This window comes from Chitinophagales bacterium (assembly GCA_020636535.1).
Lineage (GTDB): Bacteria > Bacteroidota > Bacteroidia > Chitinophagales > JADIYW01 > JADJSS01.
Genome location: JACJXT010000011.1, coordinates 288357 through 403699 on the forward strand (window position 1 = coordinate 288357; position 115343 = coordinate 403699).

The 115343-nt window shown below is 31.9% G+C and carries 82 protein-coding genes and 7 tRNA genes (1 of these 89 only partly in view); 61 read left to right on the forward strand and 28 right to left on the reverse strand.

Translation table 11 applies throughout. From position 1 onward, the window contains the following. Window positions 1–143: 143 nt before the first annotated feature. Window positions 144–1133 carry a tRNA dihydrouridine synthase DusB gene (gene dusB / locus H6553_01725; GenBank protein MCB9032539.1) on the reverse strand — a complete coding sequence of 330 codons (990 nt, stop codon included), beginning with the start codon at window positions 1131–1133 and terminating at the stop codon, window positions 144–146. 43 nt (window positions 1134–1176) lie between these two features. Between dusB and H6553_01730 the strand changes: the two genes are divergently transcribed. The 3 genes from H6553_01730 to H6553_01740 are packed head-to-tail and all read left to right on the forward strand — an operon-like array spanning window position 1177 to window position 3637. Further along, complete coding sequence (locus H6553_01730) at window positions 1177–2079, forward strand: CPBP family intramembrane metalloprotease (GenBank protein ID MCB9032540.1); 903 nt, start codon at window positions 1177–1179, stop codon at window positions 2077–2079. 4 nt (window positions 2080–2083) lie between these two features. Continuing rightward, window positions 2084–2953, forward strand: a complete 870-nt coding sequence (locus H6553_01735; protein ID MCB9032541.1) for a CDP-archaeol synthase — start codon at window positions 2084–2086, stop codon at window positions 2951–2953. A 15-nt stretch (window positions 2954–2968) separates the two neighbouring features. Further along, window positions 2969–3637: a phosphatidylserine decarboxylase family protein gene (locus tag H6553_01740; protein ID MCB9032542.1), complete on the forward strand. Its 669-nt coding sequence runs from the start codon at window positions 2969–2971 to the stop codon at window positions 3635–3637. Between the two features lie 22 nt (window positions 3638–3659). Here the strand turns inward: H6553_01740 and H6553_01745 are convergent, their stop codons facing one another. Together H6553_01745 and H6553_01750 are read right to left on the reverse strand one after the other, a co-directional pair. Beyond that, on the reverse strand, window positions 3660–4769 hold the full coding sequence (locus tag H6553_01745; GenBank protein ID MCB9032543.1) for a glycosyltransferase family 4 protein: 1110 nt from the start codon (window positions 4767–4769) through the stop codon (window positions 3660–3662). 15 nt (window positions 4770–4784) lie between these two features. Continuing rightward, window positions 4785–5600 (reverse strand): 2,3,4,5-tetrahydropyridine-2,6-dicarboxylate N-succinyltransferase, encoded by an 816-nt coding sequence (locus tag H6553_01750; GenBank protein ID MCB9032544.1) that lies wholly within the window; start codon window positions 5598–5600, stop codon window positions 4785–4787. A 48-nt stretch (window positions 5601–5648) separates the two neighbouring features. Here H6553_01750 and H6553_01755 point away from each other — a divergent pair, with 48 nt between their 5' ends. From H6553_01755 to ruvC, 3 genes are all read left to right on the forward strand, one after another. Continuing rightward, a complete protein-coding gene (locus H6553_01755) occupies window positions 5649–6281 on the forward strand; it encodes a hypothetical protein (GenBank protein MCB9032545.1) in 633 nt (210 codons plus the stop codon). A gap of 87 nt (window positions 6282–6368) precedes the next feature. Beyond that, window positions 6369–6441: transfer RNA gene (locus H6553_01760), tRNA-Lys, on the forward strand. Further along, entirely contained in the window at window positions 6410–7150 is a 741-nt protein-coding gene (gene ruvC, locus H6553_01765; GenBank protein MCB9032546.1) for a crossover junction endodeoxyribonuclease RuvC, read from the forward strand. Before H6553_01760 ends, ruvC begins: the two co-directional genes overlap by 32 nt. 1 nt (window position 7151) lies before the next feature. On the opposite strand, the gene H6553_01770 is transcribed toward ruvC, so the two are convergent. After that, window positions 7152–8630, reverse strand: coding sequence for a proline--tRNA ligase (locus tag H6553_01770; GenBank protein ID MCB9032547.1), 1479 nt, complete (start codon window positions 8628–8630; stop codon window positions 7152–7154). Between the two features lie 115 nt (window positions 8631–8745). On the opposite strand from H6553_01770, the gene H6553_01775 reads away from it, so the two are divergent. From H6553_01775 to H6553_01865, 19 genes are all read left to right on the forward strand, one after another. Further along, window positions 8746–9711 (forward strand): hypothetical protein, encoded by a 966-nt coding sequence (locus tag H6553_01775; protein MCB9032548.1) that lies wholly within the window; start codon window positions 8746–8748, stop codon window positions 9709–9711. Between the two features lie 21 nt (window positions 9712–9732). After that, window positions 9733–11217, forward strand: a complete 1485-nt coding sequence (locus tag H6553_01780; protein MCB9032549.1) for a hypothetical protein — start codon at window positions 9733–9735, stop codon at window positions 11215–11217. 394 nt (window positions 11218–11611) lie between these two features. Then, a tRNA-Thr gene (locus H6553_01785) sits at window positions 11612–11685 on the forward strand. Between the two features lie 26 nt (window positions 11686–11711). Beyond that, window positions 11712–11794: transfer RNA gene (locus tag H6553_01790), tRNA-Tyr, on the forward strand. Between the two features lie 25 nt (window positions 11795–11819). Beyond that, window positions 11820–11892 (forward strand) — tRNA-Gly (locus tag H6553_01795). 22 nt (window positions 11893–11914) lie between these two features. Then, a tRNA-Thr gene (locus tag H6553_01800) sits at window positions 11915–11986 on the forward strand. A gap of 46 nt (window positions 11987–12032) precedes the next feature. Further along, on the forward strand, window positions 12033–13220 hold the full coding sequence (gene tuf / locus H6553_01805) for an elongation factor Tu (GenBank protein MCB9032550.1): 1188 nt from the start codon (window positions 12033–12035) through the stop codon (window positions 13218–13220). A 53-nt stretch (window positions 13221–13273) separates the two neighbouring features. Continuing rightward, window positions 13274–13344: transfer RNA gene (locus H6553_01810), tRNA-Trp, on the forward strand. A gap of 14 nt (window positions 13345–13358) precedes the next feature. After that, window positions 13359–13556, forward strand: a complete 198-nt coding sequence (secE, locus tag H6553_01815) for a preprotein translocase subunit SecE (protein MCB9032551.1) — start codon at window positions 13359–13361, stop codon at window positions 13554–13556. A 9-nt stretch (window positions 13557–13565) separates the two neighbouring features. Then, window positions 13566–14114, forward strand: a complete 549-nt coding sequence (gene nusG / locus H6553_01820) for a transcription termination/antitermination factor NusG (protein ID MCB9032552.1) — start codon at window positions 13566–13568, stop codon at window positions 14112–14114. A 1-nt stretch (window position 14115) separates the two neighbouring features. Continuing rightward, complete coding sequence (gene rplK, locus H6553_01825) at window positions 14116–14556, forward strand: 50S ribosomal protein L11 (protein ID MCB9032553.1); 441 nt, start codon at window positions 14116–14118, stop codon at window positions 14554–14556. 70 nt (window positions 14557–14626) lie between these two features. After that, window positions 14627–15322 carry a 50S ribosomal protein L1 gene (locus tag H6553_01830; protein MCB9032554.1) on the forward strand — a complete coding sequence of 232 codons (696 nt, stop codon included), beginning with the start codon at window positions 14627–14629 and terminating at the stop codon, window positions 15320–15322. Window positions 15323–15345: 23 nt separating this feature from the next. Further along, window positions 15346–15867, forward strand: a complete 522-nt coding sequence (locus H6553_01835) for a 50S ribosomal protein L10 (protein MCB9032555.1) — start codon at window positions 15346–15348, stop codon at window positions 15865–15867. A 27-nt stretch (window positions 15868–15894) separates the two neighbouring features. Next, window positions 15895–16275 (forward strand): 50S ribosomal protein L7/L12, encoded by a 381-nt coding sequence (gene rplL, locus H6553_01840; protein MCB9032556.1) that lies wholly within the window; start codon window positions 15895–15897, stop codon window positions 16273–16275. A gap of 87 nt (window positions 16276–16362) precedes the next feature. Then, a complete protein-coding gene (rpoB, locus tag H6553_01845; GenBank protein ID MCB9032557.1) occupies window positions 16363–20196 on the forward strand; it encodes a DNA-directed RNA polymerase subunit beta in 3834 nt (1277 codons plus the stop codon). A 31-nt stretch (window positions 20197–20227) separates the two neighbouring features. Further along, window positions 20228–24568 (forward strand): DNA-directed RNA polymerase subunit beta', encoded by a 4341-nt coding sequence (gene rpoC / locus H6553_01850; GenBank protein MCB9032558.1) that lies wholly within the window; start codon window positions 20228–20230, stop codon window positions 24566–24568. Window positions 24569–24649: 81 nt separating this feature from the next. Then, the gene (locus tag H6553_01855; protein MCB9032559.1) at window positions 24650–24958 is read left to right on the forward strand and encodes a DUF3467 domain-containing protein; all 309 of its coding nucleotides are present in this window, start codon (window positions 24650–24652) and stop codon (window positions 24956–24958) included. A 27-nt stretch (window positions 24959–24985) separates the two neighbouring features. Next, complete coding sequence (locus H6553_01860) at window positions 24986–28252, forward strand: T9SS type A sorting domain-containing protein (protein MCB9032560.1); 3267 nt, start codon at window positions 24986–24988, stop codon at window positions 28250–28252. Between the two features lie 77 nt (window positions 28253–28329). Continuing rightward, window positions 28330–38178, forward strand: a complete 9849-nt coding sequence (locus H6553_01865) for a T9SS type A sorting domain-containing protein (protein MCB9032561.1) — start codon at window positions 28330–28332, stop codon at window positions 38176–38178. A gap of 142 nt (window positions 38179–38320) precedes the next feature. Here the strand turns inward: H6553_01865 and lpdA are convergent, their stop codons facing one another. Beyond that, window positions 38321–39712 (reverse strand): dihydrolipoyl dehydrogenase, encoded by a 1392-nt coding sequence (lpdA, locus tag H6553_01870; GenBank protein MCB9032562.1) that lies wholly within the window; start codon window positions 39710–39712, stop codon window positions 38321–38323. An 82-nt stretch (window positions 39713–39794) separates the two neighbouring features. Here lpdA and H6553_01875 point away from each other — a divergent pair, with 82 nt between their 5' ends. Both H6553_01875 and meaB read left to right on the forward strand, forming a co-directional pair. Next, the gene (locus H6553_01875) at window positions 39795–40994 is read left to right on the forward strand and encodes an amidohydrolase (protein ID MCB9032563.1); all 1200 of its coding nucleotides are present in this window, start codon (window positions 39795–39797) and stop codon (window positions 40992–40994) included. Further along, window positions 40987–41970: a methylmalonyl Co-A mutase-associated GTPase MeaB gene (gene meaB, locus H6553_01880; GenBank protein MCB9032564.1), complete on the forward strand. Its 984-nt coding sequence runs from the start codon at window positions 40987–40989 to the stop codon at window positions 41968–41970. The genes H6553_01875 and meaB overlap by 8 nt, the downstream gene beginning before the upstream one ends. On the opposite strand, the gene H6553_01885 is transcribed toward meaB, so the two are convergent. Next, window positions 41967–45029 carry a hypothetical protein gene (locus H6553_01885; GenBank protein MCB9032565.1) on the reverse strand — a complete coding sequence of 1021 codons (3063 nt, stop codon included), beginning with the start codon at window positions 45027–45029 and terminating at the stop codon, window positions 41967–41969. The genes meaB and H6553_01885 overlap by 4 nt on opposite strands. Before the next feature lie 55 nt (window positions 45030–45084). Next, window positions 45085–45672, reverse strand: a complete 588-nt coding sequence (locus H6553_01890) for a MarC family protein (protein ID MCB9032566.1) — start codon at window positions 45670–45672, stop codon at window positions 45085–45087. Between the two features lie 327 nt (window positions 45673–45999). Between H6553_01890 and H6553_01895 the strand changes: the two genes are divergently transcribed. The 5 genes from H6553_01895 to H6553_01915 all read left to right on the forward strand — a co-directional run bounded on the left by H6553_01895 (window position 46000) and on the right by H6553_01915 (window position 51606). After that, entirely contained in the window at window positions 46000–47475 is a 1476-nt protein-coding gene (locus H6553_01895) for an OmpA family protein (GenBank protein ID MCB9032567.1), read from the forward strand. A 63-nt stretch (window positions 47476–47538) separates the two neighbouring features. Next, window positions 47539–48255 (forward strand): helix-hairpin-helix domain-containing protein, encoded by a 717-nt coding sequence (locus H6553_01900; GenBank protein MCB9032568.1) that lies wholly within the window; start codon window positions 47539–47541, stop codon window positions 48253–48255. A gap of 17 nt (window positions 48256–48272) precedes the next feature. After that, window positions 48273–49418, forward strand: coding sequence for an acyl-CoA dehydrogenase family protein (locus tag H6553_01905; GenBank protein ID MCB9032569.1), 1146 nt, complete (start codon window positions 48273–48275; stop codon window positions 49416–49418). A gap of 52 nt (window positions 49419–49470) precedes the next feature. Next, window positions 49471–49683 (forward strand): hypothetical protein, encoded by a 213-nt coding sequence (locus H6553_01910; GenBank protein ID MCB9032570.1) that lies wholly within the window; start codon window positions 49471–49473, stop codon window positions 49681–49683. 312 nt (window positions 49684–49995) lie between these two features. Continuing rightward, complete coding sequence (locus H6553_01915) at window positions 49996–51606, forward strand: IS1634 family transposase (protein MCB9032571.1); 1611 nt, start codon at window positions 49996–49998, stop codon at window positions 51604–51606. Between the two features lie 87 nt (window positions 51607–51693). Here the strand turns inward: H6553_01915 and uvrA are convergent, their stop codons facing one another. Next, window positions 51694–54534 (reverse strand): excinuclease ABC subunit UvrA, encoded by a 2841-nt coding sequence (gene uvrA / locus H6553_01920; GenBank protein ID MCB9032572.1) that lies wholly within the window; start codon window positions 54532–54534, stop codon window positions 51694–51696. Between the two features lie 343 nt (window positions 54535–54877). Between uvrA and H6553_01925 the strand changes: the two genes are divergently transcribed. After that, window positions 54878–55285, forward strand: a complete 408-nt coding sequence (locus H6553_01925; protein MCB9032573.1) for a DUF3997 domain-containing protein — start codon at window positions 54878–54880, stop codon at window positions 55283–55285. A 134-nt stretch (window positions 55286–55419) separates the two neighbouring features. On the opposite strand, the gene H6553_01930 is transcribed toward H6553_01925, so the two are convergent. The 6 genes from H6553_01930 to mutY form a co-directional block, all read right to left on the reverse strand. Then, on the reverse strand, window positions 55420–55638 hold the full coding sequence (locus H6553_01930) for a hypothetical protein (protein ID MCB9032574.1): 219 nt from the start codon (window positions 55636–55638) through the stop codon (window positions 55420–55422). A 74-nt stretch (window positions 55639–55712) separates the two neighbouring features. Beyond that, the gene (locus H6553_01935; GenBank protein MCB9032575.1) at window positions 55713–56072 is read right to left on the reverse strand and encodes a phage holin family protein; all 360 of its coding nucleotides are present in this window, start codon (window positions 56070–56072) and stop codon (window positions 55713–55715) included. Window positions 56073–56112: 40 nt separating this feature from the next. Then, entirely contained in the window at window positions 56113–56706 is a 594-nt protein-coding gene (locus H6553_01940; protein MCB9032576.1) for a gliding motility lipoprotein GldD, read from the reverse strand. Between the two features lie 3 nt (window positions 56707–56709). Continuing rightward, complete coding sequence (gene gldE / locus H6553_01945; protein MCB9032577.1) at window positions 56710–58059, reverse strand: gliding motility-associated protein GldE; 1350 nt, start codon at window positions 58057–58059, stop codon at window positions 56710–56712. 6 nt (window positions 58060–58065) lie between these two features. Beyond that, a complete protein-coding gene (gene ssb / locus H6553_01950; GenBank protein MCB9032578.1) occupies window positions 58066–58491 on the reverse strand; it encodes a single-stranded DNA-binding protein in 426 nt (141 codons plus the stop codon). Between the two features lie 18 nt (window positions 58492–58509). Then, on the reverse strand, window positions 58510–59544 hold the full coding sequence (mutY, locus tag H6553_01955) for an A/G-specific adenine glycosylase (protein ID MCB9032579.1): 1035 nt from the start codon (window positions 59542–59544) through the stop codon (window positions 58510–58512). Window positions 59545–59644: 100 nt separating this feature from the next. Here mutY and H6553_01960 point away from each other — a divergent pair, with 100 nt between their 5' ends. From H6553_01960 to H6553_01970, 3 genes are all read left to right on the forward strand, one after another. Then, window positions 59645–59935, forward strand: coding sequence for an integration host factor subunit beta (locus H6553_01960; GenBank protein ID MCB9032580.1), 291 nt, complete (start codon window positions 59645–59647; stop codon window positions 59933–59935). A gap of 4 nt (window positions 59936–59939) precedes the next feature. Further along, entirely contained in the window at window positions 59940–60767 is an 828-nt protein-coding gene (locus H6553_01965) for a tetratricopeptide repeat protein (protein ID MCB9032581.1), read from the forward strand. A 134-nt stretch (window positions 60768–60901) separates the two neighbouring features. After that, a complete protein-coding gene (locus H6553_01970; GenBank protein MCB9032582.1) occupies window positions 60902–62419 on the forward strand; it encodes an Rne/Rng family ribonuclease in 1518 nt (505 codons plus the stop codon). 158 nt (window positions 62420–62577) lie between these two features. On the opposite strand, the gene rfaE2 is transcribed toward H6553_01970, so the two are convergent. The 3 genes from rfaE2 to H6553_01985 are packed head-to-tail and all read right to left on the reverse strand — an operon-like array spanning window position 62578 to window position 64406. Next, complete coding sequence (rfaE2, locus tag H6553_01975; protein ID MCB9032583.1) at window positions 62578–63048, reverse strand: D-glycero-beta-D-manno-heptose 1-phosphate adenylyltransferase; 471 nt, start codon at window positions 63046–63048, stop codon at window positions 62578–62580. After that, window positions 63017–64048: a flippase-like domain-containing protein gene (locus H6553_01980; GenBank protein ID MCB9032584.1), complete on the reverse strand. Its 1032-nt coding sequence runs from the start codon at window positions 64046–64048 to the stop codon at window positions 63017–63019. Before H6553_01980 ends, rfaE2 begins: the two co-directional genes overlap by 32 nt. Before the next feature lie 7 nt (window positions 64049–64055). Beyond that, entirely contained in the window at window positions 64056–64406 is a 351-nt protein-coding gene (locus tag H6553_01985; GenBank protein MCB9032585.1) for an aspartate 1-decarboxylase, read from the reverse strand. A 142-nt stretch (window positions 64407–64548) separates the two neighbouring features. Here H6553_01985 and H6553_01990 point away from each other — a divergent pair, with 142 nt between their 5' ends. After that, a complete protein-coding gene (locus H6553_01990) occupies window positions 64549–65349 on the forward strand; it encodes a sulfite exporter TauE/SafE family protein (protein MCB9032586.1) in 801 nt (266 codons plus the stop codon). 565 nt (window positions 65350–65914) lie between these two features. Here H6553_01990 and hflX read toward each other — a convergent pair. From hflX to H6553_02005, 3 genes are read right to left on the reverse strand one after another with little or no spacing between them, the layout of a single operon-like run. Beyond that, entirely contained in the window at window positions 65915–67096 is a 1182-nt protein-coding gene (gene hflX / locus H6553_01995; protein ID MCB9032587.1) for a GTPase HflX, read from the reverse strand. A 3-nt stretch (window positions 67097–67099) separates the two neighbouring features. Continuing rightward, window positions 67100–67405: a helix-turn-helix transcriptional regulator gene (locus tag H6553_02000; protein ID MCB9032588.1), complete on the reverse strand. Its 306-nt coding sequence runs from the start codon at window positions 67403–67405 to the stop codon at window positions 67100–67102. A gap of 33 nt (window positions 67406–67438) precedes the next feature. Next, a complete protein-coding gene (locus H6553_02005; protein ID MCB9032589.1) occupies window positions 67439–68188 on the reverse strand; it encodes a hypothetical protein in 750 nt (249 codons plus the stop codon). A gap of 361 nt (window positions 68189–68549) precedes the next feature. Between H6553_02005 and H6553_02010 the strand changes: the two genes are divergently transcribed. The 14 genes from H6553_02010 to H6553_02075 all read left to right on the forward strand — a co-directional run bounded on the left by H6553_02010 (window position 68550) and on the right by H6553_02075 (window position 89947). Continuing rightward, complete coding sequence (locus H6553_02010; protein MCB9032590.1) at window positions 68550–69698, forward strand: acyl-CoA dehydrogenase; 1149 nt, start codon at window positions 68550–68552, stop codon at window positions 69696–69698. Window positions 69699–69825: 127 nt separating this feature from the next. Then, window positions 69826–69913 (forward strand) — tRNA-Ser (locus tag H6553_02015). Window positions 69914–70024: 111 nt separating this feature from the next. Next, window positions 70025–71503: a M48 family metalloprotease gene (locus tag H6553_02020; GenBank protein ID MCB9032591.1), complete on the forward strand. Its 1479-nt coding sequence runs from the start codon at window positions 70025–70027 to the stop codon at window positions 71501–71503. Between the two features lie 175 nt (window positions 71504–71678). After that, complete coding sequence (locus H6553_02025; protein ID MCB9032592.1) at window positions 71679–72926, forward strand: U32 family peptidase; 1248 nt, start codon at window positions 71679–71681, stop codon at window positions 72924–72926. Between the two features lie 2 nt (window positions 72927–72928). After that, window positions 72929–73153: a ferredoxin gene (locus H6553_02030; protein ID MCB9032593.1), complete on the forward strand. Its 225-nt coding sequence runs from the start codon at window positions 72929–72931 to the stop codon at window positions 73151–73153. A gap of 102 nt (window positions 73154–73255) precedes the next feature. After that, window positions 73256–77074 (forward strand): hypothetical protein, encoded by a 3819-nt coding sequence (locus H6553_02035; GenBank protein ID MCB9032594.1) that lies wholly within the window; start codon window positions 73256–73258, stop codon window positions 77072–77074. Between the two features lie 451 nt (window positions 77075–77525). After that, a complete protein-coding gene (locus H6553_02040) occupies window positions 77526–80990 on the forward strand; it encodes a T9SS type A sorting domain-containing protein (protein MCB9032595.1) in 3465 nt (1154 codons plus the stop codon). A gap of 80 nt (window positions 80991–81070) precedes the next feature. Continuing rightward, window positions 81071–81541, forward strand: coding sequence for a hypothetical protein (locus H6553_02045; protein ID MCB9032596.1), 471 nt, complete (start codon window positions 81071–81073; stop codon window positions 81539–81541). 68 nt (window positions 81542–81609) lie between these two features. Beyond that, window positions 81610–82410 (forward strand): hypothetical protein, encoded by an 801-nt coding sequence (locus tag H6553_02050; protein ID MCB9032597.1) that lies wholly within the window; start codon window positions 81610–81612, stop codon window positions 82408–82410. Continuing rightward, a complete protein-coding gene (locus H6553_02055; GenBank protein MCB9032598.1) occupies window positions 82376–83827 on the forward strand; it encodes an O-antigen ligase family protein in 1452 nt (483 codons plus the stop codon). Before H6553_02050 ends, H6553_02055 begins: the two co-directional genes overlap by 35 nt. A gap of 134 nt (window positions 83828–83961) precedes the next feature. Beyond that, complete coding sequence (locus H6553_02060; GenBank protein ID MCB9032599.1) at window positions 83962–84420, forward strand: flavodoxin family protein; 459 nt, start codon at window positions 83962–83964, stop codon at window positions 84418–84420. 328 nt (window positions 84421–84748) lie between these two features. Next, window positions 84749–88060: a DUF4175 domain-containing protein gene (locus H6553_02065; GenBank protein MCB9032600.1), complete on the forward strand. Its 3312-nt coding sequence runs from the start codon at window positions 84749–84751 to the stop codon at window positions 88058–88060. A gap of 492 nt (window positions 88061–88552) precedes the next feature. Further along, entirely contained in the window at window positions 88553–88966 is a 414-nt protein-coding gene (locus H6553_02070) for a hypothetical protein (GenBank protein ID MCB9032601.1), read from the forward strand. A 576-nt stretch (window positions 88967–89542) separates the two neighbouring features. Beyond that, entirely contained in the window at window positions 89543–89947 is a 405-nt protein-coding gene (locus H6553_02075; GenBank protein ID MCB9032602.1) for an ATP-binding protein, read from the forward strand. A 29-nt stretch (window positions 89948–89976) separates the two neighbouring features. On the opposite strand, the gene H6553_02080 is transcribed toward H6553_02075, so the two are convergent. From H6553_02080 to typA, 5 genes are all read right to left on the reverse strand, one after another. Further along, complete coding sequence (locus H6553_02080) at window positions 89977–90474, reverse strand: hypothetical protein (protein MCB9032603.1); 498 nt, start codon at window positions 90472–90474, stop codon at window positions 89977–89979. A gap of 336 nt (window positions 90475–90810) precedes the next feature. Further along, entirely contained in the window at window positions 90811–92529 is a 1719-nt protein-coding gene (locus H6553_02085; GenBank protein MCB9032604.1) for a M3 family oligoendopeptidase, read from the reverse strand. Then, window positions 92526–92957, reverse strand: coding sequence for a DUF5606 domain-containing protein (locus H6553_02090; GenBank protein ID MCB9032605.1), 432 nt, complete (start codon window positions 92955–92957; stop codon window positions 92526–92528). Before H6553_02090 ends, H6553_02085 begins: the two co-directional genes overlap by 4 nt. Before the next feature lie 47 nt (window positions 92958–93004). After that, the gene (locus H6553_02095) at window positions 93005–94297 is read right to left on the reverse strand and encodes a T9SS type A sorting domain-containing protein (GenBank protein MCB9032606.1); all 1293 of its coding nucleotides are present in this window, start codon (window positions 94295–94297) and stop codon (window positions 93005–93007) included. Between the two features lie 354 nt (window positions 94298–94651). Further along, window positions 94652–96454, reverse strand: a complete 1803-nt coding sequence (typA, locus tag H6553_02100; GenBank protein ID MCB9032607.1) for a translational GTPase TypA — start codon at window positions 96452–96454, stop codon at window positions 94652–94654. A gap of 513 nt (window positions 96455–96967) precedes the next feature. On the opposite strand from typA, the gene H6553_02105 reads away from it, so the two are divergent. After that, a complete protein-coding gene (locus tag H6553_02105; GenBank protein ID MCB9032608.1) occupies window positions 96968–98002 on the forward strand; it encodes a metal-dependent hydrolase in 1035 nt (344 codons plus the stop codon). 38 nt (window positions 98003–98040) lie between these two features. Here the strand turns inward: H6553_02105 and H6553_02110 are convergent, their stop codons facing one another. Beyond that, window positions 98041–98913, reverse strand: coding sequence for an SDR family oxidoreductase (locus tag H6553_02110; GenBank protein MCB9032609.1), 873 nt, complete (start codon window positions 98911–98913; stop codon window positions 98041–98043). Between the two features lie 78 nt (window positions 98914–98991). Between H6553_02110 and H6553_02115 the strand changes: the two genes are divergently transcribed. The 6 genes from H6553_02115 to H6553_02140 all read left to right on the forward strand — a co-directional run bounded on the left by H6553_02115 (window position 98992) and on the right by H6553_02140 (window position 105428). Further along, window positions 98992–100188: an aminotransferase class I/II-fold pyridoxal phosphate-dependent enzyme gene (locus H6553_02115; protein MCB9032610.1), complete on the forward strand. Its 1197-nt coding sequence runs from the start codon at window positions 98992–98994 to the stop codon at window positions 100186–100188. A gap of 68 nt (window positions 100189–100256) precedes the next feature. Further along, window positions 100257–101315, forward strand: a complete 1059-nt coding sequence (locus tag H6553_02120) for a transglutaminase family protein (GenBank protein ID MCB9032611.1) — start codon at window positions 100257–100259, stop codon at window positions 101313–101315. A gap of 218 nt (window positions 101316–101533) precedes the next feature. Continuing rightward, a complete protein-coding gene (locus H6553_02125) occupies window positions 101534–102973 on the forward strand; it encodes a circularly permuted type 2 ATP-grasp protein (GenBank protein MCB9032612.1) in 1440 nt (479 codons plus the stop codon). A 28-nt stretch (window positions 102974–103001) separates the two neighbouring features. After that, entirely contained in the window at window positions 103002–103940 is a 939-nt protein-coding gene (locus H6553_02130; GenBank protein MCB9032613.1) for an alpha-E domain-containing protein, read from the forward strand. A 17-nt stretch (window positions 103941–103957) separates the two neighbouring features. Continuing rightward, complete coding sequence (locus H6553_02135; protein ID MCB9032614.1) at window positions 103958–104896, forward strand: transglutaminase family protein; 939 nt, start codon at window positions 103958–103960, stop codon at window positions 104894–104896. Window positions 104897–105002: 106 nt separating this feature from the next. Then, window positions 105003–105428, forward strand: coding sequence for a hypothetical protein (locus tag H6553_02140; GenBank protein MCB9032615.1), 426 nt, complete (start codon window positions 105003–105005; stop codon window positions 105426–105428). 10 nt (window positions 105429–105438) lie between these two features. Here the strand turns inward: H6553_02140 and H6553_02145 are convergent, their stop codons facing one another. Next, window positions 105439–107049, reverse strand: a complete 1611-nt coding sequence (locus H6553_02145) for an alpha-glucosidase (GenBank protein MCB9032616.1) — start codon at window positions 107047–107049, stop codon at window positions 105439–105441. A 252-nt stretch (window positions 107050–107301) separates the two neighbouring features. Continuing rightward, window positions 107302–110025 (reverse strand): PD-(D/E)XK nuclease family protein, encoded by a 2724-nt coding sequence (locus tag H6553_02150; protein ID MCB9032617.1) that lies wholly within the window; start codon window positions 110023–110025, stop codon window positions 107302–107304. A 186-nt stretch (window positions 110026–110211) separates the two neighbouring features. Here H6553_02150 and H6553_02155 point away from each other — a divergent pair, with 186 nt between their 5' ends. From H6553_02155 to H6553_02165, 3 genes are all read left to right on the forward strand, one after another. Beyond that, window positions 110212–111435: a hypothetical protein gene (locus tag H6553_02155; GenBank protein MCB9032618.1), complete on the forward strand. Its 1224-nt coding sequence runs from the start codon at window positions 110212–110214 to the stop codon at window positions 111433–111435. Between the two features lie 76 nt (window positions 111436–111511). After that, entirely contained in the window at window positions 111512–114343 is a 2832-nt protein-coding gene (locus H6553_02160; GenBank protein MCB9032619.1) for a TonB-dependent receptor, read from the forward strand. 510 nt (window positions 114344–114853) lie between these two features. After that, window positions 114854–115343, forward strand: partial view of a hypothetical protein gene (locus H6553_02165; GenBank protein MCB9032620.1) — the 5' end (the start) only. The gene runs 935 nt beyond the window's last position; only the first 490 of its 1425 coding nucleotides appear in the window; its start codon is at window positions 114854–114856; its stop codon lies off the right edge, out of view.

Below are 115343 nucleotides of genomic sequence, written 5' to 3' on the forward strand. Positions count from 1 at the left end.
AAATATTATAAATAAATTCTTCTGTGGTTTTACCCATTCAAATTTATTCATAAACTTTGAATAACGGACAATTTTATCCTTTATAAAAGTAAAATTAATTATAATATAACAATGGACAATTTTGTCTTTTATTGAAGGTGTAATTAAAAAGTTTCTAGAGAATAATTTGCTTTTAAATCATCTAAAATTTCAAAAATTATATTGGGTGATTTTTCTGTACATAATAGTGTTCTGTATGGTTTGATATTTGGCAATCCTTTTAAGTAATTGGCATAATGTTGTCGCATTTCCAAAATACCTAAAACCTCACCTTTCCATTCAATAGCATATTGAACATGTTGCTTAATAACAGCAACTCTTTCTTCAATATCTGGAGATTCTACGATGGTTCCATCTTTAAAATATTGTTTTACTTGTTTAAAAAACCAAGGTGCTCCAATAGCTGCTCTGCCAATCATAATACCATCAACACCATATTTGTTTTTATACTCCATAGCTTTTTGTGGTGAATCAATATCGCCATTGCCAAAAATTGGAATGTGCATTCGTGGATTGTTTTTTACTTCCGCAATTAGTGTCCAATCTGCTTCGCCTTTGTACATTTGTTTTCTTGTTCTGCCATGAATAGATAACGCTTGAATGCCTACATCTTGTAATCGTTCTGCAACTTCTACAATGTGTTTGCTATTATCATCCCAACCTAAACGAGTTTTTACAGTAACTGGTTTTTGTGTTGATTTTACGACCATTTCTGTTAGTCGAATCATTTTTGGAATGTCTTGTAAAATTCCTGCTCCAGCCATTTTGCACACTACTTTTTTAACAGGACAACCAAAATTAATATCAATAATATCTGGATTGGCTTGCTCAATTATTTTAGCAGACTCACTCATTACTGTTTCATCACCACCAAACATTTGAATGCCAATTGGTCGTTCGTAATCGAAAATGTCTAATTTCTGTACACTCTTTTTAGCATCTCTAATTAATCCTTCAGAAGAAATAAATTCAGTAAACATTAAATCGGCACCATATTGTTTACACAAAGCACGAAATGGTGGATCGCTTACATCTTCCATTGGTGCAAGTATAAATGGAAACGCTTCAAAACTTATATTTCCTATTTTAATCAAAATTGGCTGTTTTAATGTCTATCTTTGCACAAAGATAATAGTAATGGAAGAATTAAAATCAAACTTTAATAAATATCCATATCCAGTTCAATTGATTTTACTTTTTGTAATTTTTGGATTTTGTTTTTTTGGCGGACAATTACTCGCTGGTGGAATTATGGTAGCTGCTTATGGTTTAGCTGTAATTGACATTAAAAATTTACTTACCGAAGCTGTTAACTTGCATCCATTACGCTTTGCACAAATGATTACTACTCTTGTTGTATTTCTGTTGCCTGCAATGTTGTTTAGCAAATTAACCACCAATGACTACTTCGATTATCCTAAGAAAAAGAGTTATAATAAGCAACTGCTTTTCTTAATTCCACTTCTAATTATTAGTTTTTATCCTTTGCTGAGTGTTGTGTTTGAAATCAATAAAAATTCTTTTTTTGCAGATTGGCTAGTATCACAACAAGAAGAATACAAGCTATTGATAGAAAATTTATTATCTGGAACAAGTGTAAGTACTTTTCTAATTAATTTTTTAATGATTGCCATTTTACCAGCTATTGCAGAAGAATGGTTTTTTAGAGGAACACTTCAAGAATTTCTATCAAAAAAAGCCAATATACACTTTGCTATAATATGGTCAGCTATTGTTTTTAGTCTAATTCATTTTGAGTTTTCTGGTTTTCTTCCAAGAATAGCTTTAGGTGTTTTACTTGGATATATCTATTATTTTTCTGGCAATATTTGGTTGGCTGTACTAGCACATTTATTTAACAATGGCATGGAAGTTTTGGGTGTTTATTTAGGTAATATAGGTGTTATTTCTAAAGATTTAACAGGCGATCCTACGATGCCTAGTGCTGTTATAATTATAACTAGTACAATTGCATTTGCAGTTTTGATGATGCTTTTTTATAAAATTGGTAATAAAAAAAGCACTACTTTTGTGAGCTAAATCTATGGATTTAAAAGATACAGGTGTAAGAATTGCCTCAGGCATTGTTTTTTTAATTATCATGATTGGTAGTGTAATGCTATCTGAGTGGTCGTACTTTATATTGTTTGCATTACTTACATGCTTTACACTAATGGAATATCATACTATTACTTATCCATTGACAGATGTTAACAGAAAATGGCAAGTAGCTTATAAAGCATTAGCAAGTATAAGTGGAGTTTTGTATTTTATTTCTTGTTTCTTCGTAGCTAAAGGTGAATTGCCAGCAGCTTCATTACTTATAGTGGTATTAATGCCATTGTTTTGGTTAACGATTGAGCTATTCAACACTAGTAATTCTAACATTATTAATTTTTCTAGAAACATGGTTGGCTTCTTATATGTAGTACTACCATTTTCTGCTACTTGTTTTATTGCTGTTCCTAGTGGAAAATATACCTATGCTTATTTGTTGGCTATTATGATTTTTGCTTGGAGCAATGATTCTTTTGCCTATTTATTTGGTTCATTATTTGGTAAGCATAAAATGTTTGAAAGAGTATCACCAAAAAAATCGTGGGAAGGATTTTTTGGTGGTGTAATAGGAAGTATTGGTTTTAGTTACTTGTTGTTTTTATTTTACCAATGGAAAGCATTGGGTTTAGATACTAGTGCTTTTGTTTGGAAAGACTTTGCCATTTTAGCATTAATTACTGCTGTTACAAGTACTATTGGCGATTTTTGTGAGTCGATGTTAAAACGAAATTTAAAAATAAAAGATAGTGGTACTATTATGCCAGGACATGGTGGTTTTTTAGATAGATTTGATGGACTACTATTTGCATTTCCTGTTAGTTTATTTTATTTATTGGTAATAAAACAATATATTTAATTTGAGGTTTCGCATATGAAAGAAAACACCTATATACATAGAGAAGGTTGGACAATAATTGTAGTAACTGTTTTATTAACATTACTTTTTAATTTGATTGTTTGGTACTTCTTTCATCAACATATTTATATAGTACTTGCTATAAAAATTTTAAGTGCTGTATTCTTGTTTTTTGTAGTCTATTTTTTTAGAAATCCGAGTAGAGAAATCATTTTAGATGAAAAGAAAATTATTGCACCAGCAGATGGTACTATCGTTGTAGTAGAAGAAGTGTATGAACCAGAATATTTTAAAGCTCAGAAATTACAAGTGTCTATATTTATGTCGCCTAGTAATGTTCATGTGAATAGAACACCTATTGGCGGAAAAATTACTTATGCTAAATATCACGATGGCAATTATTTAGTAGCATGGCATCCAAAATCATCAACCGAAAATGAAAGAACTTCTATAGTTATTGACAATGGTTCTTTTGATGTAATGTTGAGACAAATTGCTGGAAAAGTTGCTAGAAGAATTGTATATTATATTAAACAAGACGAAGAAGTAGCTCAAGGTTACAGCTTTGGTTTTATAAAATTTGGTTCTCGAATAGATTTGTTTTTGCCACTAGATACTAAAGTAAATGTAATACTTGGACAAAAGGTAAAAGGAGGCATTACTATTATAGGTGAGATGAAGTGATAACAAAATAAACATTTATCAATTAAATAGTCTGATAAATATCCATCAATTGTTTGGTCATGATGTCTGGTGCAAATTGTTGTACTTGTAGTTTTGCCTTTTGTTCTACTTCTTCTTTGTACTCTAAATTGTAGTAGATAAATTGTATGGCATTGGCTAGTTCTTCTACATTATTTGGATCTATAAAAATACAAGCATCACCACCAACTTCTGGCATAGAAGAAACTTTACTGGTAATAACTGGTTTACCACAGCAAAGAGCTTCTAGTATTGGCAATCCAAATCCTTCGTACAAACTTGGATATACTAAACCTTGCGACATATGATAAATTATTGGCAATTCGTAGTTGGGTATATTGTGTAGAAAATAGATTCTATCTTGTAAATCGTTTTCGTAGATAAATTTTTCTACTTTTTTAAATTCGTCGCCACCTTGTGTTACAGCAACTAAATTTTTGTCTTTGTTTTCTGGTGTTAGTAACGCTTTTAAAATGCTAGTAAAATTTTTTCTTTTGCTAATAGCTCCTACATATAAAATAAAATCTCTAGGAATATGCATTTTATTCCAATATTCATCTTTAATATTATAAGTAATAGGATAATCAAATTCTCGATTCCAAGTTGGATAAATAATTTTTACTTTATGTTCATTGGCATCAAAAAACTCTACTAAATCATTTTTGGTTTGTTGACTAACAGCAATAATACAATCTGCTTCTTGAATAGCTTTCTTTGTTTTCTTTTTATAAATCATTCTATCAAACAAAGAAAATGACTTCGGTAATTTGCTGTGAATGACATCATGAATGGTAACTACTTTTTTTATTTGATTAGGTAAGTTTATTGGCAATTCATTACTCAATCCATGATATACCTGAATTTGATTTTCTATCAATTCATTTTGAATATATTTTAATCGCCAAGCTTTTGGAGATGAATGGTTAGCAACTACTGTTTTATCTACTAGGTCTGTATGTTTAAACGGACTAGTAGTATAAAACTTATGGTGAACAAAGATTTTATAATCTTCATTAGGATAGAATTGCAATAAGCGTTTAAGGACTGTTCTACTGTAAGAACCTAATCCAGTATCATTGTGGTACAATCGCTTTCCATCAAAACCGATATTCATATATATATTGTTGAACTATACTGCAACATTAAAATCTCGCAGAGCATCATTTAAGCTTGTTTTTAAGTCGGTACTTGCTTTGCGTTGTCCTATAATTAAAGCACATGGCACATGATAAGTTCCTGCAGGAAACTCTTTTGGCATTGTTCCAGGAATTACTACAGAACGCGCTGGTACTCTTCCTCTGTATTCTATTGGCTCACTTCCAGAAACATCAATAATTTTAGTCGATTTTGTTAATACTACATTAGCACCTAGTACTACTTCTTTTTCTAAATGAACGCCTTCTACCACTATACATCTAGAACCAACAAAACAATCATCTTCTATAATAACAGGAGCAGCTTGTACTGGTTCTAACACGCCACCAATACCAACACCACCACTTAAATGTACATTTTTACCAATTTGAGCACAACTACCAACAGTAGCCCAAGTATCTACCATTGTTCCACTATCAACATACGCACCAATATTTACATAGCTTGGCATCATTACTACGCCTTTTTGTATGAAAGCACCTCTTCTAGCAATTGCATGAGGTACTACTCTAACACCCAATGCTTCATAATTTTTTTTCAAAGGAATTTTATCGTAAAATTCAAACGGACCAACTTCTATAGTTTCCATTTTTTGTGTAGGAAAATATAATATCACAGCTTTTTTTACCCAATCATTTACTATCCAACCATTTTCCGTTGGCGTTGCTACACGCAATAAACCTTTATCTAATTGCGTTATAACTTCTTCAATGGCAGCAACTGTATTATTATCGTTTAGCAAACTTCTATCTTCCCACGCTTTTTCAATAATTTGTTGTAAATCTTGCATAATGTTCCGTATTTTTCACACAAAAATAAGATATAAAAACACAATACCATGAATTTAGAATTAAATAAAAGCAAATATCTTTTGATTGTAGCAGTTATATTGATATTTTCTGCCTGTAAAAGAAAAACAGTTACAGTAAAAAACAACAATGGCGTAGTAGTACAATCGTATGAAGTTTTACGCAAGCAACAAAATATAAAAGATGGAAAATTTACTAGCTTTTATGATGATGGTACAAAAATGGAAGAATCGAATTATGTAAATGGCAAACAAGATGGCATTAGCAATCTATATTATCAAGATGGTAAATTAATGATTGAAAGACATTTTAAGATGGATGTTTATGATGGCGATTATAAAGAGTACTACGAAAATGGATTTATAAAACAAGAAGGCAAGTACAAAGACAATATGATGGACGGTGTTTGGAAAAACTATTATGCTAGCAGTGAAGGTTTGGTAAGTGCTTTAACTACAATGAAAGATGGAAAAATTAATGGTGACGCTAAAGAATTTGCTACTAATGGAAAGCTATATGTAGAAGGCAATAAGGTTGAAATTTTTGGAGGTATAGATGTATATAATGGTATTGTAAAAGTTTATGATACAATAAGTGGAAAGCAAATTTATAACTTAGAATACGAAGATGGAAAACAAGTAAAAAAAGACTCCATATTTTAAAAAAGCGTTAATCTTAAAAATTTTCAAAATCAATTTTGCAGATAAGGAAAAATAAGTTATTTTTGCATTCGCTTTAATAAAGCAGTAGATTCCGTAGCTCAGCTGGTAGAGCAATACACTTTTAATGTATGGGTCCTGGGTTCGAATCCCAGCGGGATCACAGGTGCCAAAACCTCCGCCCTTGCAACTCGTTAGTTCAAGGGCATTTTTTTTATAAGTGTTGTTGTTATAATCAAATTAAAAAACTACCAAATTTAATCTCTAAAAATATTGGCTTAGTAGCACAATTTAATTGCTATCTTTATTGCGTGACCAAAAGAAAAAATATTACTATTCTTGGCATTGATCCTGGAACGCAAGTTACTGGTTATGGTATTATCAATGCAAATGGTTATACTGCCGATTTAATTGCTATTGGCACTATACATACTTCTAAGTTTGATGATCATTATGATAAGTTGTGTAAAATCTACGATAGAGTGTTAGAAATCATCAACAGTTATCAACCAGAAGTTTTAGCTATTGAAGCACCTTTCTATGCCAAAAATGTACAGTCGATGTTAAAATTGGGTAGAGCTCAAGGTATGGCAATTGCAGCTGCATTATCAAAGAAAATAGTTATTCAAGAATTTTCTCCAAAAAGAATTAAACAAAGTATTACAGGAAACGGAAATGCAAGTAAAGAACAAGTTGCTGCTATGCTTTGTCAAATATTAAAGACTAAAGACTTACCAAATCAATTAGATGCAACAGATGGTTTAGCTGCTGCTATGTGTTATCATTTTTCACTCAATAGCATCAATCAAAATGGCAAACGATATACTGGTTGGAAAGCTTTTGTAGCTGATAATCCTAAGAAAGTAAAGTAGATTAGTACGCTCTTGCAAATAACACTCTTTGTGTACTTGGTTTTCCTGTTAAAACACAAGCACCAACTTCCTTAGTATTATCTATCGGAATGCATCGTATCGTAGCTTTAGTCAATTCTTTAATTTTATCTTCTGTTTCACTACTTCCGTCCCAATGTGCAGCAATAAAACCACCTTTGTTTTCTAGTACATCAACAAATTCGTCCCAAGAGCTTACTTCGGTAATATGTGCATCTCTAAATGTTCTAGCTTTATCATAAATGTTTTGCTGAATATCTACTAACAATGTTTCTATCGTTTCAACTAAATTATCAAGAGGAATGCTTTGTTTTTCTTTAGTATCTCTTCTTGCCACTTCTGCTACGCCATTTTGTAAATCTCTCATACCTAGTACTATTCTAATAGGCATGCCTTTTAATTCGTATTCTGCAAACTTAAAACCAGGTCGTTTTGTTTCATCTTTATCCACCAAAGTTCTAATACCTTTTGCTTTTAACTGTTGATTGATTTCATCAACTTTTTGTTGCAATAGCAAATTTTCTGCCTCATTCTTAAAAGTTAGCGGAATAATAACTACTTGTTGTGGTGCAATTTTTGGAGGCAATATCAAACCATCATCATCAGAATGAGCCATAATTAATGCACCAATTAAACGAGTAGAAACGCCCCAAGAAGTTGCCCAAACCAATTCCTGCTGATTGTCTTTATTTAAAAACGAAACATCAAACGCTTTGGCAAAATTCTGACCTAAAAAATGTGATGTACCACTTTGTAAAGCTTTTCCATCTTGCATTAAAGCTTCAATAGTATAAGTTTCAACAGCACCAGCAAATCTTTCGTTGGGTGTTTTTGTTCCTTTTATAACAGGTAATGCCATAAAATTTTCAGCAAAATCAGCATAAACATCTAGCATTTGTTCTGCCTCTGCAATCGCTTCTTGTTCAGTAGCATGAGCCGTATGTCCTTCTTGCCATAAAAACTCAGCAGTTCTCAAAAATAATCGTGTTCTCATTTCCCAACGCAATACATTTGCCCATTGGTTCACTAAAATTGGCAAATCTCTATACGATTGTATCCACGATTTGTAAGTATTCCAAATAATCGTTTCTGATGTTGGACGAATAATTAATTCTTCCTCTAACTTAGCTTCAGGATCAACTACAACACCATTACCATTTTCATCATTTTTTAAACGGTAATGTGTAACCACAGCACATTCCTTAGCAAAACCTTCTACATGGTCTGCTTCTTTACTTAAAAAAGATTTTGGTATCAACAAAGGAAAATAAGCATTAACATGTCCTGTATCTTTAAACATTTTGTCAAGGTTATCTCTCATGTTTTCCCATAGCGTAAAACCATAGGGTTTAATTACCATACAACCTCTTACAGCACTATAATCTGCTAGTCCACCTTTTATCACTAAATCATTATACCATTGCGAATAATCTTCTACTTTACTAGTAATTGCCTTGCTCATGAAACACTTTTTTGTTAATTAACATAATTTGGTACACTTTTTGAAACTAAATTGTTATATTTTTGGTATACAAATGTAAGACATTTAAGATTGCCAAAAAATTAAACTTCATATTATGAAAAAGATACAATATATATTAACACTGATTGCACTGTTTGTAGTGTCTAATTTTAGTTATGCTGGAGATGATGTGTATGACGAATACACTCCTAAAAAAGTAAAACCAGTATCAACACAATCATCAAACCAAAGCTATAATAATAGTGGTAGTAGTTATAGTGGTTTAAATAATAATTATTATAGTGATAGATATGATGACAATAATTATTACAATAACAATCAATACTACGACGAAGACGATTATTCTATGTCTTATTCTGATAGAATAAGACGATTTCACAATCCAAATGTTCGTTTTAGTGTAGGATATAGTTCTTATAGTAATCCAAATTCTTGGTATGGTTATTCTGATTGGAATAGATTTTATGGTAACTCATTTTCACCAAGTTGGTGTAATCCATATCAAAATTTTTGGAATCCATTTACTACAACTATAATTATTCAGCAAGGACCATATGGATTCAACTCTTGGTCTAACAATAGTTTCTATAATTCTTACTATAACAATAGTTGGTATAATCCATGGGCTAATCCTTATTATAGTTATTATTCACCAGGTTGCAATAGTTACTTTGGCAATAATTACTACGGTAGTTACTATGGCAACAATGGCTATTATGGCAATAACGGTTATTATGGCAGTGGCTACTATCCAAGAAATAATGATGGTTATTATAATAAAACCACTACCAATACTCCAAAATATTCAACACCAACCAATGTTCCTGTAAAACAAAATACCAATTATAGTGGAGGAAAAAGTTCTTATATCAAGAAATCATCTACACCAACGAATAATAATTCTGGTGGTAATAATGGCGGAAGTATATACTATAACAAATCCAATAGTAATTCAAATTATAAAAACTCTGGTAATAATGGTGGAGGATATCAGCCGAGTAATAAATCGGGAAGTTCTAATACAGACTCTGGTATAAAAATCAATAAGAAAACAAAGTAAGTTATTCAAAAAATTATAAATATGAATAGACAAGTTAAATATCTTGTATTGCTAATTATTGCATACACTCAAACTACATTTGCACAGTCTGATGCCGATATTTTACAGTTTAGTTATTGGCAAAATACTGGTACTGCACGAAATATTGCAGTAGGAAATACTATGGGTGTTGTAGGTGCAGACATTAGCAATATCAATACTAATCCTGCTGGAATTGGCAAATTGAGTAGCACAGAAGGTTCTATAACTTTAGGTGTTCCTATCTTAAATGCGACTACTGAATATTTGGACAATAAGAGAGATGATAGTAAATTGGGTTTTCAGGTAAATAATATTGGCGTTGTTTTTAGTTCTAAATACTTAAATGATAAAACAGAAAGTAGTAAATGGAATGGTATTAAATTTGGCTTATCGTACAACCGACTAGCAACATTTAATCAGAATTATTATATGAGTGGTTATAATGCTAATAATAGTTTGATTGATAATCACTACGAAATTATATTTGATAATGCGAATACATTATACGATGTAGAAAACAACTTTCCTTTTGATGCAAGTTTGTCGTATGGTACAGATTTACTATACTACGATAGTGTAAGCCAGCAAATATATTCATCAGTAAATGCATTTGTACAACAAGATATTACACTTAAAAGAAAAGGTAGTTTAAATGAAGCTGCTGTTGCTATTGCGAGTGGTTACAACAATAAAATATTTGTAGGTGCAAGTTTAGGAATGCCTGTATTGAATTATACGCAAAACATTATTCATCATGAAGAAGATGTGTTTGACAGTTCTTACAATTTTAACTATTTTGATTATGAATCGAGTTATAATGTAAGTGGTGTTGGTGTTAATTTTCAATTAGGATTGTTAGCTCAAATCAATAAAAATTTTAGAGTTGGATTTTCATTTAAAACACCAAGTGTAATTTTTGCGAAAGACAAATACAATGCTTACGAATATGTAGACTATGAAGATTATATTGCAGAAGCAGAATCACCAGATGGTTTGGTAAGTTATAATATTCGTTTGCCATGGAGAATGAGTGTTGGTGGTTCTTATTTACACAAATATGGTTTTGTAGCTGTAGAATACGAATTGAGTGATGCTGGAAATGCCAAATACAATTTTAAAGATGATGGCTTTAATGATTATGAAGCTGATTTAAACGATGGTATTGGAGAAAAATATAAATTGTATCATAATATAAAGATTGGTATAGAAGGAAAATTTGATCCAATAAGAATTAGAGCTGGAGTGCAATACAAAACATCGCCATTTAACACCGAAGTTGTTGAGGATAAATACAAACAAAATCAGTTAATTTATAGTGCAGGTTTAGGTTTTAGAAAAGAGCACTTTTATATAGATGCGGCTTATCAGTTTGTAAAATCAAGAGGTTATTTTACACCGTATGTGTTGAATGACAACTCACAACCAACAGCTACACTCAACGACAAAAACTCCTTAATTTCATTAACAGCAGGTTTTAAGTTTTAGAGGAACTTAGCTAGCAAGTCAGTTAGACACTATAAGGTTTTATGAAGTATGAACAAAATTGAATTTCAAATATTCTAAATACCAATTAGCGTTCAGAAGGGCAAAATAAATTTTCAATATTTTTTTGCTGAATTCAAGGCAAAATGTAATCATAGCATAAAACTACGGCAAACTCATAAGTCAGCGAAAAAAGATAAAAGAATAAAGTTGTTTTGACTGCTAATTTGGTATAAAACACATCTTTTTAACCACTAGTTTTTATAGTGCAGTTTTAAAAAATTATAAATCTTTATAAAAAATCAAAATTAAGCTACTTTATAAAAAAAATGTTGTATATTTGCACCTCAAAATTGTGAACTGCGTGTTTACAAGTTCTTTGAGTATGTAAGATTTTGCCAGTGTAGCTCAGTTGGCCAGAGCAGCTGATTTGTAATCAGCGGGTCGGGGGTTCGAATCCCTCCACTGGCTCAGTTTATTGATATATTCAATATTCAGGGCAGTTACCAGAGTGGCCAAATGGGGCAGACTGTAAATCTGCTGGTTTTTACCTACGGTGGTTCGAATCCATCACTGCCCACAAAAGTTCTTTAACAATAAATTAGGCGGAAGTAGCTCAGTTGGTAGAGCATCAGCCTTCCAAGCTGAGGGTCGCGGGTTCGAGTCTCGTCTTCCGCTCTTAATATTTTTAATCTTTCTTGCCAATATAGCTCAGGGGTAGAGCACTTCCTTGGTAAGGAAGAGGTCACGGGTTCAAATCCCGTTATTGGCTCAAAATATTTTTTAATTATTATAAACCGAAATAAAACAAGCAAAAAATGGCTAAAGAAAAATTTGTAAAAGATAAACCACATGTTAATGTTGGTACTATCGGTCACGTTGACCACGGAAAAACTACTTTAACTGCCGCAATAACTTCTGTATTATCTACAAAAGGTATGGCTGAGAAAAAAGACTATGACTCTATTGACGGTGCTCCTGAAGAAAAAGAAAGAGGTATCACTATCAATACAGCTCATGTTGAGTATCAAACTGAAAACAGACACTATGCTCATGTTGACTGTCCAGGTCACGCCGATTATGTAAAAAACATGGTTACGGGTGCGGCTCAAATGGACGGTGCCATCTTAGTATGTGCTGCAACAGATGGCCCTATGCCTCAAACTAGAGAGCATATCTTATTAGCTGGTCAAGTTGGTGTTCCTAAAATGGTAGTTTTCTTAAATAAAGTAGACTTAGTAGATGACCCAGAATTATTAGAACTAGTAGAAATGGAAGTTAGAGAACTTTTATCTTTCTATAAATTTGATGGTGATAATACACCTATCATTAAAGGTTCTGCATTAAAAGCACTTCAAGGAGATGCTGAAGGTGTTGCTGCTATCGAAGAATTAATGGCTGCTGTTGATGAGTGGATTCCACTTCCTCCGCGTCCAGTTGATCAACCTTTCTTATTACCTGTAGAAGATGTGTTCTCTATCACTGGTAGAGGTACTGTTGCTACTGGTAGAATTGAAAGAGGTATCGTTAAAGTTGGTGAGCCAGTTGAAATAGTAGGACTTCAAGAAAAATCAATGACTTCTACAGTTACTGGTGTTGAAATGTTCCGTAAGTTATTAGATTCTGGTGAAGCTGGAGATAATGTAGGTCTTTTATTAAGAGGTATCGAAAAAGATCAAATTAAAAGAGGTCAAGTAATCTGTAAACCAGGTTCAATTACTCCACACACTGAGTTCAAAGCAGAGGTGTATGTTTTAAGTAAAGAAGAAGGTGGTCGTCATACTCCATTCTTTAACAAATATCGTCCTCAATTCTATATGAGAACAACAGATGTTACTGGCGAAGTTTCTTTACCTGATGGTGTAGAAATGGTTATGCCTGGAGATAATGTTACTATTACAGTTCAATTAATCTATCCTGTTGCAATTGAAAAAGGTTTGAAATTCGCAATTAGAGAAGGTGGTAGAACAGTAGGTGCTGGTCAAGTAACTGAAATTATTAAGTAATTATAACCGTCATTAGTCATTAGTCATTGTACTAATGACTAATGATTTAATAGACGGGCATAGTTCAATGGTAGAATAGCGGTCTCCAAAACCGTTGATCAGGGTTCGAATCCTTGTGCCCGTGCAAGAAAAATTAAAATGGATAAACTAATAACATATATTAAAGCGTCTTACGAAGAGTTACTTAGAAAAGTAACTTGGCCTACTTTAAAAGAATTGCAGTCGCATACCATTATAGTTTTTATAGCATCTGCTATTATTGCTTTAATGATACTTTTAATGGATAAGACCTCTATTTTAATTTTAGAAAAACTAATATATAACATTGTCGGGTAAATATTTGTGATGGTAGATAATAAAAAATGGTATGTATTAAGAGTAATTAGCGGTAAAGAAAAAAAACTGCGAGATTATATCGAGAAAGAAATTAAAGCTTCTCAATGGGAAAATATTGTTACCCAAATAGTTGTACCAACAGAAAAAGTATATAAGTTAAGAGGTGGAAAAAAAGTAATTCACGAAAAAAACTTTTTTCCAGGATACTTGATGATAGAAGCAGATTCTAAAAGATTTTCTGGAGATATTATTCAATCTATCCAAAATATTACTAATGTTATTTCATTTATTGAAAGAAATAAACCAATTCCACTTAAACCAGCAGAGGTTAATAGAATTTTAGGTAAAGTAGATGAATTAGAAGAGGCAGGAGTAAATAATAATGAACCATTCTTAGTAGGAGAGTCAATAAAAGTAATCGATGGTCCTTTTAATGACTTTACAGGTACTATAGAAGAAATTCTAGAAGATAAAAAGAAACTGAGAGTTACAGTTAAAATCTTTGGTAGAAAAACTCCAGTTGAATTGAATTATATGCAAGTAGAAAAAATAAAGTAAAATGGCAAAAGAAATAGAAGCATTTATAAAATTACAGGTTAAAGGAGGACAAGCAAATCCAGCTCCGCCAATTGGTCCTGCATTGGGTGCAAAAGGAGTTAATATTATGGACTTCTGTAAGCAGTTTAATGCTCAAACTCAAGAAAAACAAGGTAAAATATTACCGGTTGTAATAACCGTTTTTAAAGATAAATCTTTTACTTTCATCATTAAAACACCACCTGCTTCTGCTTTGTTGAAAGAAGCTTCCAAAATCAAATCAGGTTCTAAAGAGTCTAATAGAAACAAAGTTGGTAGTGTTACATGGGATCAAGTAAAAGAAATTGCAGAAATCAAATTACCAGATTTAAACTGTTTCACTGTAGAGTCAGGTATGAAAATGGTAGCGGGTACTGCAAGAAGCATGGGCTTAACCGTTACGGGTGATGCCCCTTGGGCTTAATTGTTTTTGTTACGATTCAATTTACCAGAGAGAGTTCTTAGGAACGATATTATCTCAAAAAAAAGAAAAAATGAAAATTACAAAGAAAAGAAAGAAAGTTAATGAGCAAGTAGAAAAAGGCAAACTTTACTCATTACAAGATGCATCAAAACTTATTAAAGAAGTTAATGCTACAAAATTTGACGCTTCTGTAGACTTACACATTCGTTTAGGTGTAGATCCAAGAAAACCAGACCAAGCCATTAGAGGTACTGTAAGCTTACCTCATGGTACAGGTAAATCAAAAGTAGTACTTGTACTTTGTCCTGCCGATAAAGAAGCCGATGCTAAAGAAGCTGGTGCTGATTTCGTTGGTTTAGATGAATACTTAGACAAAATTGCTGCTGGTTGGACAGACATCGATGTTATCATTGCTGCTCCTAGTGTAATGCCTAAATTAGGTAGATTAGGTAGAATTCTTGGACCAAGAAACTTAATGCCAAATCCAAAATCTGGTACAGTAACCGATAATGTTGGCGATGCAGTAAGAGAAGTTAAAAAAGGAAAAATTGCCTTTAAAATTGATAAATTCGGTATTATTCATACTTCTATAGGTAGAGTATCTTTTACTCCAGAGCAAATTTTCGATAATGCTAAAGAAATGATAGCAACTATCTCTAAAATGAAACCAAGCTCTGCTAAAGGAACTTATTTTAAAAGCGTTTTTGTAGCTTCTACTATGAGTCCTTCTATCCAATTAGAAGTTAAATCTGTACCGGGAATTTAAAATAAACAGCAAAAAATAGTAGTATGACTAAAGCTGAAAAACAAGCAACAATCGACGCACTTACGGAACAAATTTCTAACAGTAATGTGTTTTACATTGCCGATACTCAAGGGTTAAATGTAGAAGCAACTAACCAGTTAAGAAAATTGTGTTTCCAAAAAGGCGTTCAACTTAAAGTTGCTAAAAACACATTTATTAAAAAAGCATTATCTGCTGGTGATAAATACTCTAACGAATTTGAAGGTGCATTAAAAGGTACTTCTGCTATATTCTTTAGCGAAGTAGGAAATGTGCCAGCTAAAATCATTAAAGAGTTTAGAGGTGATAAAGAATTACCTATCCTAAAAATAGCTTACATAGAAGAAGCAATCTTTGTTGGTGATGATAAATTATCAGAATTAACTAAGATTAAATCTAAAGAAGAGTTATTAGGCGAAGTAATCACATTATTACAATCTCCAGCTAAGAATGTAATTAGTGCATTAAAATCTAGTAGCAATACAATTGCAGGTCTAGTAAAAGCACTTGAAGAAAGAAGTAATTAATTATTATAACAATTAAAATTTTTTAAAATGGCTGATGTAAAACAATTAGCAGAACAATTAGTAAGTTTAACAGTTAAAGAAGTTAACGAACTTGCTGAAGTATTAAAAACAGAATACGGTATCGAACCAGCTGCTGCAGCAGTTGCTGTTGCAGGTCCTGCTGCTGGCGGAGACGCTGGTGCTGCTGGTGCTGAAAAAACAGAGTTCGATGTTATCTTAACAGATGCAGGTGCTCAAAAACTTGGCGTAGTTAAAGTGGTTAAAGAAATCACTGGTTTAGGACTTAAAGAAGCTAAAGAATTAGTGGATGGTGCTCCAAAACCTATCAAAGAAGCAGTATCTAAAGAAGATGCTGAAGCTACTAAAGCTAAGTTAGAAGAAGCTGGTGCTTCTGTGGAAATTAAGTAATATACTGATTTTCAATAAATTAGAGTGTCAGGTAGTCATTAGACTACCTAGACACTTTTTCGCATATAATAAATAAAGTAATAATATATGTCTAATAAAGATAAAACCATCTCTAAAACTGAAAGCCAAAGAGTCAATTTTGGAAAAATCAGTCATCAATTTGAATATCCTAACTTGTTAGATATTCAAGTGAAATCTTATAAAGACTTTTTACAACTAGAAACTACTGCTGATAAAAGAGAATCAGAAGGTTTGTATAAAGTGTTTGAAGAAAATTTCCCAATTACAGATGCTAGAAATATTTTCCTATTAGAATTTCTAGATTATTATGTTGATCCTCCTCGTTATTCTATCGACGAATGTATCGAAAGAGGTCTAACTTATAGCGTTCCTTTAAAAGCCAAATTAAGATTGTCTTGTAACGATGAAGAACATATCGATTTCCAAACTATCGTGCAAGATGTTTTCTTAGGCAATATTCCTTATATGACCGATAAAGGTACTTTTATCATCAACGGAGCTCAAAGAGTTGTAGTATCTCAATTACATCGTTCACCAGGCGTATTCTTCGGTACTAGCTTACACCAAAATGGTACTAAGTTATTTTCTGCAAGAATTATTCCATTTAAAGGTGCTTGGATGGAATTTGCTACAGACATCAATAATGTAATGTATGCATACATCGACAGAAAAAAGAAGTTTCCTGTTACTACACTATTAAGAGCAATTGGCTATGATACAGATAAAGCTATTTTAGATTTATTTGATTTAGCAGATGAAGTAAAAGTGTCTGAAAAAACACTTAAAAAATACATTGGTAGAAAATTAGCTGGTCGTGTATTGAAAACTTGGATGGAAGACTTCGTAGATGAAGATACTGGTGAAGTTGTTTCTATCGAAAGAAATGAATTAATCTTAGATAGAGATGTTGCCATCAGCGAAGACAATATTCAAGATATCATCGATAGCGAAGAAGAAGTAATCTTATTACAAAAAGAAGATTTTGTAGAAGACTACTCTATCATATTTAATACTTTACAAAAAGATACTTCTAACTCAGAGTTAGAAGCATTACAACATATTTATAGACAATTAAGAGGTTCAGATCCACCAGATGAAGATACTGCAAGAGGCATTATCGAAAAACTATTCTTCTCAGATAAGAGATACGATTTAGGATTGGTGGGTAGATATAAAATCAATAAAAAATTAGATATTGATTCAGCAGAAGATGCAAGTGTTTTAACTAAACAAGACATCTTAGCAATCATTAAATATCTTATTAGATTGGTGAACCAAAAAGCAGAGATTGATGATATCGATCACTTAAGCAATAGAAGAGTAAAAACAGTTGGTGAACAATTATATGCTCAATTCGGTGTTGGTTTAGCAAGAATGGCTCGTACTATTAGAGAACGAATGAATGTTAGAGACAATGAAGTCTTTACACCAATCGATTTGATTAATGCAAGAACATTGTCTTCTGTTATTAATTCATTCTTCGGAACTTCACAACTATCTCAATTTTTAGATCAAACCAATCCTTTAGCAGAAATAACACATAAAAGAAGAATTTCTGCACTAGGACCAGGTGGTTTATCAAGAGAAAGAGCTGGTTTCGAGGTGCGAGATGTACACTACTCTCACTATGGTCGTTTATGTACTATCGAAACACCAGAAGGTCCAAACATTGGTCTAATTTCTACACTTTGTATTCATGCAAAAATTAACGAAATGGGTTTCATTCAAACACCATATCGTAAAGTAGAAAACGGAAAAATTAAAGACGAAGTTCATTTTTTAACTGCTGAAGAAGAAGATGAAAGCGTAATCGTTCAGTCTAATGCTCATATTAGCGACAAAGGTACTTTCATCGATAAAAAAGTAAAATGTAGATACCAAGGAGATTTTCCTATTATTGATACAGAAGAAGATGATTTAACTAAGTTAGAATACATGGATGTTGCACCTAATCAAATTGTAGGTGTTTCAGCTGCACTAATTCCTTTCTTAGAAAATGACGATGCTAACCGTGCTTTAATGGGTTCTAACATGCAACGACAAGCAGTTCCGTTAATCAGAACTGAGTCGCCAATTGTCGGTACAGGTATGGAAGCTAAAGTAGCACAAGATTCTCAAGTATTAATTAATGCAGAGCGTTCTGGTACAGTAGAGTATGTAGATGCTAACGAAGTTAGAATTAGATACGATAGAACAGATAACGAAAAATTAGTTTCTTTTGATGATGATGTTAAAATATACAACTTAACTAAATTCTCAAGAACAAACCAAGGATCTTGTATTAACCTAGTTCCAATTGTAAGAAAAGGAGATAAAGTAATAAAAGGTCAAGTACTTTGCGAAGGTTATGCTACACAAAACGGAGAGTTAGCATTAGGTAAAAACTTATTAGTTGCCTTCATGCCTTGGAAAGGATATAACTTTGAAGATGCTATCGTTATCAATGAAAAAGTAGTTAGAGAAGATATCTTTACTTCTATTCATATTAATGAGTACGAGTTAGATGTAAGAGATACTAAATTAGGTGAAGAAGAATTTACTAATGATATTCCTAATATTAGCGAAGATGCTACCAAAAACTTAGATGAAAATGGTATCATTAGAGTAGGTGCTAAAATTAAAGAAGGCGATATCATCATAGGTAAAATTACACCAAAAGGCGAATCAGATCCTACACCAGAAGAAAAATTACTAAGAGCAATCTTTGGTGATAAAGCTGGTGATGTCAAAGATGCTTCTTACAAAGCTAAACCATCTACTAAAGGTACAGTAATAGCTACTAAACTTTTCCAAAAAGCAAGAAAAGATAAAAATGCTAAAATCAAAGAGAAAGCAGAGCTAGAAAAAGTAGAGAAAGATCATATTGGTAGATTAGAAGATATCAAACGAGTTTTAGTAGGCAAATTAATGGAACTAGTTGGTGGAAAAACTACCGATGGTATTACCAATATCTTTAATGAAGTAGTCGTTCCAAAAGGTACTAAGTTTTCTGAAAAATTGTTTGGTGGTTTAAACTACGAAGATTTAAATACTAGCAACTGGACGAAAAATGACGAAACCAACGATTTAATCAAACGACTAATCCACAACTACTTAATTAAACACAACGAAGAAAAAGGTCGTTTCTTAAGAGAAAAATATGCTATTACAGTAGGTGATGAGTTACCAACTGGTGTTTTAAAATTGGCTAAAGTTTATGTAGCTCAAAAGAGAAAACTTAAAGTTGGAGATAAAATGGCTGGTCGTCATGGTAATAAAGGTATTGTGGCAAGAATCGTTCGTCAAGAAGATATGCCTTTCTTAGAAGACGGAACTCCAGTAGACATCGTTTTAAATCCACTAGGTGTACCTTCTCGTATGAATATCGGTCAAATTTACGAAACCGTATTAGGTTGGGCTGGTAAAGAATTAGGTATTAAGTTTGCTACGCCAATCTTTGACGGTGCTACAGTTCAAGAAATTGAAGATTATGTAGAAGAAGCTAAATTACCAAGACTAGGAAGTACTTATTTATACGATGGAGAAACTGGTCGAAGATTCGATCAAAAAACAACAGTAGGTGTTATCTATATGCTTAAATTATCGCATATGGTAGATGATAAAATGCATGCTCGTTCTATCGGACCATACTCTTTAATTACACAACAACCACTTGGAGGTAAAGCACAATTTGGTGGTCAAAGATTAGGAGAAATGGAGGTTTGGGCTTTAGAAGCATATGGTGCATCTAATATCTTACAAGAGTTGTTAACCATTAAGTCTGATGATATTGTTGGAAGAGCAAAAGCTTATGAAGCAATTGTAAAAGGAGAAAATATGCCAGAAGCAGGAATTCCAGAATCTTTCAATGTATTATTACACGAATTAAGAGGTTTAGCATTAGATCTTGATTTTGAATAAATAATTATTTTAATACTTAAAAATAATAACTATGCCTTTCAAAAAGGAAAATAAAATAAAATCAGACTTTGGCACCATCACGCTAAAGTTGGCTTCTCCAGATAGTATCTTAGAAAGATCTTATGGCGAAATCAAAAAACCAGAAACGATTAATTATAGAACTTACAAACCAGAAATGGAAGGTTTGTTCTGCGAAAGAATTTTTGGACCAACTAAAGACTACGAATGCTATTGTGGTAAATACAAAAGAATTCGTTATAAAGGTATTGTTTGTGATAGATGTGGTGTTGAAGTTACTGAGAAAAAAGTGCGTAGAGAAAGAATGGGACACATTCGTTTGGTTGTTCCTGTGGTACATATTTGGTATTTCAAATCATTGCCAAATAAAATTGGTTACTTATTAGGATTGTCTTCTAAAAACCTAGAATCTATCATTTATTATGAAAGATTTGCAGTAATTCAACCAGGTGTTTTAGAAGAAGGAATTAATGTAAATGGCGATACAGTTACACACCAATATTTAGATTTAATTACAGAAGAACAATATTTAGATATTCTTGAAGCATTGCCTAAAGAAAATCAATTATTGCCAGATGATGATCCTAATAAATTCATCGCTAAAATGGGTGGTGAAGCACTAAGAGATTTATTAGCAAGAATTAATCTAGTAAAATTATCAGCAGAGTTAAGACACAAAGCAGATAACGAAACTTCTCAACAAAGAAAATCAGAAGCATTAAAAAGATTAAAAGTAGTAGAAGCTTTTAAAGAGGCAAATGAGCATGTTGAGAACAGACCTGAGTGGATGATTATTCAGTACTTACCTGTAATTCCACCAGAATTAAGACCACTTGTTCCTTTAGATGGTGGACGATTTGCTTCTTCAGACTTAAACGATTTGTATAGAAGGGTAATCATCAGAAACAATCGTCTAAAAAGATTAATTGAAATTAAAGCTCCAGAAGTTATCTTAAGAAACGAAAAAAGAATGCTACAAGAAGCAGTAGATTCTCTATTCGATAACTCAAGAAAATCTAATGCAGTAAAAGCAGAAGGTGGTAGAGCTTTAAAATCACTATCAGATGGTTTAAAAGGAAAGCAAGGTCGTTTTCGTCAAAACCTATTAGGTAAAAGGGTAGACTATTCTGGTCGTTCTGTTATCGTTGTAGGTCCAGAGTTAAAATTACACGAATGTGGTTTACCAAAAGGAATGGCAGCAGAGTTATTCAAACCATTTATCATTCGTAAATTACTAGAAAGAGGTATTGTAAAAACAGTAAAATCTGCTAAAAAATTAGTAGATAAAAAAGAAGCTGTTGTTTGGGATATTTTGGAAAATGTAATGAAAGGTCATCCAGTTTTATTAAACAGAGCACCAACATTACACCGTTTGTCTATACAAGCATTCCAACCAAAATTGATTGAAGGTAAAGCAATTCAACTACATCCATTAGTATGTACTGCATTCAACGCCGATTTCGATGGTGACCAAATGGCAGTGCATTTACCTTTAAGCAATGCAGCTATCTTAGAAGCACAGTTGTTAATGTTGTCTTCTCATAACATCTTAAATCCACAAAGTGGTTCACCAATTACCATTCCATCACAAGACATGGTATTAGGTTTGTACTACCTAACCAAAGGTAAAAAAACCGAAGGCGATGATGTGGTTAAGGGTGAAGGCAAAACTTTCTATTCTGCCGAAGAAGCTATTATTGCTTACAACGAAGGCATTGTAGATTTACATGCTTATGTTAAAGTAAGAACTAAAGTTAAAGATGAAAACGATAAAATCGTAACCAAAGTAATTGAAACTACAGTTGGTAGAATTATTTTTAACGAAGTAGTTCCAGAAGAGTGTGGCTATATCAATGAGATCTTAACTAAGAAAAATCTTAAAAATGTAATTGGAGATGTATTAACATCAACAGATATTCCTACTACAGTAAACTTCTTAGATAACATTAAACAAATTGGTTATAGAAATGCATTTACAGGTGGTTTGTCATTTAATATTGATGACTTAATCATTCCTGAAATCAAAAACGATTTATTAGACAATGCACTAGCAGAAGTTGACGAAGTTTGGGCTAACTTCAATATGGGTTTAATTACCAATAACGAAAGATATAACCAAATTATTGATATCTGGACAAGAGTAGATACAAGAATCACAGAAACACTAATGAACGAAATCTCTAAACACAAGCAAGGTTTCAACTCAGTGTATATGATGTTAGATTCTGGAGCGAGAGGTTCAAAACAGCAAATTAAACAATTGGCTGGTATGAGAGGACTAATGGCTAAACCAAGAAAATCTGGTTCTACTGGTGGCGAGATTATTGAAAATCCAATCTTATCTAACTTTAAAGATGGATTGAATGTATTGGAGTACTTCATCTCTACACACGGTGCTAGAAAAGGTCTTGCCGATACTGCCCTTAAAACTGCCGATGCTGGTTACTTAACGCGTCGTTTAGTAGATGTCGCTCAAGATGTTATCATTAATGCAGAAGATTGTGGAACTTTAAGAGGTTTAACTACTTCGGCTTTAAAAGAGCAAGAAGAAATTATAGAAAGCTTATTCGATAGAATAGTTGGTAGAACATCACTTTACGAAATTGTACATCCAGAAACCGACGAAGTTATTGTTGAAGAAGGAGAAATGATTACCGAAGCTAAAGCTAGAAAAATAGAAAATGCAGGTATAGAAGAAGTAGATATTCGTTCAGTATTAACTTGTGAGTTAAAAAGAGGAGTGTGTTCTAAATGTTATGGTAGAAACTTAACTACCAATCAACCAGCTCAAATGGGAGATGCTGTAGGTATTATAGCAGCTCAATCAATTGGTGAGCCAGGAACACAGTTAACATTGCGTACATTCCATACTGGTGGTACAGCAGCCAACATTGCAGCAGAATCTACTCTGTTTGCTAAGTTCGATGGTAAATTAGAGTTCGATAGTGTTAAAACAGTAAAACAAGAAACAGAAGATGGAACTATCAATCAAGTTGTAGTTGGTAGAACTGGAGAAATCAATATTATTGATGAAGAATCTTCAAGAGTTTTAATTACTAATCACATTCCATACGGTGCTATCTTAAAAGTAAAAGACGGAAAAACAGTTAAGAAAGGAGATGTACTTTGTGGATGGGATCCATACAACAATATCATAGTATCAGAATACAAAGGTAAAATTAAGTACGAAGATGTTATTGAAGGGATTACCTTTAGAGAAGAAATTGACGAACAAACAGGTCACAGAGATAAAGTTACTATCGAATCTAGAGATAAAAAGAAAGCACCAGCTATCTTAATTGTAGATGATAAAGGAAAAGAATTGTATTCATACTCCATTCCAGTTGGTGGTCACATTGTAGTAAACGACGGACAAGAAGTGATTCCTGGAAAAATTGTAGTAAAAATTCCTAGAATATTAAGTAAAGTACGAGATATCACGGGTGGTTTACCAAGAGTACAAGAATTATTCGAGGCAAGAAATCCTTCAAATCCAGCAAAAGTTTCAGAAATTGATGGTCAAACTACTTTCGGAAAAATTAAAAGAGGAAATAGAGAGATTACAGTTACAGCTAAAGATGGTACACAGAAAAAATATATGGTGCCATTAACAAAACATATCTTAGTTCAAGATGGCGACTTCATAAAAGCAGGTATGCCTTTGTCAGACGGTTCTATTACACCTTCAGATATTTTGAAAATTAAAGGACCATTTGCACTTCAATTCTATTTGGTAAATGAAATTCAAGAGGTATATCGTTTACAAGGTGTGAAAATTAACGACAAACACATCGAAGTAATTGTAAGCCAAATGATGAGTAAAGTACTAATCGAAGATGCAGGAGATACTAAATTCTTAGAAGGAGAAGTAGTGAATAGATTTGACTTCATAGAACAAAATGATGAAATTTTTGAGAAAAAAGTAATCACAGATGCAGGAGATTCTCAAAATCTACATGCAGGAGAAATTGTTACTATGCGTCAAATTAGAGAAGAAAATTCATTACTAAAAAGAAATGACAGCAACTTGGTAAGTTATAGAGATGCATTACCTGCAACTTCAAGTCCACAGTTACAAGGTATTACTAAAGCTTCTTTAGGCGTAGATAGCTGGATTTCTGCAGCTTCTTTCCAAGAAACAACCAAAGTATTAAATCAAGCAGCTATTAACGGTAAAGTCGATTTAATGCGTGGTCTAAAAGAGAATGTTATTGTTGGACATAGAATTCCTGCTGGTACTGGTGTTAGAGCTTTCCAAGAGGTAAAAGTTGCTAACAAAACAGAATGGGAAAGAATGATAGCAAAACAAAAATTCTTAGAAGAAAATGAAATAGAAGAAGAAAGTATCGGATAAGATAATTTTTCTTTATAAATTATTAAAAGGGTTGCTAGTACATAGCAACCCTTTTTTTACTAAATTTATTATCTTTACATAATGGAAAATAATAAACAAAATCAGTTAAATATAGAATTACCAGAAGAAATAGCAGAAGGAGAGTTCAGTAATTTAGCAATTATAACACATTCCAATCAAGAATTTGTGTTAGATTTTATTCGTGTTGCTCCAGGTGTGCCAAAAGCAAAAGTAAAATCAAGAATTATCTTAACACCACAACATGCTAAGAGGTTCATGAAAGCTTTGGCAGAGAATGTAAAAAAATTTGAACAATTACACGGAGAAATTGCTGAGCAACAAGGAAATACAATTCCATTAAACTTTGGTAATCCAACAACACAAGCATAAAATATTTTACCGCTTAAATATATTAGCATGAAAAAAATACATATTTTATTTTTATTTTTTTCTATCTTGATTTCAAGTACATTGTTAGGGAAAAATCAAGTTAGCAATACACAACAACAATGTGGTACAAAAGTACCAAGTACTCAATGGGAAAATATATTTCAAAGTCAAATTACAGAATATGTTAAAAACAATGCAAACGCAAATCAAAGAACACAAACAGTAATAACAATTCCTGTGATTGTTCATGTTGTATACTATAACAATAATACACAACAAAATATTACCAAAGCACAAATAGATTCTCAGTTTGCTATTTTGAATAGAGATTTTAGAGGAATGAGTGAGTTTGCTGGCAATATACCAGCACCTTTTCAATCTTTAAATGCAGATATAGAAATTGAATGGTGTCCAGCATTAGTCGATCCAAATGGAAATGTACTAGCAGAACCAGGCATTGAAAGAATCAGTGCTACATCAAAAGGTTTTTCGAATCCAGGATTTTTTGGTTGGGAAACAAGCTATGTTACGAGTACAGTAAAACCAAGTACAATATGGAGTCCAGAATTATATTGTAATATTTGGATAGTTCCAAGAATGAAAAATGGTTTTCGTGAAGTTTTAGGGTATGCTACTTTTCCAACTATGACAACATTAGATGGTCTTTTTGGTGGAGATGGAACAACAACTTCTGATGGAGTAGTAATTGGAGCAGAGTATTTTGGAAGTGGAGGTGTTACTCAACCGCCATATAACAAAGGAGCTACTACGGTACATGAATTAGGGCATTGGTTAGGTTTAAGGCATATTACAGGAGATGTTGATTGTGGGAATGACTACTGTGATGATACTCCACCACAATCTCAATTAAGCTCTGACTGTCCTTCATTTCCTCGTATATCGTGTTCTAATGGTCCAAATGGTGATATGTTTATGAATTATATGGATTATTCTGATGATGCTTGCTTAAGTATGTTCACGCCAGACCAAAAAGATAGAATGCAAACAGCAATGGCATACGGAAATTTAAGAACTCCACTACTCAATTCACCAGTGTGCTATACTACAACACCAGCAGCTCTTGCAAATTTTAATTCTAGCAAATTAACTAGTACAGCTTGTGCTACAAGTGTAAGTTATAGTTTTACAGATAATTCTGCTTTTAGTCCAACTTCTTGGTCTTGGACATTTGAAGGAGGAAATCCAGCTACATCTACAGCACAAAATCCAACTGTAACATTTACAACTCCAGGATTACATCAAGTAACGCTAACAGCTACTAATGCAAACGGTTCTAATACTATAACCAAATCAGTTAATGTAGTTTTAGTAGGAAGTACCAATTTACCTCTAGATGAGAATTTTGAGTCTGGTGATTTTCCTCCAGTAGGTTGGACCTTTCTTAAAAGAAGTAGTGCTGGACTTCCAGAAGCTAATTGGGATAATATTTCAGGAGTTAGTGGTTTTGGTGTAGGCAACTATTCAATGAGATATGATAATACAACAGTAGACGCTTTTAATCAAAAAGATGATATATTAACACCTAAACTAGACTTTACTGGTGTAACAGCATCAAAAGTTAAGTTTGATGTAGCTTATGCTCCTTTTTATTATCAAGGACAAACTGGTTATGATACACTTGAGGTTTTATTAACCGATAACTGTGAATCAACTGTAACTTCTATTTATAAGAAAGGAGGAACTCAATTAGCAACTAAATTACCAGGACAAGGAGATGAGTTTTATCCTAAAAGCAATGAATGGAGAACCGATAGTATAGCAATACCTGCTAGCTTTTTAAATAAAGCAAATGTTCAAGTTATTTTTAGAAATTATGGTATGTATGGTCATACTATATATGTAGATAATGTAAATGTTTCTACAGATGTAATATCTGCAATAGTTCAAGCTAGCTTTGATGTTTCTAGTGCAAGTATTTGTGTTGGAGAAAATATAACTTTTACAAATACATCACCAACTACAGGTTTAGACTCAGTAAGATGGACAATACAAAGTGGCACTATAAGTACTTCTAACTCATTAACTACTGTAACTACTCAATTTAATTTATCAGGAAATTATACGGTATCTTTAATAGCATATAAAGGAGGAGTTGCAAGTACTCCTTTTTCAACAATTATAACCGTAAAGCCCAAACCTACTGTAACAGTAAATTCACCTGCAATTTGTAGTGGAGAATCTGTAACACTTACAGCAAGTGGTGCTACAACTTATAATTGGAGTTCTAGTAGTGAAACAGATAATTCTATAGATGTATCGCCAACAGCGAATGCAACATATACGGTTACTGGTACTACAAACGGATGTACATCTAGTGTAGTTACTTCAACAGTAACCGTAAAGCTCAAACCTACTGTAACTGTAAACTCACCTACAATATGTAATGGACAAACGGCTACGCTAACAGCAAGTGGTGCAACAACTTATAATTGGAGTACAAGTGAAACAGGAAATACTATTAATGTAAGTCCAACATCAACAACTAACTATACAGTAACAGGAACAGCTAATGATTGTCCTTCTGATATAATGACTGCTACAGTTACAGTTACAAATACAGCTCCAACAGTTACTATTACGCCATCTGTTGCTACTGCAATCTGCGAAGGTCAATCAATTACACTTACAGCAAGTGGTGCTAATGAATATTTTTGGAGCGATGCTTCTACAGGAACTTCAATAACGGTTAATCCAACAACAACAACTTCATACTCTGTAACAGGTACACTTTCAGGTTGTAGTTTAAGTAATAATGCTTCATATCAAGTAACTGTAAATGAAGTTCCTGCCGCACCTACCATAACTCAAAGTGCTACTAGCGATTCAATTTATATTACAGGCAGTACAGGAACAAACTATAATTGGTATATTAATGGTATTTATGAAACAAGTACATCAGTTCCTTATCTTGTAGCAAATAAAAATGGAGTATACACTGTTAAAGTAGCAAATAATGGGTGTGAGTCTAATTCTTCCAATACACTAACTGTAACATTAACTGCAATTAAAACTAATAATTTAAGTAATTATTTATCTATTTATCCAAATCCAAATAGTGGGAATTTTAATATAGAATTTAATGCAAATAAAATAGAACAAGTTCGCCTAAATATATATGATATGTCTGGTAAACAAATTTATCTACAAAATTTATCTATAGTAAAAGGAAAAAATATATTTAATATTAATGTAAATAATTTAGCAAAAGGAATCTATACAATAAACATGGTGGGTGAAGATGGTATTGCAACTAAGCCATTGATAGTTAAGTGAAAAAATATTAACTTTTTTTAAGAAAAGGTGGGTAAAAGCTCACCTTTTTTTTTATTTTTAATTTATAAAACAACAGAATGACCCAAAACCATACCCTTTTGTTAGCATATCTTTGTGTATTTTTAATAAGCTTAAATACAATAAATGCTCAATCTTTAATAGATAAAAACTTGTCTACAAAAAGTAATTTATCTAACTCAAAAGATAAATGTGCTTCCGCCATTTTAAATCAAAAGGCATTCGATGCTAATCCCGCACTAAAACAAAAGCAAGATGATTTTGAGAAGCAGTTACTAAAAATTACTCAAAATCCAGCTTATAAAGTTAGTGCTACTTTATACAGAGTTCCGGTCGTTGTTCATGTTATGCACAAAGGAGAAGCAGTTGGCGTAGGAACAAATATTTCTGATGAAGAAATTAAATTAGGCATTAAATCTTTAAATGAAAGGTTTAGAGCTCTAAACGGCTCTTGGGGAAATAGTACAGGTACAGATGTAGAAATTGAATTTGCCTTAGCAGTGAGAGACCCAAATGGAAACTGTACCAATGGAATTGTTCGTTTTAATATGTCAGGATATTCTAAATATATGAATTTTGGTGTTAATGTCGACAATGCTAATGGAATGAGTGATGCTCAACTAAAAAGTTTAAGTAGATGGAATCCAGAAGAATATTATAATATATATTTAATTTCAGAATTAGATAATAACGAATGTGGTGCTGGTTATCAAGGTTATGCTTATTTAGCAGCTAATCATGGTAATACTATTGATGGTATGGTAGAACTATATTGTAATTTTAAAAATAGTGCAAGTACTACACTTACACACGAATTAGGTCATGCTTTTAATCTTTATCATACATTCGAAGGCGATGGAGGTGGAAGCTCTTGTCCTCCAGTAACCAATGGTTGTGGTTCTGGTCAAGGCGATTGCTGTGCTGATACACCACCACATAAAAGAAGCAGTTCCGATTGTGTTGTAGCTACCAATACTTGTACTTCTCCAAGTTCTTCTACCAGTTTATTTATCCATAATTATATGGATTATTCTTCTGATGCTTGTCAATCCGAATTTACAGCAAATCAAACTACACGCATGCGAAATGCCTTAACGGGAACAAGAGCTTCTTTTCTTTCTAGTAATGCACTCCTTCCATCTGCTGCTCCAATTGCAGATATTTTAGCTGATGGATATGGTGGATGTGCAGGCACTGCTATTAAATTTTATGATAACTCTGCGTGTATTCCTAATACTTATCAAAATACTTCTTGGTCTGGCATCTCTTTTTCTTGGAAATTTGATAATGGCATCAATCCACCAATCATTTCTACATTACAAAATCCAACAATAACTTTTACAAATACAGGAATATATACAATTACTTATATTGTAACGAATAGCTATGGTGCAGATACTATTATTCTGAATAATAAAATTACTATAACAGCAGTAGCTCCTACAACGGCATGCATTCCAACTTCTACAAACGAAGATAATTATGGATATTCAGTTTCTAAAGTAGTATTTGCTGGTATAAATAGCAATACTTCTTCTTATGGAAATTATGCTTATACAGATTATTCTTGTAATCAGGTCGCAACAGTTAAGGTGAGCAATACTTATCCTATGTCTTTAACACTTAATTGCAATACTGCTTATAATGAAAATGCAGATGTCTATATTGATTATAATAATAGTGGAACATTTACGGCTACTGAAAAAGTGATGAGCATAGTGCTTACCACACCTGGAGCATACACTTCACAAACATTTACTCAAAATATTACTATTCCAACTACTGCTATTTTAAATACACCTTTAAGAATGAGAATGGTTGCAGATGCAGATTTAGCAGGATCTGTTTGTGATGAGAATTGGGTTGGCGATGTAGAGGATTATACAGTATATGTGAATCCTGCTTGTACTAATCCAAGTGTTCCCGTATTAAATACGGCTAATTCAACTGTTTGCAGTCAAGATACTGCTACAATAACTATAACAGGTTTGCTTAATGATGCTACAGCTTGGAAAATTTATAGTGGCTCTTGTGGAGGAACATTGATTGATTCTACTACAACCAATTCTTTTAAAGTAACACCAAATACTACTACTACTTATTTTGTAAGAGGCGAAGGGGGATGTGTTACTCCAAGTACTTGTGTTGCTATAACTATTAATGTTGCACCAACATATAATAGTACCATTTATGCTACAACATGTAATTCAAGTAATGTAGGAACACAAGTACAGAATCTACAAACTTCACAAGGTTGCGATAGTATTATTACTACAATCACGACACTGAATGCAAGTTATAATGATACCATTTATGCTACAACTTGTAATTCAAGCAGTGTAGGCACACAAGTACAAAATCTACAAACTTCACAAGGTTGCGATAGTATCATTACTACGATTACAACACTGAATCCAAGTTATAATGATACGATTTATGCTACAACATGTAATGCAAGTAGTGTAGGAACACAAGTACAAAACTTACAAACGACACAAGGTTGCGATAGTATTGTTACTACAATCACAACACTGAGTCCAAGTTATAATGATACCATTTATGCTACAACATGTAATTCAGGTAGTGTAGGAACACAAGTACAGAACCTACAAACTTCACAAGGTTGCGATAGTATCATTACTGCAATCACGACACTCAATGCAAGTTATAATGATACGATATATGCTACAACATGTAATGCAAGTAGTGTAGGCACACAAGTACAGAACCTACAAACTTCACAAGGTTGCGATAGTATCATTACTACGATTACAACACTGAATCCAAGTTATAATGATACGATTTATGCTACAACATGTAATGCATCAAATGTAGGAACACAAGTACAAAACTTACAAACTTCACAAGGTTGCGATAGTATTATTACAACAATCACGACACTCAATGCAAGTTATAATGATACAATTTATGCTACAACATGTAATTCAGGTAGTGTAGGCACACAAGTACAAAATCTACAAACTTCACAAGGTTGCGATAGTATCGTTACAACAATCACGACACTGAGTCCAAGTTATGATGATACGATATATGCTACAACTTGTAATGCAACAAATGTAGGAACACAAGTACAGAATCTACAAACTTCACAAGGTTGCGATAGTATTATTACTACAATCACGACACTGAATGCAAGTTATAATGATACCATTTATGCTACAACTTGTAATTCAAGCAGTGTAGGCACACAAGTACAAAATCTACAAACTTCACAAGGTTGCGATAGTATCATTACTACAATCACAACACTGAGTCCAAGCTATAACGATACGATTTATGCTACAACATGTAATTCAAGTAGCGTAGGAACACAAGTACAGAACTTACAAACTTTACAAGCATGCGATAGTATCATTACTACGATTACAACACTGAATGCAAGTTATAATGATACCATTTATGCTACAACCTGTAATGCAAGTAGTGTAGGAACACAAGTACAAAATCTACAAACGACACAAGGTTGCGATAGTATCATTACTACAATCACGACACTGAATGCAAGTTATAATGATACCATTTATGCTACGACCTGTAATTCAAGTAGTGTAGGCACACAAGTACAGAACTTACAAACGACACAAGGTTGCGATAGCATCATTACAACAATCACGACACTGAATCCAAGTTATAATGACACCATTTATGCTACAACTTGTAATAGTAGTAATGTAGGAACACAAGTACAAAATCTAACGACTTCACAAGGTTGCGATAGTGTTATTACTACAATCACAACACTGAGTGCAAGCTATAACGATACGATTTATGCTACGACCTGTAATGCAAGCAGTGCAGGCACACAAGTACAAAACTTACAAACGACACAAGGTTGTGATAGTATCGTTACTACGATTACAACACTGAGTCCAAGTTATAATGATACCATTTATGCTACGACCTGTAATGCAAGCAGTGCAGGCACACAAGTACAGAACCTACAAACTTCACAAGGTTGCGATAGTATCATTACTGCAATCACGACACTCAATGCAAGTTATAATGATACGATATATGCTACAACATGTAATGCAAGTAGTGTAGGCACACAAGTACAGAACCTACAAACTTCACAAGGTTGCGATAGTATTATTACTACAATTACGACACTGAATACAAGTTATAATGATACGATATATGCTACAACATGTAATGCAACTAGTGTAGGAACACAAGTACAGAACTTACAAACGACACAAGGTTGCGATAGTATTATTACTACAATTACGACACTCAATGCAAGTTATGATGATACGATATATGCTACAACATGTAATTCAAGTAATGTAGGTACACAAGTACAAAATTTACAAACTTCACAAGGTTGCGATAGTATCATTACTGCAATCACGACACTCAATGCAAGTTATAATGATACGATATATGCTACAACATGTAATGCAACTAGTGTAGGAACACAAGTACAAAACTTACAAACGACACAAGGTTGCGATAGTATTGTTACTACAATCACAACACTGAGTCCAAGTTATAATGATACCATTTATGCTACAACATGTAATTCAGGTAGTGTAGGAACACAAGTACAAAATCTACAAACTTCACAAGGTTGCGATAGTATCATTACTACAATTACGACACTCAATGCAAGTTATAATGATACAATTTATGCTACAACATGTAATTCAGGTAGTGTAGGAACACAAGTACAAAATCTACAAACTTCACAAGGTTGCGATAGTATCGTTACAACAATCACGACACTGAATGCAAGTTATAATGATACGATATATGCTACGACATGTAATTCAAGTAATGTAGGAACACAAGTACAGAACTTACAAACTTCGCAAGGTTGCGATAGTATCATTACTACGATTACAACACTGAATCCAAGTTATAATGATACGATTTATGCTACAACATGTAATGCATCAAATGTAGGAACACAAGTACAAAACTTACAAACTTCACAAGGTTGCGATAGCATCATTACTACAATCACGACACTCAATGCAAGTTATAATGATACAATTTATGCTACAACATGTAATTCAGGTAGTGTAGGCACACAAGTACAAAATCTACAAACTTCACAAGGTTGCGATAGTATCGTTACAACAATCACGACACTGAGTCCAAGTTATGATGATACGATATATGCTACAACTTGTAATGCAACAAATGTAGGAACACAAGTACAGAACTTACAAACGACACAAGGTTGCGATAGTGTTATTACTACAATCACGACACTCAATGCAAGTTATAATGATACGATTTATGCTACAACATGTAATGCATCAAATGTAGGCACACAAGTACAAAACTTACAAACTTCACAAGGTTGCGATAGTATTGTTACTACAATCACAACACTGAGTCCAAGTTATAATGATACCATTTATGCTACGACCTGTAATTCAAGTAATGCAGGAACACAAGTACAAAACTTACAAACGACACAAGGTTGCGATAGCATCATTACTACAATCACAACACTGAGTCCAAGTTATAATGATACCATTTATGCTACGACCTGTAATGCAAGCAGTGCAGGAACACAAGTACAAAATCTACAAACGACACAAGGTTGCGATAGTATCGTTACAACAATCACGACACTCAATGCAAGTTATGATGATACGATTTATGCTACGACATGCAATGCAAGTAGTGTAGGCACACAAGTACAAAACTTACAAACTTCACAAGGTTGCGATAGTATCATTACTACGATTACAACACTGAATCCAAGTTATAATGATACGATTTATGCTACAACATGTAATGCATCAAATGTAGGAACACAAGTACAAAACTTACAAACTTCACAAGGTTGCGATAGTATTATTACAACAATCACGACACTCAATGCAAGTTATAATGATACCATTTATGCTACAACATGTAATTCAGGTAGTGTAGGCACACAAGTACAAAATCTACAAACTTCACAAGGTTGCGATAGTATCGTTACAACAATCACGACACTGAGTCCAAGTTATGATGATACGATATATGCTACAACTTGTAATGCAACAAATGTAGGAACACAAGTACAAAACTTACAAACGACACAAGGTTGCGATAGTGTTATTACTACAATCACGACACTCAATGCAAGTTATAATGATACGATATATGCTACAACTTGTAATGCAACAAATGTAGGCACACAAGTACAAAACTTACAAACGACACAAGGTTGCGATAGTATTGTTACTACAATCACAACACTGAGTCCAAGTTATAATGATACCATTTATGCTACAACATGTAATTCAGGTAGTGTAGGAACACAAGTACAAAACTTACAAACGACACAAGGTTGCGATAGTATCATTACTACAATTACGACACTGAATGCAAGTTATAATGATACCATTTATGCTACAACCTGTAATGCAAGTAGTGTAGGAACACAAGTACAAAACTTACAAACGACACAAGGTTGCGATAGTATCATTACTACAATTACGACACTGAATGCAAGTTATAATGATACCATTTATGCTACAACCTGTAATGCAAGTAGTGTAGGAACACAAGTACAAAACTTACAAACGACACAAGGTTGCGATAGTATTGTTACTACAATCACAACACTGAGTCCAAGTTATAATGATACCATTTATGCTACAACATGTAATTCAGGTAGTGTAGGAACACAAGTACAAAATCTACAAACTTCACAAGGTTGCGATAGTATCGTTACAACAATCACGACACTGAATGCAAGTTATAATGATACGATATATGCTACGACATGTAATTCAAGTAATGTAGGAACACAAGTACAGAACTTACAAACTTCGCAAGGTTGCGATAGTATCATTACTACGATTACAACACTGAATCCAAGTTATAATGATACGATTTATGCTACAACATGTAATGCATCAAATGTAGGAACACAAGTACAAAACTTACAAACTTCACAAGGTTGCGATAGCATCATTACTACAATCACGACACTCAATGCAAGTTATAATGATACAATTTATGCTACAACATGTAATTCAGGTAGTGTAGGCACACAAGTACAAAATCTACAAACTTCACAAGGTTGCGATAGTATCGTTACAACAATCACGACACTGAGTCCAAGTTATGATGATACGATATATGCTACAACTTGTAATGCAACAAATGTAGGAACACAAGTACAGAACTTACAAACGACACAAGGTTGCGATAGTGTTATTACTACAATCACGACACTCAATGCAAGTTATAATGATACGATTTATGCTACAACATGTAATGCATCAAATGTAGGAACACAAGTACAAAACTTACAAACTTCACAAGGTTGCGATAGTATCATTACTACGATTACAACACTGAATCCAAGTTATAATGATACGATTTATGCTACAACATGTAATGCATCAAATGTAGGAACACAAGTACAGAACTTACAAACTTCACAAGGTTGCGATAGCATCATTACTACGATTACAACACTGAATCCAAGTTATAATGATACGATTTATGCTACAACTTGTAATTCAAGTAATGTAGGCACACAAGTACAGAACTTACAAACGACACAAGGTTGCGATAGTATCATTACAACAATTACGACACTCAATGCAAGTTATAATGATACGATATATGTTACAACTTGTAATGCAACAAATGTAGGCACACAAGTACAAAACTTACAAACGACACAAGGTTGCGATAGTATCGTTACAACAATCACGACACTGAATGCAAGTTATAATGATACGATTTATGCTACAACATGTAATGCAAGTAGCGTAGGAACACAAGTACAAAACTTACAAACGACACAAGGTTGCGATAGTATTATTACTACAATCACGACACTGAATGCAAGTTATAATGATACGATTTATGCTACGACATGTAATTCAAGTAGCGTAGGTACACAAGTACAAAATTTACAAACTTCACAAGGTTGCGATAGTATTATTACTACAATTACGACATTCAATGCAAGTTATAATGATACGATTTATGCTACAACTTGTAATTCAAGTAATGTAGGCACACAAGTACAGAACTTACAAACGACACAAGGTTGCGATAGTATCATTACAACAATTACGACACTCAATGCAAGTTATAATGATACGATTTATGCTACAACTTGTAATGCAACAAATGTAGGCACACAAGTACAAAACTTACAAACTTCACAAGGTTGCGACAGCATCGTTACTACAATCACGACACTGAATGCAAGTTATAATGATACGATTTATACTACGACCTGTAATTCAAGTAATGTAGGAACACAAGTACAAAACTTACAAACTTCACAAGGTTGCGACAGCATCGTTACTACAATCACGACACTGAATGCAAGTTATAATGATACGATTTATGCTACGACCTGTAATTCAAGTAATGTAGGCACACAAGTACAAAACTTACAAACTTCACAAGGTTGCGATAGTATCATTACTACAATTACAACACTCAATGCAAGTTATGATGATACCATTTATGCTACGACCTGTAATGCAAGCAGTGCAGGAACACAAGTACAAAACTTACAAACGACACAAGGTTGCGATAGTGTTATTACTACAATTACGACACTGAGTGCAAGCTATAATGATACGATTTATGCTACGACATGTAATTCAAGTAGTGTAGGAACACAAGTACAGAATCTACAAACTTCACAAGGTTGCGACAGCATCGTTACTACAATCACGACACTGAATGCAAGTTATAATGATACGATTTATGCTACAACCTGTAATGCAAGTAGTGTAGGAACACAAGTACAAAACCTAATGACATCACAAGGTTGCGATAGTATCATTACTACGATAATAACAATCAATCCAACATATAATACAGTATTATATACTACAACATGCGATACAAATAGTGTAGGCACAACGATAGATTCACTACAAACAACACAAGGTTGCGATAGTATTATTACTACAATTACGACACTCAATGCAAGTTATAATGATACCATTTATGCTACAACCTGTAATGCAAGTAGTGTAGGCACACAAGTACAGAACTTACAAACGATACAAGGTTGCGATAGTATCGTTACTACAATTACTACACTCAATCCAATTTATGATACTACATTAATTCAAGATAATTTATCCTGCAATCCAAATGATACAGGTTGGCATGTTCAGTACTATACAACAATTAATGGTTGTGATTCTATTGTTAGATTTTATGTGAGTTTTATGACGAGTCAAGCAGTTACAATAAATGCAACTAATAATAATATATGTTCAGGAGAATCAGTAATTTTATATGGCGAGTACGGTATAAATTATGTTTGGAGTACTAGTGAAACTGGAAATAATATAACAGTTAGTCCGAGTGTTACAACTACCTACACTTTGTATGCTAATAGACAAGCATGTAGTAGTATTACAGATACACTAACAATTACTGTTGTTGTTTTAGCGAGTCCAGCTACGCCAACACTAGTAATAAATACAACCAATGATACGCTATTTGTAAATGGAAGTGCAGGTGTTAATTATACATGGTACAAAGATGGTGTTGTATATACTACCACCAATACGCCGTTTTTGCCTATCGACGAAAATGGTGCTTATCAAGTAGAAGTAACTGCAAATAACTTATGTGTTTCTGAAAAATCAGATACGATAAATGTTAATCTAACGATTATTGTATATAATAGTAATAGTTTGAACTTGAACCTTTATCCTAATCCAAATAATGGACAATTCCAGATAGCGATTAATTCTAATAAAAATAGAGATATAGTATTAGAGATTATTACAGATGAAGGCAGATTAATTATAGAAGAGAAGCATCAAATAGTTCAAGGTAATAATATTATTAAAATTAATAATAATCAGCTTGCAGATGGACTATATTTTGTACGATTAATTGGAGACGATGGATTAATCACTAAACCAATTATAGTGAAACATTAGTTCTACTATAATTCAATTTAAAATAGGATAATCTCTCCGAACTTGTTCCGAATTTCGGAACGGAGTCTATTCTTGTAAGAGATTCTAAAATAAATTCAGAAAGGTATTTAGATTGTAATATTAATTATTAATAATAAAAAAATTATATGTGAATAGCTTCTTTATAAGCATCTGCAAATGCTTCCATAATGGCTTCACTCATAGTTGGATGTGGATGAATACTGTGCAATATTGACTTTCCTGTAGCTTCTAAGTTTCGAGCAACTACTATTTCTGCTATCATTTCAGTAGCATTATCGCCAATAATATGAACGCCTAAAATTTCATCGTATTTTTTATCTACGATAACTTTGACAAAACCATCTGGTTTTCCGCTGGCTTGTGCTTTTCCACTAGCTGTATAAGGAAACTTGCCAATAGTATAATCTATACCTTTTTCTTTACATTGTTTTTCAGTATAGCCAACGCTGGCAACTTCAGGAGAACAATAAGTACAACTTGGAATATTATTGTAATTAATTGCCTGTGGATTTTTATTAGCGATGTGTTCTGCTGCTACAATTCCTTCCGCACTTGCAACATGAGCTAAAGCTGGTCCTTTAACAATATCTCCAATAGCATATATATTATCAATATTGGTTTGATAAAAAGCATTGGTTTTTATTTTGCGATATTCTGTTTCAATACCACACATTTCCAATCCAATATTATCAATATTATAATCTATGCCAATAGCAGACAATACAATATCTGCTACAATAACTTCATTGCCTTTAGGTGTGTTAACTTGTAATTCTACTTTTCCATCAATAATATTAGAAGATAATACTTTTGAAGAAGTTAAAACTTGCATGCCGTGTTTCGTAAATTTTTTCTGTAATGCAGTACTTACTTCAGCATCTTCATTTGGTAAAATTTGATCGAAAAACTCTACTAGTGTTACAGTAGTTCCCAATGTTTGATAGAAATAAGCAAATTCTACACCAATAGCACCAGCTCCAACTACAACCATAGTTTTAGGCAATGTTTCTAGTGTCATTGCTTTTCTGTAATTAATAATATTTTTTTGATTAATAGGTAGCGATGGAATTTCTTTAGCTTTGCTTCCAGTTGCTATGATGATATTTTTAGCAGAAAGAATATCAATAGTACCATCATCAGCAGTAATTTCAATCTTAGTTCCAGGTAATAATTTGCCATATGCATTATAAGTATCTATTTTATTTTTTTTCATTAAATACTCTATTCCTTTACTCATTTTGTTGGCAACACTTCTGCTTCTATTGATGATCTCTGGAAAGTTAATAGCAATATCGACTGCATTAAATCCATAGCTTTCAGCATGATGAATATAATCATACACTTGAGCCGATTTTAATAATGCTTTTGTAGGAATACAACCCCAATTTAAACAAACACCACCTAAATTTTCTTTTTCAACAATTGCTGTTTTCAATCCAAGCTGAGCTGCTCTAATCGCTGCAACATAACCACCAGGTCCAGCACCAAGTACAATTAAATCATATTTATCCATAATAAAACACTATTTAAATTTATTTTTCCAATTGGTTTAGTAAATTTAACCTTTAAAATTTAAAACAAGCGTAACCAATAAAATGTTTGCCATCAAAAATAAAATACAAGACTTAGCGAATCAAAAACAAGCAGAATTAGTTGATATTAGACGATATTTACATCAACATCCTGAGTTGTCGTTTGAAGAAACGAATACTGCAAAATATTTAACAGAGCAGTTAGATAAAATTGGCGTATCGTATCAAAATAATATTGGTGGCAATGGTATTGTTGTGTTGATTGAAGGAAAAAATCCAACAAAAAAAACGATTGCTTTAAGAGCAGATATTGATGCCTTGCCTATTGTAGAAGAAAATGAAGTTGATTATTGTTCTGTAAATAAAGGCGTAATGCATGCTTGTGGTCATGATGTACATACAACATGTTTGTTAGGTGCTATTGATATTTTGCATCAACTGAAAAACGATTTTGAAGGAACTGTAAAATGTATTTTTCAACCAGCAGAAGAAAAATTGCCTGGAGGAGCTTCTATACTAATTAAAGCAGGTGTTTTAGAAAATCCAACAGTAGAAAATATAGTCGGACAGCATGTGTATCCACAGTTAGAAGTTGGAAAAGTAGCTTTTAGAAAAGGAATTGCTATGGCATCTTGTGATGAAATTTATATTACTATAAAAGGTGAAGGTGGTCATGGTGCAATGCCACAACTTACAGCAGATACTGTTTTATGTGCTTCGCAATTGGTAGTTAGTTTGCAACAAATAGTTAGTAGAAATAATAATCCAACCATGCCTACGGTTTTAACTATTGGAAAATTTATTGCAGAAGGTGCTACAAACATTATTCCGTCTGAAGTAAAACTAGAAGGAACACTAAGAACTTTTGATGAAGCTTGGAGAGCTAAAGCCAAAGAAAGAATTGTTGAAATTACGGAAGCAATAGTTCAAAGTTTTGGTTTGGTTGTAGAAATTGATATTCAAGACGGTTATCCTTTCTTAAAAAATGATGATGATTTGACTGAATTGGCTAATCAAAGTGCTATTGAATATTTAGGTGAAGAAAATGTTGAAGAGCTTCCAGTTAGAATGACAGCAGAAGATTTTGCGTTTTATTCTCAACAAGTACCTGCCTGTTTTTATAGATTGGGAACCAGAAATGAAGTAAAAGGAATTACTTCAGGAATTCATACACCAACCTTTGATGTAGATGAAAGTTGTTTGTCATTAGGTGCTGGATTAATGGCGTATATTACTATGAAACAATTATATCATATTGAATAATAAATTATCTACATATTATATAGATGGCATTTTAAAAAAAGACAAAGTTATTTTAAGTCAAACGATAACACTATTAGAGAGTAACTTAGCAACAGATATTCTTATTGCAGAAGAAATTATAGATTTTTGTTTACAACAAGAAAGAAAAGCAAAAGTTGTTGGTATTACAGGAATTCCTGGTGTAGGAAAAAGTTCGTTTATCAATGCATTAGGAAAGACTTTATTAGCACAACAAAATAGTATTGCAGTATTAACTGTTGATCCTTCAAGTTTTAAAAACAAAGGAAGTATTCTAGCAGATAAAACAAGAATGGTCGATTTAGTAAACGATGATAATGCTTATATAAGAAGTTCTGCATCGCAAAATTTTTTAGGTGGTTTAAAAAGTACTTCTTACGAAACAATTCTGCTATGCGATATTTTTGGTTTTGATTACATTTTTGTAGAAAGTGTAGGTGTAGGTCAATCAGAAACCGACATTCAAAACTTAGTTGATATGGTGTTGATGATTATTGTTAGTAACACTGGCGATGAATTGCAAGGCATTAAACGAGGTATTATGGAAATTGTAGATGCTGTAATTATTAATAAAATAGATAATTCGGATAAATTACAAATTAAGACAACAAGCAATCAACTAAAACAAGCATTACATTTATTACAACCAAAGTACGATTTTTGGAATATACCTATACTACAAACAGATGCACTAACTAATAATAATATCAATTCAGTTATAGATAGTATTGATTTATATTTTAATTATCTTATAAAAAATGATAAATTAGAGTATAATAAACATCAACAAAAAAAGCTTTGGCTTGAAGATAAACTCAAACAAAAGCTTTTAGAATTATTTATAAAAAATCCGAAATACCGCTCTATTGTAAATAATTTTCAGAGCAATATTTCGGAGTTTAATTTATATAGTATCAATCAAATAATAGATGAATTACAGATTGATATTATAGATTAATATACTTTACTTGCATTTAAGTAAGAACCACTTCCTGCAATAATATTTTTACTACTAGGCGATTCTTGTTTTGCTTCAAAAGTAACAACATCTCCAGCATTTAATTTTAATACGAAACTCATTTTCTGTGTAAATGCTTGAAGATATGGAACATTATCAATACTTGTTCTTTTTACTGTAGAACCAACTTTTGCTTGAAGTGTAACTTTACCATACAGTGCTTCCCAGTTTATAGAAACATCAAAACTATATACACCACTAGTTGGTGCAGTAAAACTTTTATTGGTAGTATTAAAAGCACTACCATCATCCCAAACTTCAGAATTAAAATTAACAGTACTCAATGTATTATTTGCAAATGTTTGATTACTTGTCATCTCAGCACCACAGCTTACGCCAACAGCACCACTACTAGTTAGAATTACAGAATCAACATTAGTAACTCTACCTTTTGCATCAACAGTTATTATTGGAATTGCAGTAGCACTTCCATAAGTTCCAGCAGTAACTCCAGTTGTAGTTAAAGTTGGATTCGGATAAGTACCAGTCAAATCACCACCAGCAGAACCATTAGGAGGAAGAGCAGTAGGAATTACACCACTAGCAATATCAGCAGCAGTAATGCTACCATTCGTAATTTCATTAGTACCAATAGTATTCGCACCAATTTGTAAGTTTGAGAAAGTACCACTAATGTCACCACCAGCAGTAGACGAAGTAGTAATGTCATCACTAGCATTCGTGTCACCAGTATTAGTAATAGTAGAACCAGAAATAGAAATTCCAGTACCAGCAATATATGTAGTACCCGTTGGTAGTGTTACACTATTCCCTCCAGAAATACTTAAAGAAGTTCCAGAGATAGATAAAGATTGAATTTCATTAGTTGAACTGACATCACCTGTATTAGAGATAGTTGTTCCAGAGATTGAAATACCTGTGCCTGCAGTATATGTTGTACCAGCATCAGTGCTAGGTGTCCAGCTAGAACCATTCCATTTTAAAACTTGTCCACTAGTAGGAGCAGTAGCACTAACAGCATTTCCTTGAATTTTTACCACATTTGGATTAGGGTAAGTGCCATTCAAATCACCACCAGCAGAACCACTAGGAGGAAGTGAAGTAGGAATTACGCCACTCGCAATATCAGCAGCAGTAATACTACCATCAGTTATTTCACTAGAACCAATAGCATTAGCTGCAATAGTTGGATTAGGATAGGTACCAGTTAAATCACCACCAGCAGTACCACTAGGAGGAAGTGAGGTAGGAATTACACCACTCGCAATATCGGCGGCAGTAATACTACCATTAGCAATCTCATTAGTACCAATAGTATTAGCACCAATTTGTAAGTTAGAGAAAGTTCCACTAATGTCACCACCAGCCGTAGACGAAGTAGTAATATCGTCACTAGCATTCGTGTCGCCTGTATTAGAAATAACATTACCAGCAGAAATGGAAATACCAGTACCAGCAGAATAAGTAGCACCACCAGCAGATTGTAAATCCGTACTAGGCGTCCAATTAGTACCATCCCATTTTAAAACCTGTCCATTAGTAGGAGCTGTAGCACTAACAGCATTCCCTTGTAACTTAACTACATTTGGATTAGGATAAGTACCAGTTAAATCACCACCAGCAGAACCACTAGGAGGAAGAGCAGTAGGAATTACACCACTCGCAATATCAGCAGCAGTAATGCTACCATTAGTAATTTCATTAGTACCAATAGTATTCGCACCAATTTGTAAGTTTGAGAAAGTACCACTAATGTCACCACCAGCAGTAGACGAAGTAGTAATATCATCACTAGCATTCGTGTCGCCAGTATTAGAAATAACATTACCAGCAGAAATAGCAATACCAGTACCAGCAGAATAAGTAGCACCACCAGTAGATTGTAAATCAGTGCTAGGGATCCAGTTAGTACCATCCCATTTTAAAACCTGTCCACTAGTAGGAGCAGTAGCACTAACAGCATTTCCTTGAATTTTTACCACATTTGGATTAGGGTAAGTACCAGTTAAATCACCACCAGCAGAACCACTAGGAGGAAGAGCAGTAGGAATTACACCACTAGCAATATCAGCAGCAGTAATACTACCATCAGTTATTTCACTAGAACCAATAGCATTAGCTGCAATAGTTGGATTAGGATAAGTGCCAGTCAAATCACCACCAGCAGAACCACTAGGAGGAAGAGCAGTAGGAATTACACCACTTGCAATATCGGCAGCAGTAATACTACCATCAGTTATTTCACTAGAACCAATAGCATTAGCTGCAATAGTTGGATTAGGATAAGTACCAGTTAAATCGCCACCAGCAGAACCACTAGGAGGAAGAGCAGTAGGAATTACACCACTCGCAATATCGGCAGCAGTAATACTACCATTAGCAATCTCATTAGTACCAATAGCATTCGCACCAATTTGTAAGTTTGAGAAAGTACCAGTAATGTCACCACCAGCAGTAGACGAAGTAGTAATATCGTCACTAGCATTCGTGTCGCCAGTATTAGAAATAACATTACCAGCCGAAATAGCAATACCAGTACCAGCAGAATAAGTAGCACCACCAGCAGATTGTAAATCAGTGCTAGGTGTCCAGTTAGTACCATCCCATTTCAAAACCTGTCCACTAGTAGGTAAACTAGATAAATCAATAGGGAAATTTTCAATAGAACTTGCTTTGTTAGCATGTAAACTATAAGGTACACTTACTAGTGTTGTATTTGACAAACTAACATAACTACTTCCTGTATTAGTTTCGTCAACTTCTAATAAAAGATTTTTCTCATTGCCATTTGACCAGTTTATAGTAGACCAGTCGCTTGAATTTTGAGTGCCAATTTTTGTAGTAATTAAACCAAATGCATTAGAGGTTAGCGATTGTTCTTCAGTGAAAATCGCATTGCTATTTTCTGTTATAGTAAACCTAAACTTTACAGTGAGATTAGATTTTGGGTTTCCACTAGCATCTCTCAAAATGGTTTGGTAGTTGATAGTGTTTGTTGTTTGGGCTGTTGCAGATTTTAATGCAAAAATTAAAATCATGCAAATTAATTGCAGGTAATTGTTCTTCATTCTTAAACTTTTTATTCTGTTAAAATTATTTTATACTGTTAGATATCAAATAAATATTACTTGAGAAAATTTTAATAGCAATAGACAAAAGTATTATTCCAAAAACTTTCCTTAGAATACTAATTCCAGTATCACCTAAAATTCGCTCAATCTTCGGTATAAATTTAATAACTAAAAAAATTATAACCAAATTAATAAACACAGCAATTAAAATGTTTATAGTATTGTATTGTGCCTTTAGTGATAGTAAAGTAGTTAATGTTCCTGCTCCAGCAATCATAGGGAATGCAATTGGTACAACAGAACTGCTTTTTGGACTACTTGCTCCTGGTTTAAAAATATTGCGATTAAGTGTCATTTCTAGTCCTATTAGAAAAATAACAATTGCACCAGCAATGGAAAATGAATTAATGTCAATACCTACAAGTTTTAATAATAAATCTCCAGTAAACAAGAAAATAATCATTATGGCACCAGAAATGAGCGTAGCAAATTGAGCATCAACATGACCAACGCTTTTTTTAAGATCAAGGATGACAGGTACAGAGCCAAGAATATCAATTATGGCAAAGAGGACTAATGATATTGTTACAATTTCGCTAAAATTTCCCATATCTTTATGATATTAAACCCAAATTACGCATTAGAAATTTATTCCGAAAAAATTCTACTTTATATTTACTTCAGTACTCATTTTTTTATACTCAATGTAGCTAAAACTACATTTCCGTGAAAAAAATTCCGTGCTTTGTAAATATTTTGTATAATTTTCTCTCATGACAAAGTCTAATGCGTAATTTGGGTTAAAGATTTTGTAGTGCGATATTAGTAACTTTTCAACATATTTTGAAACTATTTTTAACTTTTATTAAAAAATAAAAAAAAACTACTTACCTTTGCGTGGTATACTATTTAAACGATTTAAATTAATTTGATATTTATGAAAAAAGGAATTGTATTATTGTTAGCACTTACTGTTTTCTTAGCAGAAATGACTTTTGCAAAGAAGTTAGAAGGAGATGCAGTAAGAAACAACAAAAGTGCTGTTGGAAACAGCAAGTGGTCATTAGGTTTTGGAATGGAAGTAGCAGACTTTTATTCGCCTTATTATAAAAAACTGCAGACTTTTAAATCTCCAGTTGCTTTTGGACCAAGAATTGGTTTTTGGAGAAATTTTAATTCATCAATAGCACTAGGATTAGACTTAGCGTCTTATGCTTTTTCTACAAAAACTGATGCTACTTCATCTTATGCTCCAAACCAATATAACCTTTTATATGCAGGAACGGCTGCATATAAATTTAACAATGGTTATATTTTAAAAGAAAACTGTGCTTTTGCACCTTACATTTTTGCTAAACTGCAAGGATCTTGGGCAGAAGAAAATATTACTAAACAAAATTTAAATGGATTTGGAATTCCAATTGGTGCTGGTATTAACTGGAAAATAGCTAATAATGTAGCATTAAACACTTATGGTGGTTATAACTTTGGAATTAAAAATAACGAAGATCACATCTTTTTTGGTGCTGGTTTAATGGTTGACTTAGGTAAAGGAGATGAAGTTGAAGAGCCAAAAGTTGAAGAGCCAGTAGTATTAGTTGATACTGATGGTGATGGTATTGCAGACTTAGATGATGCATGTCCTACAGTTGCTGGTTTGGAGCAATTTAATGGTTGTCCAGATAGCGACGGTGATGGTATTCAAGATAGCGAAGACGAATGTCCTGAAGTTCCTGGTGTTGCTGAGTTTAACGGATGTCCAGATAGCGATGGCGATGGCGTTCCTGATTATAAAGATGCTTGTCCTAATGTAAAAGGTGAAGCAAGATTTGGTGGATGTCCTAATCCAGATTCTGATGGTGATGGTGTTGTAGATGCTAAAGATAAATGTCCTACAGTTCCTGGTCCAATTGAGTCTTTAGGTTGTCCTGATGATGATAGAGATAAAGATGGTATTAAAAATTCTGATGATAAATGTCCAGATAAATATGGTCCAGCTTCTAACGATGGTTGTCCAATTGATGATGTTATTATGAGTTTAAATGCTGATTTTAAAAACATCAGATTTAATACTAATTCATCTACTCTAACTTCTGAGTCTATGAGTATTATAGAAAATGCAGCTAAAGTAATGAATAGTAAATTATCAGGTTCTTCTTTCTATATTGATGGACATACAGATACTAGAGGTGCTGCTAGCTACAATAAAACATTGTCTAAAAATAGAGCTCAAGAAGTAGTTAACCAATTGGTTAAACTTGGTGTTAGCAAAGACAGATTAACATCTAGAGGTTTTGGTGAAGAACAACCAAAATGTGCTGAAGATACTGAAGAAGGATTATGGTGTAACAGAAGAGTTGAAATCGTAATTAGAAATGTTAATCAAACTATTGAGAAAAAAATAGGTAACTAATATTTATCTAAGAAAATAGTTAAAGCCACCTGAAAAGGTGGCTTTTTTTATTATATTTATATTGTGAAACAATTTACACCATATTTAAAGTATGAGAGAAATGCAATATTGTTGCTTACAATATTAATTGGTATTTTAATCTTATTTAAAGCTAAAACACTTAGATTAATATTAAATAAATCAAATAATACTGAATTAAAGTCAAATAAAAAATATACTCAATTAATTGCTGAGATAGAATCTGCAGATAAAGAATACTATGCTAATAAATATTCTAATTCAATAAATAAAAACTATCAAACAAAAAACTATTCTACATATAGATATAATAACAATAATTCTAATTATAAAAAGAACTATAGCAAAGCTAAATCTATTAAAGTAGATATTAATAAAGCCAATGAAGAACAGTTTAAAGCACTATATGGAATAGGTGAAACTTATGCTGCACGAATTGTAAAGTTTAGAGAAAAGTTAGGTGGTTTTTATTCCATCAATCAAATAAAAGAAGTATATGGTATTTCAGATACATTGTTTCAAAGTTTAATGCCAAATCTTTTAATTTCTGATATAAATAATGTCAAAAAAATAAATATATGCACAGCAACAGTAGAAGATTTTAAAGCACATCCATACATCAACTCAAAGTTAGCCTATCAGTTTGTTAACTACAGAACAAAAGTGAAGATGTATACCAGTATAGATGATGCAAAAGTCTTATATGCAATGGATGATGATTTATTTGAAAAACTAAAACCATATTTAAAAGTTAATGAATAATCTGCTATCTTTGCAGCATGGACTTTAAGCAAACAGAAAACCAAATTTTAATACAGCAAACAATAAGAGATTTTGCTGAAAAACACATTAGACCGAATGTCTTACAGTGGGACGAAGAACAGTATTTTCCTATTGAAACTTTAAAAGAATTAGGACACTTAGGATTAATGGGAATTTTAATTCCAGAAACTTTAGGTGGTTTTGGTTTTGGGTATTTTGAATATATTACAGCACTTATAGAATTAGGCAAAGTAGATGGAGCGCTTACTTTATCTGTTGCCGCTCATAATTCGTTGTGTACTAATCATATTTATAAGTTTGGAAATGAAACTCAAAAACAAAAATGGATTCCTAAGTTAGCAACTGGAGAGTGGATTGGTGCGTGGGGATTGACAGAGCCAAATACAGGTTCTGATGCTGGAAGAATGAAATGTGTAGCTAGAAAAGAAGGTAATGAATGGATAATTAATGGTACTAAGAATTTTATTACGCATGGAATTTCTGGAAATGTAGCAGTTGTTATTGCACGAACAGGTGAGTTATTAGACAGTAGAGGCATGACTGCTTTTGTTGTAGAAAGAGGTACTGCTGGTTTTAAAGGAGGCAAAAAAGAAAACAAATTAGGTATGCGTTGCTCTGAAACTGCTGAAATGATTTTTGAAGATTGTAGAGTACCAGAAGAAAATGTATTAGGAAATGTTGGCGATGGTTTTATACAAGCCATGAAAATTTTAGATGGTGGTAGAATTTCTATAGCATCGTTAAGTTTGGGTATTGCTACTGGAGCTTATGAAGCAGCAGTGAAATATGCAAAAGAAAGAGAGCAGTTTGGTAAACCAATTGCCGATTTTCAAGCTATTGCTTTTAAGTTGGCAGATATGGCTACACAGATAGAAGCTGCTAAATTACTTACTTTCCAAGCAGCCGATATGTTTATGCGAGGCGAAAATATAAATAAAGAATCTGCTTATGCTAAATATTATGCATCAGAAGTGGCTGTTAGAGTAGCTACAGATGCGGTACAAATTTTTGGCGGATATGGCTATATTAAAGATTTTCCTGTAGAAAAGTTTTATAGAGATTCGAAGTTGTGTACTATTGGCGAAGGTACTTCTGAAATACAGAAATTAGTAATTAGTAGAGCTATTTTAAAAGGCAATTAGTTTCTAGTTATTTTTCATTGAGTCATTACTCATTTGCACTTGTTCTAATTTCATGAGTGTTCATCAGAGTCCTTTTACAAGTGACTCTGATGGAGAGAAATGGAAAGAAAGCACCGTTCCACTCAGAGTTACTCGAAGAGAACTCTGCGCAAAAAGAATATTATCATATATGAGTGTTCATCAGAGTCCTTTTACAAGTGACTCTGATAGAGAGGAATGGAAAGAAAGCACTGTTCCACTCAGAGTTACTCGAAGAGAACTCTGAGCAAAAAGAATATTTTATCATATATGAGTGCTCATCAGAGTCCTTTCCAAGTGACTTTGATGGAGAGAATTACTACTATAACTCTTACTACTACAAAAAAATCACAATTCTTCTAGTAAAAATTTTCCTGTGATGCTTTTTTTATTAGTACTCACTTGTTCTGGTGTGCCTCTCGAGTTTGACACCTTTTCATAAAATATGACTGAGAACGCCTTATTTTATTGAGTTTTGTTTTTATTTTTTCAAATTTGTAGTGAGCCGATTTTTTTTTGGTTGCTTTTATAATTAGTTTATCCGCTCTATTTTTGCAGTATGTCATTTTTGCGGATAGAGAAAAAATCATCAGGCACGTATTTGCGTATCTTAGAAAGCTATCGAAATGATGAGGGCAAATCAAAGCACAAAATATTACACACACTTGGCAAAGTAGAAGATTATAAACCAGCCCAATTGCGAGCCATCGGTATCCAATTATTTGAGTTAGGTGGTGGCGAAGTAAAGGCATTGCTAACTGGCGATTTGTTAGAATTAGGCAGATACAATTATGGCTATCAATACCTCTACCAAAAAGTATTACAGCATTATGGTTTGCAAGATGTGTTTCGCAGAATAGCCTCAAAAAACAAACTACAATTTAATTTTTCGGATGCTGTTTTGTTGATGCTTTTAGAGCGATTACAAGATCCGTGTAGTAAACATCAAAATTATCTACATCAGTCGGAATATCTTAATTTGCCTACTGTTTCGCTACATCACTTGTATCGAACTTTAGATAAATTAGCCGACAATCAATCGCTCATTCAACAACAAATTTTCCAAACAGGCAGAGATTTATTTAATCAAAAATTGGATGTTGTATTTTATGATGTAACCACTTTGTATTTTGAAAGTGAAGTAGAACAACAAGGCAAACTTAGGCAAAAAGGATTTAGTAAAGATGGCAAAATAGGAAACACACAAATCTTGTTTTGTATGCTCATAGATACTGATAAAAATCCGATTGGTTATCAAATTTTTGAAGGCAATACCTACGAAGGACATACTTTTGAAAAAGCATTAATCGATTTAAAAAAACAATATCAAATAGAAAAAATAATTATGGTAGCAGATAGAGGTATGTTATCGAAACATAACATCGAAATTACCAAAAACAATGGCTACGAATTTATACTTGGCGAACGCATCAAAAGTTTACCTAAAACATTACAAACCGAGCTTACCGATTTAGCTTCTTTTACCAAACAATGGATATACCATGATACAACTGGCGAAGCCATTGTAATTACATATAAAACCGTAGAACACGATGGTAAAACAATCATCGTAACACACAGCCAAAAACGAGCAAAAAAAGACAAACAAGATAGAGAAGACAAAGAAGCTACAGCTAAAATACTATTAAAAAATACAGCTCTAATTACCAAAAAAGCAAGTAGGTTTTATATACAACAAAACCCAAAAGGCAGCTATGAACTGAATGAACAAAAACTAATAAACGATGCAAAGTACGATGGCATTTTGGCTATTAGCACCAACAACAAAACCCTTACAGCAACACAAGTATTAGAACAATACAAACAACTTTATAAAATAGAACACACCTTTAGAACCTTTAAAGCACACTTAGAAATAAGACCCATGTTTCATTGGACAGACAAACGAATTAAAGGACATATTTGTTTATGCTATATCGCTTATACACTATTAAACTACACACTACAAAGAACCAATAAAAGCGGACTAAAACTCACAGAGAATACGCTAAGAACTACGCTAAATAAAATGCAAGTAAGCTTGTTACAACACAATAAAGAGCAAATCTATGTACGTTCAAGACCAACAGAAAACGAAATTGCACTTCAAAGAGCAATAGGTTTAATGCCATTACAACCCATCATTCCAAAAGACAAACTAACACTATAAAATCCAATTTGTAGTGAGCCAATCCAATAACACTATTGTTGATAATCAATTAATTAACTCAATATCGTGTCAAACTTGAGAAAAAAATCACAATTCTTCTAGTAAAAATTTTCCTGTGATGCTTTTTTTATTAGTACTCACTTGTTCTGGTGTGCCTGTTGCCACTATTGTGCCTCCATTTTTTCCGCCTTCTGGTCCAAGATCAATAATATAATCACAGACTTTTATAACATCTAAATTGTGTTCTATTACCAAAACCGTATTGCCTTTATCTACTAATTTTTGTAATATGTCTAATAGTACTTTGATGTCTTCAAAATGCAAACCTGTTGTAGGTTCATCTAGTATATAAAAAGTGTTACCTGTATCTTTTTTACTCAGCTCTTCCGATAGCTTTACGCGTTGTGCTTCTCCACCACTTAGCGTAGTAGATGACTGTCCGACTTTAATATAACCCAAACCAACATCTAACAGTGTTTTTAATTTGCGATGAATTTTAGGTATGTTTTCAAAGAATACTACTGCATCTTCAATTGTCATATCCAACACATCAAAAATAGATTTTGCTTTGTATTTTACTTCAAGCGTTTGACTGTTGTAGCGTTTGCCTAAACACACATCACATTCTACATAAACATCTGGCAAGAAATTCATTTCTATTAATTTCATACCACCACCACTACATGTTTCGCATCGTCCACCTTGAACATTAAAAGAAAACTGTCCAGCTTTGTAACCACGAATTTGAGATTCTGGCAACGAAGCATACAGTCGCCTTATTTCATCAAATACTTTAATATATGTTGCAGGATTACTTCTTGGTGTTCTACCAATTGGCGATTGGTCTATTTCTATTACTTTATCAATAAACTCCAATCCTTCTATACTTTTATACGCCATTGGTTGATGTGGTGTTCTATATAAATGTTGATTTAATATCTTATATAAAGTATCGTTAATTAATGTTGACTTACCACTTCCTGAGACACCTGAAACACCAATTAACATGCCTAGTGGAAATGTAGCATCTACCTTTTTAAGATTATTTCCACTTGCACCTTTTAATATCAATTGATTGCCATTGCCTTTTCTTCTTTTCTTAGGAATATCTATTTTCATTTTTCCTGATAAGAATTGTGCAGTAATAGTATTGTTTTTGATAAACGATTTTGGATTGCCTTGTGCTACGATTTCTCCACCATGAACACCAGCTTTTGGTCCAAGGTCGATAATATAATCTGCTTTAAGCATAATGTCTTTGTCGTGTTCTACTACGATTACTGTATTGCCAATATCTGCTAAATTTCTAAGTGCTGTAATTAAACGATGATTGTCTCTTTGATGTAAACCTATACTTGGTTCATCTAATATATAAGTAATTCCCATTAATTGAGAACCAATTTGTGTAGCTAATCTAATGCGTTGCGATTCACCACCTGATAAACTTGCAGTTGCTCTATCTAATGTTAAATAAGTTAAACCAACATCTAACAAGAAGCCAATTCTATCTGTTAATTCTTTTAAAATATCTTTTGCAATTATATTTTGTGCATTGTTTAGTTTTTTAGGCAAGGTTTGCACCCAAGCAAAAAGTTCATCTAAATCGTAGTGGGCTACATCGCTAATATTTCGGTTGTCTATTTTAAACCAAAGCGTAATATTTTTTAATCGAGTTCCATTACATTCGGTGCAAGGAACACTGCTGATATAATTTCTCGCCCAATGATACAAAGCAATTGAAGTTTCATCATGGTACGATTGTTCTATTTGTTTTGCTATTCCATGATATGAAAATTTATATTTCTTTTTATTATCAAAATCTGTTTCTACTTCAACTTTTTCATCAGTACCATATAGTAATATATTTAATACTTCTTCGGATAATTCGTTGATTGGTGTTTTTAGTGAGAAATTGAATTGCTTTAAAATACTTTCTACGGTTTTAAATGAGTGGTTGTTTTTATATTCTCCTAATGCTACAATTCCACCATCGTAAATATTTTTGGATTTATCTGGAATGATTTTGTCTTCATCAGCTTGTTTTAAAACACCTAATCCTTTGCAAGTTGGACAAGCACCATAAGGTGAATTAAAGGAAAATGAATTAGGCGATGGTTCTTCGTAAGAAATACCAGTATCTACACACATTAAAGACTTACTAAATGTATGTATTTGTTTATTGTCTATTTCTTCTACAAACAACAAGCCATTGCCTTCTTTTAATGCCGCAGCAATAGAATCTCTTACGCGTTGAATGTCTTTTTTATCAACTTTTAATCTGTCTATTACAATTTCTATATCGTGGATTTTGTAACGATCCACTTGCATTTTATTCTGAATTTCTTTGGTTTCGCCATCAACACGAACACGCAAATATCCTTTCTTTCTAATTTCTTCAAACAACTCTCTATAATGTCCTTTTCTTCCTCTTACCACTGGTGCGAGTATTGCAATTTTTTGTTGATTGAATTGCTGAATAATGGTTTGGATAATTTGGTCTTCTGAGAACTTGACCATTTTTTTTCCTGTGTTATAAGAATATGCCTCACTAATTCTTGCAAACAATAATCGTAAAAAATCATATATTTCTGTAGTTGTTCCAACAGTAGAACGAGGATTTCTATTGGTCGATTTTTGTTCTATAGAAATAACAGGACTTAAACCTGTAATTTTTTCTACATCAGGTCGTTCCATACTACCTAAAAACTGTCTGGCGTAGGTAGACAAGCTTTCCATATAACGGCGTTGACCTTCGGCAAAAATGGTATCGAAAGCTAAGGACGATTTGCCACTTCCACTTAACCCAGTAATGACGATAAACTGATTGCGTGGTAAGTGAACTTCTATGTTTTTAAGATTGTGTTCTCTTGCACCATACACATTAAGATGAGTGATTTCTTCTTCGGCTATTGGTGGCAACTGTTGCATGCTACAAAATACTAAAGGTTTTTGAATGGTTATAGTATTCGATTATAAAATAAACTCAAAGTTTTTGTATTCAACTTTATCTTGTTAACTTAACTTCTCTCAGAGTTACTCGATAGAGAACTCTGAGTAAATCATTTTTACGCCTTGGTTCGTGTCTCACGAAACAACAAAATGCAGATCTACTTGCTGAACTTTAACTTCCACTAATTATAAACTCAAAATAATTGTATAAATATATAATTTGTATTATTTTTAAAGAAAGAATGAGCGTATGCGTGTGAATGAGAATGTTTTTTCAAAGTGTGATAGAAGTTTTAATTATTGATTGCTTTTAGTTTATTTAATGAGTAAGTATATAATATTTAGTTTGTTTATTTTTATTGTATTTTTATTTTTTAAGGAATGCGATGGTTTGGGAGATGGTTATTATATCTATGATGATGGGTCACCTATCGTATCAATAGTATATAATAATATGACAATAGTAGATTGTGAAGTAGTAGATTATGTGTATAATAACCATTATATTTTAGTGTATAGAATAATTAATGAATATTTCTCTAGATCTAAAGATAATGATAATCAATATATAAATAAATATAAAACCAATAAACAGTTTTTTATAATAGAGAAAAAAACTCATTATTATTATGGTCCATTGACTTATGAGCAATATTCGCAGAGAAGAATAGGGCTTTCAATTCCTTCAAGATTAGAGTTAGACACTACAAAAACTAAATTATGGAATTAACTTCTCTCAGAGTTACTCAAAGAGAACTCTGAGAACTATACTTCTCATTATCAATCTACCACAAAAATAAAAAAGGCATCAAAATATTTTGATGCCTTTTTGTTTAAAACTGCTTTCGCAGTTGTTTTGTCTAATTAATGTACAGCGTCTTCTACTTTAGATTTTACACTGTCAGCAGCTTCACTAATTGCAGCACCAGTGCTATCAACAGCAGCATCAACAGTTTCAACAACTGATTCTGTTACTGCATCAATAGCTTCACCAGTTTCTTCTTTAGCTTCTTCTCCACCTTTGCAAGCACTAAATCCTACGAATAAAACTGCTGCAAATAATAATACGAATAATTTTTTCATTTCAATTAATTTTAGATACAAATGTATATCATCGTATTATAAAATCAAAATATACTATATTAAATGCTTATTAATCAATCATTATCAATAATTATACTGCTTATGCTAGAGCTTGCAAATGCATAAGCGATACTAAATACCAATGCTGCCCAAAATCCACCAGTATGAAATCCTTCTAAAAGATTATCGGCTAGTAAAACAATTAAGGCATTAATTACAAAAGAAAACAAACCCATTGTAATACAGGTAATAGGAAATGCAATAATTTTAAGTATTGGTCGAATAAATAAATTGAGCAATCCTAATACAATTGCAATTTTTAACGCATCGGCAACCGAATCTACGCCAAATTGTTCAAAGCCAATTTTTGGCATTAAGTAGGAGAGTGCTATAATTACACCTACTTGAATAATAAATCGAACTATCATTTTCATAATGTAAAGTTAAATAATTCTTCAAAATTTTAATAAACTGTTATTGCCAAGTAAATGAGTTGACAATTATATCGACATCTTTGCTAAAATAATCAAACGCAGGAGCAATAGAATCGTAGTTAGGTGTATTGTAAAAATAAAGCGAACCTCTTAAAAAATGTTGTATGCTATCGGTTAAATAAAACTGTAAACCAGAAGCAGCATTTCCACCAACATCATACATTACGCCTTCTACATTGTTTTTGGTTTTGAATGGAATATCATCAATATAGTCGGCTTTAATAGCATGTTTAAAACTCATTTTATAACTGTCTTTTACTAGTTTATCTAAAGTATTGTTGGCATCTATTGCGGTGTAGCTAAAATAAATTTTGACTTTATGTTCTGGTACTACCAAATTAAACCAACATGGATGATTGGATAACTCTTGCAAATCATTGCTGTCTTTTTGTACTATCCAATAGTTTGGATATTGAAATGAAAACGGACAAGTATTGTTTTGATATGTAGTGAGTGTTTTGGTTGTTGGAAACGACAAACGATAGTAAGCATTTTTTTTTGGTGTATAGTGTTCTTTACAAGCAGTAAACATTAAAATAATTGAGAATAGTATATATATATGTTTTGATTTCATTTTTTAAGCGATAGTTATTTTAATTTGTTTTATTCTTGTTTTGTCTTTTTCTACTACTTTAAAACTGTAATTTTTATAGTTGATGATTTGATTTAATTTTGGCAATTCTGCATTGAGTTCTAAAATTAAACCAGCAAGAGAATCTGCATTGCCTCTTATGTTTTCAAAAGTATCTGTAGAAGTATTGATGATTTTACACACATCATTAATAGCAGTTCTTCCTTCAAAAATATAATTGTGATCGTCTATTTTTTTATAGTCAATTTCTATTACATCATCGTATTCGTCTCTAATGTCGCCAATTACTTCTTCTAAAATATCTTCTAGTGTAATAATGCCATTAGTGCCACCATATTCATCTACTACAATTGCCATGTGTACTCTGCTTGCTTGAAATTCTTCTAGTAGTACATCTATTTTTTTATTTTCTGGAACAAACTTAGCTGGTTTTATAAATGAGTTCCAGTTAAAATCTTTTGGTTCATCTAGAAACTGTAATAAGTCTTTTGCATATATAATTCCTACTACTTTGTCTACATCATCATTGTAAACAGGAATTCTAGAGTAGCCAGAATCTCTTACTATATCCAACAACTCAGAAAAATTAGCATCGTGGTCTACTGCAACTACATCTAATCTAGACTTCATTATTTGTTTTACAGTAATATTTCCAAATTTAATAATTCCTTTTAAAATTTTAGAGTCGTTTTCATATGCATCATCAGTATTGGTAATGTCTATTGCTTCATCTAAATCTTGTGCTGTTATAGATTTGTTGGTAGTGTGTAATCTTTTTTCAATAAAATTAGTTGTAGCAACAAGTATGCGTATAATTGGCGAAAATAGTTTTCTGAAAATGCGAATTAAACCTACTAAACTTCTGGCAACACTATAGCTTTTTTGCGAAGCATATACTTTTGGTATTACTTCTGCAAAGAGTACAATAATAAATGTTTCAAAAGCTACTTTAATAACAAATTCCCAAACTTTATTTTTTTCTAAAAATGCAGGTTGAAAAACTACCACCACTAAATTTTCAAAAATTAAAACAATACCTAATGAAAATAGTGTGATAGAAAAAACCAATGTGGCTAATAAATATTGTGGTTGCTTAAGTAAACTTAGTATATGTTTGTCTGTTTCGTCATTGCTTTCTTCCATTTTCTTTTGTTGTTGATGGTCGATAGAAAAGAAAGCCACTTCTGTAGAACACATTAAAGCAGTAAGTATTAGTAAAATTAAAATAGCTAATAATTCTACTATTACTTGATATGAAAATGGCAAAAATATCTGTTGCCAATTTACACTACCAATAAAATTTACTATAAGCGATATGGGAATTTCGTCGTCCATTAAATATTAAAATGGTAAATCATCTTCAAAATTTTGACTAATTTCTGTTTCGTCAATAGCATCTGCTTCATCTTTGTCGCTGTCAACACTATTGTCGTTATTGTTATTTCTTCTTTCTACCAGTTGAAAATTTTCAACTACAATTTCGGTAATATATCTTTTAACACCATCTTTTTCCCAAGAGCGAGTTTTAATTTTTCCTTCAATGTAAACATTCATGCCTTTTTTTAATATTTTCTCTGCTCGTTCGGCAATGCCTCTCCACATTACAATATTATGCCATTCGGTAAGTTCATTGTAATCGCCTTCTTTAGTTTTATAAACTTCTCTAGTAGCTAAAGGAAAATTACATACGGTTGTACCTTCATTAATTCTTCTTACCTCAGGATCTTTTCCTAAACGACCTATCAATATTGCTTTGTTTACACTCATAAAAATATTATTCTCTCTCTAAATTAAGTAAATAAATCTATCTTTCAAATAATTATTGATTATTCTAGGAAATGCAAAGTTATTTATTTTTGACTTATTTACTTTCATAGCATTCCATTTTTTAGCAATAGTATCTATTTTTTCAGTTTTTAACTCGTAAAAGATACCAATTATTTTTTGATGTGTAAGCTGTTGTTTATAAATAAAACTGTTGAGTTCATTAATTCCAAATGCTTGTAAATCGCTTGGTATAGTACTAGTATCTGTTTCTAGCATAGGAAATTGAAATAAACTTTGCCAAATGTCTTGTTCCGTTCTTTGTACAATAACAATATTGTGCTGATTGTAAGCTACTACAAAATGGAAATACCTTTCTTTCTTTTTTATTTTTTTTGATTTGAATGGCAAGTCATTTATTTTATTGTTGATATAGGCAAAGCAACTGTCATTAAAAATGCAAATACTACAATTTGGATTTCTAGGCACACATTGAATTGCTCCAAAATCCATTATCGCTTGGTTAAATAAAGCGGCTTGTTTCTTATCTAACAGTTGATTGGCTAGTGCTTCAAACTCTTTTTTCCCTTGAGTCGTATCAATTGGTGTAGCAATACCAAAAACTCTAGCAAGTACTCTAAATACATTGCCATCTACTACTGCATGTGGTAAATTAAAAGCAAACGAAGCTATTGCTGCAGCAGTATAACTACCAATACCTTTAATTTTTAATAATTCATCGTACGAATTAGGTAATTTGCCATTATAATCTGCTACAATTTGTTGTGCAGCTAAGTGTAAATTTCTGGCTCTACTATAATAACCCAAACCTTCCCAAAGTTTTAATACTTCATCTAAAGGAGCATTTGCTAAATCTTCTACTTTAGGATAATGCTGTACAAATTTTTCGTAGTAAGGCAAACCTTGTTCTACTCTAGTTTGCTGCAAAATAATTTCAGACAACCAAATGTAATAAGCATTGTTTGTGGCTTTCCAAGGCAAGTTTCTTGGATGCTTTAAGTGCCAATTGATTAGTTTTTTGTTAAATGACTGCATATTTGTTAATACAAATAAAACCTTTATTTAGAAAAAACTGTTTTTATTTTGAAAAGAATTGCAGAAATTTGCAGACCGAATTAAACGAAAAAACAATTACATGAGAAAAGCAGATATCGTTACCATTATTTCAGAAAAGACAGGTGTTCCAAAAGTAGATGTATTAGTTACAGTTGAAAGCTTTATAAAAGAAGTTAAAGGTTCTTTAATAGAAGGAGAGCCAATTTTTATAAGAGGTTTTGGCACATTTTCAAGAAAAACAAGAAAAGCTAAAATCGGAAGAAACATAAAGAAAAACATTGCCATAGAAATTCCAGAGCATGACATTCCTGTTTTTAAACCTTCTAAACAATTTGTTGAAGAAGTAAAAGAAAGCAAAGTAAAAAAATAAACCATTGCAAAAAAAGCAATACATCTTATTATTGATTACGCTTTGTATTGTTGCTGGAATTTATTTTTTTGGAAAAACCACACATCAAAACAAAGCAACAGCTACCAATACAACAATAGCAAGCACTACTACATTTGATGCTTACGAAGAAGAAGTACTACAACAACTAAATAGTACAAATAAAGACAGCTTAATGCTTTGGAAAACAGCATTAAACAATGCCAACAGTACAAAAGATAAAGCACAATTGCTACAAAAAATATCGTTTTTTTGGCAACAACAGCAAAATGTTGGACTAGAAGCATATTACTTTCAACAATATACAGATGTACTTAAAGATACTAGCTTATTAAAAGAGAATGCTTCGTTGTGGATTTTTGCACTTAAAAATAACAAAGACAGCATTATTTCAAATAATATTAGTACCTTTGCAAACCAATCTTTGGAAAAAGTTCTTGAAAAAAATCCTGATGATGTAGATGCTAAGATAATGCAAGCAGAGTATTTTGTTTTGCAAGGCGAAAATCCAATGCAAGGAATAGGTATTTTAAAATCTATAATAGATAAAGATCCACATAATGAAAAAGCATTAATGGCTCTAGGTAGATTTTCACTTCAATCTGGTCAGTTTGATAAAGCAAGAGAAAGATTTAAACAAGTACTAGAACACAATAACCAAAATACAGAAGCACTTTATTTTTTAGCCATTACAGAAGCAGAAGCTGGCAACAAGGAAACCGCAATTAACTTGTTTGAATTGTGTAAACAACTTGTTCAGAATGAAGATTTTTCTAAAGAAATAGATGCAATTATTGAAAATTTAAAGCGATAAAAAAGATTTATTATGCCAAGTGGTAAAAAAAGAAAGCGTCATAAAATTGCGACGCACAAGAGAAAGAAAAGACTCAGAAAAAATAGACACAAGAAGAAAAAATAATTTTTGTTAGACTATTTAACTGAAAGTAAATGACTAGAGAATTAGTAATACATGCTAATTCCAATGGCGTTGAAATTGCACTTCTTGAAGAAAAAAAACTAGTTGAGTATCATATTGAGTCGAAAGAAGACGAAGGTTATGATGCTGGTGATATTTATATCGGTAGAATTAAAAAGCTAAATCCAGCACTCAACGCTGCATTTGTAGATATTGGCTACGGAAAAGACGCCTTTATACATTATTCTGATTTAAGTCCAAATGTACGCACACTTATAAAAATTGCTACAAGTAGTATTAATGGCAATAAAATTTCGTCATTGGAAACTGTGGTCTTAGAACCACCTATAGATAAGAATGGAAACATCTCAGATGTTTTAAAAAAAGGCGATATTGGTATTTTTCAAATTGCTAAAGAAGCTATTTCTACTAAAGGACCTCGACTTACTTGCGAAATTTCTATTCCAGGAAGATTCGTAGTGCTTTCGCCTTTTGCTAGTGGCGTTGGCATTAGCAAAAAAATTACCGACGAAGCAGAAAGAGAGCGTTTGTTAAACATTTCTAAGCAACTAAAACCTAATAATGTTGGTTTGGTAATTAGAACCAATGCCGAAAAAGTATCTGAAAAAGACTTAAAAGCAGACATCGACCATATTTATAAAAAGTGGACGACAGTAATTCAAAAAACTTACAAAGCCAAACTCAACAAACTGCTGTTAAAAGAAATGGCAAAATCGCAATCGATAATAAGAGATTTAGTAAACGATTCTTTTGAACAAATAATAACAGACGATAAAGAGTTGTATGGCGAACTAAAATCTTTTCTACACAACAGAACCATAGATAAAGCGAAGTTGTTGAAACTGTACAACGACCATACGCCAATTTTTGAAGCGTATGAGGTAAGTAAACAAATAAAAACAGCTTTCGGAAAAATTGTAACGCTAAAATCTGGTGCCTACATTATTATAGAACACACCGAAGCCATGCATGTTATTGATGTGAATAGTGGACCAAAAGTTAAAAAAGATGTAGACCAAGACACCAATGCGTATAATATTAATTTGTTAGCAGCTAATGAAATTGCAAGACAACTTCGTTTAAGAAATATTGGTGGCATTATTGTAGTAGATTTTATTGATATGAAATCTAAACAATATAAAGATAAAATATTTGAAGCAATGCAAAAAGCTATGAAACCAGACAAAGCAAAGCACATTTTGTTGCCAATTAGCAAATTTGGTTTAATGGAAATTACTAGACAGAGAGTAAAAGAAGAAGTTTCTGTAGACATTGCCGATACTAAAATTTTAAAAAGCATAGAAGAACCACTACAAATAGTAGAAAATATAGAAAATGAATTACTATTTTTAAGAAGCAGTAAAACAAAGAATTTTTTACTTTATGTACATCCATTTATATATGCTTATTTAAGAAAAGGCACACTTTCGTTTAGAATGAAATGGTATACCAAAACCAATAAGTGGATTAAACTAATTCAAGACTCTAGCTTAAAATTATCTGAATACAAATTGATAGAACAAGATTAAATTACTCTACTAACAAACTATACTCAGAGTAACTTTGATATTTGTTGCTATGTCAAGTGTCTTTACCAATGCTATTAACTTAAGAAAAAAGGATTAACTTTACAGTATTGTCATAGTTTTAAACTCATTAAGTTATACAATTTATTTTTTTCTAATTGTTATTTTTTAATATTCTGTTTGATTTTATTCGTAGTAGAATATCCTTCTAAAATGTCTACTAAAATAACTTTGCCTTTGTTTTGTAGCACTATGTCCGAACCAACTATTGTTTTGTTTTTATAATCACTGCCTTTAACTAAAATATTTGGTTGTATTTGTTCAATGAGTTGTAGTGGTGTGTCTTCATCAAAAGCAATTACAAAATCTACATAAGCTAAATTAGCCAAGTGTTGTAATCTAATTGCTAATGTTTCAATTGGTCGTTCATTTCCTTTTAATCGTTTAATGGAAGCATCTGTATTTACTGCTACGATTAAAATGTCTCCAAATTGTTTTGCTTGTTGTAGTAAGTGTAAATGACCTTCGTGTAGTAAGTCGAAACAGCCATTGGTAAACACAATTTGTTGCTTGTTTGCTTTTAAATGCGTTGTAATAGCGTCAAGGTGTTGTATTGTTATGATTTTGTTCAATGTACTTAGGAGTTCTGTTGTATAAAGCTAAAAAAATCAAACTGATTATTCCACCAATAATTACAAAAAAGGTTTGTACTGACCAAGCCAACCAGCCAAAAGCATAACCCATTGTACCTATAACACCATAAGTCAATAATACTTTTTGTATTGTTATTTGATAAAGACCAATGCCTCCTTGTGTTGCTACCATAGCAAATCCACCAAAAAAAACGGTAGCAGCAGCAGCCGACCAACCTAGATTTTCAGTTGCAGTTAATGCTTTAAATCCAAAGTACGACATAGAAATATAACATACCCAAACACCAATACTACAAATTAAAAACTGACCTATATTATCTAATTTTCTAATAGAAATTAAACTTTCCCACAAACTTTTTAATTTCTCTTTTACAAAAGTGGTGATTTTTTCTAATCCATGTTTTTTGTAGAGATAGATAAATCCAACAATAGCCAAAACTAAGATTCCAACAAAAATATAATATTTTAAATTGCTGCTTTCTTGTTCAATAGATTCTGTCTTTTTAAAAAGCCCTGTAAAAAATGTTAGTAGTCTTTCTTGTTCTACTAAGAATAAAATTCCACCAATTATTAGAATGCTAATTAAGTCAATTACTCGTTCTAGTACCATAGAACCAATTGATTTTTCTATAGGCACTTTATCATACTTGGTTAAAATACTACAACGAACAACTTCTCCTAATCGTGGAAAAAATAAATTGCCAAAGAACATAATTGTTACAGCAGCAAAAGTATTGTAAAAGTTAGGATAATAGCCACTTGGTTTAAGTAGCAATCGCCAGCGTTGTGTTCTAAAAATATTACTTAAAAGACCAAAGAGTATCATTACTATCATCCAAAAGTAATTGGCACTCTTTATTGCACTAATAATGTTTGATTTTTGTTCTGCATCTAAAGTGCTGTTCATCCACACAATAATACCAACACCTAATGAAAGTGAAATTACTAGCTGAATGATATTATTAAGATACTTTTTCAAGAAAAGTTTATTTTTTTATGCTGTTGTTTTCATCAGGAAAAACAGAAGTAGGTTTTACATTTTTGGCTTCGTTAATATCTACCATGCCGTAAGCAATAATAATGAGTTTATCGCCAACTTGTACTTTTCTTGCAGCAGGACCATTTAAGCAAATTACGCCAGAACCTCTTTCGCCAATAATAACAAAAGTCTCAAATCGTTCGCCATTATCTACATTTACAATTTGCACTTTTTCGTGTTCTACAATTCCAGAAGCATCTAATAAATCTTCATCAATTGTAATACTGCCTTTATAGTTTAAGTCTGCTTGTGTAACTGTAGCTCTATGTATTTTTGCTCTATAAACTGTAATCAACATGCTTTTATATTTGCCTCAAAGATAATACAATTGCCTGTCTTTCTTGTTAAATTATTATTTTGCAACTTATTGTCTCTTTTTGTGATTTAAGTTACAAAACGAGCTATTTTTATTTTGCAGTTTTGCATCTCAAATTATTTTTATGGAAGTTGTAGGATATATAGCATCAATATTAATAGGTATTTCTCTTGGATTAATAGGTGGTGGAGGTAGTATTCTAACAGTTCCTGTGTTGGTTTATTTATTTGGTGTAGAGCCAATTATTGCCACAGGTTACTCTTTATTTATTGTTGGTGCTACAGCTGCTGTTGGTTCTGTAAGTTATTTTAGAAATGGCTTAGTAAATGTTAAAACAGCTGTTATTTTTGGAATTCCTGCTATTGCTGCTGTTTTTATTACAAGAGCATTTGTTGTTCCTGCAATTCCCAAAGAAGTATTTTCTATAGGAGAATTTGTAGTAACTAAAGATTTATTGGTAATGGTACTTTTTGCTATTTTGATGATAGCAGCATCATATTCTATGATAAAGAAAGATAAAAAAGTTATTGATAAAAATGAAAATGGACAACAAGAATTCAATATACCATTAATATTAGTTGAGGGAATTGTAGTTGGTTTACTAACTGGTTTAGTTGGTGCTGGTGGTGGTTTTTTAATTATTCCAGCTTTAGTTGTACTAAGCAAATTACCTATGAAAGAAGCTGTTGGTACTTCTTTATTAATTATAGCAGCAAAATCATTAATTGGTTTTTTAGGAGAAGGTGGGAACGAGCATATTGATTGGTCATTTTTATTAATGGTAGTTGGTTTTGCTATTGTAGGAATATTTATTGGTAGTGCATTATCAAAAAAAATAGATGGTAATAAACTAAAACCTGCATTTGGTTGGTTTGTATTAGTTATGGGAATTTATATTATAATAAAAGAAGTGTTTTTAAAGTAGCACCAATAAACCCAAATTACGCATTAGATACTTTTTATACCATGAGTTGCTACATGGTTACTCAAATTGAAGTATTTCATATTTCTAGTTCTAAATAGAAAGTGCGTAGTACTTCAACTTTATAAACCTGAGTTTGGCTTAAGAGTTATTATGAAATATTGTTTGTTAATAATTTAGATTTAAACAGATGTTAAAGGTGATACAGCTATGCTGTATTTTATAAATTTTCAATCATTTCTAATAAGGTTGGAGTGCTACGCACTTATTAATCTTTTAAAATATAAAATTATATTATATAATTAAGTATTTATAATATTTTTGATTCTCTTTTAAAGCAGAACTCAGGTTTTTTACTCAGAGTAGTCTTCTTGCGAATGACTCTGAGTGATGCAGAATTTTATAGCAGTAGTGTAGTTTTGTAGCACTAATTTGCATAAGGGATAGAACGGAAAGCCCACAGCGATGTTGTAAACGAGCGAGGACTTGTAGTGATAGCCCGACCGTAACACAGTGGAGGTTATGCCATAAACTTAGTATATAGTTTATCTCTACTAAAAAATTAGTATCAATAAAAACCACTTTTGTATGGATAGCGTTTGTGATACATATCTTGTACCATTAAGACCAGCGTATTTCTAAATTTGTCGATGTTTTCTTTTTCTGTTGCAGCTATAAAAACACAATTACATTGATAGGTGTTTTTCATATTTCTTTCAAACTCATCGGTTAATTCTTGTTTTACTTGCTTTGGCAAAAACTTATCGAAGTACTTCTCTCTATAGCTGTCCATTTTATTAAACACCATTAATCGTGGTTGTTTGTTTACACCTAAATCTGCTAGCGTTTCGTTTACAATAGCAATTTGGTCTTGAAAATTATCGTGTGATGCATCTACTACATGTACAATAATATCACTTTCTTTAGCTTCATCAAGTGTTGATTTAAAACTTTCGATCAAATGATGTGGTAGCTTACGAATAAATCCTACGGTATCACTCAACAAAAAAGGAACATTGTCTATTACTACTTTTCGTACGGTAGTATCGAGTGTAGCAAAGAGTTTGTTTTCTGCCAATACTTCGCTTTTACTCAACAAATTCATAATCGTAGATTTTCCAACATTGGTATAACCAACTAGAGCTACTCGAATGAGTTCACCTCTAGTTTTTCTTCTGGTTTCGTCTTGCTTTGCTAAAACTTGTAATTCATTTTTCAACTTGGCAATTCTATCGTTCACTACTCGTCTATCTGTTTCAATTTCTTTTTCACCAGGACCACGCATACCAATACCACCTCTTTGTCGTTCTAAGTGCGTCCACAAACCTTTTAATCGTGGTAAAAGATATTGCATTTGTGCTAATTCTACTTGTGCTCTTGCTTGTGCTGTTTGAGCTCGCATAGCAAAGATATCTAAGATTAAACTCGTTCTGTCTAATATTTTACACTTGAGTTCTTTTTCTAAATTTCTTTGTTGAGCTGGCGATAATTCATCATCAAAAATGACTGTAGATATATCTGCAAATTCGATATATATTTTAATTTCTTCTAGTTTTCCTGAGCCAACAAAAAATCTAATGTCTGGATGTTGTAATTTTTGTGTGAATGATTTTTTTACAACAGCTCCAGAAGTAGTTGCCAAAAAAGCCAATTCGTCTAAATATTCATCTACTTGTTCTTTGCTTTGGTCTTGTCTGATGATGGCTACCAAAATAGCGTTTTCATCTATTATAGGATTAGTTTCAATCATATATTATTTAGTAAGTTGCTTAGTGTATTGATTTAATATAGTTCTTAAATTTTTAATAGTTTTATTTTTTAGTTCGTAATATGTTTTATTAGCTTCTGATTTAGATTTGAGCAAACCAGCATTGTTAAGTATTTTAATGTGTTGCGAAATGGTAGATTGAGCCAAAGGAATATGCTGTTGTAAATCGCTCACCATACAAGCACCATATTCTTTTAAGAATTGTAGTATCATTACTCTAGCAGGATGTGCCAATACCGTAGCATAATTAGCAATTTGCACATATTCTTCTAAAAAAGCTTGTTTTTTCATTAGCTATATCTTATATCGTAAATATACGATTTACTATTTAAATATAATCATTCCGCTATAAACATCTTGATTATAATAGATTATTCCGCCTGCTTGTGTTGCTTGTTGCAAGCTAAGTGCTTTGTCTTTGTCTATATTTACATAAACGGTATCATTTTGTAGTGTTCTAAATCTACTTCCATCTATAGTAATACTATTTTCTCCTGCTATAGCAATTTCTGTAAAGCTAATTGCTTGTTGTGTTGCTTGCAAATCTTCTGATGGATGTTCTGTATTACTATGGTAATTTTCTCTAAAATCTATGTTTAGTTTATCGTCATTTCCAGAAAGTGTATTTTCCCAAGAAATAGTAAAGCTTTCTCCTTTTTTAACTTTTTTGGGTACTTTAATTTTTCCTACTGCTTGCAATGGAATTATTTGTTGATATACTTTATGATTAATATCTGTAAAATCTATTTTTAAATCTTTTACCTCTTTTTTTCTAATTTTAGTAGTGCCATTATATTCTCTGCCACCCATAAATTTCTTTCCTTCTTTTAATGTTTCTCCATTAATAGTTACTTTACTTGGTGCAGATAAGTTGAGTGTATTGCCATTCTTTCCATCAAATCTAAAAGTTGCTTCTACACCAACTTTACTATTATCTTCCTCGTAGTATACTTTGTATTGCTGATAAATTTTATCTTGATTAACATCTGCTGATTCTGACACTTCATTAGATTGACACTTTACAAATATTATTAAAACAATTGCAATTACTGTAAGTACTGAATTTCTTTTCATGGTTTTTCTTTTAAAAATAAAAAAAGGAATACTACTTTGCTTCTCTTTTTACTTATCATTTGTTAAGTTAATTAGCTATATAAGTGTATATAGTTGGTAAGCTATAAGATTATTTTATTAGAAACTAAGTTTAAGAAGAATATCGACAAGCATTATTAAAATCATTTCCATACATAATAATATTCAGAATAGAACAAGAAACAATTGTTATCTATAAAGTTTTTCACACCAGCAGAAATCCAAAGAAGAAATATAACTAAAAATTAAGCACTTTCTTTTTTACATAACATTGCTAGCTTTCCATTTATTCAATGATAATAAATTCTAATTTTATTGTACTTTTGTGGTCTAAATTTTTACTATGAATTTTGAATTGACAGAAGAACAGAAACTAATTAGAGATACTGCTAGAAAATTTGCACAAGAAGTACTTAAGAAAGAAGTCATTGAACGCGACAGAGATATGCGTCATCCAACAGAAGAAATTAAGCAAATGGCAGCATTAGGTTTTTTAGGCATGATGGTCGATGAAAAATACGGCGGTGGTGGAATGGATTCCTTGTCTTATGTTTTGGCAATGGAAGAAATCTCTAAAGTAGATGCTTCGTGTTCCGTAATTATGTCAGTTTGTAATTCTTTGGTAAACTGGGGAATTGAAAAATTTGGTACTGAAGAACAAAAACAAAAATATTTAGTTCCATTAGCAAAAGGCGAAAAAATTGGTGCTTTTTGTTTAAGCGAACCAGAAGCTGGTAGTGATGCTACATCTCAAAGAACTACAGCAGAAGACAAAGGTGACTACTATTTATTAAATGGTACTAAAAATTGGATTACCAATGGTGGCAAAGCAGATATTTATTTGGTAATTGCTCAAACAAATCCAGAGGCAGGTCATAGAGGCATCAACTGTTTGATTGTAGAAAAAGGCATGGAAGGTTTTCAAATTGGTGCTAAAGAAGATAAATTAGGCATTAGAGCAAGTGATACACATTCTTTGTTATTTACAGATGTAAAAGTGCCAAAAGCAAATAGAATTGGCGAAGATGGATTTGGATTTAAGTTTGCGATGAAAACACTTTCTGGTGGAAGAATTGGTATTGCAGCACAAGCATTAGGTATTGCTGCTGGTGCTTATGAATTGGCATTAGACTATGCTAAAACTAGAAAAGCATTTGGAACTGAGATTGCTAATCATCAGGCAATACAATTTAAGTTAGCAGATATGGCTACAGAAATTGAAGCAGCAAGATTGTTGGTTTACAAAGCAGCTTGTTTAAAAGATGCTGGCGAAAATTACGATGTCGCTTCTGCTATGGCTAAGTATTTTGCATCTGATGTTGCTATGAGAGTAACCGTTGAAGCAGTACAAATACATGGTGGATATGGCTATGTGAAAGAGTATCATGTAGAACGATTAATGCGTGATGCTAAGATTACTCAAATTTACGAAGGTACCAACGAGATACAACGCATTGTAGTTTCGAGAGCAATATTAAGCGGACAAGCATAAATAGAATTAAAGTCGCTCGTCATTCCGTAATTTTGAAGTATGAAAAATATACGGAATCTGTTGTTGTAGAAATTAGATTTTAGATATATACTATAAAATAGTTTCAATAATAACAAATTTATTTATTGGAGAGGTGTCCGAGTGGTTGAAGGAGCACGCCTGGAAAGTGTGTAAACGCCAAAAGTGTTTCGCGGGTTCGAATCCCGCTCTCTCCGCTTTTTTGTATTAACTAAACCTTACTAATATCATTCTTTAAATGCTTTTAAAGAATTTGGTTTACTTTTTGTTAGAATTTTATATAAATTTGATTCAATTAATTGTTTAAAATGAGAAGATTATTAATTCCATCAGTAGTATTAGTGCTTTCAGCATTTATTATAATTGCTTGTGCTGTCAATCCAGTAACAGGAAAAAAACAAGTCAGCTTTATGTCAGAAGCTCAAGAAGTTGCTATTGGTAAAGAAAGCGATCCATCTGTTATAGCACAATTTGGTTTATATCCAGATGATAAATTACAAAACTTTTTAAATCAAGAAGGACAGGCAATGGCTAAAATTTCTCATAGACCAGAACTACAATATAATTTTAGATTGTTAGATTCTGATGTACTAAATGCATTTGCAGTTCCTGGTGGGTATGTATATTTTACTAGAGGTATTATGGCGTATTTTAACAATGAAGCACAGTTTGCAGGTGTACTTGGTCATGAAATCGGACATATTGCAGCAAGACATTCCGCCCAACAATATACCAAGCAAATGATTTCTCAAGTTGCTTTGGTTGGTGGTATGATTTTTTCAGAAAAACTAGCAAGCATGGCTGGTGATGCAATGCAAGGATTAGAATTATTATTTCTAAAATTTTCTAGAGATGATGAAACGCAATCAGATAAATTAGGTGTAGAATATTCTTCAACTGTTGGCTATGATGCAAAAGAAATGGCTTTGTTCTTTAAAACTTTAGATAGATACTCTAATCAAGGTGAAAGTGGACGATTGCCAGAATTTATGTCAACGCATCCAGATCCAGGAAATAGATATGTAAATGTAACTAACTTAGCTACTCAATGGCAACAATCGCATAATGCTACCAATTTAAAAATAAATAGAGATAGCTACTTAACCATGATAGATGGTATAGTATATGGTGAAGATCCTAGACAAGGTTTTGTAAGCAATTTTGTTTTCTATCAGCCAGAAATGAAATTCCAATACAATGTACCTGCTAATTGGTTAACACAAAATTCTCCATTACAAGTTCAACACGCACCACAAGATGGAAGTGCTATGCTAATTCTTACATTATCTCAACAAAAAACAATTCAAGCAGCAGCAGATGAAGTAGTAAAAAACTATCAATTGAAAGTGACAAATCAACAAAGTAAAACAATCAATGGTTTAAATGGATATACTTTCTTAGCAGATTACTACGAAAACGGACAACCTACACAAACTACAGGACAACAAGAAGAACCATTAGCATTATTAACTACAGTTATTGAATACAATGGCAATATTTATTTATTTCATGGTTTATGTGCTAAAACAGATTATGCTAAATACCAAAATGCATTTTTAAATACAATGTATAGCTTTAAACAGCTAACCGACCAAACTAAAATAAATGTATTGCCAGAAAGAATTAAAATTGTTAAAACAACAACCAATACCACTTTAGCACAAGTATTAAGTCAATATGGCATTCCAAGTAGTAGATACAATGAAATGGCAATTTTAAACGGAATGGAAACCAATACTTCATTATCAAGTGGTACTTTAGTTAAAGTAGTAGAAAAGAAAAAATAAAACAGATTATTAGATTCAAGATTGTGAGACATTAGACCTTTTTTGCGTCTATTCTGAGTATAATGATATGAAACGAACAATTTATTTTATTTCTTGATTCTAGAAATCTTACATCTAAATATCTCACTACTAATTTATATCTTTGCAATGCAGTGTTGAAGACTGCTTTAATTTTATGGAAACAAAGAGAATAGAACTAATGGCTCCAGCTGGTAGCTTTGAAGCTTTAATGGCAGCTGTAAATGCAGGTTGCAATTCGGTTTATTTTGGTGTAGAACAATTCAATATGCGTGCAAGAGCTACCATGAATTTTACATTAGAAGACTTGCCTAAAATCAACGAAATATGTAGTGTTAAAAATGTAAGAACCTATCTTACACTTAACACCATTGTTTACGACCATGATTTATCTGCAATCAAATATGTTTTAGATGCAGCTAAAAAAAATAATATCACAGCAGTTATTGCAGCAGACCAAGCTGTTATTGCTTATGCAAGAAGCATTAATTTAGAAGTGCATATCTCAACACAAGTTAATATTACCAATATTGAAACGGTAAAATTCTATGCATTATTTGCAGACACTATGGTGTTGTCTAGAGAATTGAGTTTAATTCAAGTCAAAAAAATTACAGATTTAATTGAGAAAGAACAAATCAAAGGGCCATCAGGAAATTTAGTAGAAATTGAAATCTTCGGACATGGTGCTTTGTGTATGGCAGTTTCTGGCAAATGCTATTTGAGTTTACATACAGCAAATGCTTCTGCAAACAGAGGAGCTTGCGTTCAAAATTGTAGAAGAAGTTATAAAGTAATTGATATTGAAGATGGACACGAATTGCAAGTAGATAATGAATACATTATGTCTGCACAAGATTTATGTACTATAGATTTCTTAGATCAAGTATTAGATGCAGGTGTTAAAGTATTGAAAATAGAAGGTAGAGGAAAAGCAGCAGACTATGTAAAAACTACAGTGGAATGTTATAGAGAAGCTATTGATAGTTATGTAGATGGAACTTATAACAAAACAAAAGTTGCCAACTGGATGACGCGTCTAAAAAGTGTCTATAATCGTGGATTTTGGAGTGGTTATTATCTCGGACAAGAATTAGGCGAATGGAACGATGCACCAGGATCAAAAGCAACTACAAAGAAAATATTCTTAGGTAAAGGCGTTCATTATTTCGATAAAATTCAAGTAGCAGAATTCAAACTCGAAGCTTATGAACTCAATGTAGGCGATAAAGTGCTTATTACAGGACCAACTACTGGTGCAGTAGAAACCACCATTACAGAATTACACAGTGACAATGGAGCAGTAGAAGTAGTTAAAAAAGGACAAGCAGCAGCGTTTAAATTAGAAACACCAATTAGAACCAGCGATAAATTATACAAAATTGTAGAAGCAACTGTAGTGTAGTTATGATAACCATTATCCAACAAAGAGCCAAGTGCATTGGTTGCAACTATTGTGTAGAGTTAGCACCACAACGCTGGCGAATGAGCAAAAGAGACGGCAAAAGTGTACTACTTGATGCCAAAGACAAAAAAGGATTTTGGAGTGTAAAAGTTCGAGAAGAAGAACTAGAAAGCAATCAACTAGCAGCCAAAGCATGCCCAGTAAAAATCATACAAGTTGTTGAGTAGTATATGCTAAAGCTATCTATATACTCTAGAAAAATGTTATATTTTAGTTTTTTCTTGATAATTTGAATAAATTAGTCTAATTTTGGTATGTAAATTAGAAATATGGCTAGACTTTACAAACAAACAATAAATGTTCAATTTATAAATTTGTTACAAAAAAATAAATATAATATAAAACAATTAATTTTAGTTTTTGTATTGTGTTTTTTTGGGAATAGTACAATCAACGCACAAACCTGTAATGCTGGTGGCGACCAAATCACTTATGGCAATGGCTCATGGATTGGCTATGTATATGATGGAACAGGATTTAATACATATAGAGGATATGTAACAGAGACTCAAAATTTTACAAGAAATTGGGGTAATTGTAGTACCTGTAAACCTTCTTGCTCTACTAATGGAGGGAATGATTTTTCAGTTAGATATCTAATGAAATTGCCCAACCTTGCAGCAGGAGTGTATAGATTTACGGTAGGTAATGATGATGGAAAGAGATTAGTAGCAAGTCCAACACAAATAACAAATTTTTCAGGTTTGTCTTACAATGTTGTTAATTCATGGAGCTGTAACTGTGGTAATTATTCAGGTATTTATACACATACAGGTGGAGATTTATATTTAATATTTGAATTTTATGAAGCAGGAGGACTCGCTCTAGCTAATTTTGATATGTGTTACCAAGGGCCTGTCTTTTCTTATGGTTCATCAAGTTGGAATGGATATATTTTTGCAAATACAGGTGTTGATATAAATGGATATAAGGGAACTATTGGCTCAGGTTATACTTCAAATAATTTAAATAATTTGAATATAGACTGGAGTGCTGGTACTCCAGCATCAAGTACTTCGTGTGGTGGCTCTGTTGGCTCTAATAATTTTTCTTCTATGCATGCTATTAACTCAACATTTACAGATGGATTTTATCGATTCGTATTTTCTTCTGATGATGGTATTCGTTTAAGTTCAAATGGCGATGCTAATCCTATAAATACTACAGATTGGAATATTTATTCTAATTGGCAAAGTAGTTCTACTGTCAGTGATGCTCGTACAGTTTATTTAAGTGGTTCTGAAAATTTAGTTATCCAACAAGCAGAAGGTGGTGGCGGTGCGAATGTAGCAAATACTATATGTCAAATTCCTGGCGATAAGAATTTTACTACAACTTACCCAACATGGAAAGCATTGGTTTATGATGGTAGTGAACCTACTACAGATAACAACTATATGGGCTATTTCACAACAACTGGTTCTGGTACAGATTTGATAAATAATAATTGGGGTAGCGGACAACCATCATTTACAACTGGTACAGGAAGTTGTAGCAGATCAATGGATAATGATGATTTTTCTGTGAGATATAGTACAGTAAAGACATTCACTTCAGGAGTATATGTATTTACTACAAATGGCAATGATGATAGTCGCAGATTAAGCGTTGATGGAGGAAATAATTGGATAATTGATTGCTGGCCTTGTGGTGCAGGAAATACGCCAAGTAGCCCTATTGAACTTAATGGAAATTATAATATGGTTTTCGATATGAGGGAAGGAAGCGGAGGTGCTGCTGCTGCTTTACAACAATGTCAAATGGATGCAGCTGGTACAAATGGCTCTTTAGGAAATGCTACAGCTGCTGGCTCTTCTTCATGGAATTTATACTATTACAACACTCGAAACTATGATTTCAATATGGTAGACTATCGTGGTACAAATACTGCGGGATCAAGTACTACTAATTCAGCAACACTTTCAATGAGTTGGGGAGATGGAGTATCGCCATCAAGAACTGGGCAAACTTGCGGAACAACAATGAATTCTGACTTCTCTATGAAAGCTTTACTTTCTAGGTCTTTTACTAAAGGTATATATTCTGTTCAATCTGGAGCAGATGATTGGTCTAGAATCAGAATCAATGGAGGGACATTTTTTAATCAACATGGTTCTTGTTGTACAACAAATACTACAGAACAAGCATTTAATGGAACAACAGCTATAGAATATCAAATGTACGAATCGGGAGGTCCTGGTAATGCTACAGTAAATATTTCTTGTCTTTCTCCTATAGTTGGTTCACTATCAACCAATCAAGCTTGTGGTGCTGTTGGTTCACATAATATTACTTGGTCTGGAGGAAAAGGATATTATATACTTCAAAGTTCTACAGATGGCAGTAATTGGACAGATGTTGGAACTGAAAGAAATACAATCGCAACAGCTACAGGAACATGGTCTCAAAATCCATCTACTACAACTTTTTATAGAGTAAAGATAGAAAGCTGTGGTTCTATAATATATTCTAATATTGTTGCTATTCAGCGTAGTGGTACAATCTCTGGGAATGTAGTAATAAATAACGACATTACTTTAAGTGGTACAATCAATATAAGTGGCAATTTTACATTAAACGCAGGAAAAACAATTACACTAATGCAAGGTTGTCCATTAGTAATTAATGCCAATAATATAACTATTAATGGTACCATTGATGGTAGTGGAAAAGGAAATATAGGTGGTAGTGGAGGTAACATTGGTGGATATTGGGCTGAAGATGGCAATACTGATGGTCGCGGAATAACTTATTGTTGGGATAAAGATAATTGTAAAGACATAAGAACTATTGGTGGATATGGAGGACAATCGGGTAATGGTGCAGGAACTCTGTATTCCATTACCATACCCAACAACGTTTGTGCGATAACGATAGAAGTCGTTGGCGGAGGTGGTGGAGGTGGAGGTGGTGAAAGTCATTTTTCTTATGATAATGCTGGTGCCGGTGGTGGTGGTGGCGGCGGCGGCGGCGGCAGTGGTGGCGGTATCTTGTTAAGTGCTTTTGGAAACTTTTCTTGTACCGGAACTCTTAACGCGAAAGGTGGCAATGGCGGCAACGGTGGAAATAAAGGTACTGGTGGTCAAAATAATGCAGACAATGGAGAAAATGGCGGTGGCGGCGGCGGCGGAAGAATAAAAATATTTACGAATCCGTGTGCTACAAATTCAATTCCGTTACAAGGAAATTCCGTTGATAATGGCACTGGTAAAAACAATGGTTCAATCGGAAGTTTTTATAGCGGCAATCATCCATCCTACACACCATTGGATGCCAAAACAATAACAACAGCAAACCAAACAATATGTTATAATACTTCACCGGCCGCTATTGATGCGGAAACATCTGTCGGTGGAGCTTACGATGCAATTTCTTCTTGTAAAACATCTTTACCTGCTTACCAATATACCTGGTATGTGGCAAAAACAACAGCTACTTGTGCTATATCACAAACTACAACGTCGACGGCAACATCACCTGCATCAGGTTGGAATTTATTGGTAGGTCCGGGTACTACTTTTGAAGATTTAACAGCTGCTCAAGTTCGCGCAGGGTATCAAACCGCAGGAACAGATAGTTATATTCCATTGCGTATTGCGCAAGCCGGAGTTATGCCAATCATTTTTGCAGGTTCAATCCTACAATTGCCACAAATTCTTTCGATGTTTTTCTTGAAATCTACTAATGCGACAGTATTGTCACTAGGTAATAAATTCAAGTCATTTACATCGGATAATCTGTGGTACATGATTGTGTACTTTGTACTTATCTTTTTCTTTACCTATTTCTATACCGCTGTAACATTTGATGCAGAGGCAATGGCAAATAATTTACAGAAAAACGGTGCATTCGTACCAAATGTTCGCCCAGGCGCACCAACTGCGGATTATGTTGCGACTATCTTGGCTCGTACAACATTCTTTGGAGCAGTATTCTTTTCAATCATTGCTGTTATGCCGTTCATTCTACAACGAATGACTGGAAACGCTTTGTTTGCGATTGGAGGTACAGCAATTTTGATTGCGGTATCTGTATGTACTGATCTGATCAAGAAATTGTCAGCACAGGCTTCAATGAAAGAGTACTAATAGTACTATTTAAAATAACCCCTTTGGGGGTTATTTTTTTATTGTAAACATAGATAAAATAAAGATAAAGAAAAGATAAAATAATTATAAAGTTTTTATAAATTATTTCTAAATTTTTCATAAAGTTTCTATAAAAACTTTACCTTTATTTTATCTCGAAAGGTATTGATTAATATGGGCATAGGTGGTATAATGCGTTCAGAAATAATATTGTTTCAAACCATAAAATATTATAATTATTTGTTAATTTAATAAAAAAACTAATCAAAAAAAAGAAATTTCAATCACAAAGAAAAATTTTAGACACATGAAAAAAATGTTACAAACAATGTTGTGTTGGTTCCCTGGGAACCAAACTACACAGAACAGCGACAGTACTGTCGCGAAATTACCCAATGATCCGCTGAATGCAAATTCAGCGAGACTACCTACCAATCCTGTTAAAGGGGTTGTGATTACGTTCTTATTAATCACTCTTTCGTCTAATTTATTTTCACAAGAAGTTACTAAAAAAGTAACCTATTCTGAATTAAAGGACGAAGTAATAAGAAAACTTTATTCCACTGATGGTCCTTATGCAAGGTTTAAACCTGAAAACGAAATTGTTTCAAAAAGAGACTTACATAGTAAACATTTTTTGAATCCTGACGGAACAATATCTGCTGTCATTGGTGCTGGAAATATTCATTACATTGAAAATGGTTTATATAAGACTATTGTTTCAAATCTTGAAAATTCCGACAATATTGATTATGGTTTTATGAACCGTTATAACAGTTTTAAAACCTACTATGGTGCAAAATCGAATGAAGGAATAAATATTGTGTTTGGGAAAAATACATCTGTAATCACAAATAAAAACTTACAGATAGAATATTTTTCTGCAGACTATCAAAAACTAAGAGATCCATTAAATATTAGTAATGTTTCAGGGGGCTTGAAAGATGAATCTGGTATAGTCTATAAAAATGTACTTAATGACATTGATATGGAAGCCGATCAGAATTCAATTGGGTTTAAAACGTCTTATGTTTTAAACTCACTGTCTTCGTTAGGTTTGTCTGACGATGTTGCCTACATTGGTTTTTCTGAGGATATTAATTTACCTGAAGGTTGGAAGATAAAGTATGATGACAAACTTGGTCATGCCGCTTTGTTGTTTGTTGATAAATCTGGAGAACTTATGATAAGAATGGAACCACCGCTCTATTTTGAAAAAGAAGGTAAATCTAAAATTTCTGGTAATTATACTTATATACAAAATGGCCGGAATGTAAAAATAACTTACTATATTCAAAAAGAGTGGTTAACTAATTCAAATCGTAAATTCCCTGTAGTGATTGATCCTACAACTGTAGTTTTGTCGCAGAATACAACTTCAAGTTGGTGGACAGGTGAAGTTGATGAAGATTCTAATTGCGGTGCATCTGGTGGAGGTGATTTTAGGGTTGGTTTTGACGATGGGACTACTAGTAATGATTATTACAATGCTTGGTCTCGTTTTGATATGACAAGTATTCCTGATGATGCATGCATCAGTAGTGCAACCATAGAAGTCTATCAAACATCATTTAAAAACAGTAAAGGTAATGACAATGATCTAAAGTTTTACGTAGGAAATTTATCACCATTAAGCACTGATCCAATCCCAGCAAGTTGCGGCACAATATATGATGCAATTAATGCTGGAGGTTTTTATCAACGTTGGGATGTTTGGGGAACATGTAGTGGTTCATGTAGTGACTATAACGAAACTGCAAATGCATGGAAGACATTATACTCTGGTACAGCTGCTAATACAGATATTACCAATAGTTTAGCGCAGAACTTTTATGTTGTTGGATTGGATTTAACTGAATCACATGGTGACCCAATATTTGTTGATAATGATGAGTGGTTGGTTTTTAGAGGAACGAATAATGCGAATCGCCCTAAGCTTACTGTAGTGTATTATCAAAACAACACTGCAGCTACGGGTATAACTGTTGGTTCATCAACAATTTGCAACGGAGGCTCTACGTCATTAACTGTGTCAGGTGGAAGTTTAGTTGATGGTACATGGACTTGGTATGCTGGAGGTTGTGGTTCAGGAACCGCGATTGGAACTGGTACGAGTATTTCTGTATCACCTGGATCTACTACTACTTATTATGTAAGAGCAGAAAATCCATGCAGAGTAACAACATGTGCTTCTACGACAATAACGGTAAGACCCTTGTTTACACCAGGAGCTATTCAAAGTACAGGTGAAATAATTTGTTACGGCGGAGACCCTGGAGTCATTGGCAATACTACATTATCCAGTGGCGGTGATAATTCTATAACGTACGAATGGCGAGCAAACGGGACACCAATTGGTACGTCTAATTCGTCTACTTATGATCCGCCTGCAGGATTAACTGCAACAACAACGTATACGCGTTGGGCAAAAGACGCTACCTGTAATACTACATTTACACAATCAATAGGTAATTGGATAGTTACAGTACGATCAGAATTTACAGCAGGTGCAATTAATACTACAGGAGAGACAATATGCTATGGAGGTGATCCAGCGAATATAGGAAGTGCAACAGCAGCTAGTGGTGGAGATAATAGTATAACCTACAAATGGCAAGCTAATGGAGTAGATATTCCAAGTTCAAATAGTGCAACTTATAATCCACCAGCAGGTTTAACAACTACTACTACTTATACAAGATGGGCGAAAGATGCTACTTGTAATACTACCTTTACACAATCAACAGGAAGTTGGACCGTTTATGTTTCTGGAGATAATGGTGTTAATAATAGTGTTATTGCAAATACAACAAGTACTTATACCTGTAATGTAAATGATGCTTTGTGGCATTATTTTAGAAATAGCAGTGGTGAAATAATTGCAGCAATTAATAGTAATGGTCAAAACCTTGGAAATGTTACTATGACAGTTACTATAGCAAATGATGTACATGATGTAACTTATGATTCTCCAGAACATGGTAATGGTGGTTTGGGTCATGAAGGATATTGTTTTGATATGCCAGAATTATCAATGAGAAGATGGTATGAAATAACACCAACTAATCAACCAAGTGCAGGTAATCCTTCTACCATTAGATTATTTTTTACTAATGCAGACTATGTAAATTATACTGCCGAAATGGTAGCTTGGCAAGCATTACATTTAGGTCAAAGCTATGGATTTTGCTATGGAACTACTAGTAGCGTAAGTGACTTAGTAGTTTCTAAAGACGAATCTTCAGATTTGTCTCCAAATACAGTATCTGTAAGTGGTGGTCCTAGTAGTTCAACACAATATGAATTACAAGTTCCTTCTTTCTCTACTTTTAGATTCCATACAGATGGAGGTATTGGTGGACCATTGCCAGTAGAACTATTATCATTTACTGGAACCAATATGGGAGATTATAATAAACTAGAATGGATAACAGCTTCAGAAATTAATTCAAAAGAATTTGTAATTGAAAAAAGTACAGATATTACGAATTGGACAAATATAGGAGTTATAACAGCAGCAGGATTTAGTAGCGAGGAGTTAAATTATAGTTTTATAGATAACGCTCCAAATGTTGGGAATAATTATTATCGTCTTAAAATTATCAATACAGATGGTACTTTTGAGTACAGTAAAGTAATTAACTTACCAATTGCTGATTATACTGGAATTATTAATGTTTATCCAAATCCAACATCACATAATATAAATGTAGTGGTATCTTCAAAATCTAATCAGTCTGCTACATTAGAAATCTTTGATGTAATAGGAAAACAAATGGTTTTTGAAACCAAATCATTAAATTCTGGATTAAATACAATGAGTTACGATGTTACACAATTTGCAAAAGGAGCATACATTATAAAAGTAATAGATTCGAATGGTAAAACATATCAGCATAAGTTTGTAAAAGACTAAAATTAGTTTTATAGATTTTGAATAGGGCAATATATTATTGTCCTATTTTTTATTTTAATAGAATTATTTAAATAAACACAATGAAATATATAATTACTTTACTTTTTTGTTTGATTTTCTCTTTTGTCAACGCACAAAATACTTCAACCAATATTAGTAATATACAACCCATTAGTACAGCAGAATTTAATTCCATTCAATCACCAAAAAATGGAGATATTGTTCTAATTAAAGAAACAGCAACGCTAATGTATTATGTAAACAATACATGGTTTGCAATGCAAGGCGAATGCACACCAAAACCCAATACACCAAAAATAGATTCGGTTACTACAACAGAAACAACCATAGTAATTTACTTTACACCTACAGTTCAAAAACAACAATACGAATTACAAATTTTAGATACAGACATTAAAGCAACGGTAAGTAAGTCGCCAGCACAATTGCCAATTCCAAAAGAAAAGTCGGTTTATGTATTACAAATACAAGCCATTACACCTTGCGGAAAAGCAGGACCAATGGCTACAGTAATCAACTTACAAAAGTAAAATTTGTTAGCACTCTAAACTTTGACAAAGTTAGCACTATACTAATATTTTTATTGTAGTTTTATACCATGATAGATTTATTTACTATTATTTACAAGTGGAAAAAACAAATCATTGCGTTTTGTACATTGGCAGTTATTATGAGCATTATTATTTCTATGCCAAGCATTATGCCACCATATTTTGAAAGCAAAATGGTCTTCTATATTAGCAATCCGCAAAGTACCGATAGAGCTAATTTATTTGGAGATGGAGAAATAGGAAGCATTAGTCAATTCGGAAGTAAAGATGATATTAATAGGTTTATTACCATTGCTAATTCATCAGAAGTATTAGACTATATTATAAGTAAATATAAATTATCAACACATTATAAAATAGATAGTAAAGATAAGCAATTGATTAATTTCTACACCAAAAGAGAATTACAAAGCAATTACAAAATGCTTATTAATGATGAAGGTGCAATAGAAGCATCTATTATAGATACCGATGCACAACTAGCAGCTAATATGATAAAAGATATTGTAGCAAAATCTAACGAAATTTACCAAAACATTATTAAGCAAAACAAAACTAAAACACTAGAACAACTCAATCAATTAATCTCAGAAAATCCAAATGACAATAGCGTAGAAGCAGAAAAACTAAGAAATATCTATAAACAATACAAAGTAGTTGCAGAAACAGATTTTAAATCGTTATATATTATTCAAGATGCATATCCAGCTGCAAAAAAATCAAAACCAGTGCGTTGGTTAATTGTAGCGAGTACCGCAATTGCTGCATTAGTTGGTAGTATTTTATTAGCAGTTATAATTGAATTGTTCAAAGATGCTTCAAACAGAAACACAAATATTGCAAAATAAAATCCAACAGCATACAAATAGTATTTTTGTAGTACTTTCCGTTTTTTGTTTATTTATATTTGGATTAAGTATTTATTTTGATAAACTATATTTTGTAGTAATGCCTATTGCATTGCTCTTTGTAGTTTTTGCAAGTATAGAGTATAAACTAATTTATTTTCTATTATTATTTTGTTTACCACTATCTCAAGAAATAGAAATTGGTAGCTTTGGTTTCGATTTACCTTCAGATGCTTTATTAATTTTATTGTCATTTCTTAGTATATTTATAGTGTTAATTCATTATAAAGAGAGAACGCTACAATTATTAAAACAACCTATTGCTATCTTAATTATCTTGCATTTTATTTGGACAATTATTAGTATTATACAATCTACAAATATATTAGTAAGTATAAAATTTAGTGTTGCTAAGTTTTGGTACATCACTGTATTTTTTCTGCTTACATATCTAATTGTTCAACAAGTAAAACAATTAAAATTAGTGCTTTGGTTGTTAATCCTACCAACATTACTTACAGTAATAATCATTTTTATAGAACACGCATCACTAGGTTTTTCTTTCGAAGGAATAAATACAGCAGTAATTCCAATATATAGGAACCATGTAAATTATGCAGTTTTTCTAGTCATGATTTTGCCTTTTATTTTTTTAATGAAACAATGGTATCAACAAGGAAGCATACAAAAATTACTACTCAATTTTACCATTGTACTTTTTGTATTTGCCATCTACTTTTCCTACACAAGAGGTGCTTGGTTAGCATTAGTAGCAATTGCAGTGTATTATTTCGTAGTAAAATATAAACTCACCAAATGGATTTTAATACTTAGTGCAATAACCAGTAGTATATTTATAATTTATATTTTAAAAGATTATAAATATTTAAAATATGCACCAAATTATGAAACAACTATATATCACGAAGACTTAAACGATCATCTAAATTCTACTTTTGAAATGGAAGATATGAGTACCGTAGAGCGATTTTATAGATGGTTGGCGGCTACAAAAATGATTAAAGAAAATCCTATTTATGGTGTAGGTGCAGGCAACTTTGCAGCCAATTACAAACCATATACGGTTAGAGCTTATCAAACCTATATTAGCGATAATGAAGAAAAAAGTACAGTACACAATTATTTTTTATTACTGATAACAGAACAAGGAATTCCTGCTTGTATTATATTTATACTATTAATAATAGCTATTTTGTTGTTTGCAGAAAAATCATATCATAATAATACTACAAATAAAAATATAATAATGGCAATTGTATTAAGTATAGTTGCATTTTTAATTAATAATACACTCAGCGACTTAGTCGAAGCAAATAAAGTAGGTTCGCTGTTTTGGATAAATCTTGCTCTTTTGCTTGGCTTTGGAAATAAATCACTACAACAAACAGATATATAAACTTCGGTCGTCATTCCAAAAAATTTTGTAGCATAACGGAAAAATTTATTTGAAATCTGTCTTAAAAATGATAAAATTAAGTTGAGAATAGTGTTTTTTTACTTTATCTTACTGCTAAAGATATAATGTACTAAGTGAATAAAAACATACTCATCATATATCATACACAAACAGGAAATACTAAGAAAATAGTTGATGCATGTGTCAATGGTATTCAAAAAGAAGATAATATATCAATAAAATTAATAGAAGCACTCCATGCTACAATTGAACATGTTATTTGGGCAGATGGTATTATTTTAGCAACACCAGAAAATTTTGGATATATGAGTGGTGCTATGAAAAATTTCTTTGATAGAACTTATTATCCAGCAAGAGATTTAGCTATTAGTAAACCATATGCATTATTAATTTCTTGTGAAACAGATGGCGAAGGAACAGTAAGAAGTATCCAAACAATTGCAAAAGGATATATCTTAAAAGAAACACTAGAACCATTAATTATAAAAGAACAAGAGCAACAAGAAAAATTAGACTTAGTAGAAGAGTTTGGTCAATCTTTTGTAACAGGAATTCTATTAGGTATTTTTTGATTTAAAAATTCATTTCTAAGCAGTGTTTCTTGAAAAGGACAAAGCGTTGCTAATACGATTACCCAATAAAAATGAGCCCAATTTTTCCGAACTTGTTTCGGAATCTTCTACAATAATAGATTTTATTCTTGTGCTGTCGGAAGTTTCCTTTTATGTTATCGGTCGGTGTCTTCACCGACAGAAATAGATTTTTTATTGACTTCTAAGCAGTGTCTCTTGAAAAGGACATTGCCTTACTATCTTTAAATCTTAAGACAAAAAAGAAAGCATTATTTAACCATTTTTATCAACCAATATTGCACTTTATGTTTATTTTAGTGATGTAAACATGAGCAATTATCAATTATTAATTCACAAGCTCGATGCTTTTATCAAAAAGTATTATCTCAACCAATTGATTCGTGGTAGTTTACTATTTGTATCATTAATTTTAGCATATTATTTATTTGCAATTGTTTCAGAGTATAATTTATATTTCTCTACAACTGTAAGAAAATTAATTTTATTTGGCTTCTTCGGATTGTTCACTGTCAGTTTTTATTTTTGGGTACTACAACCATTAATGCGTTATTGGTCTATTGGACAACAAATTTCGCACAACCAAGCTGCTGGAATTATTGGTACGCACTTCGCTAATGTAAAAGACAAACTATTAAACATATTACAACTCAATCATCAGTCGCAGAATGCTTATAACAGAGATTTAATCGAAGCTAGCATCAATCAAAAAACAGATGCTATAAAACTAGTGCCATTTGGAAATGCTATTCAATTAGATGAAAATAAAAAATATTTAAAATACTTATTTTCTGTTTTATTATTATTGATTGCAATAGCTATTATTGCTCCAAATATTTTCAAAGAATCTAACAAACGATTAGCCAATCCAAATGTAGTGTTTGAAAAAGAAGCACCATTTCAGTTTATACTAAAAAACAAAAACTTAAAAGCAGTACAATTCGAAGATTTAGAACTCAAGTTAAGTATTGAAGGAAAAACAATTCCAAACGAAGTTTTTATCCAACAAGATGGACAGTCGTACAAAATGGAAAAATTGTCTGCTACAGAATTTTCATATAAGTTCAGTAATGTACAAGACAACTTTAATTTTAATTTCTTAGCCAACGATTTTACTTCCAATCAACATACTGTGGAAGTACTTAAAAAACCATTAATCGTTAATTTTAAAACGCAACTCAATTATCCAAGCTATACCCAAAAAAAAGATGAAGTATTAAGTAATTCTGGCGATGCTGTTGTACCAGAAGGAACAGTAGTGTCTTGGTTGTTTGAATCATCTAATGCAGATAATGTATATATTATAATTAATAATAAAAAATATACTGCTAAGCAAAATGGTAAAAACGAATATTCATTTAGTGCTAATGTAAAAACAGATATTGCTTATACAGTAGTTGTAAGTAATGCAGCAGTTCCAAAAGGCGACTCAGTTAAATTTAATATTAGTGCTACACCTGACCAATATCCAAGCATTCAAGCAGCACAAATTGTAGACAGTAGCAATTTAGATTTTGTTTTATTAAGTGGTGCTGTTAGTGATGATTACGGTTTGTCTAAATTGGCATTTGTATATTCTATTGTAGATGAAAACGGAAAAATTATTACTACAAAAAGTAGACCTTTACCTTTAAATGGAAAATCAATATCAGATTTTAATTATACAATTAATCTTAATAGTTTTGATTTAAAAGCTGGTCAGCAAATTAATTATATTATACAAGTTTGGGATAATGATGCTGTTAATGGAGCAAAATCTTCAAAATCGCAAGTATATCAATACAAAAAGAAAAGCATTGATGAATTAGAAAAACAAGAATACAATAATAACGAAGAAATTAAAGATGAATTAGCAGCTGCTCAACAAAGTGTCAATAAATTATCTAAGCAGATTAAAGAAATGCAGCAAAAATTATTGAACAAAAATGAATTGTCTTGGGAAGACAAAAAACAAATTGAACAACTACAAAAAGAGCATCAACAATTAGTAAAAGAGCTAAAAGAAATTCAAGATAAGTATGCTCAGAACTTAGAAAATCAAAAAGAGTTTAAAAAAGAAAATGAAGAAATCTTAGAAAAGCAAGAGAAAATTCAAGAGATGCTCAACGATGTGATGAATGATGAAATGAAAGATTTGATGAAACAAATTGAAGCATTGATGGAAAAAATGAAGCAGAAAGATGCATTTCAAGAGTTGAAAAAAATGGATATGTCTAGCGATAATCTCAATAAAGAATTAGAGAAAATGCAAGACTTATTTAAGCAATTACAACTAGAACAGAAAGCACAAGAAACAATAGACAAACTCAATGAATTAGCGAAAGAACAAAATCAGTTGAGCGATGATACCAAAAAGAGTGATAAATCATCAGAGCAATTACAGAAAGAGCAAAAAGAAATACAACAAAAATTTGATGGCATAAAAGAAGACCTAAAACAACTAGAGCAATTCAACAAAGAAAATAATAGTCCGATGAATTTGTCTAAGCAAGACGACCAAGCCAAAGACATCGACAAAAAAATACAAAACAGCCAGCAACAGCTACAGCAAAACCAAAAAAATGGAGCTTCGCAACAGCAAAAAAATGCAGGCGAAAAAATGGAAGAAATGGCAGAACAATTGCAAGAAGGTTTAGATAAAATGCAATCTGACCAAAATGCAGAAGACATAAAATTGGTTAGACAACTTTTAGAAAACTTGATGAAACTATCTTTCGATCAAGAACAAGTGATGAACACACTTAAAAAAACCAATGCACAAAGTCCAAAATATGTTGAGTTAATGCAAGAGCAAGCCAACTTAAGAGCAGATGCCAATATGATTGCAGATAGTTTACATGAATTAGGAAAAAGACAATTTGATTTGCAGAGTTTTATTTCAGACGAAGTCTATAAACTCAAAAGAGAAATGCAAAAGTCGCTCGATTTTATGCAAGAAAGATATGTACCACAAACATCAACAGCACAGCAGTTTGTCATGACATCAACCAATAATCTTGCCTTGATGCTAAGCGAATCTTTAGATAATTTGCAAAAGAAACGCAATCAAATGCAACAAAAAATGTCTGGCAATGGCTCTTGTGACAAACCAGGAGGCGAAGGACAAAAACCATCATTGCAAGAAATGCAAAAAGGTTTGGGCGACAAGATGAAAGAAATGATGGACAAACAAAAAAATGGCGAAGGACAAAATGGAAAGCAAATGAGTAAAGATTTTGCTGAAGCATTAGAAAAACAACAAGCCATTAGAGATGCACTGCAAAAGCTAAAAGAGCAGATGAGTGAGCAACAGAAAAAAGGCAGTGGTGTAGATGGTTTAATGGATAAAATGGAAGAAGTTGAGAAAGACTTAATGAAGAAAAATCTAACCAATCAAACGCTAATGCGACAAAAAGAAATAGAAACGCGTTTGCTAGAGTTTGACAAAGCCAAAAGAGAACAAGGCGAAGAAGACAAACGACAATCGAACAGTGGCGAAGACAAACCAGCCAAATTACCAGCTGGCTTACAAGAATACCTAGACAAAAAACAATCGACGATAGAAATGTACAAAACAGTACCACCCAACCTAAAACCATTCTATAAAAAATTAGTCGATAAATATTTCCAGACAGTAAAATAATATATAATAATTTTATTTTTCTGCGAGTATCTGTGTTGTCTGCGGGAAAATAGAAAACAATTTGAACTAACTGAAACCTTAATTCTTTTCTTTCCTAGCAGTGTCTCTCGTAGAGGACGCTGCGTTAAACTCAAATTTCATATTAAATAAATTAAATTTATATTTGTTTTATTTTTATAGCATAACCTCCATTACATTACGGTCGGGCTATCACTATAAGTCCTCGCTCGTTTACAACATCGCTGTGGGCTTTCCGTTCTATCCCTTATGCAAGTTCCTACTACAAAAAATATTGTCAAAGTTCTAAACTTAGACAATGTTAGCTATTTATTAAACAACATAACAGTTTAACCTATCGGTCGGTGTCCTCACCGACAGAAATAACAATTACTAATAAAATATTTAAAAATAATTACTTATCTTGTTTTTACAAAAACATGCTGATATATGAAGATACTACAGTAAGTAGTTGTGAGTCATTTAAAAAACTGAATGGAAACAAATTTTGAAATAGAAGAAAATTATGCTGTTCAATTAAACGGAGTTCATATTGATTTACATAATAATTTTGAATTTAATGGAGTTTCTAAAACAAAAGAGGATTTTCAAATTGATTTTGTAAAATCAAACGGAGATTGGGTTCACGAAAATGAATTTAAACGATTGAAATTCATTCATAAAAATGTGAGCTATAAAAATTCTTCGGACGGAGATAATACGGACTATCCAGAAGATGAAAAAATATTAAGTGTGATTTCATTTTTCCCAAAAACAATGAGAGACATTAATGATGGATTTATGCAACATAATAAACCGAATGAAAATGATGATATAATCTATCTTTTTGAAAATGGAAAAATGTTTCGACTGAATTGCGAACGAATTGAATTGATAGCGGAAAAATAAAATGACACACTAACTACGCTGTGGTTCGTGTCTCACGAAACAAAAATAATGCTAAGTAAATCAAGCACCATTTAAAACCAAACAGAACTCTAACAACCATTTTCAATTCCTAGCAGTGTCTCTCATAGAGGACACTGCGTTAAAACTTTATAAGTAACAATGAAACCTTTTTAATTTTTTATCGTATAACTACCTTAGTGCGCATTAACCTACAGGTCGGTGTCCTCACCGACCGAAATAACAATTACCTATAAAATATTTAAAAATAATTACTTATCTTGTTTTTACAAAAACATGCTGATATATGAAAATATTTACGCAATAAGTTGCGTAAATAAACAAGTTAGCGGTAATGCAAAAGACCAATCAAAATTTAAAGAGCGTTAATTAAGAAAGATAGAAACAAGAAAATAATGAGAAATTTTTTTATAACATTTATCATAACTATACTTTCTTTCCTAGCAGTGTCTCTCGTAGAGGACACTGCGTTAAAACTTTATTAGTAACAATGAAACCTTTTTAATTTTTTATCGTATAACTATCTTAGTGTGCATTTTGTTCATCAAAAATAATTAAATGAGAGCATTAGTAGAGTTAACCTTCCCATCAGAAAAAAAGAACATAGAACAAGTAGAAGATTGCATTGATAAATTCAAAGAAGACTTATCCATTTGCCATCAGTTACTAGGAAAAATAAGATTAGCAGCAGTAGAAGCAGTAACCAATGCCATAGAACATGGCAATCATTTAGACCAAAATAAAGTAGTACGATTTACTGCATTTCAATATAATTCTACTTTACGATTGTCCATACAAGACCAAGGCAACGGTTTCAATCCAGATGAAATTCCAGATCCAACATCACCAGAATTGTTGTTAGAACCAAACGGAAGAGGCGTGTTTCTAATGAAACGCTTAGCAGACAACATCGAGTTCAAAGACAACGGCTCGTGTATAGAAATGGATTTTAAACTAAGTTAACAGTTCTCTTTTTTGGAATGCTAATACTGTTAGATATTCGATCTTATATTTTGTAATTCATTCTTCAAGCTTCGTTTAAATTTCCATTCCATGAGCGTACTAATTCCAAAATAAAATGGAAACCTTCCAGTTTTCGATGTTGAATGATATTGAAAATTAAAACATATTTTCTCACTTTTTGGTGTGATGGTTATGTTTAGAAATTTCAACATATAAATGTTATAAGTCAGTTTTATTTCAGCAGAAGTTGATACATACTCCCAATTCAATTTATCTAAAGCTTTTTCGGTCAATTCAAAGTTTGCTTTTTTCGGAAGTTTAGTTTGAAAAATTTTGATATTGTCATCTTTCCATTGATAAAAAATAACAACTAACAGACAGAATAATAAATAGTAAATATTAAGAAATGAAATGTCAAGTTTTAACGAAATTAGAATGCCACAGAGAAAAATAATCAAGAAAGTCAAAATTCCACCTGTAATTACATTGTACCAATAATCTTGACTTTTCTTTATTCTGCCTTCCATATTTCGGTTTTGGTTGTTCAAAAACTGGTATATAACAACTACAACTATATTGCTACAAAAAACTACTGTAGTTTCATCTATCAGCAAGTTTTCTAATAACAAGATACGCTATTATTTTTTATTTTTAAATATTTTAATAGTAGTTTATAGTGTGGTTTTCGCTTTGTTAAAGTTTAAAATTTTAACCAAATTGTTGTCAAAACGAATACTTTTCCACTCAGAGTCTTCTTGCGAATGACTCTGAGTGATGTAATAAAACATATATTATTTTATACAAAAAATAAGAGATTGCTACATTTTTTTCGTTCGTCGAAAAATTTGCAATGATAATTACTACTAGTCTGCTAACTCTGTTTGTAAAAAGCTAACTAATTCGTTTACTCTTGCTTGACTGAAATCGAATGGAACGCCTGCGGTTTGATACATTACTGGTAGTGTAGCGATGCTTCCTAATGCTAATGCTTTTTTGTAGTTGGCAATGGTAGCTGTTTCGTTTGCTTTAAAGTTTTTAAACATTCCAATGGCTCCAAGTTGTGCAATGCCGTATTCTATATAATAGAATGGTACTTCAAATAAATGCAATTGTTTTTGCCAAACGATGTTTTTTATGTTTTCGTAGTCGCTCCAATTGGTTACACTAGAAGAAAAACTGCTAAACATTTCATTCCAAGTTTGGTGTCTTTCTGCTATAGTATGTGTTGGATGTGTATATACCCAATGTTGAAATTTATCGATTAACGCTATCCATGGCAATATTGAAATGATGCCTTCTATATGATTTTTAATGGCTCGTTTTTTATCTGCTTCGCTATAAAATTCTGACAATCCTTTGTGTGTAAAAAACTCCATGCTCATTGATGCCAACTCGGCACATTCTGAAGTAATTTCTTGGTCGAAGTTATATGCTAAATCGCCCATTAAAAAACTGTGTACTGCATGACCTGCTTCGTGTACCATTGTTTCTACATCTCTTTGCATACCACTACCATTCATAAATACAAATGGTACATTTATTTCTGGCATTCCCATGTTGTAACCACCTGGTGCTTTTCCTTTTCTGCTGTCTAAATCTAAGTATTGCATATTGTGCATGATGCTGATACAGTCTGCAAAAAATGAATCGACATCATTTAAACAAGCAATAGATTTTTCTATGAACTCGTCTGTGGTTTCATAAGGTTGTAGTGCTGGTAAATTACTGGTTTCTACATCTAAATCGTATGGTTTTAATGCGTCTAGTGATAAATCTGATTTTCTTTTTTCAAATATTTTATTAACTAATGGCATGATTTCTTGTTGTATTGCATCATGAAATTGTTCAGATTCTGCCACACCATAATCAAATCTGCCTAGTGCTTGTAATTTATAATCTCTATAATTTTCAAAACCAGCATTCAATGCCATTTGATGTCTGATTTGAATTAATTCGCTATACAATTCATCTAACTGATTGGCTACTTTTAATCGTTGTTCATTTACTTTATCGTAGATTGTTTTTCGCAAATCTCTATCACTACTTTGCAAAAATTTGGCTGCTTGTTGCAATGTATATTCTTTACCATCGTGAGTGATGTTTAAACTTGCAATGATATCGCCGTATTGTTGTGCTTTAATTTGTTCTTCTTGATTGAGCTTGATGTTTTCTTCTCTATACAATGCGATATCATTTTTAAGATTTCTTTTATAAGTAAAAAATCTATCATCATCTAAATCATTAAAGAAAGTTGAATTTACTATTTTTTGATTAAGTAAATTGGTTTGCTCCATTAGATGTGCAAGAATATTATTGATAAAATCATTATATTCTTTTTTATACGCTTGATTTTCTGTATCGCAAGTTTGTCTTACATATCTCCAACGATAATCTTCTTCTACAATTTTGTCTAACTCGCTTCTGTCTTTTAAGAACTGCATTAAATCATCGGTACTATTAATTACACGATTGTTTAAGTTGCTATAGTATTGTTCTAAATCGCTCCAGTCGTTAATCATTAACTCTTCAGCTACAAAATGTCTAGCAGGTCGTTCTATAATTTTGTTGGTTGTTACTTTCATTCTTCTGTTTTAGTTGCTTCTGTTTCTGCTTTTTCTTCAACTGGTTTTTTAATGGCATCTACTTCATCTAAAATTTCAAACCATTTTACTAGTTTTTTAATGTCGCTTACTTTTACTTTATCTCTGTCGTAGTCTTCAACAATTGCACCTAAGTATGCTTTTAGCTCATCGTTACTTGCTTTAGCATCTACTAAAGGTGTAGTTGTTTGTTTTTCTTTCATTGCTAATAAAACATCAATCAAAGCAATCATGTCTGTTTCTGTATAGATAGAAATATTATCTAATGGTGAAAACATATATTTTCTAGATGAATAGAATTGTTTATTATCTCCATTTAAGTCAGATAAAATTAATCCATCATTTCTATTAGCTACCATTTTTTTCAAACCAGATACTCCAGTTACTGCTACAATTTCTTTTAATTCCATAATTTAAAAATATGGACAAATGTAAGGAGTTTTCTGTTAAATGCTTGTTAATCTACTCTAATAATAGTATTGTTGTAGTAATTCAATTCATTACCAACCATATAACTCAATCGAATTGGATACAAACCTGCTGGTAAGTTTTTATTGATTGCGATTTTTGATTGATTATTTGGAATGATTTGTTCATATACTTTTTGTCCGTTGATGCTAAAAATTTCTAGTTGAGCAGACTGACTTAGATAGGTATTTGGAATATCAATATAAAAAACATCAGTACTTGGATTTGGATAGATTTTTAAATCTGCTACTTTATTTTGATGAATACCAGATACAATATTACTTTGACAATCGAGCGTAGGATAAAAAAAGTCTCTAATATGTCGTTCTGTACTATCTAGTACAGGAAAATTGATAAAGTTAGTAATCATTTTTGGCAATGTTAAGTTCATGAAAGGTACATGACTATAGCCAATCCAATCTTCGAACTCGCAACGAATGCCCTGATTGATTGCTCTTGGATAAATGGCTTTTCCTCCAAATAGTTTTGGTAGTGTAGGAATGCCAAATGGTCTATCATAATTATAAGGAACAATTGGATCTGCAGAACCATGGTTTACAAGTAAGTCAATTCCATTATCTACAATCCAACTAGTATCTAAAATAGCACCAGACACGCTAAAAGCACCTTTAGGTTTTACATGGTCAAATTTATGTCGTAGAATAGAATCTGCCTCTGGTCCATTGGCTTCAATAATCCATTGTTGGTATTGTTCTGGCATTTGCTGTAAGCTATCTAAATAGCAAATAAACATAGTAGAAACACCACCAGCAGAAACACCACCTATGTATGCATTATCTATATTTATTCTAAAAGGATTTCCGTTTTCGTAAGTAGCAACAAAATGATCAATGGCATCTTTGGTATCAATTAAAGCACGAGAAACTGCTTTTACCATTACTTCTTCATTAAGTAAACCTAAAATGTCTGGTTCTTGTCGATAATCTATTGAAACAGCAACATAACCAAGCTTAGCAAAGTAGTCTGCCATCAGTACAATATCTGGACTATTTTGGTCGATTAATTTTAGATAAGCACCACCGTGAATGAGCAACATTACAGCTCTACTCTGAGCAGTATCACCTATTGGTTCATACACATCGTACTTTAAATATATTTTTTGATTATTGCTTTGGTATTTGGTTGCGTAAACAATATTATTGGTGCGTTTTACAAAACTAAATATCTTTTTTTGATATCTGCCATTGCTACAATCTAGAGACTGTGCGTTGATTGCTTGCAATAGAAAAAAAGAAAAAAGCAAGAGTACATATTTTTTCATACCAAACGATTGTTAGATAAAAATAGTAAAAAACTTGATACCTAGTAGTTTATGTATAATAGAATATTTGCGTTAAAGGAAAAATTGTCTTTTGTAAAGTTGATAATTTGAGTGTTGTTTAGATGTGTTATCTTACTATTAAATGAGATTGTACTTTTTAAACATTTTTTATCTTTCCATAAATCAGAATAAATATTTCTTCCTATCAGTGTTTTCTATGAGTAACTCTGAGTGGAACATAGTATGTTACTTTTTGTTTCGTGAGACACGAACCAAGGCGTAGAGATAGTTTACTCTCACTCAGAGTTCTCTAGCGAGTAACTCTGAGTGGAATATAATTATAATGAATAAAAACTATTTTCCTTTTCGTTTTCTTTCGTTTTCGTCTAAGTATAATTTTCGTAGTCTGATGTTTTTTGGTGTTACTTCTACCAATTCATCTGCTTGTATGTATTCTAAAGCTTCTTCTAGAGAAAATTTTATTGGTGGTGGTAGTTTCACTTTATCATCAGAACCAGAAGCTCTAACATTGGTTAGTTTTTTGGTAACTGTACAGTTGATTAATAAATCATCGCCTCTTGAGTTTTCTCCAACTACCATTCCTGCATAAACTTCTTCACCTGGCTCAATAAAAAACTTACCTCTGTCTTGTAATTTATCTAAAGCATAAGCAATAGCAGTTCCTTTTTCTTTGGCAATTAATGAGCCATTAATTCTTCCTGGAATGGTGCCTTTATGAGCGTCGTATTTAATAAAACGATGTGACATAATTGCTTCGCCAGAAGTTGCTGTTATCATTTCGGTACGCAAACCAATAATTCCTCTTGATGGAATTTCAAAAGTTAATACCGTTCTATTGCCTTTTAAAATCATATTTTTTAAGTCGCCTTTTCTTTTAGCCACCATTTCTATTGCTGTACCCGATTTTTCTTCAGGTAAATCGATGGTTAATTCTTCTATTGGCTCTGATTTTACACCATCTATAGTTTTGAATAAAACTTGTGGTTGACCTACTTGTAATTCGTAACCTTCTCTACGCATGGTTTCAATCAAAACAGATAAGTGCAATACGCCTCGACCAAAAACCATAAAAGAATCGGCAGTTGCACCAGCTTGAACGCGTAGTGCTAAGTTTTTTTCTAATTCTTTTTCTAATCTATCTTTGACATGTCTTGAAGTAACAAATTTTCCTTCTTGACCAAAAAATGGAGAATCATTGATAGTAAACAACATACTCATAGTAGGTTCGTCAATGCTAATCGCTTTCATTGCTTCTGGATTTTCTGCATCAGCAATAGTATCTCCAATTTCAAAACCTTCTATACCTACAACAGCACAAATTTCACCAGCATTTACTATTTCTACTTTCTTTTTACTCATGCCTTCAAACACCATCAATTCTTTAATTCTCGATTTGATGATAGTGCCATCTCTTTTTACTAATGCTACTGGCATATTGGCTTTCAGTGAACCTCTAAATACTCTACCAATGGCAATTCTTCCTACAAAGCTTGAAAAGTCTAATGATGTAATTTGCATTTGTAATGAACCTTCTTCAATTTTTGGTGCAGGAATGTGTTCTATAATAGCATCAATTAATACAGAAACATTATCTGTTTTTTGTTTCCAATCGGTACTCATCCAACCATTTTTTGCAGAACCATATACTGTTGGAAAATCTAATTGTTCTTCTGTAGCATCTAAGTGAAACATTAGATCGAATACTTTTTCGTGTACTTCTTCTGGCGTACAGTTTTCTTTATCTACCTTGTTAATTACTACAATTGGCTTTAAACCTAACTCTAATGCTTTTTGTAGTACGAAACGCGTTTGTGGCATTGGTCCTTCAAAAGCATCTACCAATAGCAAAACACCATCTGCCATTTTAAGTACTCGTTCTACTTCTCCACCAAAATCAGAGTGACCTGGTGTATCTATAATATTGATTTTATAATCTTTATAAGTAACTGCTGCATTTTTAGAAACAATGGTAATTCCTCTTTCTCTTTCTAATTCATTATTGTCTAAAATTAAAGTTCCAGTATTTTCGTGTTCTTCAAAAGTTTTGCATTCCCACAAAATTTTATCTACTAAAGTTGTTTTTCCGTGATCGACATGGGCAATGATAGCAACATTTCTAATGTATTGATTTTCCATTATTTCTGTAAAATTTGTGCAAAGGTACGCTTATATCTGTCAATGCTGTGATATGAAATAATTAAGAAATACATAGTTTGACTTTAAAATTTTATAGTAAAAAATAATAACTAGCACTTGCTTCTGTATTGATATTTATCTTTGCTTTATAGTAGATAAGAGTTAGTAAATAAACAAAAAATTCTTTGTTCATTTTGTCTTGATACAAAACGAACCAAAACCTGCTTGCCAGCAGGCAAGAGTCAAGAAGCATTTAAGGCAATTTTGCTTTTCTCTATTTTTGTTTTAGTGAAGCAAACCGATGATAAATTTGTCTCTCCATGCCTATTGCTCGTTCCTCGCAATGCAATTACGAGACATTTACATCTATTGCTGAAAATGCTTCAACGCTAAACTGCTTTGATTTTTACATTTACTTTGGTTACAAGAAAAAATATGCTTTTTAAGTCATTTATGATAATGCAAACTAAATTGTATCTTTTTTAGATTATTTTTTTAGAGATTTGTGCTACAATGGATTCTTTAACACAATTTGTATTGGGTGCTGGTGTAGGTGAGTTGACTGCTGGCAAAAAACTTGGTTGGAAAGCACAGCTTATTGGTGGCTTGGCTGGCACGATTCCAGACTTAGATGTTTTTGCCTCTTCTTTTATAAATGGTGATGAGTTAACTTCTTTAAGAACTCACAGGGCATATTCACATGCTTTGTTTGTTCACTTATTTTTAGCTATTCCGTTTGCTTATTTGTTTTATAGACTTTTTAAAAGAAAGCTAAGTTTTACTAGATGGTATCTTTTGTTTTTTCTAGGATTTGCTACACATACCTTGCTAGATTGTTGTACTACTTATGGTACTCAATTGCTCTTGCCTTTTACACATGGACTGATTGCTTTTAATAATATTGCTGTTATTGATCCACTGTATACTTTACCATTTATGTTTTTATTGATTGCTTGTTTATGCTTTAGAAAAGAAAGTAAGACAAGAAGAGTGATTGCTATAATGGCATTTGTTGTAAGTTGTGGTTATCTTTCGTTGGCAACATTTAATAAGTATTTGGCACATCAATCGTTTAAGAAAGCATTAGCAAAAGAACATATTCAATATACACATTTAAGTACATCTCCAACGATGTTTAATGCTTTGCTTTGGGCAGGAATTGCTTATAATGATTCTGTAATTTACTGTGGTGAACAATCGGTTTTTAGATTAGATGATGATATTAAACTGTATGCATTCAAAAGAAACTTAGATTTAGAAAAACAATATGCTTCTGAAAAATTTAATACTTTAAAATGGTTTAGCAATGGTTATTATTTTTTGCAAATGAATGAAAATGACACACTCGATTTTTATAATATAAAATGGGGAAGAACAGATTTATCTCAACAAGATAATGCTGATGCTGCTAATTCCTTTAGGTTTTATACTAAGCTATATAAAGATGAGCAAGGAAATGTAAAGGCATCATTTGTTCGTCCGCCTAGAACTATGAAAGATATAAAACAATTTTTAAGTGTTATTTATAGTAAGATTTTTGAAAAGTAAGAAGTCTAATGTCTTGTATCTAAAAATCTTGATTCTATCTACTTAAACTCTGCTTCGCCAAAAACTTTAATGCCTGTTTGTTGCAAACTCCAATTCCATAAATGCTGAATATTATCTTCATTTGTTGCAGCTAAAGATGGTGGAACTGGTTTTTTATTGTACCAATATTTTCCTGTTTTTCCATGTACAAATGGCGATGATGCTAAATACAGTGAAGTCTCTGCTCCTTTTTCTGGTGAAGTTAAGACAAAACTAAAATTGCTAACTAAAAATTTAAAAAACGGACTACCACTTTGTCCGAAATTGCTACCAATATTTCCAGGATGTAAACTATTAGAAGTTACATTCGTATCGTTCTTCAACATACTTGCTAACTTGTTCGAAAATAGAATATTACACAATTTAGACAAACTGTATTGTAGAAAAGAATTGAAAAATTGATCGGCATTCAAATCATTCGCTCTGTAATTAGTAAAACGATGTGCCAAAGAAGCAACATTTACCACTCTCGCATTATCTGATGCTTTTAAACAATCTAACAAATAATGTGTCATTAAAAAATAACCTAAGTGATTGGTTGCCATCATCATTTCAATACCATCATCATTTGTTTCTCTTTCACCTAAAATTACGCCAGCATTATTTACTAAAACATCTACTACATTATATTTACTTCTAAAAGCAATAGCAAATTTTTTTATCGATTCGTGTGAACTGAAATCACATATAAATAAATCTACATTATTTAAACCAGTAACAGCATTTATATCTTCTTGAATAGCTTTGGCTTTTTCTTCGTTTCTACAAACCATTACTACTGTTGCACCAATTTTTGCCAACTCTGTTGCTGTTACTTTACCAATACCAGAATTTGCACCTGTTACCACTACAATTTTGCCACGCATATCCATATTTCAAAAAATTAGAATACAAAAATAAATAAATGTCTATACCTTTATGCTATTCTATTATTAAATAAGTGATTGATTATGAATAAAGGATTTAATTCTATTTGTGTAAAAGATATTTTGATTGAAGAACATCATGCACATGTAACACCAATTTATGCAACTTCTACCTTTACTTACGCCGATTTAGATGCTGCATTTGCTTACTTTAGAGGTGAAAGTAAGCAACATACTTATGCTAGAATGAGCAATCCAACTACCGATGCTGTTGCAGAAAAAATTGCACTACTAGAAGGTTATGATGATGAAAATCCTATAAAAACTTATGGTTTGTTATTTGGAAGTGGTATGGCAGCCATTGCTACTGCAATACTTACTTGTGTTAAAAGTGGTGATACTGTGGTTACGCAAGCTAATTTATATGGTACAACGAATGAGTTTCTAACTAAAAAACTCAACGACTATCAAGTAAATACTATTTATGCTGATTTGAATGATGTAGATGTTTTAGATAATTTACTACAAAATAATTCAAGTATAAAATTGGTGTATATAGAAACACCAGCAAATCCTACATTGGCTTGTTATAACATAAAAGAACTTACTGCTATTGCCAAACAACACAATGCCTTTGTTATTGTAGATAATACTTTTGCTACGCCATATTTGCAAAGACCTTTGTTTGATGCTGTTGATATTGTAGTACATTCTTCTACTAAATTTTTAAACGGACATGGTACTGGTTTAAGTGGTGTTTTAGTTTGTAAAGACAAAGAAATTTATCAAAAAGCACATGGTATTTTAAAAACTTTTGGTGGAATTATTAGTCCGTTTGAAGCTTATCTATTGAATAATGGTGTAAAAACACTTCCACTGCGAATGGAACAACATATGAAAAATGCTATAATTCTAGCTAATTTTCTAAACAATCATGCTAAAGTAAAAAAAGTAAACTATTTAGGTTTAACATCACACCAAGATCATCATTGGATATTACAACAGATGAAAGGTTATGGTGGTATGCTGAGTTTTGAAATAGATACCGATATTGATGGTTGTATTCGATTTTTAAAACAAATTAAATTTTGTACCAATACAGGTTCATTAGGAACTGCCGACACTTTAATTACACATCCTTGTAGTACTAGTCATTCTAATGTGCCAGAAGCACAACGACTAGCAGTTGGTATCACACCAAGTTTAGTAAGAGTTTCTGTTGGATTAGAAAACATAGAAGATGTAATTACAGACATTAATCAAGCATTAGCAGTAGTTTAAGATTTAATCTTTTATACAGTTGCATTATCATATATTATTAGATAAATTTTGTCTGTATATTTGTTTTAATGTTCAATAAATTTTTAGCCATAGTATTTGTTTGCTTATCAATAATAGCATGTAAACAAGAAAAAACAAAACAGTATAGCCATTATGAGTATCAAATGGAAGCTGCTGCAATTATGCGTCAACCAAAATTTTATGGCGATAGTATTGTCTCGAATCTACTTGGTGTTAATTTTCAAGTTTTAAAAGTAGATTATCCAAACAATGCATTTTATTTTTCTTGCAGTCGGAAAGATTTTAATACCATAGCTCAAAAAGCATTTCTACACAAAGACAGTATTGATTTTGGCGATGAAAGTGGCGATTATATTTGGTATGGCAATTTATATATTTTAAAAGAAGATAAATATTTATGCAGAACTAGTATTAGTAATTTAAACATAGACACTGCAAAATTGATTACTAGTAAATTTAGTAATAATATTATATATAAAATTAATTTAGCACAAATAGTAACTTCTATTGATATGGAAAACCAATTGCGTGGTGGTATATTTTGTATTACAGAAGATGATAATTATATAGTCAATCATTCGCCACCAGTAATTGTAAAAGGAGAACCAACAATTAGTAAACTAGCTCAAGCCATTACTAAAAATAAAATCACATTCGAAGACAAAGTTCAAGCACTATTAGATTTCGTAAGCTACGATATCGATTATAATTTTGAAGAAGGATATGGCAACAAAGAAGTTATTAAGCGACCTTGCGAAATACTCTTAACAAAAAATAGCGATTGTAGTGGCAAAGCTATTTTGTTTGCTTCGCTACTACAACAGATTGATGCAGATTGGTGTTTTTTATATTATCCAAAACATATTACTGTTGGCGTTGTTGGCAATTTTAAAACCAAGCATCCAATTACAGTAAACCTTAAAGGCAAAACTTATTTTATAGCAGAAACAACAGATCCTATGAGTATCATTGGCGATGAAAAATTTAAGAGTCAGCTTAAAAAAGAAAACATCATCTACTATCAACTGCCACAAAAAAGTGATGAAATATTTAACTACAAAACTAAAAAACCATTGCCATTTGTAACTGTAAAGAAAGAAGTATAGTTATACTCTGAATTTCATATTAGATGAAAAATATTTAAAAAATATCACTAAAAAATGATATAGAATAAAATTTATAGAAATTATAGCTTAATTATTTTGCTAGTTTTTGCAATTTATTCAATATTATTCCAAAAATAATTCAATTTTAATTTTACATTATTAGTTTTAGAACAAATATAATTTATCAAAAAAAGCAGTAAGTTGAGCTATTAATAATTATGTTGTTCGAGAATTATAAAATAAAATCAAATTTTTGGGATGAGATGGCAATGCCAGATGGAAATGTGCGAGCACACTATCTTAATTTGTTAAACAAACTCAATAATATTGATACGAATGAACTAACGCGTAAAGAAGAAATTGCTAAGCTAATGTTCATGAATAGAGGAATTACCTTTACGGTATATTCTGGAAATGAAGAAGGTATAGAACGCATCTTTCCTTTTGATATTATTCCTAGAATTATTACTTCTACCGAATGGAATTTTATTTCTAAAGGAGTTGAACAAAGAATGCGTGCTTTAAATCTCTTTCTGCACGACATTTATCATGAACAAAATTGCTTACGAGATGGTATTATTCCAGCAGAACTAATTGCTTCTTGTCCACATTACAACAGAGCTATTTTTGGTATTGATGTACCACATAATATATATGTTCATATTGCAGGCATTGATTTAGTAAGAGATGCAGATGGCACTTACTATGTACTTGAAGACAACTTACGAACACCTTCTGGCGTTTCCTATATGATGGAAAATAGAGATGTTACCAAAGCCATTTTTCCAGAGTTAATGAACAAATATAAAGTACGACATGTAAGTAATTATCCACTCGAATTACAAAAAATTTTGGTTTCATTATCACCTAATCAAACACAAAATCCATGTATCGTTATTTTAACACCAGGCGTATTTAATTCTGCTTACTACGAACATACATTTTTAGCTAGATATATGGGCGTCGATTTAGTAGAAGGAAGAGATTTAGTAGTAGATAATCATAAAGTATATATGAAAACTACTCATGGATTAAAAAAGGTAGATGTTATTTATCGTAGAGTAGATGATGAGTTTTTAGATCCTTTAGCTTTTCGTCCAGATAGCATTCTTGGCGTTCCAGGTTTATTGTCTGCTTATAGAAATGGCAATGTATCAATAGTTAATGCACTTGGCAATGGTGTTGCAGATGACAAAGCTGTTTATGCTTATGTTCCAAAAATGATAAAATACTATTTAAACGAAGAACCATTATTAAAAAATGTACCAACTTATATGATGGAAGATGTAGAACATCGTCAGTTTGTATTTGAGAACATGAATAAAATGGTCATTAAAAAAACAAATGATAGTGGTGGCTATGGAATGCTAATGGGAACAACTGCTTCCGACGAAGAAATAGAAAAATTTAAACAAGCCATTCTTTTAGATCCAAGATCATTTATTGCACAACCAACACTTAATTTATCTACTGTGCCTTGTTATATTAATGGAGAATTAACACCACGACATGTAGATTTGCGTCCATATGCTTTGTTTGGACCAGATGGTTTTAAATTAATTCCTGGTGGTTTAACAAGAGTAGCATTAAAAGAAGGATCTTTGGTTGTCAATTCATCACAAGGTGGAGGCAGTAAAGATACTTGGATTGTTGATTAATAATAAATAAAGATATAAAATAAATTAAATGTTAAGTAGAATTGCCGATTCTTTATTTTGGATGAACCGTTATGTAGAGCGAGCAGAAGGTATGTTGCGTATGCTTAAAATAAACTATGCTACTTCTTTAGATAGCAATACAGATGGTAATTACGATTGGTATCAGGTGTTGTATAGTTTTTCTCAAATGGAAGAAGAAAAAATGCAAGCAATAAGATACCAAACGCATGAAGTGTTGCAGTACATTATTTTAGATAAGAGCAATAGCAATTCTATACAATCCATTATAACTAAAGCAAGAGAAAATGCTCGCGGTTTACAAGATCAAATTACTAAAGAACTTTGGGAAAGCATCAATGAGTACTATCATAAATTTAGTTCTGGAAAAATTGAGCATATGCTAAATACCAACCGACAGTCATATGCTTTTAGTTCTTTAATTAATCAAAGTTTATATTACTATGGCGTAGCAGAAGTTACTATGCCAAGAGGTGAAGGTTGGAATTTTATGGGTATTGGTAAAAACATAGAAAGAGCTTTACAAACAGCAGATATTGTAGATACTCGTTTTCATGATATTGGTTATGATTTAAATACACCAATGGATATTTCTTATTGGAAAAATTTACTGATGTCTTTATCTGGTTATGAGTTTTATTTAAAATGCTATCCAACAGGTTTGCAAACGCAAAATGTATTAGATATGATTTTAATGAATACGAATTTTCCTAGATCAATTTTTTATTCAGTAAAGAAAATAAATTACATCATGGAAAAACTAGCACAACTCAATCTAAAAGAAGAGAAAGCACTGTTGCATAAAATTGGCAGATTAAAAAGTCGTATTGAATATGCCGATTTATCTTTTATTCAAAAAGTTGGCTTACATCCTTTCTTGGAAGAAATACGAAACGAGATTTACGACTTTAATTATGATTTCAATAAACATTTTTTTGCTTATCATTAAACATATAACTACTAACCATGTCTATTTATAAAATTCATCATATAACAAAATATTTATACGATAGTGAGGTATTTGAAAATGCCAATCAAATAAAAATATTTCCTTTTCCAAAAGAAGGACAAGATATATTAAGTCAGGAAATAAAAATTACAGGCGATCCAGTCTTAAATAAGTTTTTTGATTATTGGGGAAATGGCACTGCTTTCTTTACTTTAAATCCAGCACATCAAGAATTAGTAATTGATAGTAGGTTGATAGTACAAGCCATTAGCAAAGAAATTGATGAAAGTAATTCTACTATAAACGATTGGCAAGAATTAACAAACCAAGTAAATAAAGACATTTTATTGCTTGATTATGCTTTGTGCGAAAAAATAGAACATCAAGAAATTGTAGACGACTTAATTAAAACACTAGCACTAAAAAATTACACACCTATTGAAGCAGCGAAGAAAGCCAATCAGTATATTTATGAAAATTACAAATATGTAAAAGGCATTACTACTATAGAAACTACAGTAGATGAAATCATACAATTAAAATCTGGTGTATGTCAAGATTTTGCACATTTGTTATTGCACATTTTACGAACACTTGGTTTGCCAGCACGCTATGTCAGTGGTTATATCTGTCCAAATAAAAGTGGTATGCGTGGCGAAGGAGCAACACATGCTTGGGTAGATGTTTATATTCCTAACTTAGGTTGGATAGGAATAGATCCAACCAATAATTGCTATGCCAATATCAATCATATACAACTGGCTGTTGGTAGAGATTTTGCAGATTGCACACCAATTAAAGGCGTGTTTAAAGGTTCTGCCAAACAAGATTTATTAGTATATGTTTCTGTAGGATATGAAGATGGACATGTATTTGAAGAAACGAATACGGTACAAATGCAAAGAGAACAAAGCATAGTAGCACCAACTATTATTTTAGAACAACACCAGCAGTAGAAATTAAATTTTAAGAAAAACTATTAATTATTTTATCTATATTAGATTATAAAAATAATTCACAATGAAGATGTCTTGGTTTTCTAGAATATTGCTAGTAGTTAGCATGCTGTTAATAAACGCTTGTTGTACCAAAGAATATCAAGTCTGCGAAGGTTTAGATACTATAAAAAGTATATCGTTTGTTAATTTTACAGCCAATGAGTTAGATAGTGTTTATTTAATAAGCTATGAATTGAATACTAATTTTCAAGCAAAAATAGATAGCATACAATTAGATAGTATAGTGCCAATTACTAGCAATAATTACAAAGCAATTTTGCACAACGATTTAAATCATCATGCTGATTATATGCTTTTCATAAAAAGTAGTAGTAGTACTTATACTATATCTGATTTTAGTATTATGCAAGAATCGTGTCAACAATGTGGTGAGAAAAATTATAATTATAGTTATTTAATAAGTGTAGCTGTTAATAGTGTACTACAAACTAATTTAGGCAATCCTCCACAAATTGTAATTGAACAATGATGTTGTCTATCTATACAATCTCTCTAAAAATCAATCCATTGTAGTTGGAAAGTTCTAAGGTGTTATTTTCCCAAGTAAAGCTATCATTTAGTTTAAGAAGAATGGTATACTTATCATCTGCTAATGGAATGCTTATTTTTTTGTTACTGAAACAAAGTATAATAATATGCTTTTCTGTTTCATAAATTCTTTCGTACATTATAATAGCATTAGGTGTATCTTCTATTAAATTCAGTTTTCCTTTATTGATACTATTATTTGTTTTTCTTAAATTTAATAATGTTTTATAAGTATAATATAATGAATCTTTATCTGCTTGTGCTTGTACAACATTTCTTTGTTTGTAATCGTCTACTACTGACAACCAAGTAGTATTGGCATTAGAAAATCCTGCATTTTTATTGCTGTTCCACTGCATTGGCGTTCTACAATTATCTCTATTAATTGGTACAGGCATTCTCTTTGCAATCCATTCTGGAATCCAAGTAAAGGCATGTGCTAGTTTATCTTTGGCTTGTTTAATTGGAATATACGCATTGGTCATTCCAATTTCTTCGCCATAGTACGACACTGGTACTGCTCGCATAGTCATTTGTAACAGCGTTAATAATTTAGCTTTATTAATATTATTTTTTAATCTAAACTGACTTCTCCATTGGTCGTGATTTGAAAAATTAACTACTGGTTGATATGGAAAAGGATAGTTTTTTTCATATGCTTTTATTCTTTCTTTAAAGAACGATGCTTTAAATTTAAAGTGTATAATATCGAACAAGAAAATAATGTGTAAGCCATCATTGCCATTGCCTAAGTATTGTTTCTTTACATGATGTTCGCCAAACACTTCGCCTAATAACAATCTGTCTGGTTGATATTGATTGATGATTGCTCTTAAATCTTTTGCCAACTCAAAATTTTCTGGTTGATTGACCGAATATTTTCTGTTTTGAAAATTTCCACCAGGTTGGTCTATTGTTGGAATTCCATGCAATAAACTAAATGGATTATTTCTAAAGTGCTTATCTTTTATAATACAATTAAATATATCTAATCGAAAACCATCTGCACCTTTATCTAGCCAAAATTTACAAACATTAAACATGGTTTGTTTTACTGTTTCATTTTGATAGTTTAAATCTGGCTGAAATGGCAAAAAAGAAGTGTAGTAATACTGATTGCGTTCTTCTACAAAATGCCAAGCTTTTGTACCAATAATACTTTTCCAATTGTTCGGTTTGTCTCGCCAAATGTACCAATCGGCTTTGTCGTTTGTAGTATTTTGCTTCGATTCTAAAAACCATGGATGTTGGTTGGAAGTATGATTGATGACCATATCCAACACAATTTTTAGCTTGCGTTGATGTGCTGCTTCAATTAACTGTTCTACATCTTGTACCGTTCCGTAGTCTTTATCAATTGAAAAATAGTCGGCAATATCATAACCAAAATCTTGTTGTGGCGAAGTATAGAAAGGCGAAATCCAAATGGTTTCAAAACCTAAGTCTTTTATGTAATCTAACTTTTGTATGATTCCTTGAATATCACCAATGCCATCATCATTACTATCATAAAAAGAACGAGGATAAATTTGATAGATTGTGGTTGATTGAATCCAAGACATTTTTATAGGAATTTAAGTCCAATTTACGCATTAGAAATTGATTACAGAAATAAAACTATTTTTCGGAAGATGACACAAATTGTTGCAGAAAGATAATTTATTCTACATCATTTTTCCTAGTGCTTGTGCATTGCTGTCTTCTTGTTGTAGTAAGTGGTTTTTAATATTGGCTCTTTCTTGTGTTGTTTTGTTTTGACTCAGTTTTATATTATTCTTTGTAGAATCTTTACGAGTAATTCTATATTGATTAAATTACTCTACTAACAAACTATACTCAGAGTAGCTCTGATATTTTTCATTTTTGCCTAGTGTAAATGGTATGTTGATGTCGAAAATTTCATCAAATAAAGTTTTTAAATGTTGCTCAAATAAATCAAGAAATTCATTGCTAATAACAGCACCATTATTTAAATAATGCAGTCCATTGTTTAATGATTTTGCTAAATAAAATCCAACGACAACACTAGCAGATGGATTTTTCTGCTTGTACAAATAAGCATATAGTAAACCTTGTAAAGTGGCTTTGTACGAATTGTTTGTTTTTGAAAAAATAGCTTCAAAAAAACTATCAAAACTAGCTTTCGTTTTCTCTTCATCTTTACTCATTTTCGGAAAAGCGCGTAGTGTTTCATTGCCAGTTTTATAATCAATAATTCTAATAATGTTATTGTCTAAAGCATCAATTCTGTCTACTTTTCCTTTCAAACAAATACTAGTACCATTATTCAAAACAAAATTTTCCGTTCTCAATTTTGCTTCGTTACTAATGATTGTAAATTGTTCTAGTTTGTCTTTTTCTATAACCTTACTACATATATTTTTTATTACTTCAATTTGTAATTGATGATCGCCAGATAAATCAGATACCGTAATTTTTTCTTGTTCTAGAATTACTTGTAAAGCATCATCAACACTTATATTTTCAGTTTGATTATAGTAGTACTCTAGTGTGTTGTGTAGCAAAGTACCAAATGATGCTGCATCAATTTCAAACTGTTTGTCTTCTGGCACTCTTAATTTTAAAATGTAGGAAAAGTAAAAATCAATCGGACTATTTAAATACTGTTGTATTGCTGTAGCAGAAAATTCAATTTTTGCTAGTTGCTCTATAATGGCTGGTGTTTTTTTAATTTCAATAGATTCGTTTCTTTTATTATTGTCAGAATTTATATCTATATTTATTAAATGAAGATTATTTTTATTTGAATTTTCTATTTTTATTTGTCTGATAAACCTGCTTTCTTCAGACATGTTATCAGACACAGCACTGTTGTAAATTAAGTGTGCGTGTTGACTTCGTTTTAATATTCTATAAAAATGATAAGCATTAATTCCGTCAAACTGTTCAAAAGTTGGCATGCCAAAAGCTTTTCTAAGATGATAAGGAATAAAAGAATTGTTTTTGTTTGTTCCTGGTAATTTATCATCATTCATAGAAATAATATAAATATTATCAAAATCTAATAAACGAGTTTCTAAAAAACCCATTATTTGAATTTTAGCATCTTTTGAAGTAGTAAATGGAATTGAAATCTGTTGCAATTGTTCTATCAAAAGCATACTGTAATTATCTATACTTTGAAGATAATCTTGCTGACTTACTAAATTATTTATATATAATATTTGTTCTTTTAATGATTGAATAATTGGTGCTTCATTAATAGTAATGCTTTCTAGTAACTTTATTAAGTAGTTGCCTAAATCAATTCCATTGTAAAATAAATTTAGGTTCAATGCAAAATCATCGTATACAAAACGATTAAAAAAATCAATGCTTACATAATTTGGCAACGACTGAAAAGGAATAGCTGCTTTCCAAATAAAATTGCTTTCTTTATGATTAAATAATTGAATTATATTTTTTGAAGGAATACTTATAGTGTTGCCATCTTTATTTGCTTGTTGTACCAATTCTATTATACTACTCAACAAACTATAGCTTACAGAAAGTTTAATAGCATAACCCATTGTAATATTACACAAATTATAATCTATCGAAGGCAATACTACATCTAAAAGCATTTCGTCGCAAAGTACAATTGCAGTCGAACTTGTTTGTTTACTTGCTTCTTCCAAAGCATAATGCACTTGACCTACATTACTTGCAATATTTTGTATATAAATCTGTTGAGCTTGTTTATTATTATCATTAATCCAAAAATCTAATTTTTCATCATTGTATTTCTTATAGTATAGTCGTAAAAAATTACCAGCTTCATGAATTTTACTTTGCATAAAACTATCGTCAATGTCCCACCAAGTGTAAACCGTTTGTTTTAATTTTAATAAGTCCAATAAAGTTTCTTCAGCAGTGGTAAAAGCATTAAATCCACAAAAATGAATAACACTATAAGGTATTGATGTATTGCTTTGCTTTAGTTGAGTAATGAGCTGTCTAAAACATTGTCCACTATAAGTCAACGATTGCTGACTCAATACATTATTAAAAGCATTGTACAATTGTCCTAAAATTTTCCATGTTTTTAAAAACTGAGTATTCAATGGTGCTTTAGTATCTACTTGAATAGCGTTGCTAAATAATTCTAGATACTCTTTGGCAATATCATCTAATGGTAATGTTTCTTCCAATTGTTTAAAGTCTATAATATCAGAAAATAAACTATTTGTTTTAACTAAGTATTTGTCTATTTCATTAAAGTCTCTTAGAATTAATTTTCCCCAAGGCAAAAATTCATAAAAATCTTGAGTTGAATTACTGACTTTTTGATGTAGTTGAAATAATATATTTAACTGTGTTATTTCATCTGCAATGGCATAATTCGCTTGTTGATGAAAAAAATCTTCTATAGTTATGCAATGTGGACTAACATAGGCAGTATTTTCAAAGCATTGCATCAAGTAAGTTTCAAATACACCAATGGCTCTTTTATTAGGAAAGAGCATTAGAATACTTGCAGTATTCATGTTTACGCTATGTTGATAAACAAAATCGGCTATGTTTTGAAGAAAATTCACCAACACTAATATACCTACTTTATGTTAAAAAGAATGCTTCACATAAAAAACACAATTGCAACAGTTTTGCTACACACTATATCAACAAAAGCCACAAAATAGACACAAACATTCACTTAATCTCCTCTTTCTATTAAACACAAACCAAAACCTAAGCCATTACTTTGTACCAACAAAAAAAACGACATGAAAGTATTTAAACAATTTAGAAAATTATTATTTGCAGCATCTTTAATGGCAATTGCAGGTACAACTGTAATGTCTTGTACTAAAGATGACAACACAGATACTACTACACCAACTTCAGAGTTAGGTGGAAGTATTGGCACAAGAACGCTGTACAGCGATACAGTTTATGTAATTGATAGATTTGCTTATGTAGCAGATGGTGATGTATTAACCATACAAGCTGGTACTATTATTAAAGCCAATACAGGTAGTGGTGCAGCTTCTTCTGCATTAATTATTGCAAGAGGTGGTAAATTAAACGCAATTGGTACTGCAAGTCAGCCAATTATTTTTACTTCTGTAGAAGATGATATTCAACTAGGCGAAACTCAAAGTACACTTAATACAGATAGCAAAGGACTTTGGGGTGGTTTAATCATTTTAGGTAAAGCTCCAATTTCTGCAGGTGATGGCGATACAGAAGCTCAAATTGAAGGTATTCCATCTTCTTATACATTTGGCTTATATGGTGGAAATGTTGCTAATGACAACTCAGGTACTTTAGCATATCTTTCTATCAGATTTACAGGTACTGCTTTAGAGCCAGATAAAGAATTACAAGGTTTAACATTAGGTGGCGTTGGTTCTGGTACTTCTATTAGCAACATCGAAGTTATTTCTAGTGATGATGATGGTATTGAATGTTTTGGTGGTACTGTAAATGTCTCTAACTTATTAGTAGTTTATCAATCTGATGATGGTATAGATTTAGACCAAAATTATGCTGGTACAATTTCAAATGCTTTGGTATTGGTAAACAATGCTTCAGCAGGTAACGATGCTTTAGAAATAGATGGTCCTGAAAATTCAACTTATACAAGCGGTTTATTTACTATACAAAATTCTACTATGGTTAATTTAGGAGATAGTTGTCGTGCTGCTAATTTAAAATCTGGAGCACAAGGAACTATCAATAACTGTGTATTTAAAAACTTTAAAAAGTGGATTAATGTTGATGGTGGAACTGCAACAAATAATTATGTAGCACTTACATTAAAAGTTACCAATTCAGAATTTAACATTTCAACTTTAATTACAGATGCTATTAAAGGTTCTGCTAATGATGCTTTAATTAAAACTGCCTTTACTGCTGCAGGAAATAGCAAAGTTTCAACATTTACTAAAGGTGCAGATGAGTCAGTGTTTAGCTGGACTTGGGCTAAAGCTTTAGGTATATTCTAAATAGATAATTTAAAAGCTGTATGTGCTTAAATAGGCATACAGCTTTTTTATATAATATATTAAACAACACAACACGATGAAAAAAATTTTATTAAACACAGTATTTTCCATTTTAGCAATTGGTTTATTTGCTGCAAATGGAACAATTAAAGGTAACATTTTCGATAACACTGGCGAAGCACTCATTGGTGTTAATGTTACTGTAGAAGGCACTACTATGGGTGCTATTACCGATTTAGATGGAGCTTATTTTATTGATGTTCCAGAAGGTACTTATAATTTAGAAATCTCTTACATCTCTTATGCTACACAAAAAATTCAAGGTGTAGTAGTTAATGCAGATGAAACAAAAGTGCTTCCAGATATTATTATGGAAGAAGAAACACAAACACTTTCAGAAGTAGTAGTACAAGCAAAAGCATTAGAAAATACAGATAATGCACTGACTACGAAACAACAAAATTCAGAAAATTTCATCGATGGCGTTTCTTCTAAAACCATTCAAAAAAATGGTGATGCAAATGTGGCAATTGCTGCTAGAAGAATTCCTGGTGTTTCAATAGAAGGTGGTAAATTTATTGTAGTAAGAGGTCTTGGTGATAGATACTCTAAATCTGTTTTAAATGGAATGGATTTACCTGGTTTAGATCCTGAAAAAAATGCAGTACAACTAGATTTATTTCCTACAAATATTTTAGACAACATTATTGTATACAAAACTTTTACACCAAACTTACCTGGCGATTTTGTTGGTGGATTAGTTGATATTAATACCAAAGATTTTGTAGATAATAAAACTATTGCTATTAATGCAAGTTATAGTTACAATACTATTACACACTTCAAAAAAGATTTTATTTTATACGATGGATACAAAGCAGACTGGTTTGGTTTTGGTAAAAAACAAAGAGAATTGCCTTTTAGTAACGAAGTAAAATTACCAAATCCAAATAACTTAAATATTACTACAGATGAAAAGCAACAAATTTATGATTATGCTGATGCTTTAGACAAAGAATTAGCAGTTAAAAACAAAAATAACTTCTTAAATCAAAGTTATAGTTTTAATTATGGCGATGTAAAAAAGTTTGACAAAGGAAGTATGTTTGGTTATAACTTTATTTTTAACTACAAAGCTAATTTTGATTTTACACCAAATGCACAATATGCAAAAACTAGAGTAGTAGCTAGTGCAGATGATGGTTATGAATATGATATTCAAGAAAAACAAACTGGAGATATTGGTAGCCAAAATGTAATTTGGAATGGATTTTTATCTACTTCATATAAGCATAAAAACAATAGCATTACACTATATGCACTACATACGCAAAGTGCAGAAAAGAAAGCAACGATTAGAAATGTAGAAGATATTTTTAATGTACAAAATATACTAAGTCAAAATTTAGAGTTCTTTCAAAAAATGATTACTAATGTAATGCTAAATGGTAAACATCAAATCAGCGATAAAAATAATATAGACTGGTCTTTGTCTTTTACCAACTCAAAATTTGATGATCCAAATTTATCTTATACCGATTTAGTACTACTAAACAATGATACATTGTTACAAGCTGGTGGTACTGCTGGTGTTAACAAGGTTTTTAGAAGCTTAAAAGAAATCAACCTTAATCCAAAAGTAGATTATCAATATAATTTTAAACAATGGAATGGAGTAGCATCAAAGTTAAAAGTTGGACTAGCAAATGTTTTTAAACAAAGAGAATTTAATACTTATACAGTTATTGTAAAAGCAGATCCATCAACCGATCCAACTTTGGTGGATATTACTGGTGGAGCAAATACTATTCTACAAAATATTTGGAATCCAGCAAACGATACAGGTTACTATGTGTCTGATATTTTGAATAATCCATCAGACCAATATAAATCACAAATTAATACAATGGCAGCTTATGCAATGCTTACGCTTCCATTACACGAAAAAATAAAATTAATTACAGGTTTAAGAGTAGAGTATACTAGAATGCAATATTCTGGAACAGACAGATTAACTTATAAGAAAATAAATAATCAAACAGTATTGAACTCAGTGAAGCCATTGCCATCTGTAAACTTTGTTTTTAATTTAATGAAAGATTTTAATTTAAGAGCATCTTATAATAGAACACTAGCACGACCTTCATTTAAAGAAAAATCACAATTAGTAGTATATGATCCTGTATTAGATCAAAACTTTATTGGTAATTTAGATTTAGTAGAAACAGATATTAATAATGTAGATTTAAGACTAGAATATTTCTTTGGTAAAGGTGATATTGTTTCTATTACTGGTTTTTACAAAAACTTCAAAAATCCAATAGAAGTACAATCGTTCTCATCAGCAGCACCAAACGATTTAACAGCATCTAACAGAGATAAAGCTAATTTGTATGGTATAGAATTTGAATTGAGAAAAAGCTTAGATTTTATCAATCCAAAACTAAGTGGTTTACAATTAGGTGCTAATGTTACTTATATCAAATCGTCTATAGACAGAACTGCTGATGAACAATATAAATACACTAAGTTTAATGAAAGTATTAGTCATAAAAGAGAAATGCAAGGACAATCTCCATACTTAATCAATGCTTTTGTTTCTTATGCACATCCAACATCTGGTACAGAATTAAACCTAAGTTACAATGTAAAAGGCAAATCTATTGCTATAGTTTCTATTGGCGATTATCCTTATATTTATGAAGATCCTTTTCATAACTTAGACTTCAAAATCACACAAAAATTAGGGAAGAAAGATCAATTTAATTTAAGCTTTAAAGCCAATAACTTACTAGGAGATAACAGAAATCTTTACTACGAATTTTTAAATTTAGGAAAAACAAACTATAGAACATTTGAAGAAGGAAGAACTTTCCAACTCGGATTTTCTTGGAGTTTAGCTAATTAATATACAATATACGGTTTATCAAAAACAGGTAACCGTTCATCTGTGTTGTTCCCGTCTTCTTAAAAGACGGGATTTTTTATTTAACCCAAATTACGCACTAAGTACTTTTTATACCATGAGTTGCACACATGGTTACTTAAATTGAAGTATTTCCTAAATAGGAAGTGCGTAGTACTTCAACTTTTGCTTTCTTAGCAGAGTCTCTAAGCGTAGGTGAAAAAGCATAGTAGGACTCTGCGTTACAATTATATTTGGTATAAAGCGTGGCGTAGCTACGCCACGCTTAAAAATAACAATATCAATAGACTTAATTTTTCCCGAAGTTTCGCATATGCGTAATTTGGGTTAAACCATATCAAAGTTCATAATTTTGGAATTGTTTATCTCTCTTAATGTTTCATCGACTAAAAAATCAAAGCCACCTTTATTTTAACTTAATTTTATTGCTTAACCTTTATAATACTCTGATAAATTGCTAACTTCACCAATTCAAAAATAAATCAATACATAATGAATCGTAGCTTTAAAATATTTGTTATTGTTTTTACTATAGTATTAACTGTTTGCCTAGCAAGTTCATGTTCAAAAGACATTGTTGTAACTACAACTGCCAATGCAACAGAGTACAGAGATACTACCATAAATGGAGAGTCAGCCATTGTTATTAAAGATTTAGGTGCAGGAATTGGTAGTATCACATTAACCAGTAATAGAATTTGGGTACTAGATGGAATGGTATATGTCAATTCAGGTCAAGCTTTAACCATTCAAGAAGGCACTATTATAAAAGCACTTACAGGTTCAAATAGTCAAGCTTCTGCTTTAGTTGTAGCCAAAGGAGCAGTTGTTATTGCAAATGCTTCTGCACAAAAACCTATTATTTTTACTTCTATACAAGATGACTTAACTATGGCAGAAGTAGCAAATGGCGACTTTGTAGGTTCTTTAACAGAAAACGATAATCAGCTTTGGGGTGGTTTAATTATTATGGGAGACGCAG

What these genes read in the sequence shown, in the direction of transcription:
- H6553_01830 (MCB9032554.1), top strand. Translation starts at nt 14,627, where the DNA reads ATGAAAATTACAAAGAAAAGAAAGAAAGTTAATGAGCAAGTAGAAAAA.
- gldE (MCB9032577.1), bottom strand. Translation starts at nt 58,059, where the DNA reads ATGGACGACGAAATTCCCATATCGCTTATAGTAAATTTTATTGGTAGT.
- rpoC (MCB9032558.1), top strand. Translation starts at nt 20,228, where the DNA reads ATGCCTTTCAAAAAGGAAAATAAAATAAAATCAGACTTTGGCACCATC.
- rplL (MCB9032556.1), top strand. Translation starts at nt 15,895, where the DNA reads ATGGCTGATGTAAAACAATTAGCAGAACAATTAGTAAGTTTAACAGTT.
- H6553_02125 (MCB9032612.1), top strand. Translation starts at nt 101,534, where the DNA reads ATGTTGTTCGAGAATTATAAAATAAAATCAAATTTTTGGGATGAGATG.
- H6553_02055 (MCB9032598.1), top strand. Translation starts at nt 82,376, where the DNA reads ATGCTTCAAACAGAAACACAAATATTGCAAAATAAAATCCAACAGCAT.
- tuf (MCB9032550.1), top strand. Translation starts at nt 12,033, where the DNA reads ATGGCTAAAGAAAAATTTGTAAAAGATAAACCACATGTTAATGTTGGT.
- H6553_01735 (MCB9032541.1), top strand. Translation starts at nt 2,084, where the DNA reads ATGGATTTAAAAGATACAGGTGTAAGAATTGCCTCAGGCATTGTTTTT.
- H6553_02025 (MCB9032592.1), top strand. Translation starts at nt 71,679, where the DNA reads ATGGAAACAAAGAGAATAGAACTAATGGCTCCAGCTGGTAGCTTTGAA.
- H6553_02135 (MCB9032614.1), top strand. Translation starts at nt 103,958, where the DNA reads ATGTCTATTTATAAAATTCATCATATAACAAAATATTTATACGATAGT.
- H6553_02000 (MCB9032588.1), bottom strand. Translation starts at nt 67,405, where the DNA reads ATGAAAAAACAAGCTTTTTTAGAAGAATATGTGCAAATTGCTAATTAT.
- H6553_02105 (MCB9032608.1), top strand. Translation starts at nt 96,968, where the DNA reads ATGGATTCTTTAACACAATTTGTATTGGGTGCTGGTGTAGGTGAGTTG.
- H6553_01740 (MCB9032542.1), top strand. Translation starts at nt 2,969, where the DNA reads ATGAAAGAAAACACCTATATACATAGAGAAGGTTGGACAATAATTGTA.
- H6553_01770 (MCB9032547.1), bottom strand. Translation starts at nt 8,630, where the DNA reads ATGAGCAAGGCAATTACTAGTAAAGTAGAAGATTATTCGCAATGGTAT.
- H6553_02115 (MCB9032610.1), top strand. Translation starts at nt 98,992, where the DNA reads ATGAATAAAGGATTTAATTCTATTTGTGTAAAAGATATTTTGATTGAA.
- H6553_02010 (MCB9032590.1), top strand. Translation starts at nt 68,550, where the DNA reads ATGAATTTTGAATTGACAGAAGAACAGAAACTAATTAGAGATACTGCT.
- uvrA (MCB9032572.1), bottom strand. Translation starts at nt 54,534, where the DNA reads ATGCAACAGTTGCCACCAATAGCCGAAGAAGAAATCACTCATCTTAAT.
- H6553_02085 (MCB9032604.1), bottom strand. Translation starts at nt 92,529, where the DNA reads ATGAAAGTAACAACCAACAAAATTATAGAACGACCTGCTAGACATTTT.
- H6553_01775 (MCB9032548.1), top strand. Translation starts at nt 8,746, where the DNA reads ATGAAAAAGATACAATATATATTAACACTGATTGCACTGTTTGTAGTG.
- H6553_02090 (MCB9032605.1), bottom strand. Translation starts at nt 92,957, where the DNA reads ATGGAATTAAAAGAAATTGTAGCAGTAACTGGAGTATCTGGTTTGAAA.
- H6553_02020 (MCB9032591.1), top strand. Translation starts at nt 70,025, where the DNA reads ATGAGAAGATTATTAATTCCATCAGTAGTATTAGTGCTTTCAGCATTT.
- H6553_01780 (MCB9032549.1), top strand. Translation starts at nt 9,733, where the DNA reads ATGAATAGACAAGTTAAATATCTTGTATTGCTAATTATTGCATACACT.
- H6553_01835 (MCB9032555.1), top strand. Translation starts at nt 15,346, where the DNA reads ATGACTAAAGCTGAAAAACAAGCAACAATCGACGCACTTACGGAACAA.
- H6553_01985 (MCB9032585.1), bottom strand. Translation starts at nt 64,406, where the DNA reads ATGTTGATTACAGTTTATAGAGCAAAAATACATAGAGCTACAGTTACA.
- H6553_02120 (MCB9032611.1), top strand. Translation starts at nt 100,257, where the DNA reads ATGTTCAATAAATTTTTAGCCATAGTATTTGTTTGCTTATCAATAATA.
- ruvC (MCB9032546.1), top strand. Translation starts at nt 6,410, where the DNA reads ATGGGTCCTGGGTTCGAATCCCAGCGGGATCACAGGTGCCAAAACCTC.
- H6553_02080 (MCB9032603.1), bottom strand. Translation starts at nt 90,474, where the DNA reads ATGGAAGGCAGAATAAAGAAAAGTCAAGATTATTGGTACAATGTAATT.
- H6553_02075 (MCB9032602.1), top strand. Translation starts at nt 89,543, where the DNA reads ATGAGAGCATTAGTAGAGTTAACCTTCCCATCAGAAAAAAAGAACATA.
- typA (MCB9032607.1), bottom strand. Translation starts at nt 96,454, where the DNA reads ATGGAAAATCAATACATTAGAAATGTTGCTATCATTGCCCATGTCGAT.
- H6553_01930 (MCB9032574.1), bottom strand. Translation starts at nt 55,638, where the DNA reads ATGAAAAAATTATTCGTATTATTATTTGCAGCAGTTTTATTCGTAGGA.
- H6553_01960 (MCB9032580.1), top strand. Translation starts at nt 59,645, where the DNA reads ATGAGAAAAGCAGATATCGTTACCATTATTTCAGAAAAGACAGGTGTT.
- H6553_02160 (MCB9032619.1), top strand. Translation starts at nt 111,512, where the DNA reads ATGAAAAAAATTTTATTAAACACAGTATTTTCCATTTTAGCAATTGGT.
- H6553_01745 (MCB9032543.1), bottom strand. Translation starts at nt 4,769, where the DNA reads ATGAATATCGGTTTTGATGGAAAGCGATTGTACCACAATGATACTGGA.
- H6553_02045 (MCB9032596.1), top strand. Translation starts at nt 81,071, where the DNA reads ATGAAATATATAATTACTTTACTTTTTTGTTTGATTTTCTCTTTTGTC.
- H6553_01875 (MCB9032563.1), top strand. Translation starts at nt 39,795, where the DNA reads ATGTTTGCCATCAAAAATAAAATACAAGACTTAGCGAATCAAAAACAA.
- H6553_01865 (MCB9032561.1), top strand. Translation starts at nt 28,330, where the DNA reads ATGACCCAAAACCATACCCTTTTGTTAGCATATCTTTGTGTATTTTTA.
- H6553_01910 (MCB9032570.1), top strand. Translation starts at nt 49,471, where the DNA reads ATGAGTGTTCATCAGAGTCCTTTTACAAGTGACTCTGATGGAGAGAAA.
- rplK (MCB9032553.1), top strand. Translation starts at nt 14,116, where the DNA reads ATGGCAAAAGAAATAGAAGCATTTATAAAATTACAGGTTAAAGGAGGA.
- H6553_01750 (MCB9032544.1), bottom strand. Translation starts at nt 5,600, where the DNA reads ATGCAAGATTTACAACAAATTATTGAAAAAGCGTGGGAAGATAGAAGT.
- H6553_02070 (MCB9032601.1), top strand. Translation starts at nt 88,553, where the DNA reads ATGGAAACAAATTTTGAAATAGAAGAAAATTATGCTGTTCAATTAAAC.
- H6553_02030 (MCB9032593.1), top strand. Translation starts at nt 72,929, where the DNA reads ATGATAACCATTATCCAACAAAGAGCCAAGTGCATTGGTTGCAACTAT.
- H6553_01990 (MCB9032586.1), top strand. Translation starts at nt 64,549, where the DNA reads ATGGAAGTTGTAGGATATATAGCATCAATATTAATAGGTATTTCTCTT.
- H6553_02050 (MCB9032597.1), top strand. Translation starts at nt 81,610, where the DNA reads ATGATAGATTTATTTACTATTATTTACAAGTGGAAAAAACAAATCATT.
- H6553_01925 (MCB9032573.1), top strand. Translation starts at nt 54,878, where the DNA reads ATGAGTAAGTATATAATATTTAGTTTGTTTATTTTTATTGTATTTTTA.
- H6553_02130 (MCB9032613.1), top strand. Translation starts at nt 103,002, where the DNA reads ATGTTAAGTAGAATTGCCGATTCTTTATTTTGGATGAACCGTTATGTA.
- H6553_02065 (MCB9032600.1), top strand. Translation starts at nt 84,749, where the DNA reads ATGAGCAATTATCAATTATTAATTCACAAGCTCGATGCTTTTATCAAA.
- H6553_01730 (MCB9032540.1), top strand. Translation starts at nt 1,177, where the DNA reads ATGGAAGAATTAAAATCAAACTTTAATAAATATCCATATCCAGTTCAA.
- H6553_02145 (MCB9032616.1), bottom strand. Translation starts at nt 107,049, where the DNA reads ATGTCTTGGATTCAATCAACCACAATCTATCAAATTTATCCTCGTTCT.
- H6553_02110 (MCB9032609.1), bottom strand. Translation starts at nt 98,913, where the DNA reads ATGGATATGCGTGGCAAAATTGTAGTGGTAACAGGTGCAAATTCTGGT.
- hflX (MCB9032587.1), bottom strand. Translation starts at nt 67,096, where the DNA reads ATGATTGAAACTAATCCTATAATAGATGAAAACGCTATTTTGGTAGCC.
- H6553_02140 (MCB9032615.1), top strand. Translation starts at nt 105,003, where the DNA reads ATGCTGTTAATAAACGCTTGTTGTACCAAAGAATATCAAGTCTGCGAA.
- rpoB (MCB9032557.1), top strand. Translation starts at nt 16,363, where the DNA reads ATGTCTAATAAAGATAAAACCATCTCTAAAACTGAAAGCCAAAGAGTC.
- H6553_01940 (MCB9032576.1), bottom strand. Translation starts at nt 56,706, where the DNA reads ATGAAATCAAAACATATATATATACTATTCTCAATTATTTTAATGTTT.
- H6553_01970 (MCB9032582.1), top strand. Translation starts at nt 60,902, where the DNA reads ATGACTAGAGAATTAGTAATACATGCTAATTCCAATGGCGTTGAAATT.
- secE (MCB9032551.1), top strand. Translation starts at nt 13,359, where the DNA reads ATGGATAAACTAATAACATATATTAAAGCGTCTTACGAAGAGTTACTT.
- lpdA (MCB9032562.1), bottom strand. Translation starts at nt 39,712, where the DNA reads ATGGATAAATATGATTTAATTGTACTTGGTGCTGGACCTGGTGGTTAT.
- H6553_01935 (MCB9032575.1), bottom strand. Translation starts at nt 56,072, where the DNA reads ATGAAAATGATAGTTCGATTTATTATTCAAGTAGGTGTAATTATAGCA.
- H6553_01885 (MCB9032565.1), bottom strand. Translation starts at nt 45,029, where the DNA reads ATGATTTTAATTTTTGCATTAAAATCTGCAACAGCCCAAACAACAAAC.
- H6553_01905 (MCB9032569.1), top strand. Translation starts at nt 48,273, where the DNA reads ATGGACTTTAAGCAAACAGAAAACCAAATTTTAATACAGCAAACAATA.
- mutY (MCB9032579.1), bottom strand. Translation starts at nt 59,544, where the DNA reads ATGCAGTCATTTAACAAAAAACTAATCAATTGGCACTTAAAGCATCCA.
- H6553_01860 (MCB9032560.1), top strand. Translation starts at nt 24,986, where the DNA reads ATGAAAAAAATACATATTTTATTTTTATTTTTTTCTATCTTGATTTCA.
- H6553_01890 (MCB9032566.1), bottom strand. Translation starts at nt 45,672, where the DNA reads ATGGGAAATTTTAGCGAAATTGTAACAATATCATTAGTCCTCTTTGCC.
- H6553_01855 (MCB9032559.1), top strand. Translation starts at nt 24,650, where the DNA reads ATGGAAAATAATAAACAAAATCAGTTAAATATAGAATTACCAGAAGAA.
- H6553_02095 (MCB9032606.1), bottom strand. Translation starts at nt 94,297, where the DNA reads ATGAAAAAATATGTACTCTTGCTTTTTTCTTTTTTTCTATTGCAAGCA.
- H6553_01755 (MCB9032545.1), top strand. Translation starts at nt 5,649, where the DNA reads ATGAATTTAGAATTAAATAAAAGCAAATATCTTTTGATTGTAGCAGTT.
- H6553_01915 (MCB9032571.1), top strand. Translation starts at nt 49,996, where the DNA reads ATGTCATTTTTGCGGATAGAGAAAAAATCATCAGGCACGTATTTGCGT.
- H6553_02005 (MCB9032589.1), bottom strand. Translation starts at nt 68,188, where the DNA reads ATGAAAAGAAATTCAGTACTTACAGTAATTGCAATTGTTTTAATAATA.
- nusG (MCB9032552.1), top strand. Translation starts at nt 13,566, where the DNA reads ATGGTAGATAATAAAAAATGGTATGTATTAAGAGTAATTAGCGGTAAA.
- H6553_02155 (MCB9032618.1), top strand. Translation starts at nt 110,212, where the DNA reads ATGAAAGTATTTAAACAATTTAGAAAATTATTATTTGCAGCATCTTTA.
- H6553_02035 (MCB9032594.1), top strand. Translation starts at nt 73,256, where the DNA reads ATGGCTAGACTTTACAAACAAACAATAAATGTTCAATTTATAAATTTG.
- H6553_01895 (MCB9032567.1), top strand. Translation starts at nt 46,000, where the DNA reads ATGAAAAAAGGAATTGTATTATTGTTAGCACTTACTGTTTTCTTAGCA.
- ssb (MCB9032578.1), bottom strand. Translation starts at nt 58,491, where the DNA reads ATGAGTGTAAACAAAGCAATATTGATAGGTCGTTTAGGAAAAGATCCT.